The sequence below is a fragment of the Clostridium tyrobutyricum DSM 2637 = ATCC 25755 = JCM 11008 genome (genome assembly GCF_000359585.1).
Classification (GTDB): Bacteria; Bacillota; Clostridia; order Clostridiales; family Clostridiaceae; genus Clostridium_B; species Clostridium_B tyrobutyricum.
Genome location: NZ_APMH01000001.1, coordinates 57,672 through 173,014, shown reverse-complemented (window position 1 = coordinate 173,014; position 115,343 = coordinate 57,672). Strand labels below are relative to the sequence as shown.

Annotated in this window: 117 protein-coding genes, 3 pseudogenes, 2 riboswitches and 2 other annotated features (2 of these 124 cut by a window edge); of the genes and pseudogenes, 98 read left to right on the top strand and 22 right to left on the bottom strand. The window is 31.5% G+C overall.

All coding sequences use genetic code 11. The annotated features are described in order from the left end of the window. On the top strand, nt 1-980 hold the 3' portion of the coding sequence (locus J418_RS0100855) for an amidase domain-containing protein (RefSeq protein WP_017751071.1). 127 nt of this gene lie to the left of the window's left edge; only the last 980 of its 1,107 coding nucleotides appear in the window; its start codon lies off the left edge, out of view; its stop codon occupies nt 978-980. A gap of 57 nt (nt 981-1,037) precedes the next feature. Here the strand turns inward: J418_RS0100855 and ytfJ are convergent, their stop codons facing one another. Both ytfJ and J418_RS16745 read right to left on the bottom strand, forming a co-directional pair. Further along, nucleotides 1,038-1,469, bottom strand: coding sequence for a GerW family sporulation protein (gene ytfJ, locus J418_RS0100850; protein WP_017751072.1), 432 nt, complete (start codon nt 1,467-1,469; stop codon nt 1,038-1,040). Nucleotides 1,470-1,490: 21 nt separating this feature from the next. After that, on the bottom strand, nt 1,491-1,823 hold the full coding sequence (locus tag J418_RS16745; RefSeq protein ID WP_235807013.1) for a DUF2953 domain-containing protein: 333 nt from the start codon (nt 1,821-1,823) through the stop codon (nt 1,491-1,493). A gap of 365 nt (nt 1,824-2,188) precedes the next feature. Between J418_RS16745 and J418_RS0100840 the strand changes: the two genes are divergently transcribed. Next, nucleotides 2,189-3,292 carry a D-alanyl-D-alanine carboxypeptidase family protein gene (locus J418_RS0100840; protein WP_017894584.1) on the top strand — a complete coding sequence of 368 codons (1,104 nt, stop codon included), beginning with the start codon at nt 2,189-2,191 and terminating at the stop codon, nt 3,290-3,292. A gap of 21 nt (nt 3,293-3,313) precedes the next feature. Here J418_RS0100840 and J418_RS0100835 read toward each other — a convergent pair whose 3' ends face one another. Further along, nucleotides 3,314-3,793, bottom strand: a complete 480-nt coding sequence (locus J418_RS0100835; protein ID WP_017751075.1) for a hypothetical protein — start codon at nt 3,791-3,793, stop codon at nt 3,314-3,316. Nucleotides 3,794-4,104: 311 nt separating this feature from the next. Between J418_RS0100835 and J418_RS0100830 the strand changes: the two genes are divergently transcribed. The 7 genes from J418_RS0100830 to rnfB all read left to right on the top strand — a co-directional run bounded on the left by J418_RS0100830 (nt 4,105) and on the right by rnfB (nt 9,674). Further along, complete coding sequence (locus J418_RS0100830; RefSeq protein ID WP_017894583.1) at nt 4,105-4,518, top strand: SoxR reducing system RseC family protein; 414 nt, start codon at nt 4,105-4,107, stop codon at nt 4,516-4,518. A 129-nt stretch (nt 4,519-4,647) separates the two neighbouring features. Beyond that, complete coding sequence (rsxC, locus tag J418_RS0100825; RefSeq protein ID WP_017751077.1) at nt 4,648-6,036, top strand: electron transport complex subunit RsxC; 1,389 nt, start codon at nt 4,648-4,650, stop codon at nt 6,034-6,036. A 15-nt stretch (nt 6,037-6,051) separates the two neighbouring features. Next, entirely contained in the window at nt 6,052-7,044 is a 993-nt protein-coding gene (locus J418_RS0100820; protein WP_017751078.1) for an RnfABCDGE type electron transport complex subunit D, read from the top strand. 4 nt (nt 7,045-7,048) lie between these two features. Then, complete coding sequence (locus J418_RS0100815) at nt 7,049-7,600, top strand: RnfABCDGE type electron transport complex subunit G (protein ID WP_017894582.1); 552 nt, start codon at nt 7,049-7,051, stop codon at nt 7,598-7,600. Between the two features lies 1 nt (nt 7,601). Then, complete coding sequence (gene rsxE / locus J418_RS0100810; RefSeq protein ID WP_017751080.1) at nt 7,602-8,225, top strand: electron transport complex subunit RsxE; 624 nt, start codon at nt 7,602-7,604, stop codon at nt 8,223-8,225. Continuing rightward, the gene (locus J418_RS0100805; RefSeq protein WP_017751081.1) at nt 8,225-8,803 is read left to right on the top strand and encodes an electron transport complex protein RnfA; all 579 of its coding nucleotides are present in this window, start codon (nt 8,225-8,227) and stop codon (nt 8,801-8,803) included. Before rsxE ends, J418_RS0100805 begins: the two co-directional genes overlap by 1 nt. Before the next feature lie 16 nt (nt 8,804-8,819). Continuing rightward, the gene (rnfB, locus tag J418_RS0100800) at nt 8,820-9,674 is read left to right on the top strand and encodes an RnfABCDGE type electron transport complex subunit B (RefSeq protein WP_017894581.1); all 855 of its coding nucleotides are present in this window, start codon (nt 8,820-8,822) and stop codon (nt 9,672-9,674) included. Between the two features lie 76 nt (nt 9,675-9,750). Here the strand turns inward: rnfB and J418_RS0100795 are convergent, their stop codons facing one another. Then, complete coding sequence (locus J418_RS0100795) at nt 9,751-10,266, bottom strand: Gx transporter family protein (RefSeq protein WP_017894580.1); 516 nt, start codon at nt 10,264-10,266, stop codon at nt 9,751-9,753. Nucleotides 10,267-10,435: 169 nt separating this feature from the next. Here J418_RS0100795 and J418_RS0100790 point away from each other — a divergent pair, with 169 nt between their 5' ends. The 6 genes from J418_RS0100790 (at nt 10,436) to J418_RS0100765 (ending at nt 18,541) form a co-directional block, all read left to right on the top strand. Further along, nucleotides 10,436-12,394 carry a sigma-54-dependent Fis family transcriptional regulator gene (locus J418_RS0100790; RefSeq protein WP_017751084.1) on the top strand — a complete coding sequence of 653 codons (1,959 nt, stop codon included), beginning with the start codon at nt 10,436-10,438 and terminating at the stop codon, nt 12,392-12,394. 276 nt (nt 12,395-12,670) lie between these two features. Beyond that, the gene (locus J418_RS0100785) at nt 12,671-13,627 is read left to right on the top strand and encodes a thiamine pyrophosphate-dependent dehydrogenase E1 component subunit alpha (protein ID WP_051057228.1); all 957 of its coding nucleotides are present in this window, start codon (nt 12,671-12,673) and stop codon (nt 13,625-13,627) included. Nucleotide 13,628: 1 nt separating this feature from the next. Next, nucleotides 13,629-14,600, top strand: coding sequence for an alpha-ketoacid dehydrogenase subunit beta (locus J418_RS0100780; RefSeq protein WP_017751086.1), 972 nt, complete (start codon nt 13,629-13,631; stop codon nt 14,598-14,600). A gap of 114 nt (nt 14,601-14,714) precedes the next feature. After that, nucleotides 14,715-16,067, top strand: coding sequence for a 2-oxo acid dehydrogenase subunit E2 (locus J418_RS0100775; RefSeq protein ID WP_017751087.1), 1,353 nt, complete (start codon nt 14,715-14,717; stop codon nt 16,065-16,067). 43 nt (nt 16,068-16,110) lie between these two features. Beyond that, nucleotides 16,111-17,883 carry a dihydrolipoyl dehydrogenase gene (gene lpdA, locus J418_RS0100770; protein WP_017751088.1) on the top strand — a complete coding sequence of 591 codons (1,773 nt, stop codon included), beginning with the start codon at nt 16,111-16,113 and terminating at the stop codon, nt 17,881-17,883. Between the two features lie 88 nt (nt 17,884-17,971). Next, complete coding sequence (locus J418_RS0100765) at nt 17,972-18,541, top strand: GDSL-type esterase/lipase family protein (protein WP_235807138.1); 570 nt, start codon at nt 17,972-17,974, stop codon at nt 18,539-18,541. A gap of 110 nt (nt 18,542-18,651) precedes the next feature. On the opposite strand, the gene J418_RS0100760 is transcribed toward J418_RS0100765, so the two are convergent. Continuing rightward, nucleotides 18,652-18,909, bottom strand: a complete 258-nt coding sequence (locus tag J418_RS0100760) for a hypothetical protein (RefSeq protein WP_017751090.1) — start codon at nt 18,907-18,909, stop codon at nt 18,652-18,654. A 199-nt stretch (nt 18,910-19,108) separates the two neighbouring features. Between J418_RS0100760 and J418_RS0100755 the strand changes: the two genes are divergently transcribed. The 3 genes and pseudogenes from J418_RS0100755 (at nt 19,109) to rbsK (ending at nt 22,928) form a co-directional block, all read left to right on the top strand. Next, nucleotides 19,109-21,286, top strand: a complete 2,178-nt coding sequence (locus J418_RS0100755; protein ID WP_017894578.1) for a methyl-accepting chemotaxis protein — start codon at nt 19,109-19,111, stop codon at nt 21,284-21,286. Between the two features lie 115 nt (nt 21,287-21,401). Then, a complete protein-coding gene (locus tag J418_RS0100750) occupies nt 21,402-21,851 on the top strand; it encodes an MBL fold metallo-hydrolase (RefSeq protein WP_017751092.1) in 450 nt (149 codons plus the stop codon). Nucleotides 21,852-22,005: 154 nt separating this feature from the next. Next, nucleotides 22,006-22,928: pseudogene (gene rbsK, locus J418_RS15380) on the top strand (ribokinase). Nucleotides 22,929-23,064: 136 nt separating this feature from the next. Here rbsK and J418_RS16740 read toward each other — a convergent pair. After that, a pseudogene (locus J418_RS16740) lies at nt 23,065-23,286 on the bottom strand (IS110 family RNA-guided transposase); the annotation flags it as partial. A gap of 95 nt (nt 23,287-23,381) precedes the next feature. Between J418_RS16740 and J418_RS0100740 the strand changes: the two are divergent. The 7 genes from J418_RS0100740 (at nt 23,382) to J418_RS0100710 (ending at nt 32,743) form a co-directional block, all read left to right on the top strand. After that, a complete protein-coding gene (locus J418_RS0100740) occupies nt 23,382-24,377 on the top strand; it encodes a LacI family DNA-binding transcriptional regulator (RefSeq protein WP_017894577.1) in 996 nt (331 codons plus the stop codon). Between the two features lie 80 nt (nt 24,378-24,457). Further along, a complete protein-coding gene (locus J418_RS0100735; RefSeq protein ID WP_017751095.1) occupies nt 24,458-25,390 on the top strand; it encodes a methyl-accepting chemotaxis protein in 933 nt (310 codons plus the stop codon). Between the two features lie 112 nt (nt 25,391-25,502). Next, a complete protein-coding gene (locus J418_RS0100730; RefSeq protein ID WP_017894576.1) occupies nt 25,503-26,207 on the top strand; it encodes a response regulator transcription factor in 705 nt (234 codons plus the stop codon). Nucleotides 26,208-26,212: 5 nt separating this feature from the next. Continuing rightward, nucleotides 26,213-27,742: a sensor histidine kinase gene (locus tag J418_RS0100725; RefSeq protein WP_017894575.1), complete on the top strand. Its 1,530-nt coding sequence runs from the start codon at nt 26,213-26,215 to the stop codon at nt 27,740-27,742. A 329-nt stretch (nt 27,743-28,071) separates the two neighbouring features. Then, nucleotides 28,072-29,199 (top strand): betaine/proline/choline family ABC transporter ATP-binding protein, encoded by a 1,128-nt coding sequence (locus J418_RS0100720; RefSeq protein WP_017751098.1) that lies wholly within the window; start codon nt 28,072-28,074, stop codon nt 29,197-29,199. Further along, entirely contained in the window at nt 29,199-30,743 is a 1,545-nt protein-coding gene (locus J418_RS0100715) for an ABC transporter permease/substrate-binding protein (RefSeq protein WP_017751099.1), read from the top strand. The genes J418_RS0100720 and J418_RS0100715 overlap by 1 nt, the downstream gene beginning before the upstream one ends. 110 nt (nt 30,744-30,853) lie before the next feature. Then, the gene (locus J418_RS0100710; protein ID WP_017751100.1) at nt 30,854-32,743 is read left to right on the top strand and encodes an LTA synthase family protein; all 1,890 of its coding nucleotides are present in this window, start codon (nt 30,854-30,856) and stop codon (nt 32,741-32,743) included. A 64-nt stretch (nt 32,744-32,807) separates the two neighbouring features. On the opposite strand, the gene J418_RS0100705 is transcribed toward J418_RS0100710, so the two are convergent. After that, entirely contained in the window at nt 32,808-33,269 is a 462-nt protein-coding gene (locus tag J418_RS0100705; RefSeq protein ID WP_017751101.1) for a hypothetical protein, read from the bottom strand. 67 nt (nt 33,270-33,336) lie between these two features. Further along, nucleotides 33,337-34,560 carry a pyridoxal phosphate-dependent aminotransferase gene (locus tag J418_RS0100700; RefSeq protein WP_017751102.1) on the bottom strand — a complete coding sequence of 408 codons (1,224 nt, stop codon included), beginning with the start codon at nt 34,558-34,560 and terminating at the stop codon, nt 33,337-33,339. Between the two features lie 226 nt (nt 34,561-34,786). Between J418_RS0100700 and J418_RS0100695 the strand changes: the two genes are divergently transcribed. Continuing rightward, a complete protein-coding gene (locus tag J418_RS0100695; RefSeq protein ID WP_017752126.1) occupies nt 34,787-35,014 on the top strand; it encodes a hypothetical protein in 228 nt (75 codons plus the stop codon). Between the two features lie 66 nt (nt 35,015-35,080). Here the strand turns inward: J418_RS0100695 and J418_RS0100690 are convergent, their stop codons facing one another. Then, complete coding sequence (locus tag J418_RS0100690; RefSeq protein WP_017894574.1) at nt 35,081-36,097, bottom strand: AI-2E family transporter; 1,017 nt, start codon at nt 36,095-36,097, stop codon at nt 35,081-35,083. A 257-nt stretch (nt 36,098-36,354) separates the two neighbouring features. Here J418_RS0100690 and J418_RS0100685 point away from each other — a divergent pair, with 257 nt between their 5' ends. The 5 genes from J418_RS0100685 to J418_RS0100665 all read left to right on the top strand — a co-directional run bounded on the left by J418_RS0100685 (nt 36,355) and on the right by J418_RS0100665 (nt 39,628). Next, nucleotides 36,355-36,615, top strand: coding sequence for a hypothetical protein (locus J418_RS0100685; RefSeq protein ID WP_017752128.1), 261 nt, complete (start codon nt 36,355-36,357; stop codon nt 36,613-36,615). Nucleotides 36,616-36,793: 178 nt separating this feature from the next. Then, entirely contained in the window at nt 36,794-37,183 is a 390-nt protein-coding gene (locus J418_RS0100680) for a GntR family transcriptional regulator (protein WP_017894573.1), read from the top strand. Then, complete coding sequence (locus J418_RS0100675) at nt 37,184-37,879, top strand: ABC transporter ATP-binding protein (RefSeq protein ID WP_017752130.1); 696 nt, start codon at nt 37,184-37,186, stop codon at nt 37,877-37,879. Further along, entirely contained in the window at nt 37,879-38,661 is a 783-nt protein-coding gene (locus J418_RS0100670; protein WP_017752131.1) for a hypothetical protein, read from the top strand. Before J418_RS0100675 ends, J418_RS0100670 begins: the two co-directional genes overlap by 1 nt. 115 nt (nt 38,662-38,776) lie before the next feature. Further along, nucleotides 38,777-39,628 carry a DegV family protein gene (locus J418_RS0100665; protein WP_017752132.1) on the top strand — a complete coding sequence of 284 codons (852 nt, stop codon included), beginning with the start codon at nt 38,777-38,779 and terminating at the stop codon, nt 39,626-39,628. Nucleotides 39,629-39,715: 87 nt separating this feature from the next. On the opposite strand, the gene guaD is transcribed toward J418_RS0100665, so the two are convergent. Next, the gene (guaD, locus tag J418_RS0100660) at nt 39,716-40,990 is read right to left on the bottom strand and encodes a guanine deaminase (protein ID WP_017894572.1); all 1,275 of its coding nucleotides are present in this window, start codon (nt 40,988-40,990) and stop codon (nt 39,716-39,718) included. Nucleotides 40,991-41,187: 197 nt separating this feature from the next. Between guaD and xdh the strand changes: the two genes are divergently transcribed. From xdh to yqeB, 6 genes are read left to right on the top strand one after another with little or no spacing between them, the layout of a single operon-like run. Beyond that, nucleotides 41,188-43,770 (top strand): selenium-dependent xanthine dehydrogenase, encoded by a 2,583-nt coding sequence (xdh, locus tag J418_RS0100655; RefSeq protein WP_017894571.1) that lies wholly within the window; start codon nt 41,188-41,190, stop codon nt 43,768-43,770. A gap of 4 nt (nt 43,771-43,774) precedes the next feature. Continuing rightward, entirely contained in the window at nt 43,775-44,806 is a 1,032-nt protein-coding gene (selD, locus tag J418_RS0100650) for a selenide, water dikinase SelD (RefSeq protein ID WP_017752135.1), read from the top strand. A gap of 29 nt (nt 44,807-44,835) precedes the next feature. Continuing rightward, nucleotides 44,836-45,450, top strand: a complete 615-nt coding sequence (yedF, locus tag J418_RS0100645; RefSeq protein WP_017752136.1) for a sulfurtransferase-like selenium metabolism protein YedF — start codon at nt 44,836-44,838, stop codon at nt 45,448-45,450. A 17-nt stretch (nt 45,451-45,467) separates the two neighbouring features. Continuing rightward, a complete protein-coding gene (yqeC, locus tag J418_RS0100640) occupies nt 45,468-46,193 on the top strand; it encodes a selenium cofactor biosynthesis protein YqeC (protein ID WP_017894570.1) in 726 nt (241 codons plus the stop codon). Then, complete coding sequence (mocA, locus tag J418_RS0100635) at nt 46,190-46,768, top strand: molybdenum cofactor cytidylyltransferase (protein WP_017752138.1); 579 nt, start codon at nt 46,190-46,192, stop codon at nt 46,766-46,768. The genes yqeC and mocA overlap by 4 nt, the downstream gene beginning before the upstream one ends. 6 nt (nt 46,769-46,774) lie before the next feature. Continuing rightward, complete coding sequence (gene yqeB, locus J418_RS0100630; RefSeq protein ID WP_026093925.1) at nt 46,775-47,572, top strand: selenium-dependent molybdenum cofactor biosynthesis protein YqeB; 798 nt, start codon at nt 46,775-46,777, stop codon at nt 47,570-47,572. 43 nt (nt 47,573-47,615) lie between these two features. On the opposite strand, the gene J418_RS0100625 is transcribed toward yqeB, so the two are convergent. Further along, complete coding sequence (locus J418_RS0100625) at nt 47,616-48,347, bottom strand: TerC family protein (protein WP_017752140.1); 732 nt, start codon at nt 48,345-48,347, stop codon at nt 47,616-47,618. Nucleotides 48,348-48,647: 300 nt separating this feature from the next. Here J418_RS0100625 and J418_RS0100620 point away from each other — a divergent pair, with 300 nt between their 5' ends. The 5 genes from J418_RS0100620 (at nt 48,648) to rlmH (ending at nt 53,377) form a co-directional block, all read left to right on the top strand. Then, nucleotides 48,648-48,947, top strand: a complete 300-nt coding sequence (locus J418_RS0100620) for an ATP-dependent Clp protease adaptor ClpS (RefSeq protein ID WP_017752141.1) — start codon at nt 48,648-48,650, stop codon at nt 48,945-48,947. Nucleotides 48,948-48,949: 2 nt separating this feature from the next. After that, complete coding sequence (gene clpA, locus J418_RS0100615; RefSeq protein ID WP_017894569.1) at nt 48,950-51,148, top strand: ATP-dependent Clp protease ATP-binding subunit ClpA; 2,199 nt, start codon at nt 48,950-48,952, stop codon at nt 51,146-51,148. Between the two features lie 70 nt (nt 51,149-51,218). Next, on the top strand, nt 51,219-52,412 hold the full coding sequence (locus J418_RS0100610; protein ID WP_017894568.1) for a YibE/F family protein: 1,194 nt from the start codon (nt 51,219-51,221) through the stop codon (nt 52,410-52,412). Between the two features lie 87 nt (nt 52,413-52,499). After that, the gene (locus tag J418_RS0100605) at nt 52,500-52,823 is read left to right on the top strand and encodes a hypothetical protein (RefSeq protein WP_017752144.1); all 324 of its coding nucleotides are present in this window, start codon (nt 52,500-52,502) and stop codon (nt 52,821-52,823) included. Nucleotides 52,824-52,897: 74 nt separating this feature from the next. After that, nucleotides 52,898-53,377 carry a 23S rRNA (pseudouridine(1915)-N(3))-methyltransferase RlmH gene (rlmH, locus tag J418_RS0100600; protein ID WP_017894567.1) on the top strand — a complete coding sequence of 160 codons (480 nt, stop codon included), beginning with the start codon at nt 52,898-52,900 and terminating at the stop codon, nt 53,375-53,377. Between the two features lie 244 nt (nt 53,378-53,621). Here rlmH and J418_RS16990 read toward each other — a convergent pair whose 3' ends face one another. Next, nucleotides 53,622-53,702, bottom strand: coding sequence for a putative holin-like toxin (locus tag J418_RS16990; protein ID WP_330655533.1), 81 nt, complete (start codon nt 53,700-53,702; stop codon nt 53,622-53,624). 229 nt (nt 53,703-53,931) lie between these two features. Here J418_RS16990 and J418_RS0100590 point away from each other — a divergent pair, with 229 nt between their 5' ends. From J418_RS0100590 to J418_RS0100575, 4 genes are all read left to right on the top strand, one after another. Further along, nucleotides 53,932-54,333: a hypothetical protein gene (locus J418_RS0100590; RefSeq protein WP_017894566.1), complete on the top strand. Its 402-nt coding sequence runs from the start codon at nt 53,932-53,934 to the stop codon at nt 54,331-54,333. A gap of 461 nt (nt 54,334-54,794) precedes the next feature. Further along, a complete protein-coding gene (locus J418_RS0100585; protein WP_017752161.1) occupies nt 54,795-55,979 on the top strand; it encodes a quaternary amine ABC transporter ATP-binding protein in 1,185 nt (394 codons plus the stop codon). A 1-nt stretch (nt 55,980) separates the two neighbouring features. Continuing rightward, nucleotides 55,981-56,829 (top strand): ABC transporter permease, encoded by an 849-nt coding sequence (locus J418_RS0100580; protein ID WP_017752162.1) that lies wholly within the window; start codon nt 55,981-55,983, stop codon nt 56,827-56,829. Continuing rightward, entirely contained in the window at nt 56,829-57,728 is a 900-nt protein-coding gene (locus tag J418_RS0100575) for a glycine betaine ABC transporter substrate-binding protein (protein WP_017894565.1), read from the top strand. The genes J418_RS0100580 and J418_RS0100575 overlap by 1 nt, the downstream gene beginning before the upstream one ends. A gap of 268 nt (nt 57,729-57,996) precedes the next feature. Here J418_RS0100575 and J418_RS15985 read toward each other — a convergent pair whose 3' ends face one another. Next, nucleotides 57,997-58,080 carry a putative holin-like toxin gene (locus J418_RS15985; protein WP_235807140.1) on the bottom strand — a complete coding sequence of 28 codons (84 nt, stop codon included), beginning with the start codon at nt 58,078-58,080 and terminating at the stop codon, nt 57,997-57,999. 233 nt (nt 58,081-58,313) lie between these two features. After that, nucleotides 58,314-58,403: riboswitch (cyclic di-GMP riboswitch) on the top strand. A 126-nt stretch (nt 58,404-58,529) separates the two neighbouring features. On the opposite strand from J418_RS15985, the gene J418_RS0100570 reads away from it, so the two are divergent. The 3 genes from J418_RS0100570 to asnB all read left to right on the top strand — a co-directional run bounded on the left by J418_RS0100570 (nt 58,530) and on the right by asnB (nt 63,311). After that, a complete protein-coding gene (locus tag J418_RS0100570) occupies nt 58,530-59,516 on the top strand; it encodes a 3-oxoacyl-[acyl-carrier-protein] synthase III C-terminal domain-containing protein (protein WP_017752164.1) in 987 nt (328 codons plus the stop codon). Between the two features lie 49 nt (nt 59,517-59,565). Further along, the gene (locus J418_RS0100565) at nt 59,566-61,098 is read left to right on the top strand and encodes a methyl-accepting chemotaxis protein (protein ID WP_017894564.1); all 1,533 of its coding nucleotides are present in this window, start codon (nt 59,566-59,568) and stop codon (nt 61,096-61,098) included. Nucleotides 61,099-61,398: 300 nt separating this feature from the next. After that, nucleotides 61,399-61,674, top strand: a binding site (T-box leader). Nucleotides 61,675-61,721: 47 nt separating this feature from the next. Beyond that, nucleotides 61,722-63,311 carry an asparagine synthase B gene (gene asnB / locus J418_RS0100560; RefSeq protein ID WP_017894563.1) on the top strand — a complete coding sequence of 530 codons (1,590 nt, stop codon included), beginning with the start codon at nt 61,722-61,724 and terminating at the stop codon, nt 63,309-63,311. A 122-nt stretch (nt 63,312-63,433) separates the two neighbouring features. On the opposite strand, the gene J418_RS0100555 is transcribed toward asnB, so the two are convergent. Beyond that, nucleotides 63,434-64,579: a hypothetical protein gene (locus J418_RS0100555; RefSeq protein WP_017752167.1), complete on the bottom strand. Its 1,146-nt coding sequence runs from the start codon at nt 64,577-64,579 to the stop codon at nt 63,434-63,436. A gap of 281 nt (nt 64,580-64,860) precedes the next feature. Between J418_RS0100555 and J418_RS0100550 the strand changes: the two genes are divergently transcribed. The 25 genes from J418_RS0100550 to J418_RS17030 all read left to right on the top strand — a co-directional run bounded on the left by J418_RS0100550 (nt 64,861) and on the right by J418_RS17030 (nt 87,613). Further along, nucleotides 64,861-65,742 (top strand): DMT family transporter, encoded by an 882-nt coding sequence (locus J418_RS0100550; RefSeq protein ID WP_017894562.1) that lies wholly within the window; start codon nt 64,861-64,863, stop codon nt 65,740-65,742. Nucleotides 65,743-65,831: 89 nt separating this feature from the next. Beyond that, nucleotides 65,832-66,353 carry a peptidylprolyl isomerase gene (locus J418_RS0100545; RefSeq protein WP_017894561.1) on the top strand — a complete coding sequence of 174 codons (522 nt, stop codon included), beginning with the start codon at nt 65,832-65,834 and terminating at the stop codon, nt 66,351-66,353. Nucleotides 66,354-66,399: 46 nt separating this feature from the next. Further along, nucleotides 66,400-66,675: a binding site (T-box leader), on the top strand. Nucleotides 66,676-66,774: 99 nt separating this feature from the next. Next, nucleotides 66,775-67,986, top strand: coding sequence for a threonine ammonia-lyase (gene ilvA / locus J418_RS0100540; protein WP_017752170.1), 1,212 nt, complete (start codon nt 66,775-66,777; stop codon nt 67,984-67,986). 78 nt (nt 67,987-68,064) lie between these two features. Next, complete coding sequence (locus J418_RS0100535) at nt 68,065-69,240, top strand: DEAD/DEAH box helicase (RefSeq protein ID WP_017752171.1); 1,176 nt, start codon at nt 68,065-68,067, stop codon at nt 69,238-69,240. Nucleotides 69,241-69,363: 123 nt separating this feature from the next. Further along, nucleotides 69,364-70,221 carry a MetQ/NlpA family ABC transporter substrate-binding protein gene (locus J418_RS0100530; protein WP_017752172.1) on the top strand — a complete coding sequence of 286 codons (858 nt, stop codon included), beginning with the start codon at nt 69,364-69,366 and terminating at the stop codon, nt 70,219-70,221. 110 nt (nt 70,222-70,331) lie between these two features. After that, on the top strand, nt 70,332-71,369 hold the full coding sequence (locus tag J418_RS0100525) for a methionine ABC transporter ATP-binding protein (protein ID WP_017752173.1): 1,038 nt from the start codon (nt 70,332-70,334) through the stop codon (nt 71,367-71,369). Then, entirely contained in the window at nt 71,362-72,024 is a 663-nt protein-coding gene (locus J418_RS0100520; RefSeq protein WP_017752174.1) for a methionine ABC transporter permease, read from the top strand. The genes J418_RS0100525 and J418_RS0100520 overlap by 8 nt, the downstream gene beginning before the upstream one ends. Nucleotides 72,025-72,052: 28 nt before the next feature. Continuing rightward, nucleotides 72,053-73,429 carry an FAD-binding oxidoreductase gene (locus J418_RS0100515; protein ID WP_023625471.1) on the top strand — a complete coding sequence of 459 codons (1,377 nt, stop codon included), beginning with the start codon at nt 72,053-72,055 and terminating at the stop codon, nt 73,427-73,429. A 177-nt stretch (nt 73,430-73,606) separates the two neighbouring features. Continuing rightward, complete coding sequence (locus J418_RS0100510; RefSeq protein WP_017752176.1) at nt 73,607-74,038, top strand: Lrp/AsnC family transcriptional regulator; 432 nt, start codon at nt 73,607-73,609, stop codon at nt 74,036-74,038. Nucleotides 74,039-74,282: 244 nt separating this feature from the next. After that, on the top strand, nt 74,283-75,146 hold the full coding sequence (locus tag J418_RS0100505) for a D-amino acid aminotransferase (protein WP_017894559.1): 864 nt from the start codon (nt 74,283-74,285) through the stop codon (nt 75,144-75,146). Next, entirely contained in the window at nt 75,143-76,231 is a 1,089-nt protein-coding gene (locus tag J418_RS0100500; protein ID WP_017894558.1) for a DUF4392 domain-containing protein, read from the top strand. Before J418_RS0100505 ends, J418_RS0100500 begins: the two co-directional genes overlap by 4 nt. Nucleotides 76,232-76,243: 12 nt before the next feature. Then, the gene (locus J418_RS0100495) at nt 76,244-77,029 is read left to right on the top strand and encodes a putative hydro-lyase (RefSeq protein ID WP_017752179.1); all 786 of its coding nucleotides are present in this window, start codon (nt 76,244-76,246) and stop codon (nt 77,027-77,029) included. Nucleotides 77,030-77,038: 9 nt separating this feature from the next. Next, nucleotides 77,039-77,794 (top strand): LamB/YcsF family protein, encoded by a 756-nt coding sequence (locus J418_RS0100490; protein WP_017894557.1) that lies wholly within the window; start codon nt 77,039-77,041, stop codon nt 77,792-77,794. A 121-nt stretch (nt 77,795-77,915) separates the two neighbouring features. After that, complete coding sequence (gene alr, locus J418_RS0100480; RefSeq protein ID WP_017894556.1) at nt 77,916-78,947, top strand: alanine racemase; 1,032 nt, start codon at nt 77,916-77,918, stop codon at nt 78,945-78,947. Between the two features lie 9 nt (nt 78,948-78,956). Continuing rightward, nucleotides 78,957-79,664, top strand: a complete 708-nt coding sequence (gene pxpB / locus J418_RS0100475; RefSeq protein WP_017894555.1) for a 5-oxoprolinase subunit PxpB — start codon at nt 78,957-78,959, stop codon at nt 79,662-79,664. Next, entirely contained in the window at nt 79,661-80,662 is a 1,002-nt protein-coding gene (locus tag J418_RS0100470) for a 5-oxoprolinase subunit C family protein (protein ID WP_017894554.1), read from the top strand. The genes pxpB and J418_RS0100470 overlap by 4 nt, the downstream gene beginning before the upstream one ends. 23 nt (nt 80,663-80,685) lie before the next feature. Then, complete coding sequence (locus tag J418_RS0100465) at nt 80,686-81,129, top strand: acetyl-CoA carboxylase biotin carboxyl carrier protein (protein WP_017894553.1); 444 nt, start codon at nt 80,686-80,688, stop codon at nt 81,127-81,129. A gap of 2 nt (nt 81,130-81,131) precedes the next feature. Continuing rightward, nucleotides 81,132-82,475, top strand: coding sequence for an acetyl-CoA carboxylase biotin carboxylase subunit (gene accC / locus J418_RS0100460; RefSeq protein ID WP_017894552.1), 1,344 nt, complete (start codon nt 81,132-81,134; stop codon nt 82,473-82,475). A 134-nt stretch (nt 82,476-82,609) separates the two neighbouring features. Beyond that, nucleotides 82,610-83,317: a lantibiotic protection ABC transporter ATP-binding protein gene (locus tag J418_RS0100455; RefSeq protein WP_017894551.1), complete on the top strand. Its 708-nt coding sequence runs from the start codon at nt 82,610-82,612 to the stop codon at nt 83,315-83,317. Then, nucleotides 83,265-84,071 (top strand): lantibiotic immunity ABC transporter MutE/EpiE family permease subunit, encoded by an 807-nt coding sequence (locus J418_RS0100450; RefSeq protein ID WP_017752187.1) that lies wholly within the window; start codon nt 83,265-83,267, stop codon nt 84,069-84,071. Before J418_RS0100455 ends, J418_RS0100450 begins: the two co-directional genes overlap by 53 nt. Then, entirely contained in the window at nt 84,072-84,821 is a 750-nt protein-coding gene (locus tag J418_RS0100445; protein WP_017894550.1) for a lantibiotic immunity ABC transporter MutG family permease subunit, read from the top strand. 21 nt (nt 84,822-84,842) lie between these two features. Continuing rightward, nucleotides 84,843-85,502, top strand: a complete 660-nt coding sequence (locus J418_RS0100440; protein ID WP_017752189.1) for a response regulator transcription factor — start codon at nt 84,843-84,845, stop codon at nt 85,500-85,502. Next, nucleotides 85,493-86,884, top strand: a complete 1,392-nt coding sequence (locus J418_RS0100435) for a sensor histidine kinase (RefSeq protein ID WP_017894549.1) — start codon at nt 85,493-85,495, stop codon at nt 86,882-86,884. The genes J418_RS0100440 and J418_RS0100435 overlap by 10 nt, the downstream gene beginning before the upstream one ends. A gap of 102 nt (nt 86,885-86,986) precedes the next feature. Further along, nucleotides 86,987-87,205: a TetR/AcrR family transcriptional regulator gene (locus J418_RS0100430; RefSeq protein ID WP_017894548.1), complete on the top strand. Its 219-nt coding sequence runs from the start codon at nt 86,987-86,989 to the stop codon at nt 87,203-87,205. Nucleotides 87,206-87,367: 162 nt separating this feature from the next. Beyond that, nucleotides 87,368-87,613, top strand: a complete 246-nt coding sequence (locus J418_RS17030; RefSeq protein ID WP_080600992.1) for a diguanylate cyclase domain-containing protein — start codon at nt 87,368-87,370, stop codon at nt 87,611-87,613. Nucleotides 87,614-87,664: 51 nt separating this feature from the next. Here the strand turns inward: J418_RS17030 and J418_RS0100425 are convergent, their stop codons facing one another. Further along, the gene (locus tag J418_RS0100425; protein WP_017894547.1) at nt 87,665-87,979 is read right to left on the bottom strand and encodes an MGMT family protein; all 315 of its coding nucleotides are present in this window, start codon (nt 87,977-87,979) and stop codon (nt 87,665-87,667) included. A 295-nt stretch (nt 87,980-88,274) separates the two neighbouring features. Between J418_RS0100425 and J418_RS0100420 the strand changes: the two genes are divergently transcribed. The 8 genes and pseudogenes from J418_RS0100420 to J418_RS0100385 all read left to right on the top strand — a co-directional run bounded on the left by J418_RS0100420 (nt 88,275) and on the right by J418_RS0100385 (nt 95,878). Further along, nucleotides 88,275-88,718, top strand: a complete 444-nt coding sequence (locus J418_RS0100420; protein WP_017752194.1) for a PTS sugar transporter subunit IIA — start codon at nt 88,275-88,277, stop codon at nt 88,716-88,718. Nucleotides 88,719-88,800: 82 nt separating this feature from the next. Beyond that, entirely contained in the window at nt 88,801-89,100 is a 300-nt protein-coding gene (locus J418_RS0100415) for a PTS sugar transporter subunit IIB (protein ID WP_017894546.1), read from the top strand. Nucleotides 89,101-89,129: 29 nt separating this feature from the next. Continuing rightward, complete coding sequence (locus J418_RS0100410; RefSeq protein ID WP_017894545.1) at nt 89,130-90,497, top strand: PTS ascorbate transporter subunit IIC; 1,368 nt, start codon at nt 89,130-89,132, stop codon at nt 90,495-90,497. 66 nt (nt 90,498-90,563) lie between these two features. Continuing rightward, the gene (locus tag J418_RS0100405) at nt 90,564-92,624 is read left to right on the top strand and encodes a BglG family transcription antiterminator (protein ID WP_017894544.1); all 2,061 of its coding nucleotides are present in this window, start codon (nt 90,564-90,566) and stop codon (nt 92,622-92,624) included. 155 nt (nt 92,625-92,779) lie between these two features. Then, nucleotides 92,780-93,001, top strand: a pseudogene (locus tag J418_RS16735) (PadR family transcriptional regulator); the annotation flags it as partial. A gap of 218 nt (nt 93,002-93,219) precedes the next feature. After that, nucleotides 93,220-94,590 (top strand): 8-oxoguanine deaminase, encoded by a 1,371-nt coding sequence (locus J418_RS0100395; RefSeq protein ID WP_017752200.1) that lies wholly within the window; start codon nt 93,220-93,222, stop codon nt 94,588-94,590. Between the two features lie 92 nt (nt 94,591-94,682). Further along, on the top strand, nt 94,683-95,105 hold the full coding sequence (locus J418_RS0100390; protein WP_341349067.1) for a FecCD family ABC transporter permease: 423 nt from the start codon (nt 94,683-94,685) through the stop codon (nt 95,103-95,105). Continuing rightward, nucleotides 95,105-95,878 (top strand): ABC transporter ATP-binding protein, encoded by a 774-nt coding sequence (locus J418_RS0100385; protein WP_017894541.1) that lies wholly within the window; start codon nt 95,105-95,107, stop codon nt 95,876-95,878. Before J418_RS0100390 ends, J418_RS0100385 begins: the two co-directional genes overlap by 1 nt. A 59-nt stretch (nt 95,879-95,937) precedes the next feature. Here the strand turns inward: J418_RS0100385 and J418_RS0100380 are convergent, their stop codons facing one another. From J418_RS0100380 to J418_RS0100370, 3 genes are read right to left on the bottom strand one after another with little or no spacing between them, the layout of a single operon-like run. Beyond that, nucleotides 95,938-96,666: an ABC transporter permease gene (locus tag J418_RS0100380; RefSeq protein ID WP_020381119.1), complete on the bottom strand. Its 729-nt coding sequence runs from the start codon at nt 96,664-96,666 to the stop codon at nt 95,938-95,940. A gap of 4 nt (nt 96,667-96,670) precedes the next feature. Continuing rightward, a complete protein-coding gene (locus tag J418_RS0100375) occupies nt 96,671-97,426 on the bottom strand; it encodes an ABC transporter permease (protein WP_080629765.1) in 756 nt (251 codons plus the stop codon). Beyond that, nucleotides 97,423-98,337 carry an ABC transporter ATP-binding protein gene (locus J418_RS0100370; protein ID WP_017894538.1) on the bottom strand — a complete coding sequence of 305 codons (915 nt, stop codon included), beginning with the start codon at nt 98,335-98,337 and terminating at the stop codon, nt 97,423-97,425. The genes J418_RS0100375 and J418_RS0100370 overlap by 4 nt, the downstream gene beginning before the upstream one ends. Before the next feature lie 146 nt (nt 98,338-98,483). Here J418_RS0100370 and J418_RS0100365 point away from each other — a divergent pair, with 146 nt between their 5' ends. Both J418_RS0100365 and J418_RS0100360 read left to right on the top strand, forming a co-directional pair. Next, entirely contained in the window at nt 98,484-99,197 is a 714-nt protein-coding gene (locus J418_RS0100365) for a response regulator transcription factor (protein ID WP_017894537.1), read from the top strand. 2 nt (nt 99,198-99,199) lie between these two features. Then, complete coding sequence (locus J418_RS0100360) at nt 99,200-100,561, top strand: sensor histidine kinase (protein ID WP_017894536.1); 1,362 nt, start codon at nt 99,200-99,202, stop codon at nt 100,559-100,561. 54 nt (nt 100,562-100,615) lie between these two features. Here the strand turns inward: J418_RS0100360 and J418_RS0100355 are convergent, their stop codons facing one another. Together J418_RS0100355 and J418_RS0100350 are read right to left on the bottom strand one after the other, a co-directional pair. Next, on the bottom strand, nt 100,616-100,924 hold the full coding sequence (locus J418_RS0100355) for a hypothetical protein (protein ID WP_017752202.1): 309 nt from the start codon (nt 100,922-100,924) through the stop codon (nt 100,616-100,618). A gap of 35 nt (nt 100,925-100,959) precedes the next feature. Beyond that, the gene (locus J418_RS0100350) at nt 100,960-102,153 is read right to left on the bottom strand and encodes a multidrug effflux MFS transporter (RefSeq protein ID WP_017894535.1); all 1,194 of its coding nucleotides are present in this window, start codon (nt 102,151-102,153) and stop codon (nt 100,960-100,962) included. 187 nt (nt 102,154-102,340) lie between these two features. Here J418_RS0100350 and J418_RS15370 point away from each other — a divergent pair, with 187 nt between their 5' ends. From J418_RS15370 to lepB, 11 genes are all read left to right on the top strand, one after another. Beyond that, the gene (locus J418_RS15370) at nt 102,341-104,044 is read left to right on the top strand and encodes an acyl-CoA dehydrogenase family protein (RefSeq protein WP_017894534.1); all 1,704 of its coding nucleotides are present in this window, start codon (nt 102,341-102,343) and stop codon (nt 104,042-104,044) included. Between the two features lie 116 nt (nt 104,045-104,160). Further along, the gene (locus J418_RS0100340; protein WP_026093928.1) at nt 104,161-104,442 is read left to right on the top strand and encodes a DUF503 domain-containing protein; all 282 of its coding nucleotides are present in this window, start codon (nt 104,161-104,163) and stop codon (nt 104,440-104,442) included. Nucleotides 104,443-104,643: 201 nt separating this feature from the next. Further along, on the top strand, nt 104,644-105,252 hold the full coding sequence (locus J418_RS0100335) for a TraR/DksA C4-type zinc finger protein (protein WP_017752206.1): 609 nt from the start codon (nt 104,644-104,646) through the stop codon (nt 105,250-105,252). A 68-nt stretch (nt 105,253-105,320) separates the two neighbouring features. Next, nucleotides 105,321-105,527 carry a DUF1657 domain-containing protein gene (locus tag J418_RS0100330; protein ID WP_017752207.1) on the top strand — a complete coding sequence of 69 codons (207 nt, stop codon included), beginning with the start codon at nt 105,321-105,323 and terminating at the stop codon, nt 105,525-105,527. Nucleotides 105,528-105,538: 11 nt separating this feature from the next. Then, the gene (locus J418_RS0100325; protein WP_017752208.1) at nt 105,539-106,399 is read left to right on the top strand and encodes a DUF421 domain-containing protein; all 861 of its coding nucleotides are present in this window, start codon (nt 105,539-105,541) and stop codon (nt 106,397-106,399) included. A gap of 60 nt (nt 106,400-106,459) precedes the next feature. Next, nucleotides 106,460-106,660, top strand: a complete 201-nt coding sequence (locus J418_RS0100320) for a DUF1657 domain-containing protein (RefSeq protein WP_017752209.1) — start codon at nt 106,460-106,462, stop codon at nt 106,658-106,660. 161 nt (nt 106,661-106,821) lie between these two features. Next, nucleotides 106,822-107,754, top strand: coding sequence for a LysR family transcriptional regulator (locus J418_RS0100315; protein WP_017752210.1), 933 nt, complete (start codon nt 106,822-106,824; stop codon nt 107,752-107,754). A gap of 20 nt (nt 107,755-107,774) precedes the next feature. Next, nucleotides 107,775-108,893, top strand: coding sequence for a 5-methyltetrahydropteroyltriglutamate--homocysteine S-methyltransferase (locus J418_RS0100310; RefSeq protein WP_017894533.1), 1,119 nt, complete (start codon nt 107,775-107,777; stop codon nt 108,891-108,893). A 117-nt stretch (nt 108,894-109,010) separates the two neighbouring features. Further along, nucleotides 109,011-110,144, top strand: a complete 1,134-nt coding sequence (locus J418_RS0100305; RefSeq protein WP_017752212.1) for a 5-methyltetrahydropteroyltriglutamate--homocysteine S-methyltransferase — start codon at nt 109,011-109,013, stop codon at nt 110,142-110,144. Nucleotides 110,145-110,313: 169 nt separating this feature from the next. Next, a riboswitch (SAM riboswitch) is annotated at nt 110,314-110,419 on the top strand. A gap of 87 nt (nt 110,420-110,506) precedes the next feature. Beyond that, entirely contained in the window at nt 110,507-111,679 is a 1,173-nt protein-coding gene (locus J418_RS0100300; RefSeq protein ID WP_017752213.1) for a trans-sulfuration enzyme family protein, read from the top strand. Between the two features lie 97 nt (nt 111,680-111,776). Then, entirely contained in the window at nt 111,777-112,307 is a 531-nt protein-coding gene (lepB, locus tag J418_RS0100295; RefSeq protein WP_017752214.1) for a signal peptidase I, read from the top strand. A 26-nt stretch (nt 112,308-112,333) separates the two neighbouring features. Here the strand turns inward: lepB and J418_RS0100290 are convergent, their stop codons facing one another. Further along, nucleotides 112,334-112,822 (bottom strand): GNAT family N-acetyltransferase, encoded by a 489-nt coding sequence (locus J418_RS0100290; RefSeq protein ID WP_017752215.1) that lies wholly within the window; start codon nt 112,820-112,822, stop codon nt 112,334-112,336. A 14-nt stretch (nt 112,823-112,836) separates the two neighbouring features. After that, nucleotides 112,837-113,565, bottom strand: coding sequence for a YoaK family protein (locus J418_RS0100285; protein ID WP_017894532.1), 729 nt, complete (start codon nt 113,563-113,565; stop codon nt 112,837-112,839). Between the two features lie 157 nt (nt 113,566-113,722). Here J418_RS0100285 and J418_RS0100280 point away from each other — a divergent pair, with 157 nt between their 5' ends. The 3 genes from J418_RS0100280 to J418_RS0100270 form a co-directional block, all read left to right on the top strand. Then, the gene (locus J418_RS0100280) at nt 113,723-114,673 is read left to right on the top strand and encodes a LysR family transcriptional regulator (protein WP_017752217.1); all 951 of its coding nucleotides are present in this window, start codon (nt 113,723-113,725) and stop codon (nt 114,671-114,673) included. 259 nt (nt 114,674-114,932) lie between these two features. Then, the gene (locus J418_RS0100275; RefSeq protein ID WP_017894531.1) at nt 114,933-115,307 is read left to right on the top strand and encodes a response regulator; all 375 of its coding nucleotides are present in this window, start codon (nt 114,933-114,935) and stop codon (nt 115,305-115,307) included. A gap of 1 nt (nt 115,308) precedes the next feature. Beyond that, a protein-coding gene (locus J418_RS0100270; protein WP_017894530.1) for a chemotaxis protein CheC crosses the window boundary here: on the top strand, nt 115,309-115,343 show its 5' portion. 601 nt of this gene lie beyond the right edge of the window; only the first 35 of its 636 coding nucleotides appear in the window; its start codon is at nt 115,309-115,311; its stop codon lies beyond the right edge, outside the window.

Here is a 115,343-nt window from a genome sequence, read left to right as displayed (position 1 = left end):
GTTCGATTCAAAAGATATTTAGTGATAGAAACAAGGCAATACTAGATGGAAATATCAAACTGGTAGAAAATATATACGATAAAAACACAAAATATGGGACTTGGGCTTATGAATATGAGGAAAAGAAGATGAAGTATATTAAAAATTGGGCTGGAAAGCAGAGTATAAAGTTTATAGATATAACACCTAAAGTTGTTGTCAAGAAAATTCGAGAAAAAGGCGATAATAAATTATCTGTGAATTTAATCTGTTCCACACAATATAGATATTCATATGTAGATACTCCTAAGGATATAACTGTATTTAGAATAGGAACTTCCCATATATTAAATATTGTAAAAAGAAATGATAAGTGGATTATTACAAAGGAATGGTATAAGGATCCTTTCGCAGATTCACTTAAAATAAACAATTTGAAGGTAGATTCCATAAAAAAATTTATACTTTCCCATACTGCTAAAGATATTTCAAATATTAGCGATAGAAGAAAAAGAGCAATTGAGTATGCAGACAGATATTGTGGCTTGGCTTCTGAAGAAAAATTTGGATACACATATAATAAAAAATATAGAAATTATAATTCACAAGGAGGAGATTGTGCAAATTTTGCATCCCAAATACTTTTTGAAGGTGGAAGGTTTAGAAAAAACCATACATGGAGCTATGATAAAAAGGGAGCTACGCGATCATGGCTAAATGCAGACGGTTTTAAAGATTACATGATATACAGCGGAAGAGCTTCAGTAGTAGCTCACGGAAGTTATGAAAAAGTTTATAAGGATTCTTATGAACTTTTACCAGGAGATTTCGTAGCTTACGAAAAGAAAGGCGACATAATGCATATATCTACAGTAACAGGTCTGGATTCAAAGGGATATGCTTTGGTGACATGCCATAATACAGATAGGGATAAGGTTCCCTGGGATTTGGGATGGAATGATAAAAATATAAAGTTTTGGATTATAAGAGTTCACTATTAATAAATATTAATACAGATAAAAATTCAGACTTAAAATCCAAGTCTGAATTTTTATGCTTTAAATGCCTTCTCCATTATCTGACACAGTATCATCTGAAGATTTATCTTTGGATTTTTTAGAACAAACCATATCTTTTATGTAATCCATTATTTGAGGAACTGAATCAACTATTTTATCGTAGGTACTATTTTGATCCAGAGATAAAAGTCTTATGGAATCTCCTTTAGTAACTAAAAATGCTACTGGTTTAACGGTTACTCCAGCTCCGGAACCACCACCAAATGGATAATCCGGCTTTGATTCATCTTTTTTGCTTGTGTCAAATTCACTTCCCCCAGAAGCAAAACCAAAAGATACTTTTGAGATTGGAACTATTAGGGATCCATCTTTGGATTCTACTGCATTTCCAACTATGGTATTTACATCTATCATATCTTTGAGATTCTCCATAGTGCTCTTTAATAAATTTTCTATAGGATGACTATCCATATGAATACCTCCTCTATTTGATTATATCTTGTTAACAGAAGTTCTTAATTTTTTAAGGCTTTTATTATCAATATATAATGATAAGATTATATATATAATTTTTACAAAACTTACGTAAATTATACTATTAATTTCTAATTTGAAATAAGATTTGTTAAAACAGGGTTTTATATTTATTTTTTGTTTTTTTAATATGAATAATCTAGATAATATTATCAATAGTGAATGGGTCAAAGAATTTATTAATCCATATAATATGGCAGTATATGCAGCATCATCAAGTCCATAGACTATGTCTATATCAATATTAATTTTGGGTTTATATTTAATTTTTAAAAGACGTTTGAAAACCATTCTAGATTTTTTTATAGTTGTTGCCAGTTGCTTGATAGAATTAGCTGAATTTATATTAAATTCTTTTTTATTTGATGTAATCTTATTCAATATATTTATATTAAAAAAATATAAATTCAATTTTTTATTATTATAAAAAATATGTAATTTTACAGGAAAAGGTATAAAAATAATGATCAAAAACAGTATAACTATAAACAAAATAAACAACCTATACCACCTTAATTCTAATATATTAATAAATATAACCTAAATATAGAAATATATACTTATATGGAATTAGTTTTAGGATTAATTTAAATATTTTAGTAAAAAATATATTTAGATAATTTTGAATAAAATATTTAAAGTCAGGAGGCAAAAATATGGGTGGAAAATTAAAAAAAGCTTTGGTATTTATCATGGTTTTATTTATAGGAATTAATATATTCAGCGATAATGTGTTTGCTGCTATAGATAAATATCCTTATATAGATGCTAGATGTGCAGTAGCTATAGATAGCAAATCCAAAGTAGTTCTATATGAGAAGAATGCTTATGAATTAGTGCCTATGGCAAGTACCACAAAAATTATGACATCCCTTGTAGCTATAAAATATGGAAATTTAGATAAAAAAGTGGAAATTTCAGTAAGATCAGCAGGTATAAGAGGATCTACAGTAGGTTACAAAAAAGGTGAAAAAATAAAATTGAGAGAGCTTTTGTATGGACTTATGCTTAGATCCGGAAATGATGCGGCCATAGCAATTTCAGAAGGAGTAAGTGGAAGCGTGGAGGAATTTGTAAAGCTGATGAATGAATATGCTAGTGGAATAGGAATATTAAATACTCATTTTGAAACACCCCATGGTCTTGATAAAGATGAGCACTATTCTACTGCATATGATTTGGCACTAGTTGCAAGTAAAGCTAAAGAAAACAAAATTTTCAATGATATTGTAGGATCGAAAGATGTAGATGGAGAAAAAAATGGATTTAGCAGAAGCTATCACAATATAAATAAAATTTTATGGGAAATTCCACAATCCAATGGAGTAAAAACAGGATATACTGGAAAAGCGGGAAAATGTCTTGTTACATCAGCCAAATTTAAGGAAAATGATATAGTTATGGTAGTATTAAATTGTCCTGGCAGATGGAAGGAAACCAAAAAAATATATGACTATGTGAGTAAAAATTATGAATTTAAAAAAATATTTTCAAAAGGTAAAATTGCATTGAAATTAAATGTAGGGAAGAAACAACTGAAACTGAAGTATGGAGAAGATGTAGTCATACCTATTGATAAAAGATGTAAATATACTTCTAAAATTATAAAACCACAGAAGATAGTATCTACAGTAAAAAAAGGTGATAATGTAGGAGAACTATATATATATAAAGATGGTAAAAAGATATATAATTCCCCACTTAAGGCAGGTAATGCAGTAAAGCTTGGAAATAAATTTATATTACCATTTTTTCATTAAAAATAAATATGAATCTAATGATTAACGACAATAAAATAAATTTTTCTTTTTGGCATCATCTATTAAATTGAATTTTCCCAAATAAATATCATCAACGAATTTTATCTCATTTATTATATTATTTACAAATTTGTTGGAAAATTTAAATCTATAATCTACGGGTATCTCATTTTGTACAGTATAGCTTATGTTATAGGGAATACTATCAACTATATACATAGGTATGATATGAGATATTCTCCTGTTTATAAGTGCATATTCATATATGCTTGCATCTATTATAATTCCATCACATACGTTGAAACAGTGTGCGAAACTTTTACTTGAAAATTCATTTATATGCAAGGTTACTATACCTTGTACTGCCATTGAATCCATATCTAAAAATTTGCAGATATGATATATAAGTGAAGACATTATAGGAGAACTGTTTGATACCATATAGTTGCTTACACAGTATTTGCATATATTTTTTAAAAATCTCTTTTTATTAGTATCCATAATTGATATCACCTTCAAATTGTATTATAATTATAATATCATAAATAAAAAATATAGGAAACATTTATAAATTTTTAGCGGCTAAAATGATTGTCAAGCTTATTTAAAGCAGTTAATGCGACAGCACATTTTTTAAAAATTGTGCTGTCGCTATATGTTTGTTTACTTAATGTACAATAATTGTACATTAAGTAAACGATTATAGAGGAATAAATGTAAAAAAAGTTAAATTTATCAATATATGCTATAATTAATTATATAAAAGATTTTTTATATTAGTTGGATAATAATATATCATGGGGGTAAAATAAATGAAAAATGAATCTTCAGGTATTATAATTGAATCTAAAGATGGAATGGCTAAGGTTAGAACTAGCAATCATGGAGATTGTGCAAATTGCGGAGCCTGTCCTGGAGCGGCGGCATCTGTAGTAAATGCTAGAAATCCCATTGGTGCAAAACCCGGTCAGCATGTCACATTTGAAATAGAAGAGACCAATATGCTAAAAGCAGCATTTGTCGTGTATATACTGCCTCTTATTGGAATATTTCTGGGGGCGCTAATTGGAACACTTATAGCTAATAAGATTGGAGGAAATTTAAAAGCATTTCAAATAGGTGGAGCAGTTATACTATTTATTTTATCACTTTTATGTGTAAAGGTTTTTGATAAGTCAGCAGGAAAGAAAGAATCTATAAAGCCTGTTATAAAGCGTATTTTATAGATAAGCTTATGAATTGATTATAAGCTTTTATCATAAATATTTTATTATAGAAATATTATCAATGATAATATTTCTATAATTTAATATATAAGTATTTTTATTAAGAATTAATAGAAAGAGGTGTTAATAGTGATAAAAAGTTTTAGAGGTGGAGTCCATCCAAATGGAAACAAGGTATACACATCAGATAAATCCATTGAAATTGCACCTGTACCTGACAAGGTTATTATACCAGTAAGGCAGCATATTGGAGCTCCAGCATCTCCGTTGGTAGAGAAAGGAGATGAAGTCAAGAAAGGTCAGCTAATTGCTGCAAGTGGAGGATTTATATCCAGCAATATACATGCTTCTATTTCAGGAAAGGTAATTGATGTGGGGAATTATCCTCACCCTACTTTTGGAGTATGTACGGCTATAGTTATTGAAAACGACGGAAAAGATGAGTGGATTGAAGGAATTCCTACAACACGTAACTTTGAAGATTTAAATGAAAGTGATATTTTAGAAATTATAAAAGAAAATGGTGTAGTGGGAATGGGAGGAGCAACGTTTCCTACTCATGTAAAACTTTCTCCACCCAAGGATAAAAAAATTGATGTATTTATTTTAAATGCGGCTGAATGTGAACCATATTTAACAGCTGATCATAGAGCTATGATAGAATATCAGGATAAAATAACAACTGGTGTGAAGATAGTAATGAAAATTTTAAAGCCAGAAAAATGTTATATTGGAATAGAAAATAACAAACCTGATTCTATAAAAAGCATGAAGCAAACTTTTTCTGATATCAGCAATGTACAGGTTGTAAGCTTGCCTACCAAATATCCACAGGGAGCTGAAAAAATGCTTATAAAAGTTTTGACAGGAAGAGAAGTTCCTTCAGGAGGGCTCCCAGCAGATGTTGGAGTTGTAGTCCAAAATGTTGGAACATTAATTGCAATAAGTGATGCAGTAGAGAGAGGAATTCCTTTAATTCAAAGAATAACTACAGTAAGTGGAGGTGCAATAAATTCTCCTAAAAATCTTTTAGTAAGAATTGGTACAAGCTTTAGCGATGCAATTAATTTTTGTGGCGGATTTTCAAAAGACCCAGTGAAGATAATTATGGGCGGTCCAATGATGGGATTTGCAGAGTCAAATTTAGACATTCCTATAATTAAAGGTGTTTCTGGAATATTAGCTTTAACAAAAAATGAAGTTAATTCAGGAAGAGAATCACCTTGTATAAGATGTGGAAGGTGTATACAAGCCTGTCCTATGGGGCTTAACCCAAGTATGCTGAGTATACTTGGACAAAATGATCTTTATAAAGAAGCAAAAGATGAATATAATCTTTTGGATTGTGTAGAATGTGGAAGTTGTGTATATTCTTGTCCAGCTAAAAGGAATATTGTTCAGTATATTAAATATTCAAAAGCTAAAAATGCAGAAGAAGCAAAAATTTTAAATAATAAAATTAGTGCTAAAGAAGCAGATACTAAAGGTGTAGAAGCTAAGACAAGTGTGGAAAAATAGAGGGGGGATTATAAAATGGCAGAGACAGAACTGACAAAAAATAAGATTTTTACTGTTTCATCTTCACCTCATGTGAGATGTGAAGAATCTATATCAAAAATAATGTGGAGTGTAAATATTGCACTGGCACCAGCCGCTATATTTGGAATTTATCATTTTGGACTGGCAGCACTAAAGATTATTATAGTTAGTATTTTATCAGCAGTTATAACTGAAGCTGTAATACAAAAAATAAGGAATAAACCAATAACTGTAAGTGACGGCAGTGCATTTTTAACTGGACTTTTGCTTGCTATGTGTGTTACTCCTACTATACCAGCATATATGGTTGGAATTGGGTCATTTATAGCTATAGCAATTTCAAAACAATCCATGGGTGGACTAGGATACAATATATTCAACCCTGCTCATATAGGCAGGGCAGCTATTATGGCTTCCTGGCCGGCAGCCATGACATTGTGGAGCAAAATGACGACCAGTGTAGATGTTGTATCTTCTGCTACTCCTCTTGGAATTTTAAAACTTGATGGATATTCCAAATTAGTTCAGACTTTTGGAGGAACAGGAAATCTTTATAAAGCACTTTTTTTAGGAAATAGAAATGGATGTATAGGAGAGACATGCACGATATTACTTGTTTTAGGAGGAGTCTATCTCATATACAAGCGATATATAAACTGGCAGGTTCCAGTTGTAATGATTGCAACTGTTGGAATTTTAACATGGATATTTGGACCTAGTGGATTTTTTACAGGAGATCCAATATTTCATATGATGGCTGGAGGACTTATTATAGGAGCATTTTTTATGGCAACGGATATGGTTACTATTCCTATAACTTTAAAAGGGCAGATTATTTTTGCTATAGGAGCAGGAGCTATTACTAGCCTTATAAGATTAAAGGGTGGTTATCCAGAAGGTGTATGTTATTCAATACTTTTGATGAATGCTGTTACACCATTGATTGATCGTCTTGTAAAACCAGTTAAATTTGGGTTGAGGAGGTAGTATTATGGCAAAAGATAAATATTCTGTTTTTAGTATTGCTAGAAATTTAACAGCCGCCTGTTTTATATCCGGAATTATAATTGCAACAACATATTATTTTACAGCACCAGTAGCTGCAAAAAAACAGGTGCAATTGAAAAATGAATCCATGCAGCAGCTTGTAAAAAATGCAGATAACTTTAAGCCTGTAAGTGGTAAAAAGGATTGGTATTCAGCAGTAAAAGGAAATAAAACTATTGCATATGTAGTACCTGCCCAAAGTAAGGGATATGGTGGAGCTATAACTATGCTGGTAGCTGTTACACCTGAGGGTAAAATTATAGATTTCAGTATAGTATCACATAATGAAACGCCTGGACTTGGAGCGAATGCTGCAAATGATCCCTTTAGAAGCCAATTTAAAGATAAAGGTGTTGAAAATTTAACAGTAACAAAGGACAAGTCAGATACCAAGGATATACAAGCAATGACAGGAGCAACTATAACTTCAAGAGCTGTTACTAAAGGAGCTAAGGAAGCTGTAATTCAAGTTACTAAATATACGGGAGGTAAATAATATGAAAGGATTATGGAACATATTTAAAAAAGGTATAATTACAGAAAATCCTATTTTTGTACTTGCATTAAGCTTATGCCCTGCACTTGCAGTAACCAGTGAGGCTATAAATGCGCTTACAATGGGATTATCTGTAATGTTTGTTATAACTGCCAATAATACAGTTGTATCTATAATTAGAAAATTTGTAAATCCAAAAGTAAGAGTGCCTGTCTATATAACATCTATAGCTACAATTGTTACTCTGGTACAACTTGTACTTCAAGCATTTGCACCTGAATTGTACAAAGCTTTAGGTATATATCTAGCACTTATAGTGGTTTTTGCTATTATATTGGCACGTGCAGAAGTATTTGCATCGAAACATTCGGTAGTTCCATCATTTTTTGATGGTCTTGGAATGGGAGCTGGTTTTTGTATAGCACTTGTTATAATTGGTGTAATACGTGAACTACTAGGTTCTGGTACTGTATTCGGCATGCATGTAATGGGATCGTGGTATAATCCAGCTCTTATTATGATTTTGCCTCCTGGAGCTTTTATATTGATTGGATACTTAGTTGCTATAGTTAAAGTATACAATCAGCATCAGGAAAAGTTAAAAATGAGTAGAGGTGACATGTAATGGCATATCTTACGCTGTTTATAAGTTCTGTAATTATAAATAACTTTGTTTTAACAAGATTTTTAGGACTATGTATTTTCTTTGGAGTTTCCAAAAATCTTAATGCTTCAATTGGAATGGGTATGGCAGTAACATCAGTTTTAACTTTTAGTTCAATGCTTGCATGGGTAGTATATCACTTTGTACTCTTGCCATTTCATTTGACATTTTTGACTACAGTTGTTTTTGTACTTCTTATTGCAAGTTTTGTTCAACTTTTAGAGATGATAATTAAAAAACAGGCTCCTGCACTTTATAATATGTGGGGAATTTACCTACTATTGATAGCTACAAACTGTATTGTGCTCTCAGTACCTCTCTTAAATGTAGAATCAAGTTATACATTTTTAATGAGTGTAGTAAATGCCATAGGAGCTGGATTTGGTTTTGCTATTGCAATAATTTTAATGGCAAGCTTAAGAGAGAAATTAAGATTAGCAGATGTACCCAAGCCGCTTCAAGGACTTGGAATTGCTTTTATATTAGCAGGAATGCTTGCACTGGCTTTCTTGGGTTTCTCAGGTATGATAGCCATATAGAAAGGGGATTTTAATCATGAATACTGCAATTATGGTATTAATTGTAATGACAGCTATTGGATTGGTATTTGGGCTTGTACTTGGATATGCAAATAAGAGATTTGCCATAGAATCCAATCCACTTATAGATTTGGTAGAGGATGAATTGCCAAAAGGACAGTGTGGAGGATGTGGATATGCAGGATGCCGTGCTTATGCGGAAGCAGTTGTTTTAGATAAAGAAGTGTCACCAAGTCTTTGTGTTCCAGGAAAGGCAGCTGTAGCTGAAAAGGTAGCAAAGTTGACTGGAAAGTCAGCTGAAGAAATGGAACCTAAAGTAGCATATGTCATGTGTAATGGAAATTTAAAAAATGCAACTAGAAGATATGAGTATCAGGGAGTAAAGGACTGTTCTGCTGCTAATCTCCTTCAGGGTGGTCCTAAAGGATGTTCATTTGGATGTATAGGATTTGGAACCTGTGTAAGAAATTGTCCTTTTGATGCTATGATGATGGGCAAAAATGGTATTCCACTTATAGATACAGATATATGTATAGGATGTGGAAAATGTGCAAGTGTATGTCCTAAAAATGTAATATCTTTAATTCCAGTAGGTACAAAGGTGGAAGTTCAGTGTAATTCTCATGACAAAGGTGTTAAAGTTCGTAAAAACTGTACTGTAGGATGTCTTGGATGTGGAATGTGCAGCAGAAATTGTGAACATAATGCAATTAAAATAGAGGATAATCTAGCTGTAGTAAATCCTGAAATTTGTATAAATGAATGTTCTGAAGAAAAGTGTTTGACTAAATGTCCTACAGGAGCCATTAAAGAGATTCTATTGAATTTAAATAATGCTCAAAAAAATAAAGAAGAAGTTGCAGTTAAATAGTAACTGTAAGGTAGAAAGATCAGCTTTCAAAAATAATTAATATATTGTTTTTGAAAGTTGTTTTAATTTTAGGGTCTCATAGTACATTTTTGAATACTTTTGTATTTTTTAATCTTGTGCATAAAAATTTTGTACACAGACCTATGAAATACCCCGTAACAACAGCTGAAATTAAAAGCACAGGTAAGTATATATATATTCTTAAATCATGAATTACAAATGCAGCTACCAAAAGTTGTCCAATATTATGGAATATGGCTCCACATATACTTATAGCCCACAAACTCAAAGAATTTTTAAAGAATTTGTATAATAAAATCATTACTACATTGCTGAGTATACCTCCAGCTATGCTGAACATGAAAGTTGACATGCTTCCTGAAAACATGGAACCTAGAAAAGTTCTTAGAAACATTATTATAAGTGCCTCTTTCCATCCGAATAATATCAAGGCTGTCAATGAAATTATATTGGCAAGTCCAAGTTTTATTCCGGGGATTAATACAGGAATTTGACTTTCCAAAACATATATAACTAAAGCTATACCTGTAAGAAAACTTAAAAAAATCATTTTGGTCGTCTTATTTACCATTATATCCAACCCAATCCAAATAAATTTTTATATATTTTATAATATAGAATTGATATAATAAAATTTTACTACACTGTGAATACATTTACAATAGCAAACAAAACAGTATTACTATATAATATAATTAGCTGATATTCTATGCTTCATTAAAAATTTAGGGGGATAATCTATGAAGTATTTAGAGAAAATTGAAGATCAGAGAAATAATTTTATAAAGTTTAATGACATACCCAGCAGTGTAAGACCTGATATTTTGAATTCATGGATTAGGTGTAAAAACTATGGTGTAGATGTTAATATGAAGAAAGTTAAATTACTGTCTAAAAGTGAATTTGACAATGTATTGTCATTAAAAAAAGAGCTTATACAAATTGCATTGCCTATAATGCTTAATTTATATGATGTTTTAAAAGAAACCAACTATTCTATTATATTAACAGATGAAAATGCAGTTATATTAAAAATAATTGGAAATGAGAAGATAATGAATGATAATAGAGACCTGGATTTTCTTGAAGGACGCAGATGGCTGGAGAAAGATGTTGGAACAAATGCCATTGGAACATGTATTTATTTAAACAAGCCAATTCAAACCCTGGGAGCCGAGCATTACTGCAACAGACAACATAAATGGACTTGTTCTGCTGCACCTATACATGATAGCAAAGGCAAAATAATAGGATGTATTGATTTGTCAGGGGGATTTGGAGATTTTCATACCCATACATTAGGTATAGTAGTAGAAGCTTCCAATACTATACAGGAACAATTTGTTATAGCAGAGCACAGAAAATGGACGGAAGCAGCTTTTAATTCAATTAATGAGGGGATATTAGTTATAGATAATGATTTAAGATTGAAGTATTTCAATGATAAAATTTGCAGAATACTAAAGATATCAAAAGATGAAATGAATAAATTGGATATAGAAATTTTACTCAATGATATTAAAAATGATATGTATGATTCAAATAACAATAACAGGATTACTTATAGGGAGATAAGTCTGCACATAAAAAAGAGAAGAATAGAATGTAATATAGATGTAACTCCTGTGTCAATGAATGAGAATAATATTGGTTTTGTAGTGCTTATAAAGAAGGCTGACAGTATGCGTAATCTTGTAAATAGGATAGCTGGGTTTTCTTCTAAATATGATTTTGAAAATATACTTACAGATAATGTTAAAATGAAAAATATAATCAGGGATGCAAAGAGTATAGCACAAAATGAATGTACCGTACTTATAACAGGAGAAAGCGGAACTGGAAAGGAATTGTTTGCACATTCAATTCATAATGCAAGCAGAAGGAGTGAAGGGCCTTTTGTTGCAATAAACTGTGCAGCTCTCCCGAAGGATCTTGTAGAAAGTGAACTTTTTGGATATGAAAAGGGATCTTTTACAGGTGCATCCAAAGAAGGAAACCCTGGAAAGTTTGAACTAGCAAATGGAGGAACCATATTTTTGGATGAGATTGGAGAACTTCCTCTTGAAATACAGTCTAAGCTATTAAGAGTTTTGGATAATCATACAATTACAAGAATTGGAGGAAAATTTGAGAGAAATTTAAATGTGAGGGTAGTGGCGGCAACAAATAGGGATCTAATTAAAGAAGTAGATAAAAAGAGCTTTAGAAGTGATCTGTACTTCAGATTGAATGTATTTAACATAAAATTAATTCCTTTAAGAGAAAGAAAAGAAGATGTACCACTTTTTATAAAATCATTTCTAGATAAATTAAATAGTAAAAATCCTCTCAAAACCGAATATGTTGATAAAAGTTTTTTTGATGTGCTTAAAAATTATAAATGGCCTGGTAATGTAAGAGAACTGGAAAATGTAGTTCAGAGGTCCTATTATCTAGCAAAAGATGGAGTTATATCTGGAGAACTTGTACCAGACTATATTAAGGATATTACTAAGCATACTATAAAGTGTATTGATTGTGGGGATACAGAATCTGCTGTTAAAATTCAAACGATGGAACAGATTGAAAAGGAACATATTATAAAAGCACTGAAATACTGCAATGGAAATGTAGTGAAGGCAAGCAAGTTGATTGATGTAGGTAAATCTACACTATATAGAAAGATAAAAAGATATAATCTTGATATAGAAGAAAATTAATTTAAGTAGGTATGCTGTTTAAATGCCATAATGGGAAAAAAGTTTAAATTTCCCACTATGGCATAAATTTTTCCCAAAACGATTACATACCGTATATTGTAAAAATATATATTAGGAGTTTACAAGGCCTTTGAGTTTGGCATAGGATTTGCTGAAGTAAATAAGTGCAAGATAAAATTAATCAACAACTTTGAAATCGTTTATTCAATAAATATTATTGATTTGGGAGGGATTGTTTTGGAAAATGTAAAAGAGAGGATAGATTCCAGCAAACTTATGGATATCTATGATAAAATGCTAAAAATAAGGGCTTTTGAAACTGTGGCAATGAATTCTTTTGCGGAAGGAAAAATTCCAGGTTTTGTTCATCTATATATAGGAGAGGAAGCTATAGCTTCAGGTGTATGTGAAAATCTTAAGGATTCTGATTATATTACAAGTACCCATAGAGGACATGGTCATATAATTGCCAAAGGTGGGGATTTGAAATATATGATGGCTGAGCTTTTCGGAAAATCTACAGGTTACTGTAAAGGAAAAGGTGGATCAATGCATATTGCCGATGCAACTAAAGGAATATTGGGTGCAAATGGTATAGTAGGAGCAGGTCACGATATAGTAGTAGGAGCAGGTATGAGTGCACAGTACAGGGGAACTGACCAGGTTGCAGTATGTTTCTTTGGTGATGCTTCTACAAATCAGGGTACATTTCATGAATCTTTAAATATGGCAAGTGTATGGAAACTGCCTGTTGTCTACGTATGTGAAAATAACGGATATGGAATTTCAGTAAGTCAAAAGAGACATCAGAATATTAAAAATGTAGCTGATAGGGCGAAAGCTTATGGCATACCTGGAGTAACAGTAGATGGCAATGATCCTGTTGCAGTCTATGAAGCTTCCAAAACAGCTGTGGAAAGAGCAAGAAATGGAGAAGGACCAACTCTTATAGAGTGCAAAACTTATCGTCAGAGGGGACATTTCGAAGGTGATGCAGCAAATTATAAACCAAAGGAAGAACAGGAAGAGTGGCTTAAAAAAGATCCTATTCCAAGATTTGAAAAATACCTTGTTGAAAATAATATTGCCAGTGAAGACGAGTTGAAAAAAGTTCAGAAGTCAGTTGATGATCAGATTAAAGAAGCAGTGGAATTTGCAGATAAAAGTCCTGAACCAGAATTAAATTCAGTATTTGAAGACGTATATACTGATATGAAAGAGGGGGTTGATTAACATGAAAAAAATAACCTATTCACAGGCCATAAGAGATGCCATGTCTACTAGAATGAGAGAAGATAAGAATGTACTACTGTTTGGTGAAGATGTAGGACCTTTTGGAGGTTGTTTTGGAGTAAGTCAGGGAATGCATGAAGAATTTGGAGAAATGAGAGTTAGAGATACCCCTATTTCAGAAGGAGCTATTATAGGATGTGCAATTGGAGCATCCGCAACAGGACTGAGACCAATTGCTGAACTGATGTTCATAGATTTTCTAACTGTTGGAATGGATATGCTTGCAAATCAAGCGGCAAAAATGAGATATATGTTCGGTGGAAAAATAAAACTCCCCATGGTAGTCAGGGTTCCATGTGGTGCAGGAACTCAAGCAGCAGCACAACATTCACAGTCACTGGAAGCATGGGTTACTCATGTACCAGGCCTTAAAGTTGCATATCCATCTACTGCAAAAGATGCATATGGCCTAATGCTTACAGCTATAGATGATGATAATCCGGTTATATTTATCGAGCATAAAGTTCTATATGCTAAAAAAGGAGAAGTTGAGGAGAACGGTAAGCCAATACCATTTGGAGTTGCAGACGTTAAAAGAGAAGGAAAAGACGTTACAATAATTGCAACAGGGAGAATGGTTCATGAGGCACTTTCAGCAGCAAATAGACTTTCCAAAGAAGGAATTGAAGCTGAAGTAATAGATCCAAGAACTCTGTATCCATTTGATAAGGAAACTGTATTCAATTCCATAAAGAAAACAAACAGGGCAGTAGTTGTTACTGAAGAAACTAAAAGAGGCGGATTCGGTGGAGAGATTTCAGCAGTTATAAGTGAAGAAGTATTTGACTATTTAGATGCTCCTGTAGCTAGAATAGGGACTTATAATTTACCAATACCATTTGCACCGAAACTCGAGAGCTACGTAATACCTAATTCAAATAAGATAATTACTGCTGTTAAAGGACTATTTTAGACAGAGTTTAAAGAATAAAGAACAGATATCATGTAATTCAGTAAATCACTATTTTGATATTTGAACTTTGAACTTTGATATTTGTTCTTTATAAAATGATTGGGAGGTGTATTTATGAGTTCCTTAATAGTAATGCCGAAACTTGGATTAACTATGGAAGAAGGTGAAATAGAAACTTGGCATAAAGGTGAAGGAGAGGAAGTAAAAAAAGGAGAGATTCTCTTTGACGTTACAACAGACAAGTTAACTAATGAAGTTGAAGCAAAGGAAAGTGGAGTACTCCGAAAAATATTTGCACAGGAGGGAGATACGGTTAAGTGTCTTGATCCTGTAGCTATAATTGCCGGTAAGAATGAGGATATTTCAGGACTTCTCCAGGAAGTGAATATAGATGGTGATGAAATACAACCAAAAGAGACTGTATCACCGGTATCGGATAAAAATGAGATGCACGAAGCTGAGAGCGTACCTGTTAAAAGAGAGGGAAGGATAAAAATATCACCAATAGCAAAAAAAATTGCCCTTCAGAACAATGTGGATTTTGAACTTATAACAGGTACAGGCCCCATGGGCAGGATAGTAAAGAATGATGTAGAGCAATATATCGAAAGCAATAGGATTAAAGTTTCACCGGTAGCAAGAAAATTGGCAGAAAAACTTAATGTTGACTTGAACAAGATAAATAAAGATGGAAGAATCATGAAGGAAGATGTATTGAAATTTGCAAAGGCAGATGAAGTACAGATTCAAAAATTATCAGAAATTGATACAAGTCAAGTAGGTGAGCCAATAAATGGTGAAAAAATAATAAAGATGTCACCTATGAGAAAAGTTATTGCCAAGAGAATGAGTGAAAGTGTACGTACTTCACCTACTGTAACCTATAATATGAGTGTTGATACTTCAGAATTAAAGAGATTTAAAAATCACATTAAAGATATATGCAAAGTAACTTATACCGATTTGCTTATAAAGATAGTATCTGTGGTTTTGAAACAGTTTCCACTTGTAAATTGTTCTATTTCAGGAGATTCATTTATATTAAAGAACTATGTAAATATGGGTGTTGCAGTTGCACTGGATGAAGGCCTTATAGTACCAGTTGTAAAAGATTCGGATAAAAAAGGGTTGAAAGAACTTTCAGTAGAGTTCAAGGAACTTGCAAAAAAAGCCAAAGAAAACAAGCTTGGTCCAGATGATATGGGAGGTGCTACGTTTACTATAACAAACCTTGGAATGTATGGTATAGATACCTTCTCTCCTATTATAAATCAGCCGGAAGTAGCTATACTTGGAGTTAACAGGATATGTGAGACTCCTGTGGTAGAAGATGGGAAAGTAATTATAAAACCTCTTATGAATCTATCCCTTACAGCGGATCATAGAGCTATAGACGGTGCTTATGCAGCACAATTCCTGGCAAAAATTAAAGAATATATAGAAAAACCTGAGTTATTATTACTGTAATTACTATTAAAAATTTATGAAATAGGATTTAGGAGGGTTGTTTATGAGTTGGTTGGTAGTTATGCCGAAACTTGGATTAACTATGGAAGAAGGTGAAATAGAAACCTGGCATAAAAGTGAAGGAGAAGAAATAAAAAAAGGAGAGGTTCTCTTTGATGTGACAACAGATAAATTGACAAATGAAGTTGAAGCAAAAGAAGGTGGAGTTCTCAGAAAGGTATTTGCACAAGAAGGAGATACGGTTAAATGTCTTGAACCAGTAGCAATAGTTGCAGGTATAGATGAGGACATTTCAGGTTTATTGGAACAGGCAGGTGTTGGAGAAGTGAAATCTGAAGTTCCAGTTTCAGATAAGAAAGTTGAGTTCAAAACATCACCTTCAAAGGATCATAAGAAAGTGGTAGTTATTGGAGGAGGACCAGGTGGTTATATAGCAGCTATTCGTGCAGCACAACTTGGAGCTGAAGTAACTGTAGTGGAAAAAGGTCCACTTGGAGGTACATGTTTAAATGTAGGATGTATTCCTACTAAAGTTTTATTGCATTCAGCTGAGGTGTTTACTGAAGTAAAAAACAGCAGTGATTTGGGAATTGATATAAATGGGCAAGTAACAGTAAACTGGCAAAACCTTCAAAAAAGAAAGGGTAAAGTAGTCAAGAAACTTGTATCAGGTGTTGGAGGACTCCTTGCTTTCAATAAAGTAAAAGTAGTAAAAGGATCTGCAAAATTACAATCCAGAAATTCGCTGTCAGTAACAGCTGAAAATGGGCAAACCCAAGCAATCGGTTTTGATAATGCAATAATTGCAACAGGTTCTCTGCCATTTATACCTCCAATTCCAGGAACAGATCTGGATGGAGTAATTGACAGTACAGGAGCATTGAGCCTTAATTCAATACCTGATAGTCTGGCAATCATAGGAGGAGGAGTAATAGGAATAGAATTTGCAAATATATTTAATTCACTGGGCTGCAAGGTAACTATCGTAGAAATGCTTCCATATATTTTGCCGCCAATAGATAGGGAGATTTCAGAGCTTGTCAGGTCAAAATTAGCTAAAGAAGGTATAACTATAAATAGTGGCTGCAAGGTGGCCAAGATAGAAAACAGTAAAAATGGACTAAAGGTCAATTTTGTAAAAGGTAGTGAAAACTTAAGTGTAGAAGCTGAAAAAGTATTAGTTGCCATAGGAAGGTATGCAAATATAGAAGGATTGAATGCAGAAGGTATAGGAATTAAAACAGAAAGGGGAAAAATTTCTGTAGACAATAGTATGAAAACAAATTTAGGAAATGTATATGCAATAGGAGATTGTACAGGAAAAAACATGCTTGCACATGTAGCATCAGAACAGGGGGTTGTGGCAGCAGAAAATATAATGGGACAGAATAGCAAAATGGATTATAAGACTGTGCCGGCTTGTGTATATACAAAGCCTGAAATAGCAGCTGTAGGCATTACTGAAGAGCAGGCAAAAGAGAAGGGTATAGATTATAAAGTAGGAAAATTTCCATTATCGGCAAATGGAAAATCAATGATAATGAATGAAACCGATGGAGTTGTCAAGATAATAGCAAGCAGGGAATATGATGAAGTTTTAGGGATTCATATATTTGGACCCAGAGCTACGGACCTTATAACTGAAGCTGCTCTGGCATTGAGGCTTGAGGCTACTGTAGATGAGATAGTTACTACTATACATGCTCATCCAACAGTGGGAGAGGCAATTAAAGAAGCTGCTCTGGCTGTTGACAATAGAGCACTTAATATGGTAAATAACCCAGTTGGTAATACAGAGCAAAAAGTTCATAGTTAATTGTATAGAGTTTATGGCTTAAAAATGACTTGTTTATAATAAGCAGGTCATTTTTAATTTAAAATTAATAGGGGATGGGATGATGCCTATGAAATTAATATGTATAGGAGACAGTATTACCTATGGATATGGAGTAAATAGAAGCCAGGTATGGACTAAACTTATGGAAATTAAATTGAATGTGGAAGTAATAAACAAGGGTGTATCAGGGGATACAACCGGAGGAATGCTATCTAGAATATATTATGATGTTATTTTGAATAACCCAACACATGCAATAATAATGGGTGGGACAAATGACCTGATTTGGAATGTGAATATACATCAGATTGAAGCCAATTTGGCCGCCATGGCATTTCAGATTATGCAAAATAATATAATACCTGTATTTGCACTATCTATACCTATCTGTGAAAATATTGTCCAAAAAAAGTGGGGATTTATAGGAAGATTTGATAATATAAATAGTGATATCATAAAATTAAACCAATGGATAAGGACTTTTTCTGAGAACTATAATATTAATGTAATAAATTTTTATCCGCTTTTCTACATGGATGATGGTAATATAGATGAGAAATACTATATTGACGGGTTACATTTAAATAGATATGGTCATGAAAAAATGGCTGAAATTATAAATTTAGAAGACTATTGACAAAATAGGTTTATTAACAGCCTGAGTTATTTAGAGAATCAGCTTAAATTTAATTATATTAAAAATCAGCTAAATAATTAAAATATTTAGCTGATTTGTGTTATATAGTTTTAAACATCTAAATTGTCAATATATTTTTTTGCTTCTTTTAAGCTAAGGCCTAAATAATTTTTTACTCTTTTAACAGCCTGATTTTTTTTACCTTCTGAAACAAGATATTTTAATTCATCATCAATAATTAAATTTTTATGGGGTAGGACAATCATATTTTTTGATTTGTTTTTCTTCCTAATTACATTACCAATAGTGTGAGCTAAAACTCCAGCTGAAAACAGTCCAACAATAATAAATTTCGTTCTGTGTTTCATTTTTAATCTCCTTTAAGTATGTAATATTTTTTATAATAGTATATCACAAATAGATTAAGAAGTTGTAAACAATACATTATAAATGTAAATCAAAATTTAAATAAATTACATTTTTTTTAATAAATTTGCAGGAATTTAAATAAATTTGGAGAATAAAAATAATATTGAAGTAGTTTTATTCATTTTAGGGGGATAACTAATGATAAAATCAAAGTTCATGTATATATTAAATAGAAAAATTAAGAAACAATCTGAACAAGTATTTGAAGGAATATCAAGAGGAAGAAAAAAGGCTCTCGAAAATTGGTTTAGAGATAAATGGGTACAGATGGAGAATGTCAGTCATATTATAAAAAACTTTGATGAAGACACCACTAAAGTACTTGGAGAAATGAATGAAAGACTTAAACAATATAAAGATTTTTGCGAGTTTATCATATTGGATGATAAAGGTATAATATTTCAATCTACATATAATAAACACAAAGGTATTGATATGAGCAGTTTTCCAAATTATAAAAAGGGAATGCAGGAAGAAAGGTTCATGTATGGTCCTTATGTGGATAAATATACTTTGGACATAGATCTATCAAAAAAGAAATTTTCAGACGAAGTTACGCTGATGTTTTCTATACCATATATAAATTGTACAGGTAGCAGGAGAATACTGTTAGGTCGTGTATTAAATGATGATATGAGCAATGTGATTCAAGACGAAGATACTCATGTATATAAGGATTCAGGTGATAACTACTTATTTATGGTAAAAACAGATAGGGATATACCTCAGGGAACAGCTATATCGAGAAGTAGATTTGAAGACAATACATTTACTATGGGAGATAATCTCAAAGACGGAATAAAAACTTCAAAATGGGGTACAGTTAGAATAAAAAAGCATACTGAATTTGAAATTAGATTTACTGATCCTAAAACGGGGAAATTACATAATGGTGTACTTAATACTATAAAAAATGGTGAAAGCTTAGATTGTTGGCCCGGATATCCTGATTATAGGCATATTATGGTAGGTGGGAAAGGCACTCTTATAAAACCGCCCTGTAGTGATGAAGTTTGGGGAATGATGTGTGAAGGAGATATATCGGAAATATATAATTTTAAAAGTATAAATATTAGAATACCACTTGTAATATCTGCTGTATCAGCAGCGGCTATGGTATGTGGTAATATAGCATACTATTTAAAGCCGAATTATGGAATTATAAGTTCAATCATAGTCTGGCTTATAATAACTTTCGTAAGTTATGAAATATCAAAAAAGCTAGTTTCAAATCCACTTAACAGAACAGTTGATATACTTCATTTATTGGCTGAAGGAGAAGGTGATTTAACTAAAAGAGTAGATAAGATGTCTTATGATGAAATAGGCGAGTTGTCACGATGGTTTAATAAATTTATAAATAATCAAATGACTATGATAAAAAGAGTTGATACTTCTTCTAAAGCATCAAAAAATTCTATTAATATAGTCTCCAATTTAACCAATAACATAAAGGAAAGTATGAAAAAAGTATCCAAAACTGTAGATGGTTTGGTAGATATTTCGAAAAAACAGAATAGTGTATTTCAGGGAACAAAAGAACATTTTAATAATCTTTCAGCATCAATACAGGAAATGGGCACTCTCATAAATGAGGTTACGGATAAAACTGTAAATACAAGCAATCATGCGCTTAAGGCAAATGATTCTTCTAACAATGTGCTTAAATCCATAGGTGATCTGGAAAAAACCATGAAGATAACTTTGGACAGAATAAAAATACTTCAAAAGCATTCTGATTCTATAAGTAAAGCAGTTACGACGATAAGTAGTATAAGTGCACAGACTCAACTTCTGGCATTAAATGCAACAATAGAATCTGCAAGGGCTGGGGAAGCAGGAAAAGGATTTGGAGTAGTAGCAGAGGAGATATCAAAATTAGCAGTACAAACAGAAGAGGCAACTAAATCTATAGGAGATTTAGTTGAAAATATACAGAAGGAGACAAATAATACTTTTAACGATATAAATGAAATTGACAGCAAAGTACAGGAGTCCACTGGAAATGTAAAGGACAATATAGATTCTTTCAAATATATTGTAGATAATGTAAAGGACATAACTCGAAAAATGGAGACTATACTTGAAATAACCAATAAGGAAAATAAAGATGTAGACAATATGGTAATAAATATAAATGAATCTGCAGACGAAATAGATAGAAGAACTTCAAGTGGTGCCAGCAGAAGTGAGGAATCCTTGATTTTATTAGAACAAATTCTCAATGAAACAGTAAGATTAAAGCAGGTTACGGATAATTTAGAGTATACTTCAGATAATCTTCAGGAAATGGTTGGAGCATTTAAAGTGGTGTGAAATTCTACATAGAGTTTCACACCACTTTAAATTATGTATAATTTTATTGAAATGTGGAAATTATACAGTTAAGAAAATAGTACGGATTAAACCTGTGAATGTGAGGTTCTATATTATGTTTAGATTGAATAAAACTCAGAAAATAACTGGAAATGTTTTTGTTGTAAAAGCTTTAATTTCTAATTTCTTTATATATTCTGACAGAAATACCAACATATGTTTTGATGCTGGCTTCATGCCATTTATTATTAACAGGGAATTAAAAAAGATAAATATAAATCCAGAGTCAATTTCAAGTATATTTCTAACACATCCAGATTTTAGACATATAGGAGGCATTAAATTATTTAAGAATGCCAGAATCTATTTGTCAAGGGACATATCATCTAAAAAATCTGAAAAATTAATATCCTACCTTGATAGATGTAAAAATACAGGTTACAGAAAACTTAAAGATGGAGAGGTAACCAACATAGGAAGAGTAAAAATAAAATCATTTGTTATACCAAATCATGATCCTGGTTCCATGTCATATATAGTAAATGACAGGGTATTATTTATATAATGATTTTATAGTATGAATTAGGAAATATGTAAATTTACTTAGTAAAATAGTTTATTTGCTTATTTAAATATTTACAGTAAAATTGATTTTTTATTATAAATGCGTTATCATAAGTGCATAAAATAAGTAAACCGTTTTACTAAGGGGGATTTTAATGAATAGGGTTTGTGTAATGGGAAGTATAAATATGGATATGGTTTTAAAAGTAGATTCTATGCCAAAAGTAGGACAAACAATATTTGCAAATGATATACAGAAAGTTCCTGGTGGCAAAGGTGCAAATCAAGCTGTAGCTGCACAAAAAAGCGGCGCCCAGGTGTATATTATAGGAAAAGTTGGAAATGATGAAAATGGCAATGCACTTATAAAAGAACTTTTAAATTATGGAGTTAACACAGCTTATGTATCAAAAGAAGAAAACAAACCTACAGGGGTTGCAATTATAACTGTAAATATCAGGGAGATAATTCAATTATAGTAGTATCAGGTTGTAATATGGATATTTTGAATAATGATATAGATAGTTCAGAAGATATTATTTCTAAATCTGACATTTTAGTATCTCAATTTGAAATACCCATGAAGACTATAGAAAGAGGTTTTAAAATAGCAAAAAAATATAATAAGATTACGGTATTGAATCCTTCGCCTGTATTGGAAATTAGTGATGGTATTATACAAAATACAGATATAATAATACCAAATGAAGTTGAAATATACGCATTCACAAAAATACATGTAAATAATTTAAAAAGTGCAGCTGAGGCAGGAAAGTTATTTATTGATAGAGGAGTAAAAGCTGTAATAATAACTCTTGGAGAAATTGGAGCGGCTTTAATTACAGAACATAAACAGGAATTGATACCAGCTTATAAAGTACAAGCTATTGATACTACTGCAGCAGGAGATAGTTTTTTAGGAGCGTTAGTTTCAAAAATTGATATAGAACATGTATCTTTTGAAAATTTAAAAGATGCTGTAGTATTTGGAAATCAGGTATCTTCAATAACAGTTCAGAGAAAAGGAGCGCAGCCTTCCATTCCATATTTGAAGGAAGTTAAGGAAATTTATAAATAAGGGTAGACCAGCTAGTAAAAGTCAATAATATTTAGCAAAAAAATTTACGAGTAAAAATAAGTATGACAAAAAATCCATTAAAAAACACGAACAATGGAATTAATTGTAAAATTATCAGGCTTTAAATTCATAGATGTTAGGCTGCTGTAGCAGAGTGATTATTAAGATGTATTGTGGTATGCATTTTAGGATCTCGTAGTTCATACTCTTTTTGATTTTTTAAAACGGAGAATATGTAGTTAATAAGTTTATGCATTATTGCTACCAAACCTACTTTCTCACTTCTGCAATTTAAACTTTCTTTATAGTAGGCAAGTAAAACTTTGTTTATAGGCTCACCGTTTCTATTAGTACGTATATAATACTTTTAAAAAATAGTTTATATGGAGATTGTGCAGTAGATTGCATGGGTATAATATATTATATAGTATTTAAGAGTGGATGTGATTAATTATGAAAAAGCCTACTATATCAGATATTGCTAAAATAGCTGGAGTTTCAAAGACAACAGTTTCACTGGTTCTGAATAATAGAAATATAAATGTAAGTGAAAAAACCAGGAGTAAAATAATAGAAATATCAAATGAACTTAACTATATACCAAATGGTATAGCTAGAAGTTTAAGCACCAGTAGAACTGAAACTATAGGAATAATACTTCCTGATATAGTAAATCCATTTTTTTCAGAAATTGCACGGGCAATTGAAGATACTGCTGGAAAATTAAATTATAATGTTATTTTATGTAATTCAGATAGTAATAATATAAAAGAAGAAAAGTATACCAAACTTTTAATCAGTAAATTAGTGGCGGGAACTATATTTATTTCAGGTGGAGGGAGTAGAAATAGTATTGATTTTTTTAAAAAAAATAATATACCGGTTGTATTTGTAGATAGATATGCAGATCCTTTAAAAGATTTTAGCAGTGTTTTTTGTTCAAATGAGGAGGGAATATTTGAGGCAATAAAATATCTGTATGATAAAGGAAAAAGGAATATAGGATTTGTAAATGGTTCTATGAAGCTTGAAACTTCTAAATTAAGATTAAAAGCTTTTGATAAAATATCAAAACAACTTGATATATACAGTAAATCTTTAATATACAATAGTATATATTCTGTAGAAGGAGGATTAATTGGGACAGAAAATCTATTAAATTCAAATCCCAAAATAGATGCTATTCTATACAGCAGCGATGTAATGGCATTTGGGGGAATTAAAACCATCAAAAGAAAGAATTTAAAAATACCAGAAGATATATCAGTAATAGGATATGATGATATATCATTTTGTGAATATATAGAACCGGAACTTACTACTATAAGACAACCTATTTATGAAATGGGAGAACAGGCCTGTAAATTGCTTATAGATATTATAGATGGAAAAACTATTAATAAAAAAATAGAATTTAAGCCAAAATTGATATTGAGAGGAACTGCATAGCCGATAAAGTTTTATTGCTAATTTTCAAAGGTAGATGTAAGATAAAATTAGTTATCAGAATATAAGGAGGAAAGACATATATGGATTTTTCTAATACCAAAAAGGAAAATAATGTAGAACTTGGGGATACCAAAGTAATTTCAAATGATGATACTGTAGAATTTTTAAAAAATATGAAAATAAAAATAGAAGATATAATAAAACAGCATAATGAGGTTAATAGTGAACATGATATTCTAAAACAACTTACAAAAGATATAGAAAATCATATGAGTGGAATATCCAATGTTACAAAGAATGCTATTGAATCAACAAACCTTTTATTTGAAAAGGGAAATAAATTGCTTGATTTGACGGAAGAAACTATTGAGAAATCCGTAAAGGGAAGACAGGCTATTGAATTGAACAAGAAAGAAATAGAATCTTTGGAGAAGGAAATAAAAGGTACATATTCCAGTTTAAATGAGCTTGCAGAAAGATTTAATAAAATAAATCAGATAGCACAATTAATAACAGGTATAGCACGTCAAACCAATTTACTTGCATTGAATGCATCTATAGAAGCGGCAAGAGCTGGAGAAAGCGGAAAGGGTTTTGCAGTAGTTGCCGATGAAGTAAAAAAATTAGCTGAAGTTACAGGAAGTAGTACCAAAGATATAACTGATTTAATTAGATCTATAAACGATGATACAAAAGTTGTCCTTGATAATGCAGGAAAAAGTACAGAATTTGTTGAACATGGAATAAAATCTTCAAAAGAAGCCATGCAGAAAATAGATGATACATTAAGTGCTTTCTCTGAGGTAGAAAATATAGTCAAAGCGGTAAAGAACTCTATGACTGAACAAAAGCAGAACATAGAAGAAATATCCCAGAAAACTAGTGCAATAGATGATATATTGAATAATACAAGTACACAAATTCTTAAACATATAGATGAAGCTTCAGTGGTAGATGAGGCTTTGGATGAAAGTGTAAATGAGTTAGTTTCATTTACGGAAAAACTGAATTAGATATAATAAACACCACGTAAATAGTACACTGTTTACGTGGTGTTTATTATATAAGTATTTTTAAATTTATGGTATAATTCCTATAAAAATATGTATTTTAAGGGGTATTTAGATGAATAGAACTATTTTAATAGTAGATGATGAAGAGAGAATGAGACTACTTATGGAGGCCTATCTTAAAAAGGAGGGAATGAAAACTGTATTAGCTGAAAATGGTAAAGATGCACTAGATAAATTTGGAAAGTATGAAGTGGATTTAGTTGTATTGGATATAATGATGCCTCTGATGGATGGATGGACAGTATGTAGAAAACTTAGGGAGATATCCAATGTTCCTATAATTATGTTAACAGCAAGAGCAGAAGATGAAGATCAGCTTTTAGGATTTCAATTAGGCACTGATAGTTATGTAACTAAACCTGTAAGTCCAAGTATACTTGTAGCAAGGATAAAAGCTCTTTTAAAAAGAGCATATTCAGATGAAGAAAATGGAGAAAAAAATAATTATGATGGATTGTGTATAAATGAAGAAGCCCATGAAGTTAAAATAAACGAAGACGATATATATCTTTCACCAAAAGAATTTGAGCTTCTTTGTTACCTGATAAAAAATAAAAATATAGTTTTAACCAGAGAAAAAATTTTGGATTATGTATGGGGTTTGGATTATTATGGCGATTTAAGAACTGTTGATACTCACGTAAAGAGGCTTAGAGAAAAGTTGGGAGCTAAGGCATATCTTATAACCACTATACGTGGTGTAGGGTATAAATTTGATATTAAAGGCAAAAATAAAAAAAGTATCCACCTGGAGTAAATGTTATGAAATTACAAGATTTAGTATTAAAAAACAGGATTGTGTCGAAAATAAGAAAAAATATAACATGGAAGTTGTTTTTGGTAACAGCTTTTGTTTTTACACTATTTATAACAAGTACATTAATATTTCAATCAGTATTCTTTGGAAAATTTTATATATCACAAAAGAAAAGGCATTTAGAGAATAAAATCCAAAAATTTGCATTGGAATATAATAAATCAAAATATGAAAACAGTATAATTGATTTAATGAAGAATTTTGAAGAAGATAATAATTCAAAAATTGTGATAATGGGGCAGAATGGAAAGATAAAATTTATAACAAATTCTTATGATAAAGGATATGATGCAATAAGGGTAAAAATCATAAATGACATAATAATGGAGTGGAGTTCAAGTTCAAATATATTGAGTACTATGGAACAAAATAATAAGCCAATTACAATTATTACAGATACAAGAATTAATGGAACAAAAAATATATTAAGTGCAGTTCCAGACAATAAAAAGAATGAAATAATATTTGCAATAACCTCATTACAACCTGTAAATGAAGCATCAGCAGTAATAAAAGAATTTTATGTGTACTTTTATATTGGAGCCATGGTTATTATCATAGTCTTATCTTTAATATATACTAACATGGTCTCAAAACCGCTAGTAAAAATTAATTCAACTGCAAAAAAAATGGCTGGACTTGATTTTTCAGAGAAATGTAGTATAAATAGCAATGATGAAATTGGAAATTTGGCATGTACTTTAAACTTTTTGTCAGATAATCTTGATAGTGCACTTACATCTTTAAAAAAAGTAAATAAAAAGCTTGAAGTGGATATAGAAAGGGAGAGGAGGCTTGAAAGGACAAGAAAGGATTTTGTAAATGCAGTATCTCATGAATTGAAGACACCTATAAATTTAATAGAGGGGTATGCTGAAGGAATTAAAGATAATGTATTTGAATCTGAAAATAAGGATTACTATATTGATATAATAATAGATGAAAGTAAAAAAATGGGGGATCTCGTAGCTGATATGCTGAATTTATCACACCTAGAATCAGGCATATTCAAGATTACAAGAGAAGAATTTTTTATAGACAGACTTATACAGCCTATTTTAAAAAAGTTTTTGGTTATTATAAAAAATAAAAATATAATTTTGGAAACTAAAATATTGCAGGACATTAAAGTATATGCAGATTGGAATATGATTGAACAGGTAATTACTAATTTTTTAACAAACGCTATTAGATATACTACTGAAAATGGCCATATTATAGTTTTAACTACTAAAATAGATAAAAAAATTATTGTATCTGTTGAAAACAGCGGGATTAATATACCTGAGGATCAAATTGACAAAGTATGGAATAATTTTTATAGAATAGATAAATCAAGAAACAGGAAATTAGGAGGTACTGGACTTGGTCTAGCTATAGTAAAAAATATTCTAACACTTCATGGCTATAAATATGGTATAAAAAATACAAATATTGGAGTGAAATTTTATTTTGAGATGGATACAATATATTAATTTTTTGTTAATAAAAAGTATACTTTTTGTAAAAAACATTGACATTTAATAAAAGATGTAATTTGACCTTAACACAGAATATAGTTAGGAACAACGTATATGTTAAAAAAATAACATATAAGCCTTTTTTATTTGTTTTTCATATATGAATAAGCTTTTTTAAATTATGCATTTGATTGAAGTAGTGTTTTTATGTTAACATTAAAATAAATTATTAAACAATATATAATAATTTGAGAATTCCACTTTATCAGTATATTGATTTATATTAACACAATAAATTTTAGAATGAATATTTGATATCATATTTTAAGAAATGGAGGAATTTTGTGATAGAATTTAAAAATATAAATAAGTCGTTTAAAAGTAAAAGCATATTAAACAATATAAATCTAAAGATCAATGATGGAGAATTAGTAGTACTTATAGGTCCCAGCGGATGTGGGAAAACAACTACACTAAAGATGATAAATAAACTTGTAAGGCCTACTTCCGGGGATATCTTTATTAATGGAAAAAATATAAAAAAACAGGATAACATAAAACTTAGACGAGATATAGGATATGTAATCCAGCAAACAGGTCTTTTTCCCCATATGACTGTTAAAGAAAATATAGGTTTGATACCTAAGCTGCAAAAATGGCCTGATGATAAAATACAAAGTAGAACTGTTGAACTTTTAAATATGATTGGCATGAAACCAGAGGAGTATTTAGATCGATATCCTGACGAATTAAGTGGTGGTCAGCAGCAGAGAATAGGAGTTGCGAGAGCATTTGCAATGAATCCTGATATAATTCTCATGGATGAACCATTTAGTGCACTTGATCCTATAAGTAAAAATCAGCTTCAAGATGAGCTGTTCAGTCTTCAACAGGAACTAAAAAAAACTATAGTATTTGTTACACATGATATGGATGAAGCTATAAAGCTTGCAGATAGAATATGTATAATGAAAGATGGTAATATAGTACAGTTCGATACTCCGGAGGAAATATTAAAAGATCCTTCTCATGGGTTTGTAGAAGAATTTATAGGTAAGAATAGAATTTGGAATAAGCCGGAGTTTATAAGAGCAAAGGATATTATGATAACTAATCCTATTATGACTAATTCGGGTAGAAATATAGTTCAGGCAATAGAGATAATGCGAACTAATAAAGTAGATAGCATTATGGTAGTGGATAGAGCTTTAAAACTTCTTGGAATAGTAACACTTAAAGATATAAGAAAAGGTATGGAAAAAACATTAAAATTAAAAGATATAATGGAAACAAATATATTTTCAGTGTTTGAAGAAGATAGCATAGTTGATATACTTGAGAAAATAAACTCTAAAGGAATAGGATATGTACCTGTTTTAAATAACGCAGGAGAGTTAAAAGGTCTTATTACTAGAAGTAGCCTTATAGCTGTATTGAGCAGTCAATTTCTAGATATGGAGGTGGATATTTAATGAACTCGATTATAGGATTTTTTAGCTTTGTTCAAGACAGGTACCAGGAAATATTAAGGTTTTTTATTCAACATATTGAATTAACTGTATTGTCTGTGATTATAGCTATTATAATAGGAGTACCTCTTGGAATAATTATAACGAAGAATAAAAAAGTGTCTTCAATTGTAATTGGTATTGCAAATATAATACAGGCTATTCCTAGTTTGGCTTTACTGGGATTTTTAATTCCGATTATAGGTATTGGAAGTAAACCTGCAATTGTAATGGTAATTTTATATTCATTATTGCCTATTATAAAAAATACATATACAGGACTTGTAGGTATTAATCCAAATATTATAGAAGCAGCACAGGGAATTGGAATGACAGAATCTCAGATATTGAAAATGGTTAAATTGCCGCTTGCACTTCCTATAATAATGGCAGGTATAAGAATATCGGCAGTTACAGCTGTTGGACTTATGACTATAGCAGCATTTGTAGGAGCTGGTGGTTTGGGATATATGGTATTTACAGGAGTTCAAAGTGTCAATAGCAACATGATACTTGCAGGAGCCATACCAGCTTGTATACTGGCACTTATAATGGATTTTGTAATCAGCAAAATTGAAAAGTTCGCAACAAAGAAAAAGAAGAAAAAAATGCCATCAAAATATAAAAAAGCAATTGCAGCAATACTCTGTATTATAATAGTTGCAGGATCAGTATTTTATTACAACAGTTCAAGAAATAGAATAGTAGTTGGAGGAAGAAATTTTACTGAGCAGATTGTACTAGTATACATGATAGGGGAGCTTGTTGAAAAAAATAGTGATATTAAAGTTGACTACAAACCAAACTTAGGTGGAACCAATATAGTACTGAGTGCCATGAAGTCTGGCAATGTAGATGTAAGTGTAGAATATACAGGTACTGGGCTTGTAAATGTAATGAAACATAAATTAATTCATGATCCAGACAAGGTGTATAATACAGTTAAAGATTATTACAATAAGAATTTCAACATAGAATGGCTCAATCCAATTGGATTTAATAATACATATGTATTGGCCGTATCAAAAGACACAGCTAGTAAATATAATTTAAATACTATATCAGACCTTGCAAAGGTAAGTAATCAATTAAGATTGAGTTGCACAATAGAATTTACAGAGCGTTCAGATACGTTAGGACCACTTAAAAACTCGTATGGTATAAACTTTAAAGAAATAAAGGGTGTAGATGGAGGACTTAGATATACTGCATTAAATGAGAAAAAATCGGATGTAATAGATGCCTTTTCTACTGACGGTTTGTTAAAACAATTTGATTTGAAATCTTTGCAGGATGATAAAAAAGTATTTCCACCATACTATGCAGCTACTATAGTAAGAAAAGATGCACTTGAAAAACACCCTGAACTTAAAGAGATTTTGAATAAGTTAAGTGGCAAAATAAATGATGAGACTATGATGGAATTAAATTATAAAGTTGATAGTCTAGGACAACAACCAGAAGCTGTTGCTCATGAATTTTTGAAAGAACAGGGATTGATAAAATAGAAAATATTATTAACAAATTGTTCATATAAATGCCATTGATGTGTCATTTTAGTGAGATAAAATTTAAGATGATAGTGTTAAAAATAGATAAATAAAAAAGAGGAGAAGAAATGAAAGAATCAAATAAAAAAATATCACAGTTTCTATTTTATTTTTTATTCAATAATATAGACATCATTTTATTTTTTATCTTAGTTTTTACAAAGCTTTATATGTATTCAAAGTCAATATCTCCAGGATATTTGGATAGATCTGTTATAATACCTATAATAGCTTCAATATTAGTATTCCTTGGTATTTCATTAATATTAAAGGAAAAGACAAGGATTAGCTTTTTATATATTGCCAATATAGTCATAAGCGCAATGCTTATTGCAGATGTCATGTATTATAGATATTTTAAGGACATAATTACTGTTTCATCTGTAAAAAATGCCAAAATGCTTGGAGATGTATCTAGTAGTGTTGCAAGTCTTTTCAATTTTAAAGATGTATTCTATATACTGGATGTGTTTGTACTTATTCCATTTGAAAGAATGTACAAGAGGTTAAAACAGAATTCTTTAAAAATATCAAATAGGATTCCAGGATTTTTAATACTAATTGCATTGGGTGTAGTTGTAAATGCTGGTACATTGTATAATGTTTCTAAAACTCAACCTACACTTTTAACTGCCATGAGCAATAGAATATATCTTACTAAAATGATAGGCAATATAGACTTCCATGCGGTGGATGCATTTAATTTTGTAAGTACAAATATAAAAAATTCAAAGAAGTTGCCTGAAGAAAGGGTAGAGAAAATAAAGGACTTTCTTAAACAAAATGACCAACAAAGTGGACAAACTAAATTTCAAGGGAAATATTCAGGAAAGAATTTAATAGTAATACAAGTAGAAGCACTGCAGCAATTTGTAATTAATCAAAAAGTTAATGGAAAAGAAATAACTCCGAATTTAAACAGATGGATTAAAAAAAGTATGTATTTTGATAATTATTATTATCAAGTTGCAGGTGGTACTACAGCTGATGCTGAATTTATGTCAAATAATTCACTGTATCCAGCTCAATCAGGAGCAGCTTACTATACGTACAGCGGAAATACATATAATTCACTTGGAGTTGCTTTAAAAAACAAAGGATATTATACAGCAGCCATGCATGGAAATACAGAAGGATTTTGGAATAGAAATGTAATGTATAAAGCTGAAGGATTTGATGATTTCTTTGGACAGCACAGTTATAATGTGGATGAGATAATAGGACTTGGACTTAGTGATAAGTCATTTTTAAATCAATCAATTGAGAAAATGGAAAAATTTAAGCAGCCATATTATCAGTTCGTTGTAACACTTACAAGCCATTTTCCTTATGATGCAGGAAGCAGCAAATATGGTAACTTTGATGTAGGAAAATATAAAGGAACTTTTATGGGAAATTACTTACAAGCAATACATTATACGGATGAACAACTTGGAAATTATCTGGATACCCTTGAGAAGAATGGTACACTTGCCAATTCAGTAGTAGCAATATATGGAGACCATTTTGCAATACCAAAAGACAAGATGGATCAGTTATACAATTTTGAAAATGTAGACAATCAAAATGATTATACATGGTTCAAATATCAGAAGGTCCCACTTATAATGCATTTTCCAGATGGCATGAATTCTGGAGTTATAGATCACAGTTATACAGCTCAGATGGACTTGTATCCTACGCTGGCAAATCTGATGGGAATTTCAAAACAGTACATGTTTGGAAAGGACATGCTTAATGATAAAAGTGGTAAAGTTATATTCAGAAATGGTTCATTTATAGATGGAAAAAACCTTTATGTATCTTGGGCAAATAGCTATTATGATTTGGCTACGGGAAAGCCTGTTCAAGAGACGGCTAAATTAAAAGAGGAGAAGGATGAATATACAGAAGAACTTCAGTATTCCGATGATCTATTAAATCATAATCTGTTAAAAACTTTTCTCAATAAAGAATAGTTTAAAAAAGACTGAACGTAAAAAAATATGTTCAGTCTTTTTTTAAGTAATTATTTATATGGTTTTATAAAAACCACCAGAGCCAAAATGGAAAGCCACCTGGATAATAATAGGGGTAGTCATAACGACGTCTTCTTCTACGTCTCCTTCTGCGTCTTCTGGATCTTGTTAAATTATTAAAATTATCATCGTCGTTGTCAGCTATATCATCACCTTCACATATATCATCTTCGGTATTATCAGTATTTTTATAATCATCGTAAGGCTCATTGTATATGTCATTGTTTGTAAAAGGATAAGGTTGAGGTTGCATTGGTAACATTCCATAAGGTACCATACCGTATCCATAAGGTGTATTGCAATAAGGTGGTATAGGTGGTGCAGTAGGTGCAGTAGGTATATTATTGTAATAATCCATATAGTTGTCATAATTGTAGTCTGTGTTATCGCAGTTGCAATCTTCTGATGTACTTATCGCCTCTGTATTGCAGTTATCATAGTTCTTATTTTCATTTTCTAAACTCATTTTAATCCTCCATAGAATTAACTACATAATAAGTTATGTAATTTAACCTATAAAGGTTACAATTAATTTATTGTTCTGCAAGATCCAATATTTTGACTTTACTAATCTTATTGTATTTTTCCAATGCATTTTCTAAAATTATCATTGAATTTTTAATGTCTTCTATACTTGTACAGTATGAGAATCTAGCTTCATTTTTCCCAAGTCCTCTAGTTGCATAAAATCCTGATGCAGGTGCAAACATTAAAGTATGATTGTTGTAAGAAAAGTCCTCAAGAAGCCATCTGGCAAATTTATCCGAATCATCAACAGGAAGCTTCGCAAGCATATAAAAAGCTCCTTCTGGTTTACTGCATACAACTCCAGGTATATTTGACATGGCAGTATACATTATGTCTCGTCTTTTCTTATATTGCATTTTTACATCTGTAATATAGCTGTTCATGGTATTTATTAAGTTTGAAGCTGCAAATTGTTCTATAGTTGATACGCATAATCTTGCCTGACATAATTTTAATATATTGTGCATCAATTCTTTATTTTTAGAGGCAACAAGACCTATTCTTGCACCACAGGCACTATAATGTTTTGATATGCTGTCTACAAGTATTACCCTGTCCAATATATCAGATAAATGCATACATGAAGTATATGATATATTGTCAAAGATAAATTGTCTATATACTTCATCTGATATAATAAAAAGATCATATTTTTTTGCAATACGTGCCAGCATCTCCAATTCCTCATATGAATAAACTGTTCCCGTAGGATTGCATGGATTTGATATAAGTATACATTTTGTCCTGTTAGTAATTTTAGATTCTATCAAATCCTCTCCTGGAAGGTGAAATTCATTTTCAATTTTTGTTTCAACAGGGACTATTTCAGCTCCAGCTATTTTTGCAAAACTACTGTAATTTGAATAAAATGGTTCAGGGGATATTACTTCATCTCCCGGATCGCATATAGCCATAAGTGCAAATTGAATTGCTTCGCTTCCACCATGAGTTATCATTAATTCATCTTTATCAAAATATATATTTGAATCAGATAATGATTGAATAAAACTTTCTATTAATGAATCTATTCCCTGGGAATCACAGTATTTTACTATATTTTCGTTGTAATTAGTTACCCCTTCAAAAAATGTATCAGGTGTTTTAACATCAGGTTGACCTATATTTAAATGATATACTTTTATACCCCTTTTTTCTGTTTCTTTTGCAAATTTGGATAGTTTCCTTATAGGTGAAAAATCCATATTAGAAATTCTATTTGAAAACTGCATATATATCCTCCTATTAAAATCTTTTATTTACCTCATTAAGTTATATTGTTACACAAATTTATAAATAAAAAAAGAGCCACATATAATATATTTTAATACGGTATTGGTTTGAAATTAATACTTTATTAATACTTTATTATAGGTTATAATATACTACATTTTATAAAGTATGTTATAATTAATTTATAAAAATACTATATCTCGTGTAGGAAAAGGGGTTTTTAATATGAATTTTACATATAAAAATATATCATTAATATGGAAAATTGGACTTGCAATAATTATTGCTTTGGTATTTATACATATACTGCCTTTTGTTATAATTGCAGGAATTGCAATTTGGGGATTAGTAAGATGTATAAATTATTTCAAGAGCAAAAGTAAATTTAGAAAAAGCAAAGAACCTTTCAATAAAAAGGTTATAGATGTAAAATACAGGGAAGTATCAAAATAGATTTTATAGATGTAATTATTAAGGACTGGAACATATAGATATAATCTAATATTGTTCCAGTCCTTGTTAGTCGTGTATTTTTACACCAAGAAGGTCAAGTATGAACATAAATAGTGGAATACCAATCAAAAGTCCCCACATTCCCAATATGTGTTCGGAAACTATTAGTATTACAAAAGTAAAGAAAATTGGTATTTTTATTTTTGAAGACATCAGCTTTGGATTTAGAATATAACTTTCTATACAATGTATTACTGCAACCATAATAAGTACAGATACAACTTTAGCTAAGCCGCCTATGTTAAAAGCTATTAAACAAAGAGGAACTAAAGATATTATTACTCCTGCAACAGGAATTAAGCTAAGTACAAATATCATAAACCCAAGAGTTACAAGCTGTGGAAAGTGTAGAATTGATAAGGTTATTACAGACAGAATAGTGTTTACAAGAGCTATTAATATCTGGGCCTGAATAACTTTACCAAAAGAATTTAGAAAGTTTTTTCCAAAAAACGCCAAATAATTATATATGCCAGATATTTTACTGTACTTAAACTTTTTAATAAATTGCATAACTACTTTTTTTTCAAGTATAAAGAATAAGCTTAACATAATAGATATAAATATATTTACACTCCATTTACCTATTTCAGAAGCTAATTGGAGAGAAACATTAAAGCCTGATTTGATATAACTTTTGATGTCTATCTGACCAAGCATATCCACTATATATTTTTGAATTATCGAATTAGAGTTCCCTGAAAACTTAAATTCTGAAAAACGATCTATAAGGGATTTTGTCTGATTTGCAAGCTGGGGTATGTACTTTACAATTACGAATACTATAAATGAAAATAAAATAGAATATAATACTATTGTCACTATATTTTCCTTTATATGAGTTACATTTTTAAATCTTTTAAGTATCAATACCTGAATACTATTCATTATGTATGCAAATAAAAAGGTTAACAGAAATAAATTGAATACTGATTGAAAGCTATAAAAAAATATTATTATAGCTATAAATAATAATATTCTCTTTGTTGAGTCTTTTGAAAAAAAGTTGATGAGAAAGTCCATGGTATCTCCTTTCGAATAAACTGATAGTATTTATATTATAAGAGATAAAGTATAGCAATTTCAAGACATATCAAAAAAAATAGATATAAATGTTATAAATTTGCTAAAATACATGAAATAAGTTGAAACAGATCATTGACATAGGAACAGGTGTTCGATATAATATATAACATAAGTGAAATGTTTAGGAATATTTTATAAATAAGTTAATATAATTAATCATGGGCATATAATAAAATTGATTTGGAGACGATATTATGGATAAGTATAACCTTTTTGTACGTATAAATTATAGGGCAAATAATATTGGACAGGTTAAAAATAATACTAGAATTAACAACATAAATACAACTTCAAGTAAATATTTAATAGGGAGTGGAATTTTGAACAAAAACGGTGGCAATGTCATATTCACCGCAAAAACTTTAAATGAAGTACAACAAATTACCATGAATAATAATTTTTTAAAAGATAGTACAATGAGTTATAAAGTTGCTATGATACCAAAGGAAATATAAATATTAATTTAATATATTTAAGATAATAAAGGGCTGTGGGTATAATAAAATTATAAACACAGCCCCTTAACTGTAGTTATTTTTATACTATATTAAAAACAATTGACTAATATATATATATAGTGTACTATATATATAGTACAGCAAATCACATATTGATTAAAATGGAGGTGTTATTATGAGCGTTGAATTTGATCCCAACGTACCAATATATAAGCAGATAATGAATATTGTAAAAAGAAAAATAATATCAAATGAAATAAAGCCTGGTGATAAACTTCCGTCCATAAGAGAAATGTCATCAAATCTTAAAGTTAATCCAAACACTATACAGAGAACTTATCAGGAGTTAGAAAGAAGTGGCATTACTTATACCCAACGAGGAATGGGGAATTTTGTTAAGGAGGATATAGATATGGTTGGAAGATTAAAACATGAAATGGCTGAGAAAGTTATAGACAATTTTATAGATGGAATGAAAGACTTAGGATTTTCAGGATCTCAAATATTAAATATAGTTGAAAAAAGAATAGTTGATGTGACTTCAGAAGGTAGGGAGGAAAGATAAATGGATGTAATTTTAAAGAGTTCACAGCTTACAAAGAATTATTTTAGAAAAAAAGCCTTAAATGGATTGGATCTGGAGATAAAAAGTGGAAGAATAGTGGGGCTATTAGGACCTAATGGAAGCGGAAAGACTACATTTTTGAAAATTGCTGCAGGAATATTAAAACAAAGTTCTGGAGAAATACTTATAAATGGTAATAAGCCGGGAGTTATTACAAAATCGGAAGTTTCCTATTTACCGGATAAAGATTATCTGTTTAAATGGATGAAGATAAAAGATGCTTTTAATTTTTTCAACGATATGTATAAAGATTTTAATTATGATAAGGCTTTACAACTTCTTAAATTCATGAATCTGGATATAAATAGTAAAGTAAAATCCCTTTCAAAAGGAATGAGCGAAAAATTATATTTAACACTAGTCCTTTCAAGAAATGCAAAACTGTATATCTTAGATGAGCCTTTAGGCGGAGTTGACCCAACTACAAGAGAGAGAATATTGGATGCAATATTGGATAATTATAGTAAAGACAGTTCTATATTGATTACAACTCATCTTGTAAGTGATATAGAAAGATTATTTGATGATGTAGATTTTATATCAGAAGGAAAGATAATATTATCAGGTGATGCTGAAGAATTAAGATCCAGGAGAGGCAAATCCGTAGATGAAATATACAGGGAGGTATTTAAATAATGTTTGAAATTATAAAATACGATCTTAAAGCTTATTATAAAGATTTTCTTATAATGGTTTGTGCCATGATTCTATTAAATCTGGCCTTGGGTATCAAGGTAAATTCATGGGGAAATGATGCAATACTTGTTATAAGCATGTTAATTAGTTTTGCCGCATCCGTAGTGGTTGTAATATGGAATATAGCGTTATTTGCCAGGGATATTTATGGAGACAGTGGATATCTTCTATTTACTACTCCTAGAAGTGGATCTTCCATACTTGGAAGCAAGATTATAACAGCCATTCTTCAGTGCATTATAATAGGAATAGTAGCAATAATCATAACATTTATATGGACCCAAGTATTAAAGGTTACTTCTGGTTTTGTAGTTGATATGAGAGGTATATTTAATTCCATATTTAATACTTTTAGTGTGAAGTTTATAATATTAGCTATTATTGCTGTAGTAGTAAGCTATATAAGCTTTTTGCTTACGGTGTATTTGGCTGTAACTTTAAGCAAAGTTGCAATTAAGAGTAGAAAAATCGGTAAGCTTGGAAGCTTTATCATATTTATAGTGTTGGTAATAGCTCAGGCAAGAGTAGAGACTTTATTTGCAAAAATATTTCCTCAAACCTTTAAACTGAATGTCTTATCATCTAAAGGAAATTTGAGCATTGCAGAAGTATCAAATGGCTTTGTTGATGTAAATATATCTTTGGTAATCTGTACTGTAGCCATAGTGGCGGCAATGTTTTGTATAGTGGCATATTTACTGGAGAATAAACTGGATCTATAGGCACGATATAAAAAGTGAGTTTTGAAGCTCGCTTTTTATTTTTATGTATGAATATTGATGTATATTCAGAACATGATATAATAAGTATAATATGCATCTATAGGGAGGAATTGTTTTGGATAAGATTGCATTGATAACGGATTCAACTAGTGATTTACCTGAAGACTTAATAGATAAATACAGCATAAATGTAATGCATTATAGAATAATATATAAAAACAGAGAATATATAGATAAAATAAATATAACTCCAGATTATGTATATGAAAATTTGCACAATGAGATACCAACATCATCAATGCCAGCTGTAGATGAGATGGAGAATGTTTTTGATTCATTGGAAAAACAAGGGTATACTCACGCTATAGTTATAACTCTATCAAGTGGACTTACAGGTTTCTATAATGGAATAAAACTTATAAGTGAAAATCATCCTAAAATAAAAACATGTATTTTTGACTCCAAACTTATATCTATGGGAGAAGGAATACTGGTTTTAGAATGTGCTAAACTTATAGAAAAAGGTATGAATTTTGAATATGTAGTAAATAAGTTACCTTATATAAAAAGTAAAATCAGATTGTTTTTCATAGTGAATACTTTGGAATATTTAAAAAAAGGCGGAAGAATAGGAAAGGTTGCAGGTACGATAGGGCAGCTTCTCAATATAAAGCCAATTGTAGCTATAGATAACTCAGATGGAAAATACTATACCTATGACAAAGTACGCGGGCGAAAGAAATCTATAGCAAGAATGGTTGAAATAGCAAATAAAATTTTAGATTCTAACAAGTACAGCATATTTGTAGTAAATGGTGCAGCATTTGATGATTCAAAGAAAGTATTTGAAAAGATAAAAGAACATAAAAATATAGTTTCAGCTAAATTGTGTGGTTCCATAAGCCCAGTTGCAGGGGTTCATAGTGGACCGGGACTAGTTGGTGTAGTAATGTATGAGGAAGAATAATCAACAATGTTTTTCAAGTACCTCTTGAAATAAAAATTTAAGAGGTACTTTAAGCATTTAAAATAGTATATAATGCAATTATGTAGATTAAAGTAAATTTGGATCCTTAACCAGGGAACCTTCTATATATCTGTAAACAATATTTCTGTCATCTCCAGTATATAAAAATCTTTCTAGCCTGTGTTCTATGGAATAGCCAAAACTGTTGAGATCTGAATCGTCTATTATTAGGGCATCAAAGGAATAACTCTTTTCAAAACTTCCAACTTTTCCAAAGAAACTTCCACCAGCTTTTGTAGCCATATAAAAAGCTTCAGATGTAGATAGAAACTTATATTTCTTTTTGGATTGAATCCAGTATAATTTTGAAAGCTGAATAGCATAAACTATACATTTTATCATGGATAAATTGCTTCCACCACTTATATCTGTACCTAGGCAAACAGGAATTTTTAGATCAAGATATTTTCTACAGGGCATTATACCGCTTCCTATATTCATATTTGAAGTTGGACAGTGAACAATCCTTACATTTTTGCTTTTTATAAGTTCAATTTCTTCTTTAGATGAGTATATACAGTGAGCCATTAAAGTAGGAGTAGTACCGAATAATCCAAAACTGTCATAAACATGTCCATAAGATTTGCTTTCAGGGTGTAATTCTTTTACCCAGGCTATTTCATCTACATTTTCAGATAAATGTGATTGCACCGGAAGTGAATATTTTTCAGCTAATTTTCCAAGACCATCCATGAGCTTTTGGGAACAACTTGGAACAAATCTCGGAGTTATTATTGGCCTTACAAGTTTTGACTTTGTACTGCAGTATTTTATAATCTCCTCCGTATCTTTTAAAGATTGTACAGTATCTTCAGTTAATGAGTCAGGAGAATTTCTGTTCATGTTCACTTTTCCTATAAAAGCCGACATACCATAATCATTGAACATGTCTATAAGTAATTTTGTAGCATTTTTATGAATACTTGAAAAAATTACAGACCTAGTAGTACCCTGTTTCCATAATTCTCTTATTAGTTGTTTATATGTATTTTTTGCATAGTTTAAATCACTGAATTTTGATTCTTCAGGAAATGTATATGAATTCAACCAGGGTAGAAGTTCTTTATCAAGACCAATTCCCATATTTCTGTATTGAGGTGCATGTAGGTGAAGATCATTCATACCTGGTATAATCAATTTATTACCAAAATCATGAATTTCTATTCCATTGAACTTTTCATTTAATTTATCTGAAACTTCTTGAATTTTTCCATTTGCAACAACTATATATCCATTCTCAATTATATCAAATTTATTTGGAGTTTTAGTGTATATTATATTCCCCTTAAAAATCTCTGTCATGGTGTTCATCTCCTTAAAGTGAATGCCTTATAATAGTAAAATAACACTAAAACAAGCATTTATCAATAGGATTATCATCATTTATAATCATTTATGATAAAAATAATAAAATAATGATAAAAAATTATTGACACTATTAAATTACATGCATATAATTTATAGTTATAATAGAATAAAAAGAATAGGATGAGATAGCAGTGTATACATTTATACTCAACAATAGAGAAATTAAAACTGAAGCAGATATGAACTTGCTTGAATTTTTACGTGAAAAGCAAAATTTAACATCTGTAAAAAATGGGTGTTCTGAAGGTGCATGTGGAGCTTGTACTATTATAGTAAATGGCAGGACTATGAGAGCATGTGTCTTAACTATAGCCAGAATTCAGGGAAAAAGCATATTGACATTGGAGGGATTGTCCAAACGTGAAAAGGAAGTTTTTGCATATTCATTTGCAGAGGCAGGAGCAGTTCAATGTGGATTTTGCATACCTGGAATGGTAGTAAGTGCCAAGGCGTTAATAGATAAAAACAGCAGTCCTACATCTAAAGATGTAAAGGCAGCAATTAGAGGAAATATATGCAGATGTACTGGATATGTGAAAATAGAGAAGGCAGTACTTATGGCTGCGGAAATTTTAAGGGAGAACAAGGATATTCCTAAAGAGGATGAAAGCGGCATAGTAGGAGAAAGATTTCATAGAATAGATGCTTTTAAAAAGACACTGGGTATAGCAGAGTATACCGATGATATAAAAGTAGATGGAATGTTATACGGATCTGCACTTAGAACAAAGTATCCAAGAGCGTTAATCAAGAAAATAGACATATCTAAAGCATTGGCTCATCCTGATGTTGAAGTTGTGCTTACTGCCAAAGATATTCCCGGAAAAAGATATATAGGTCATCTGGTTCAAGATTGGCCTGCCCTAATTGACATAGGTGAAGAAACCAGATATATAGGCGATGCAATAGCACTTGTGGCGGCAAGAACTAAAGCTGCATTAAAAGAAGGGCTTGAACTTATTGAAGTTGATTATGAGGAGTTAATACCAGTTACAAGCCCTGAAGAAGCTCTAAGGGAGGGTGCACCTAAGATTCATGAGAATGGTAATATATTAGATGAGGAAGTTCTAAAAAGGGGAAATGCAGAAGAGGCTATTAAAAATTCAAAATATGTTGTAACTTATAGATATTCTACACCTTTTACGGAACATGCATTTCTGGAACCTGAATGTGCTATAGGTGTTCCGGATGGTGATGGCATATTTGTATATACTGGTGGACAGAGCGTATATGATGAAAAACGTGAAATAATGAATCTTCTTGGTCTTGAAAAAGATAAAGTTAGAATAAAAAGTGCTTATGTAGGAGGTGGATTTGGCGGAAAAGAAGATATGAGTGTACAGCATCATGCAGCCCTTCTTGCATATAAGGCCAAAAAGCCTGTAAAGGTGACTTTATCTAGAAAAGAAAGTATAAAAGTACATCCTAAAAGGCATGCCATGGAAATGAAATTTACACTTGCATGTGATGAAAATGGCAAACTTACAGGCATGAAAGCGACTATAATATCAGATAGTGGTGCATATGCATCTTTAGGTGGACCTGTACTTCAAAGAGCGTGTACTCATGCGGCTGGACCATATAATTATGAAAATGTAGACATAGTTGGCCGATCAATTTATACTAATAATCCACCTGGCGGAGCATTTAGAGGATTTGGAGTTACTCAATCAGCATTTGCAATAGAATCCAATTTAAATGAATTGGCAAGAAAAGTTGGAATTTCACCATGGAAGATAAGATATATAAATGCAATAGAACCAGGTCAGGTACTGCCAAATGGCCAGATTGCAGATGATGGGACTGCATTTAAGGAAACTTTAATGGCAGTAAAGGAAGAATATTATAAATATGTAAATTCAACAAATGAATATGTAGGAATAGCATCTGCAATGAAAAACAGTGGAGTAGGAGTCGGTGTTCCTGATATTGGAAGATGCAGGCTTACAATACTTGATGGCAAGGTTCATATAAGGAGCAGTGCTGCTTGTATAGGACAGGGAATAGGAACTGTTGAAACTCAGATTTTATGTAAAGCTACAGGCATATCACCTGAACTTGTTGTTGTGGATCAGCCTGATACAGATATTACTCCGGATTCCGGAACTACAACAGCTTCAAGACAAACTGTATTTACAGGAGAAGCAGTACACATAGTTTCAAAAAAATTAAAAAGTGCACTTAAAGGCAAAAATCTTGAAGATCTTGAAGGAAGGGATTTTTATGGAGAATATTCCTTTAAGACAGATCCAATTGGATCAACCAAGCCAAATCCAGTAAGTCATATAGCCTATGGATTTGCTACACAGCTTGTAGTATTGGATGAAAAAGGATTGTTGAAAAAGGTTATAGCCTCTCATGATATAGGAAGGGCAATAAATCCTACTACTGTTGAGGGACAGATAGAAGGTGGAGTAGTTATGGGACTTGGATATGCATTAACTGAAGATTATCCATTAAAGAAGTGTATACCTGCTGCCAAGTTCGGGACACTGGGCCTCTTTAGATCCGTAAATGTTCCGGAAATACAATCTGTTATAATAGGGAAAAATACAAGTGATCTTGCCTATGGAGCTAAAGGAGTCGGAGAGATAGTATGCGTTCCTACAGCACCGGCAGTTCAGCAGGCTTATTATGAATTTGATGGTATATTTAGAACAAAACTTCCACTAGATAACACTGCTTATAGAAAATCTAAAAATGCGAGAAGGTGAAAATATGTCGGATAAGAATTCTTGTGAATTTACATGCGGCGGTGGATGTACTGCAAAACTTGGAGCAGGTTTTCTGAAGCATGTTCTTGAAAGTTTGCCTGAAAGTAGACACGATCCAAATTTGCTCATAGGTTTTCAAAGTTCTGATGATGCAGCAGTATATAAAATAACAGATGATATTGCAATAATACAAACACTGGATTTTTTCCCACCTGTAGTAGAGGATCCGTATACATTTGGAAAGATAGCTGCAGCAAATGCATTAAGTGACATATATGCCATGGGTGGCAATGTAAAAACTGCGTTGAATATTGTCTGTTTTCCAGAAAAGTTGGATTCTTCAATACTTGCAGACATATTGAGGGGAGGAGCAGAAAAAGTATATGAAGCAGGTGGAATAGTATGTGGAGGACACTCTATAAATGATAGTGAGTGCAAATATGGACTTTCTGTAACAGGTATAGTAAATCCTAAAAATATACTTCCAAACAACAATTGTAAAATTGGTGATAAACTCATACTTACAAAGCCTCTTGGAGTTGGAATAATAACCACTGCAAATAGAGTAGGTGAGGCAAGTACAAAAGCTTATGAAAAGGCAGTAAAATCCATGGAGACTTTAAATAAATATGCATCTGAAATAATAAAGAGGTATGAAGTCAATGCTTGTACCGATGTAACTGGATTTGGATTTTTAGGGCATTTAAACGAAATGACCAGAGAGAATTATACTATGCTTATAGAGGCGGATAGTATTCCATATATAACAGAAGCTTATGATTATGCAAAAGAATTTCTTATAACTGCAGGAGGACAGAAAAATAGAAATCATCTCAAAGATAAAGTAAAAATGGAAAATATAGAATTTGCACTTCAGGAAATACTATTTGACCCTCAGACTTCAGGGGGTTTTATAATAAGTGTAAATAAAGATGATGCACATAATTTACTGAACGAATTAAATAATCTTCATATAAAATCTAATATTGTAGGAGAGGTAACAGAAAGAACGAATTATAATATAGTTGTAAAATAAACTTATTGTGGAAAAGTCAGGAGGAAATTATGATAGAAGTCAATGCACTGGGAGATGTATGTCCTGTACCTGTAATAAAAGCCAGGAAAGCTCTAAAACAAATAGAAAATGATGGAGCAGTACTTGTTATTGTAGATAATGAAATTTCAAGAGAAAACTTAGAGAAGATGGCTTCTGAGATGGGATATAAATATATTACCAATGAAGTAAATAAAGATAGATATGAAGTAAAGATTATAAAGGGAAAACACAACATTGAGCCTTCAGAACCTCATAAAGCTCTAAAAATTAAGCATGGATCTGAAGAAGAAAATATAGCCATGGTTATTTCATCTGATAGAATGGGAGAAGGAAGTCAGGAGTTAGGTGAAATTTTAATGAAGGCATTTATATATGCTGTTACAGAGTCTGAAAAATTGCCTGATACAATAATTTTTTATAACGGCGGGGCAAAACTGACTGCCAAAGGTTCTCCAGTAGTTGAACACCTGCAAACTTTAAATACAAAAGGTGTGGAAATTTTGACATGTGGAACGTGTTCAAATTATTACAATTTAACAGATAATCTTGCAGTAGGTGAATTAACCAATATGTATAATATATATGAGAAGATAGCGGATGCGGACAAAATAATAAAGCCATAGCTGAGGTTACTGATATTATGGAGATTAAAAAAGTTTTTGAAATAGACAGGGGTGATATTGTATCTATTGTTGGATCAGGGGGCAAGACTACTCTGATGTTCCTTCTTGCTAGGGAAGTCAGTTGTAATAATAAGGTACTTGTAACTACTACCACAAAGATATATGTTCCCCATATTAATCAGTTTGATTTTATATGTTGCAATACAGGAAAATATACTTTATACAATAATTTGAAATGCAATGGTATTTATGTATATGGAAGTTTTGTAAATAATGAAAGAAAGCTAATAGGTATCGAACCTTATATATTGGAAAAGCAGCTTAAGTATTTTGATTATGTATTTGTTGAAGCCGATGGTTCCAAGAAAAAGCCAATTAAAGGCTGGAAGGCCAATGAGCCTGTTATATTGAACAATACTAGCAAAACTATAGGAATTGTTCCTATAGATGTGCTTGGTAAAATAGTAAATGAAGATAATGTGCATGGTCTGGAAGAATTTATGAGTATTACTGGTTCAAATTTGGGTGATATTATAAATGAACACCATATTATCTCCCTTGTATTTAATAAAAAAGGACTATTTAAAAACTCACGAGGACAAAGAATACTGTTTATAAATAGACTTGATAAGGATAGAGATATTTTTACATCTCAAAAATTAATACAGAATATTTCAAAAGTCAATAGAGGATATATATATAAGATTATAAGTGGAAGTTTAAAGGAAGGGTATTTAAAATGATAAGTGCTATAATTATGGCATCAGGTTTTGGTAGAAGAATGGGAATAAACAAGCTCTTTTTACCTTACAAGGGAAAATACCTAGTAGAACATATTATAGAAGTAGTTTCAAAATATAATTTTTATGAAAAGGTAATTGTAGCAAGGGATGATATTATACTTGAATTGGGAAAACAAAAAGGGCTTTTGGGTATAAAAAATAATAGAGCTCATATTGGGCAGAGTGAGTCAATAAAATTAGCACTTAAATATGCTCAAAAAACTGAAGGTTACATGTTCTTTACAGCAGATCAGCCATTTATAGATATACAGACTATAAATCTTCTTGTATATAGTTTTAATGTAAATAACCAAAATATAATTGTCCCTAAGTATGGCAATAGAAGAGGAAGTCCTGTAATTTTCCCTTTAAGATTTGTAGATGAGCTTAAGAGTCTTGAAGGAGATGTGGGTGGTGGAAAAGTTATGAATTGTCATAGAGAAGATATAACCTTTGTGGAGTTGAAAAATGGAATTTCATTAATGGATGTAGATACAAAAGAAGACTATAGAAGACTGATAGTTGTGAAGGAATGATTGGATATGAACAAAGATACTGTCATAGTAAGGGGCGGTGGAGATGTTGCCTCTGGAGCTATACAAAAACTACATAGAAGTGGATTCAAAGTATTAATACTGGAAATAGAAAATCCTACATCTATTAGGCGTAAGGTAAGCTTCAGCGAAGCAATATACGATCAAAATATAGAAATTGAAAATATAAAAGCCTCACATGTAGACAGCTTGGATGCAGTACATGAATGCTGGAATAATGAGAAAATACCTGTTGTTGTAGATCCTGATGGGATTTATATAGGATTGTTGAAACCTGAAATAGTAGTAGATGGAATACTTGCAAAGAAAAATCTAGGTACAAATATGGGAATGGCTCCTATAACTATAGCGCTTGGACCGGGATTTGAAGCGGGAAAAGATGTAAATGCAGTTATAGAGACAAATAGAGGTCATAATTTGGGAAGGCTTATATTTAAAGGAAAAGCAGCAGATGATACTGGAGTGCCTGGAGTTATAGCGGGATACTCCAAGGAGAGGGTAATATATAGTCCATATAGTGGTATTATAAATAATATAAAAGATATAGGAGATACAGTTAAATCAGGTGAAACAATTGCACACATAGGATGTTTTAGAGTCAAGGCTAATATAAGTGGCGTTTTAAGAGGAATCATAAGGGACAGAACAACAGTAAAAAAAGGACTCAAAATTGCAGATGTAGATCCTAGAATAAGCGAGAAAAAAAACTGTTTTACTATTTCAGATAAAGCAAGAAATATAGGCGGCGGAGTATTGGAAGCCATTATGTATATAAGAAGAATATAAAAATACACAATCAGAATATGCTGATTGTGTATTTTTATATTATCTAACTGATTTTTGTCTTAGAGTTTTTATCCTGATATTCTTTTTTGTATTCCTTGAAGGAATATGTTTTGGCCCTATTTATGACATATATTCCATATAGTATGGTAAGTGCCGCTGCACCAAAAGATACTACATTGACCATGGTAGGAGACAGCAGGTTATGGGTTAACCTGTCCTCAAATATCATCTTGAAAGATGTATGGGCAAGTACTGCAGCACCTATATATGTAACTATAGGGTATTTCTTCATAAGATTTGCAACTAATTGACTCCCAAAGAAAATAATAGGTATGTTTAATATGAGGCCAAATATTATGAGCAGGTCGTGTCCTTCCGCAACACTTGCAATAGCAAGTACATTATCTAAACTCATAGTGGCATCTGCTGCAACTATACTTAAAACTGCCCCCCAAAATTTATTGGAATTATGTACATTTACATCTTCTTCTTTTTTATTGGGCTTTATAAAATCGAAAGTTATTTTTACAAGTATGATTCCACCTATTAGTCTTATTGGAAGCCATTCTACCATAAGAATATAAGTTACGAGACAGGCAAATATAATCCTTAAAACTACTGCAGCAATTACTCCTATTAAAGAAGCTGATTTTGCATGCTTTTTTGGTAGGTTTCTGGTAGCTAGTGCGATAACCCCAATATTATCTCCACTTAGCACTATATCCAAAAGGGTGATTTGTAGAGCCTTTATTACAAAAGGCATCAGGTTTTCCATATTTTTATCTCCTTTGATTTATATTATATACGTATTTTAAAAATCTATATAATAGTTTATCACAAATTTTGCCGAACATAAAGCTTGTAATCTTATAATATAGTTATAATACATAGTATATAAGTTTTTGCATACCATGTATTCTTATTAATACTGATATTACATATATATTTCAATTTGATTGATTTATACATGTGTTTTTAATTATATATTACAATTTTAATGTCCTCTTATTGTACACTTTTAGTATAAATTGTGCTAAAATAATCCTAAATAAAATTATTTTGGAGTTGTTTTTAAATGGACTTGAAATTTATTGAAAAAACTAAATCTGAAACGCACGTAGAAAAGCCTAGAATGTATAAGGTTGTTATATATAATGATGATTATACTACTATGAATTTTGTAGTTAAAGTTTTGGTGTGTATATTTAAAAAACAGAGAGATGAAGCTAATAAAATAATGTATACTGTACATAGGAAAGGAATGGGAATTGCGGGGGTTTACTGCTATGATATAGCTGCAACTAAAATGTCTCAGGCAATAAGAATGGCAAAGAACAGTGGCTTTCCACTAAAATTTAGTATGGAAGAGGATTAGATATGAAATTAGATAAAATAGTAAATGAGATTATAAGTGCTGCCTATGATGAAGCTAAGTACCATAAGCATGAATATTTTACCCCTGAACATATATTATATGCGTCATTGTTTTTCCTTGAGGGAATTGATATTATAGAAGGTTGTGGTGGAAATATTCAGGATATAAAAAGAGATCTTATGAATTATTTTAGTGAGCATATAGGTACTGTTGAAAAAAGAGAGCCTGTAGAAACCATATCTCTTCAAAATATACTTACATCTGCAGGTGACTATGTGCTGTCGGCGGAAAAAGATGTTATAAGACTGGGAGATATTTTTATATCAATATATGATGAAGAAAAGAGCTTTGCCAGCTATTTTTTAAAAAAACAGGGTATAAAGAGAATGGATATGCTAAATTACATAACTCACGGCATTTCTGAAAATAATATTGGATATGGTGATAATTATGAGTCAAAAAATAATAGTATAGAGGAATTTGCAGTAGAACTTACCGGAAAGGAAATAATTAGAAACACTGATCTGCTGATTGGAAGAGAGGATATAATGGATAGGACAATGCAGGTCTTAACTAGGAGAACCAAAAACAATCCAATCCATGTAGGTGAACCGGGGGTAGGTAAGACAGCTATTACTGAAGGACTTGCCAGATTAATTGTAGAAGGTCAAGTACCTAAAATGCTAAGACAAAGTAAAATATATTCTCTTGATATGGGTTCAATGCTTGCAGGAACTAAATACAGAGGGGATTTTGAAGAGAGGATAAAAAAGGTATTGAAGACCATAGAGAAAGAAGATCATCCAATAGTATACATAGATGAAATTCACACTATAATTGGAGCTGGATCTGTGTCGGGAAATTCTCTCGATGCCGCCAATATATTAAAGCCATTTTTAACTAGTGGTAAAATTAAATTTATAGGTTCAACTACTTATGATGAGTATAAGAAAATATTTGAGAAAGATAGGGCACTTTCCAGAAGATTTCAGAAAATAGAAGTTCCGGAACCTTCAAAGGAGCAAGCTTGTAAAATGCTCAAGGGGATAAAGCTGCAATATGAAAAATTTCATAATGTAGTTTATAGCGATGAAGCCATTGAGTCTTCAGTAGAACTTTCATCCAAGTATATAAATGACAGGTACCTTCCAGATAAGGCAATTGATATAATTGATGAAACTGCATCTTATAGTAGATTGCATTCCAATAGTGATGATACAATATTAATTTCAAAAGAGGATATAGAAAAGACTGTTTCAACTATTGCAAAAGTACCTATGAACAGCATATCAAAAGATGAAACATATATTTTAAAAAATCTGGATGTAAGCCTTAAGAACAAAATATTTGGTCAGGATAAAGCTGTAGATTCTATAGTAAGAGCTATAAAAACATCGAGGGCTGGATTCAATCGGGAAAACAGGACTATGGCAAATCTTTTGTTTGTTGGACCTACAGGAGTAGGAAAGACAGAAATAACCAGGCAGTTGGCAAATATAATGGGAATTTCACTAATCAGATTTGATATGAGTGAGTATCAGGAAAAGCATACTGTTGCCAGACTTATAGGATCTCCACCTGGATATGTAGGTTATGAAGAAGGTGGTCTTTTAACTGATTCTATAAAGAAGACACCATATTGTGTACTGCTTTTGGATGAAATTGAAAAAGCACACCCTGATGTATTAAATGTACTTTTGCAGTTGATGGACTATGCAACACTTACAGATAATACAGGTAGAAAAACAGATTTTAAGAATGTAATACTTATAATGACATCAAATGCAGGCGCAAGGTCTATGGGAAAATCACTTGTTGGATTTGGCAATAGAACTGTGAAAAAGGATGCTGTAGATACAGCTGTAAACAGAATATTCTCTCCTGAATTCAGAAATAGACTTGATGATATTATTGTATTTAATTCCATTGACAAGGATATGGCTATTTTGATAGCCCGAAAAGTGTTGAAGGAATTTAAGGACCAACTTGAGTCTAAACATATAAAAATAAAAGTTACTGAAAAGTGTTATGAATTTCTGGCTGAAAAAGGTATGTTTGAAGAATATGGAGCAAGAGAAATAATAAGAATTGTAAATCAGTATATAAAACCGTATTTTGTAGATAAAGTATTATTTGGTAATGGAAATGAGGATAAAATTAATACTATAGACGTAAAAGATGAAAAAATAGCCATTGTATGATAGACTTAGTTAAACAATTACGAGGTGATCTAAAATATTAAAATCAAATAAAGCGGTGCTTGTTGTTATCATGTGTGCAATTATAATATTTACATGTTTTGGAGTAAAGGCACAATCGAATTCTCAACAAGACAATAGTGGAGTAGTTCATGGAAAAGTTATAAAGATGCATGGCAGTGTAAATTCGTCAAATAAAAATTCTATAAGGTATGCCTATATAGATATAAAAATAACTTCAGGAAAATTGAAAGGCCAAATAATTACCGTGCAAAATTCTGTAAGTGGAAAGATAAATGATGAAGGAAGTAATACTCAGAGTTTTGCACAAGTAGGTGATAATGTGTTGGTGAATATAGATAATTACAAAAAGGGTGATCCCAAAACAGCGTACATATATGAAATTGTAAGATATAAATATCTCTATGAATTGGGAATAGTTTTTGCACTCTTACTTGTAGTAATTGGAGGAATAAAAGGTTTTAAATCTTTGATAACTCTTGCAATAACGGGATTTTCAATAATAAAAGTGTTAATCCCACTTGTAATTCAGGGATTTAATCCCATGACAGTTGCTATTGTAATATGTATATTTTTAATTGTGGTAAACCTGACTATAATAAGCGGTAGAAATAAAAAGACACTGGCAGCTATTATAGGAACGTCAGGAGGAGTTGTAATTGCAGGACTTATAGCTACATTTTCAAATTCAATTCTTAGAATAAGCGGACTTACAGATGATGAAATGCAGACTATAATTTATACGGTACAAAATGCCAGTTTTAATTTTTCAGGACTGTTGTTTGCAGAAATAATAATGGGTGCACTTGGTGCAGTTATGGATACGAGTGTATCCATTGCATCCTCAATAAAGGAAATAAAAGATGCCAAACCGGATATGAATATTAAGGAGCTATTCAAATCTGGAATGAATGTTGGAAAGGATATTATGGGAAGTATGTCTAATACCCTTATACTTGCTTATGCAGGAGGTGCCATGTATCTTATGATAATGATAGCTTCCTATTCTTATACAAGTTCCATATCTACAGCTATAAATCAGGATGTAATAGCTGCAGAGGTTCTCAAGGCTCTTGCAGGAAGTATAGGATTAATACTTGCTATTCCAATAACTGCATTTGCAGCTGCATTTTTAAGTACTAGAAAAGAAAAATTAGACTACACTAAAGATGAATCACAAAAAAAGGTGGATCTTATGTATAATAAATTCAGAAAGTTGTTCAGTCTAAATAAAAAAGAACTTTAAGTAGTAACATTTAAATATTGCAATTAATATACTGATGATGAATGGAGTTTACTTGTGATAAAAAATCAGTATAAGGAGGATAAATAAATGGGAACTACAGTGAATTTTTATTTAGTTAAGGAAGATGAAATCTTAAAACCAGGGAAAAATGAATTGTATAAAACAATAAACTCAAACAGCCCTTTGTACCTTAATTTAAAATCAGGAGACACAGTGATTTTAAAAGATGATAATGTTGAATATGAAGTGCTTAAATCCATTAAGAATTTACAGAACAACCAACTTAATATATATGTAACTCGAATAAAAAGTACAGAAGAAGTTATAGATGAAATAGAAGATTTGGCCAACAAAACTTTGAAAAATGTGCTTGATTCTATAAAAGATACATTTGGTTCTGATAATAAATAGAATTATGTAAATGAAAATAAAGGGGCTTTCTAAAGAAAGTCCTCTTTGTATATAATTGAATAGGAGAATATTTTATGAATATAACCTTGATTACAGTGGGAAAGTTAAAAGAAAAATATTTAAAAGATGCAGTAGATGAATATACAAAAAGGCTTTCCAGATACTGCAGATTAAATATAATAGAAGTTCAGGATGAGAAAACTCCTGATAATGCCTCACCAAAAGATGAAGAAATCATTAAAGACAGAGAGGGAAAAAGAATATTAAAACATATAAACAACAATATGTACATAGTTGCAATGGATCTAAAGGGAAATATGCTTGCATCAGAGAAATTTTCTGAATTCATTGGAGAGCTTGCTTTGAAAGGAAGCAGTAATATTACTTTTATCATAGGAGGCTCTCTTGGTATTTCCAGGGAAATTTTACATAGAGCGGATTATAAATTGTGTTTTTCCAAGATGACATTTCCCCATCAGCTGTTTCGGGTAATGCTGCTGGAACAGATCTATAGAGGGTTTAGAATATTGAAAGGAGAACCTTACCATAAATAACGTAGCTTTTTTTTGTAATGAGCTGATATGAGCGGATTTAAGAAATCATATCAAAGATTATATGTACTAAAAATTTTACGAAAATATGATTTTAAATCATAAAATGTGTTATAATATAAATACAAAGAAAATAAAAACAGGATGCGGCTAACATCCTGTAGTATACAATCTAGTTGCTTAGGCAACTGATATCACTATTTAATGTTTAATTAGAAAATAGTAGCTACCATTTGCAGAGGGGCTACTATTTTTTTATTTCTTTAATAAGTAAAACTATAAATGTTAATAGTGAAATGAGGAATAATCCTGCTTCAAAAAGTAACATTAAGATGTCATTACTCATTGTATCACCTCCCTTCAACAGGGATGAGTGATACCAGTAGCCCACATGCAACGTTATTCAATTGTACTAGTAAATTATAGCATGTCTAATAGAATAATTCTACAGTTAGTATCATCTGCTGCTTGAAATATATATTATAAAAAAGAAAAATATTTGTTGATGATACTAAAGTCAATGAATGCTTTATTTTTTATATTTGGAGGATGGTAATATGAGGATTATCAAAACACTAAAAGATATTGAATTACTGAAGGAGAAATCAAAAGTTAATAGGGAAGTGCTTCAGGAAATTGAGGAATATTTCAAAAATGTCCACAATAATGTAGGTAAACCAGAGGGAAGTACAATCAATAAATTTTCCTTAAGAGATTGTGGAATGATTGTATATCTTGAAGATGGGGACAATGTGTGGGCTTTGGAGGAAATAGGACTAAATCCAGAATATAATGGACTTTTAGGATCAGCACCAGAGTGGATTGATGACCAACCTATAGGCAAAGATACATTGGAAAGTATATGTATAATCTGCAACAATGAGTATACTCTAAGTATATTTTTGTTGAAAAACAACTTAGATAATGATGTTAAAAAATGGATAGAAGATAATAGATAAACATCTAATCTCAAAATTAAAAGAGATTTGATGTTTATTTTTATGCTTAAAAAACCTTAACTACTAGTTTATTGGTGGTTAAGGCTTTCTTAATTTTAATGTAAGGGGAGCAATCTGCCCATTGAAGTGTATTCTATTAAACCATCAATATTACATTTGAAGCTCTAATTACTGCTGTAGCTTCAGAGCCGACCTTAAGTCCTAGGTTTTTTATCGCATCTATATGTTATTATGAAATACATATACTCAATTCCCGAAGATTCTCAATAGATAACATCAGCTTTAGTAGTAAAAATGATTCTTCTATGTATACGGTTTATGGAAGATAAATGGTAAAACTGTAATTGACAAAGGATTAAGTTATATGTTAAAGTAAGACAAACCAACAACTTTAGATTGTATTTAAAGTTGCTAGTTTGAATCATTATAATTGCTATTTCGAATTGGATAGGGGGAGTGTTATGTCACAAATAGAAGTAAAAAATGTATATAAGATTTTTGGGAAAAACCCTAAAAAGGTAATTCCACTTTTAGAAAAAGGAATGACAAAAGATCAAATACATAACAAAACGGGATACTCTGTAGGCGTAAACAATGTTAGTTTTCAAGTAAATAAAGGTGAATTCTTCGTAGTCATGGGCCTATCAGGAAGTGGTAAGTCTACATTAATAAGATGTCTGAATAGATTAATATGTGCTACTAGCGGCGAGATATTAATTGATGGAGAAGATATATTAAAATGTAAGGACGATAAACTTCTTGAAATTAGGCGAAAAAAAATAGCTATGGTATTTCAAAATTTTGCTCTTTTTCCTCATAGAACTATATGTAGTAATGTAGAATATGGATTAGAAATACAGGGCATTGCCTCAAATGTAAGAAAGAAAAAAGCCTATAAAGCTTTGAAATTGGTGGGATTAAAAGGGTATGAGGAAAGTATGCCTGACGAATTAAGTGGAGGTATGAAACAGAGAGTTGGACTTGCAAGAGCTTTAGCAACAGATCCTGAGATATTATTAATGGATGAGGCCTTTAGTGCATTGGACCCACTGATACGTAAAGAAATGCAGGAAGAGATGCTGCAGTTACAGTCAAAGATGCATAAAACTATAATATTCATAACTCATGATTTGGACGAAGCCTTGAGATTAGGTGATAGAATTGCCATAATGAAAGACGGATTAGTAGAACAAATTGGTACATCGGAAGATATACTAACTGATCCTGCTAGTGATTATATAAAAAATTTTGTACAAGATGTAGATAGGACAAAAATAATTACAGCATCGATAATAATGGAAAAATCTAAAGCAATTACTCTTTCTAAAGATGGTCCCAAATCAGCGGTAAGACTTATGAAAGATGAAGGTATATCAAGTATTTATGTAACGGATAAAAATAGAAAATTAAAGGGGATAATAAAAATAGAAGATGCTATAGAATTAGGAAATCATGGAATCCCTAATGTAGAAAGTATACTTATAACTGAGATACCTACAACGTCTCCAGAGACTCCTATATCAGACTTATTATCTGTGGCAAAAGATGCAATATATCCAATAGCAGTGGTGGACGAGGAACATACCATGTTGGGAATTATAAAAAGATCTACTATTATAGCAGGAATAGCAGGAGAGGAGAACTAATTTGATTACATTTCATGTAGGACCATTTTTTGAATTTATCGTCAATTGGCTGACAGACAATATAGAACCGTTTTTTGATTTGATAAAATTGATTAGCAGTACACTTATAGGTGGATTGGAAACTGTACTTTTATCTGTGCCAAGTATAATTATTATAATAGTATTTTCTTTATTGGCTTTAAAGTTATCAGGTAAAAAGTTGGCCATATTTACTGCAGTTGGGTTATTATTTATAGATTGTATAGAATTATGGCCTCAGACTATGGAAACGCTTGCATTGGTCATTATTTCAACGTTAATATCTCTATTGATGGGCATACCTCTTGGAATACTGGCATCAAGGAGTGAAGGTTTTGATAGAGTAATAAGACCAATATTGGATTTCATGCAGACAATGCCGGCTTTTGTCTATTTGATACCGGCGGTTTTATTCTTCGGAATGGGAAAGGTGCCAGGAGCAATTGCCACTGTAATATTCTCTATGCCGCCGACAGTGAGACTCACCAATTTAGGAATTAGACAAGTACCTGAGGATGTTATAGAAGCAGCCAGGTCCTTTGGCTCAACTAAGAGTCAAATGCTTTATAAAGCACAAATTCCCATAGCGCTGCCTACAATATTGGCGGGAGTAAATCAAACGATAATGCTTTCACTTTCAATGGTTGTCATTTCAGCAATGATAGGAGCAGGCGGACTTGGAAGAGAAGTTTATAATGGTATAACCCAGATGGAAATAGGTATTGGTTTTGAAAGTGGTATTGCCGTTGTAATTCTGGCAATGGTATTAGATAGAATGACTCAATCATTAGGTCATAAAAACAAAGAAATTTTAAAGGGGGATGATAAATAATGAACAAAAAATTAAAGAAACTTGTTGTATTAGCTTTTTCAAGTATATTTATCATAGGTATATTATCAGGATGCGGTAGTACTAAATCCGGTGATTCCAATAACGATAAATCGAAGGGAACGGTTAAACTAGGATATGTGAACTGGGCGGAAGGAGTTGCATTGACAAACTTGGCAAGTGCCATATTACAGGATAAAATGGGATATAAAGTTGACATGAAACAAGGTGAGATTGGAATGGTATTTACTTCTCTAGCTAGAGGTGATATGGATGTATATTTAGATGGATGGCTTCCAGTTACTCACAAGGTCTATATGGACAAATATAAGGGGAAATTGGAGAATTTGGGTACTAGTTTCGAAAATGCAAGGATCGGTTTAGTTGTTCCAAGTTATATGAATATAAACAGCATTGAGGAATTAAATGATGTTAAAGACGAATTGGATGGGAAAATAGTTGGGGTGGATGCAGGTGCTGGTATGATGAAAGTCACTAATAAGGCCATAAAAGAATACAATTTAGACTATAAACTTCTTGAAGGCAGTGAAGCAACTATGACTGCTATGCTGAAGAAGGCAGAAGACAAGAAAGAACCTATTGTGGTTACAGGATGGAAGCCTCACTGGAAATTTGCCACCTGGGATCTTAAATTTCTCGATGATCCCAAAGGAGTGTTTGGTAAAGCAGAAAACATTTATACCATAACCAGAACTGGATTCGAAAAAGACATGCCAGAAGTTGCACAATTTCTAAAGAACTTAAAAATGAATGACAAGCAGCTAGGAAGTTTGATGGCAGATATCAAAAACAATAGTAATAAAGAACCCATAGATGTTGCAAGAGAATGGATGAAAAATAATGAAGAACTTGTTAATAGCTGGATACCGAAAAGTGAATAAAAAAGATTAAAAATATTAAATGAATAATTATTTCAAGTTTTATTTAATATATGAATCATTTGATGAGTAAAAAATCTACGTTTTAGTAGTTAAAGAGAACCTTATCATAAATAAAGTAGCTTTTTTGTGTAATGGGTTGATATAAGTGGGATTATGAGATTGACTTAAAGTTAACATTGATAAAAATCTTATGAAAATATGATTTTAAATCATAAAATGTGTTATAATATAAATAAAGAATAGTAGTCTCCATTTGCGGACGGGGCTACTATTTTTTTGAGATTTTCTCAATAAGTAAAACTATGAATGTTAGAAGTGAAATGAGGAAAAGTCCTCCTTCGAAAAGCAACATCAAGATGTCATTACTCATTGTATCACCTCTCTTCAAAAGGGATGAGTGATACCAGCAGCCCACAAGCAACATATTTAATTGTACTAGTAAATTATAGCATGTCTAATAGGATAATTCTACAGTTAGTATTATTTGTTACTCTAATATATATTATAAAAAAAGAAATAAATTGTGAAAATATAGATATTACTATTGAATTTTGTAAAATTTGGGTGTAATATAACAATATAATATATTGATAATAGCACACTTATCGAAAGGTAAGGCCGCAAAGCTATGGGTCTGAAGAAAAAGTATTTTTCTATGATTGCCAGGCTTCCAAATTATATTTATATATGAGAGTCGATATGTATATTTTTGGTGCCTATTATTTAATAATGGGCACTTCTTATTTTTTTAAAACATAATCAAAATGTAGAATAAAGTATATTTCTTAAGGAGGACACAGTATGGGAGTAAGATTAAGTTCTATCGATGTTTGTCATGCATCAAAAATTGTTTCAAATGATGTTTATTTAGAGCATTTTAAAAGACAGGGTAAGGATATAAAACATTTACTTGTTGATGTAATGGGAAGAGACAAGAGGTATATGTTTGATGATGGCGAATCAAGCTTGTCTTTAGCCATAAATGCATCAAAAACCGCATTGAAAAATGTAAACCTTGAAGGGGGCGAAATAGATGTGTTAGTATATTCATCTATATTGTCTGAATACATAGTCCCTGTAACGTCAATCCTAATACATAAAAAATTGAATATGGGATCAAATGTAATGTGTATTGATGTGAATGCAAATTGTGCAGGTATGGCTATTGCTTTAGAAAACATGTCGAATTACCTGATGTCATCCAAACGTGCCAAGAGAGCTTTGATTATTGGATGTGATGATGATAATGCATTGGTTGATCCTAATAATGAATTATGCTATGGAAATTATGGACATGCAGCTTGTGCTATGATTTTAGAGAAGGTAAATGATGATTGTGGTTTAATTGATAATGAGTATTATGTTCACACATCTATAATTGATAAGGTCATGTATCCAAGTTGTGGATTTTCTAGTTTTTTAAAGTCTAAAAATGTGGATGGACTTTACTTGAAATGGCAGCCTTTTAATAGTGATTTTTTCGTTTCTAACGCAGTTGAAATTATGATAAGAATGTTGAAAAACAATGGATTGACAAAAGATGATATTAGTATGTTTTGCTTTTCACAACTTGCACTTGGAAATATAGAAAAGATAAGAGAATTAATGAATATAGATGAAGATAAAAGTATATATATAGGCAATAAATATGGATATACAGGTACAAGCAGTCCTTTTATAGCTCTATATGAGTCAATAAAGAAAAATAAAGTCAAAAGGGGAGATTATATAATGATCTGGACATTTGCTGCCGGTTCCCAGGGTATAGTAATTTTATATAAGTATTAGATAATGAAATATGTTATAAAAAATAAAATTTATTACAGGGTGGTATTAAATGAATTCTAACGAAAGTTTTCAAAAAAAATTTAATAAAAAATCCATCAAAACTGTACTGATAATCTATATGGTATGTTGTATTATGTCATTCATAATGTTTTCCACGATGAAATTAGCAGGAATTAACAATGACATAAGTGTATATGCCATAATTATTCTCGGAATACTTGTTATCATTTATGGTATTGTATTTTACAAGTGCTATAAATGGACACTTGGTGGAGGAAAATTCAATGCAAAAGGATTTAATTCAACGAAAATTGCACTTTTGATAATAACTTATTTTCAATATTTATACCTTAATTTTACGATGCACTTGAATTCCGTATGGCTTATAATTTTCTTTTTTATTGTCCTCGGAGCATTGCTTTTTGATTTGAAGATGATTGTGGCATCAATAGTTTTAAGTATTTTATGTGAAACAATAGTGTTTATCCATAACCCTTCTATTCTTCAGTATAAAAGCCTGGGTATTGCAGATCCAATAATGATAGTAGCTGCTACTTTTATAACTTTTGGACTTGTTTTTATGGCAGTATACATGGCGTCCAGATTACTGAAATCAATTACCGAGAAAGAAACTGAAATTAAATCAGAAAATCAAAAATTGTTGGATCTTTTTAATAGAATATCTGAAATTTCTAATATTGTTTTGTCGTCAAGTGAAAATTTAAGTTCTGCTATTGAGGAACAGACTGGTTCGCTTGTGGAAATTTCAGAGTCAACCAAGTCAGTGTCCAGAGATTCAGATAATATGCTTGACAAATCAAGTAGAAATAAAGAGGTATTAAATATGCTGCTGGATGCTAATGAGGTAGTTGTTAATAAGACCAGGGACAGTGAGGACAAAATAAATGATTTTATCAGTACTACAGATAAAAATCAGAAATCTTTAAATGATACACTTTTAATTATTATGAATATAAAAAATGGTATAGAAAATACATTTAAGTCAACAAAAGATTTAGAAGAAAAATCGAAAAAAGTAGATGAAATATTGAATCTTATTGGTGGAATATCAGAACAAACCAATCTTCTTGCCTTGAATGCTTCAATTGAGGCGGCAAGAGCCGGTGAATATGGCAAGGGTTTTGCTGTAGTGGCAGATGAAATAAGAAAGCTGGCGGAGGGAACGAAAGGATCACTTGATCAGGCAAGCACAATAGTAAATGAATTGAAGAACAAGATTAATATAGTTCAGGAACAAATGAGTAATAATAACCAACATTCTAAAGATGGAAATAATATTATAACTGAAACGGTAAAAGGGGTAAATAAAATGACTTCTGACTTGAAGTTATTTAGTAATAATATAATGGACATAAATAAAGCATCTAATATGCTATTTACAAAAACTAAAAATGTAGTTCAATTCAATGAAGAAATATCAAATATAACTAAGAGTACAATTTCAAAATATGAAATGGTGACAGAAACAATTTCTCAAAATGCTGCTACCAGTGAAGAAATTGAGGCTAATATTAATGAACTTAGAAATGTTGCTGAAGATATGAATAAGCTTGTTAAATAAATTTGAAATGCCCATATATTTAATAAATTGATCTGCTGAATATATGGGCACTCTGTATTAATTGACATTGGCTTGCTTATTCATAACAAAATCATTATTATGATTGCATACTGGCTTAAAACTGTACATAATGCTGATTAATTGCATGTTAAAATTAAAATGTTAAATAATAACCTTAAAAATAATTAATTTTACAAGATTATTCTAAAAGTAAACTATATAATGTTAAGATAAAGGTGTAATTATAATAAAAAAGGTATTGACAAAGTTAGGCATACAGTTTAAAATTAAACTCATCAAAGAAAAGCTATGATGGAGACAAGTAAAAAAGATATTTCACCAACAGTGAGCTGAGGATAGTGTGAACTCAGTGGCAGAGTTTTTTTGAATAACACTCCTGAGTTGCAAACTGAAATATCTGTAGATTGTATTTTAAACCAAACTTTTGAGAAAGGTTCAGATAAAGTAGGAGAGTCGTATTCCATGCGTTATTTGGATACCAGTAGAACTGGAAAGAGACCAATATGATATGGTAAATTAGGTGGTACCACGGATAAGCGTTAATTCGTCCTATTAATTAAGACGAATTAGCGCTACTTTTATATCTGAGGAGGAATATTAATATGTGTACAATTATGTGTTATACGGGAACAGACATGAAACATGAAAAATTTGCATCTGCATTGCAGAGAACTGAGTCGAGAGGACCGGACATGACTGAAATTCTTACTTTGCCATCTGGCATTTTTGGATTTCAAAGACTTTCTATTATGGATTTAAGTTTTAGTGGAATGCAGCCATTTACAAGAAATGTGGATGCGGCTATATGCAATGGTGAAATTTATGGCTTCCGTAAACTCAAAAATGAACTAATAAAAAAAGGACATAAGTTTATTTCTGATAGTGATTGTGAAATATTACTTCCCATGTATTATGAATATGGATTAGATATGTTTTCAAAATTAGATGCGGAATTTGCAACTGTTATATACGATGGAAAAAAAGACAGTTATATTGCAGCAAGGGATCCAATTGGAATTCGTCCTCTATTCTATGGTTATTCAGAATCAGGTAAAATAATATTTGCCAGTGAAGCAAAAAATCTAATTGGTCTTACAGACAAGATCATGCCATTTCCACCAGGACATTACTATGCAGATGGAAAATTTACATGCTATTGCGATATAGCAGCAACAGAAGGAGATTATTGCAAAGGTGATTTGGAAGTTATTTGTACTAAAATTCATGATAAGTTGGTAACTGCTATAGAAAAACGTATGGATGCTGATGCTCCTGTAGGTTTCTTGTTAAGTGGTGGTTTAGATAGTTCACTAGTATGTGCGGTTGCTCAAAAAATGAATCCTGAAAAACCAATAAAAACATTTGCCATAGGCATGAGTGAAGATGCAATTGACTTGAAATACGCACAGGAAGTTGCAGATTACATTCATAGTGATCATACTGTTGTTTACATGACAAAAGAAGAAGTACTTGAATCACTTGATGAGGTTATTAAAATTCTTGGAACATACGATATTACTACAATAAGAGCAAGTATGGGAATGTATTTGATTTGTAAGAAAATACACAAGATTTCTGACGTAAGGGTTCTTCTTACAGGTGAAATTTCCGATGAATTATTTGGTTACAAATATACTGATTTTGCTCCAAATGCAGAAGAATTTCAGAAGGAATCACAAAAGAGAATACGGGAACTTCATATGTACGATGTTCTTCGTGCAGATCGTTGTATTAGCTCAAACTCTTTAGAAGCAAGGGTACCATTTGGAGATATAGATTTTGTGAAATATGTTATGGCTATTGACCCTGAAAAGAAATTAAACAAATACAACAAGGGCAAATATCTTTTAAGACATTCATTTGAAGGTAATTATCTGCCAGAAGATATTTTATATCGTGAAAAAGCAGCATTTAGTGATGCTGTAGGACATTCAATGGTAGACTATTTAAAGGAATATGCAGAAACATGTTATTCTGACGAGAAATTTGAAAAAACATGTAAAAAATATGATTATCATGCTGAACCATTCACAAAAGAATCATTGTTATACAGAGAAATTTTTGAAAAATATTATCCAGGACAAGCAGAAATGATAGTGGATTTCTGGATGCCAAACAAAGAATGGGAAGGATGTAACGTAAACGACCCTAGTGCGAGAGTATTAGCAAACTATGGTGCCAGTGGTAGATAATTAAAAAATCCAATTTAATAAATATATTAAAACAAATGTGCCTTAGGAAAATACATTAATTTATATTTTCTAAGGCACATTTCTGTTTATTTGTAACTATCAAGTATCTTTGTAAGCCCACACTATTTGTTGTTATTTGAAGTCGTTCCACCAGTGGATGTATTATTATTTTGGCTGGATCCACTTGTTGATGTATTTCCATTTGGGTTTGTGTTTGAGTTTGTTCCATCCGTTGATGTATGTGTATTTGAATTAGTCCCATCTGTAGATGTATTTGAATTTGTGCTTTTATCTGAGTTTGTACCACTATTTGATGTTTTTGTATCTGCATTCGTATCGGTATTTGAACTATTTGTACCTGATGACGATTTTGGATTAGTTCCATCTATTGATGTATTTGTATTTGAAGTTGATGTTGAATCCTCCGTAGATGTATTTTCTTTATTACTTCCAGTATTAGATGTATTTGTACTATCATTTTTTCTATATTTTGATGTATTTGTATCAGTAGTTTTAGTCTTTTGCCCAGATGAAGATCCTGTTGTATCTTTTTTATCCTTGGACTGAGTTGGAACGCTGGTAGTTGTATTTGAAGTCGGTGTATTGTCAGGTGTTCCACTTAAATAGTACTTTGCTAAAATTCCAATAAGTACAACCAATACAATTGATACAATACTTATAAGTATTTTTTTTGTTTTACCTGTATTCTTTCTATAGAATGTCTCTCTTTTTTTATCAGGAGCTGCCGATTTATTTTCTCTACTTGTCCCTGAAACTAGGTTGCCTATATTTTCAGGTATATTAACCAATGAAGATAAGAAACCTTTTTGTCCTGAAGAGTCTACCTTCTTGAAGTTTTCAGGAGATCTAATGGCAATAACAGGTTGATTGCGAGCTGTGTATTGATTTTTTACATATAAAGTAACTGAAAACTTATCACCTTTGCTCAAAAAGGGTATATAAACATCCAAAGAGTTGTTTTTTACTGAAGAATCAAATTTCAAACCTTTTGTTATCTTTGAATCTCCAACTTTTAAATTATCCTGGGAACTTTGTATGTCTATATTTAACTGATGAATTATTTTTTTTGATGTATTCTTAATTGTAATAATGTATGCATAAATTTTTTCACCGTTTACTTTTAGCGGAATACCATTTCCTATATTACACAATAGCCTGGGTGCTAAATTTTTATAATAATCTAACAATAGCCCGGATATAAACGATATCGTTATAGTTATAATAGCAGTTTTAATTATATTTATCATATTATTTTCGCTTCCTCATTTTTTCCAAATAAATTTTCCCCCAATATGCAATTAAATTATAAATTAGATAGATACGCGTGTCAAACCCAGTTTACCAATGTTAACAATTTATATAAAATTATATTCCTTGATTTAAAATAAAATACCTTTGAAAAGGAATTATAGAAGATAAATTTAGGAAAGTACAATTAAACTTGGACAATTTGCTTTAAATTATATATACTATAAAAAATAATATTTTGCAATACTATTTTATTTAATATGGGAAGAAGTGTGATTCTTTGACAGATACAACGAGCAATACAAATAGAAGTGTATTGTTATATGCTTTTATAACAGTTATTTTATGGGCATCTGCCTTTGTGTTTACGAAAGTAGCCCTTGTAAATTTCACACCTGAATCATTGGGAGCGGTCAGATATTTATTTGCAAGTATTTTATTGATTGTTTTTGCAGTTATTAAAAAAATTTCATTGCCGAGTATAAAGGATATTCCTATATTTTTCCTGGCAGGATTTACAGGATTTTCATTTTATATATATGCATTTAATAAAGGTTCGGTAAGTTTGAACGCATCTACCTCAAGCATTCTTATTAGTACAGTTCCTATTATAACGGCTGTTCTTGCAATGATATTTTATAAAGAGAAAATCAATAAGATATGCTGGTTTGCAATAGCAATAGAGTTTTCAGGTATAATTATTATTGCAGTAAACAATGGTGTATTTGCAATTAACAGAGGAGTTAACTGGATGCTGGGAGCGGCTCTTTCATTTGCAATTTATAATATGCTGCAGCGTAAGATATTGAAAAAATATACTTCACTTCAATCAACTACATATAGTATATTTGCAGGCACTATATTGCTGGGCATTTTTTTGAAAGATGGGTTAATACAATTATATAAAGCTCCTATACTGCAAATATTGAATGTTGCCTGCTTGGGATTTTTGCCTGGGGCAATAGCCTATTTAATATGGATGGCAGCTATGTCAAAAACAAAAAAAGTTACTACTGTTACAAATTTCATGTTCATTACACCGCTACTATCTGCAATTATGGGATTGATTGTAATTAAAGAAATTCCATCTTATATAACTATAGTTGGTGGATGTATTATTATAGGAGGATCAATTTTATTTCAAAAGCTTAATACAAAATAAAGTCGTGTTGCTTGACAGCGGCTGCAATAAAATTTATTGTATATACATATAATAAACACAATATTAATTTATAGAAAGAAGGCAAACCAATGAAAAATCCTATAGTTACAATTGAAATGAAAAATGAAAAGATTATAAAAATAGAACTTTATCCTGAAATTGCACCTAATACAGTAAATAACTTTATATCACTAGTAAAAAATGGATTTTATAATGATACAATTTTTCATAGAGTTATACCTGGATTCATGATTCAGGGAGGAGATCCGGAGGGAACAGGAATAGGTGGCCCGGGATACTCAATTAAAGGTGAATTCTCATCAAATGATTTTAAAAATGATTTAAAACACAAAAAAGGTGTAATATCTATGGCTAGGACTATGGATCCAAATTCTGCAGGCTCACAATTTTTTATAATGACAGATGATGCACCACATCTTGATGGAAGTTATGCTGCATTTGGAAAAGTTATAGAAGGAATTGAGACAGTAAGTGATATAGTATTGAAGGAAACAGACTATAATGATAAGCCGTATGAAGATCAGAAAATGAAAAAGGTTACTGTAGAAACTTTTGATGTACAATATGATGAACCTGAAAAAATAAGTTGACAATTTTAAAGAAAAATAATATACTTATCAAAGTGTATTATAGATAACATAAGCTGTGATGAAGAGGAAAATATTTTGTGGATTGACTTAAGAGAGCCAATATAAGGTGTAAGTTGGCGTTGATTTAAATATTGTTTATCACTTCGGAGCTTCCAAGTAGAAAGGTTTTTCCAAGTAAACAAGGACGTATACCAGCGATATATGGTTTGGGTTTGTAAGTAAATATCACAAGTTTATTGAATAATGACCTGAATGAGAGGCAGCTGATACATATAGTTGCAAATAAGGTGGTACCACGGAAAGTTAATCTTTCGTTCTTATAAACATAATATTATTATGTTTATAGGGACGAAAGATTTTTTATTTTAAAAAATATACAAACTAATGGTAATATTAAATACAAAAAGGGGGATTTTAAATCATGAAAGTAGATTTAACATTAAAGGATGTATTAGAGGCTAAAGAGAGAATAAAAGACATATGTGTAAAAACTAAATTGATATATAGCCCGGAATTTAGTAGAGAAAGTGGAAATGAAGTATACATAAAGCCTGAAAATCTTCAGATTACTGGAGCATTTAAACTAAGAGGTGCATCTAATAAAATCAGTAAATTAAGTGATGAACAAAAACAAAAGGGACTAATAGCTTCATCAGCAGGAAATCATGCACAGGGAGTTGCATACTCTGCACAGAAACTTGGAATTAAGGCAACAATTGTAATGCCTGAGACTACACCATTTATAAAGGTTCAATCTACTAAAAACTATGGTGCAAACATAGTACTTAAAGGTAAAGTTTATGATGAGGCCTATGAAGAAGCCAAAAGACTTAAAGAAGAAAATGGTTATACTTTTGTTCATCCTTTTAATGATGTAGATGTAATGGCAGGACAGGGAACTATAGCACTTGAAATAATAGACGAACTAAAAGATGTAGATGCCATAATTGTACCAATTGGTGGAGGCGGATTAATAAGTGGAATATCAGTAGCAGCTAAATCCATTAATCCTGATATAAAGATAATAGGAGTTCAGGCAGAAGGTGCAAATCCAATGAAGATTTCCTTTGATACAGGTAAACTTACTTATGCAGATAAAGTTGATACTATTGCAGATGGAGCTGCAGTAAAACAACCTGGAGATCTTACATTTGAAGTAATAAAAGAATATGTAGATGAAATTGTTACAGTAAGTGATCAGGAACTTATGGAAGCTGTATTTGTTATTCTGGAAAAGCATAAGCTTATAGCAGAAGCAACAGGAGCAATGTCTCTTGCAGCATTAAAGAGATTAAATTTTAAAGGCAAAAAAGTAGTATCTTTAATAAGTGGAGGAAATATAGATGTGGTAACAATAGCCTCACTTTTAAACAAGGGATTGTTTTCAAGAGGAAGGATATTCTGTTTTTCAGTTAATCTTCAGGATACTCCAGGACAACTTCTTAAAATAGCTCAAATACTAGCAGAAGAAGGAGCTAATGTAATAAAATTGGAGCATAATCAATTTAAATCAGTGGATAGATTGAAACATGTAGGTCTGGAAGTAACGGTAGAGACAAATGGATATGAGCATATAGAAGATATAGTTAAGAAATTAAATGATCATGGGTATGATGTACATAGAGTTTGCTAAGGATCAACTTAAATAAACGCTGTGGCTATTAATGCCATAGCGCTTATCGCACCTAATTTTGTTTTTAGAAGGAGAAAAATGTTATTTCAAAAATTAAATATTATTGAACCTATTTTAAAAGCTTTAAAGAACCAGGGATATACTAATCCTACTCCTATACAGGAACAATGTATTCCAGTTATACTTGAAGGAAATGATTTGGAAGGATGTGCCCAGACAGGTACCGGGAAAACTGCGGCCTTTGCTGTTCCCATATTACAGCTTGTTTATAATGAACAAATAATACAAAAGAGATCTTCAAAAAGTATTAGAGCCTTGATATTGGCTCCCACCAGGGAATTAGCCATACAAATTGGAGAATGTTTTACGGCGTACGGAACATATACGGGGTTAAAAAATACTGTTATATTTGGTGGAGTTTCACAAAAATCACAAACAAATGCGTTAAAAGCCGGAGTAGATATTTTGATTGCAACACCAGGCAGACTTCTGGACTTAATACAGCAAAAATACGTAAATTTACAGAATATAAAGTTTTTTGTACTTGATGAGGCAGATCGAATGCTTGATATGGGCCTTGGACATGATGTGAAAAAGATTATAGCAAAACTGCCAAGGAGTAGGCATAACATGGCATTTTCTGCTACTATGCCAAAAAAAATTTCAAAATTAATGGATTCTATTCTCGTAAAACCAGTTAAAGTGGAAGTTACACCTGTTTCATCTACCATTAATACCATTAAACAGGAAGTATATTTTGTAAGAAAAAGGAGCAAAACGTCCCTGCTTGTTCATTTGCTAAAGGACAAATCTTTTAAATCTGTTCTTGTATTTTCCCGAACAAAACATGGGGCAAATAAAATAACAGGAGATCTTGTTAAAGTCGGAATAAAAGCTCAGGCTATTCATGGAAACAAGTCACAAAATGCAAGACAACTTGCTCTAAGTAATTTTAAGGAAAAGAAGATAAGGGTTTTAGTGGCGACGGATATAGCGGCAAGGGGAATTGATGTGGAGAAAATATCTCATGTAATAAACTTTGATTTACCGGATACACCAGAGACCTATGTTCATAGAATTGGACGTACTGGAAGGGCAGGAGCAGAGGGAATTGCAATTTCATTTTGTGATGATGAAGAAAGAGAGTATCTCTCGGATATTCAAAAAACCATATCATGTTCAATACCGATAATTAAAGATCATCCATATTCTATAGGTAACTCTAGTAGGAATATAAGAAAAAATCATTATTAATCAACGAATGCAGCAGAAATATTGACAAATAAAAAATTAATTATATAATAATTCTATGAGAATAGAATTAAGTATAGTAATCATCAATAATTATACAGAAGTATTTAGGAGGAAAAACAAACAATGAATAAGTTGAAAAAAGTTTTATTAATTGGATTAACAGCTATATTAACATTGGGAACAGTAGCTTGTGGTTCAACCAATAATAGTTCAAGTAAAAATGGGACAAAGAATATTACTATAGGAGTTTGCCCGGGACCTTATGGTGACATGGTTAGAAAGGCAATACAGCCATCCCTTGAAAAAAAGGGATATAAAGTAACTGTTAAAGAGTTTAGTGACTATGTTCAGCCAAATAAAGCATTGGCTAATAAAGAGATAGATGCTAATTTATTTCAACACACAGCATACTTGAAAAAGTTTTCTAAGGATAATAACTTGAAATTATCAGCAGTTATAGTTGTGCCAACAGCTGGTATGGGTATATTCTCAAATAAAATAAAATCATTGCAAAACATACCAAATGGAGCCAAGGTAGCTATACCAAATGATCCTTCAAATTTGGCAAGAGCTTTAACATTACTTAAAAATCAAGGCTTAATTAAGATTAAAGATAATATTGATGAGACCAAGGCGACACAAAATGATGTAACAGAAAATAAAAAGAATCTGAAGTTGGTTCCTATAGAGGCGGCTCAGGAACCAAGAAGTTTGGACAGTGTTGATATAGCACTTATTACAGGTAACTATGCTATATCAGCAGGAATGGATTTTTCAAAAGCTTTAGCAGTAGAAAAGTTAGAAGAAAATTATAAAAATGTAGTAGCAGTAAGGACAGAGGATTTAAACAAAGATTTAGGAAAAGATTTAAAGTCCGCTGTAGAATCTACAGAATTTAAAAATACTATTGAAGATAAAAATGGAGAATTTAAGTCTTTTGACAAACCGGAGTGGTATGTAAACAAGTATGGTATAAAATAAAAAATGAATTTATTTTATTTAATGGGAGTTTAATACTCCCATTAAGTTTACCTTGCAATAATAATTAATAATTTTCAATTATTTATATGAGAGTTTTAGGAGTGAGGTTTTTGATAGAACTAAAGAATATTAATGTAGTTTTTAATGTGAAAAACACTAAAGTTTATGCAGTTAAAGATGTTAATCTTAAGATAAATAGAGGAGAAGTATTTGGCATAGTAGGTTTAAGTGGAGCAGGAAAGAGTACTTTAGTAAGGACTATAAATTTATTACAGAAACCTACTAGTGGTAAAGTGATAATTGATGGTAAAGATATTACACATTTAAAGGGCGAACTTCTTAGAAAAATCAGATTGAATATCGGTATGATATTTCAACATTTTAATTTAATAAGTGGTAAAACAGTATATAAAAATGTAGAATTCGTGCTAAAAGCAAATAACTATCCTAAAAATAAACGTAAACAGAAGGTAGAAGAATTATTGAAGCTGGTTTCTTTGGAAGATAAGGCAAAAGCTTATCCGGCAAATTTAAGCGGTGGGCAAAAGCAAAGAGTTGGTATTGCCAGAGCATTGGCAAACAATCCCCAAGTATTGTTGTGTGACGAAGCGACTTCTGCTTTGGATTTGGAAAATACTGAAGAAATTTTAAATCTACTTAAAAGAATAAATAAGAAATATGGGATAACTATTGTATTTATTACCCATGAAATGGAAGTAGCTAAAACTTTCTTCAACAGAATGGCAGTAATGAGTTCAGGTAAAATAGTTGAGATAAATGACGTATATTCCATATTTGCAAATCCTAAGGCTAAAGTAACGAAATCCTTGATAAATAAAAATCTAAATATTGAATTGTCACCTGGAATTGAAAAATTAATTCAAGTGGGAGAATTGGTGAAACTTTATTTTAAAGGAGATAGAAGCATAGATCCACTAATATCAGATGTTTCAAAGAAATTTAATGTTAATTTAAGTATAATTCATGGAAAAATTGATTATATAAATGATAAGCCACTGGGTATTTTAATTGTAAACATTACAGGAGATAAGGAGGAAATAGAGAAAGCAAAATTGTATATGAAAGAAAATGTATCTGGAATCGAAGAAAATTACAATTTACAAAAAGAGGTGAATCCAATTGAATAATACTTTTAACATATTACATAACGAATTGGGCCAGGCAATTAGGGACTCCCTTAATATGATAGGTATAGCCATAGTTTTATCCATTGTTGTAGGTGGACTTATAGGCTTAATATTATATCTTACATCTAACCCATTGTTTTTCAAGAATAAAATTATCAATTCTATTGCAGGTGTTATTGTAAATATAATTCGTTCCCTGCCATTTGTAATATTATTGGTATTGTTGATTCCAGTAACTAAAATGATGGTTGGGACAAGTATAGGACCACAGGCGGCATCTGTGCCACTTTCAATTGCTTCCATTGCTTTCTTTGCCAGAATTTCAGAAGGCGCATTTAATGAAGTAGACAAAGGCGTTTTAGAGGCGGCAGTTGCTTCAGGAGCAAAGATAAGATTGATATTGACAGATGTACTTATAGTTGAAGCCCTTCCAAGTCTTATAAGGGGAGTAACGGTAACCCTGGTAAGTTTGATTGGATTTTCAGCCATGGCAGGAATTGTAGGCGGAGGTGGTATAGGTGATTTGGCAATCAGGTATGGCTACTATAGATATGAGACTGGAGTAATGATATCTACAGTAATTATATTAGTAGTTGTAGTTCAGGCTATACAATTTATAGGTGATGCCTTTGCAAAGGTATCTTCAAAAAGATAGCAAGCATTTATGGAAAGAAGGAAGATTTATGGATTTTGAAAAATTATCTGATATTATAAAAGACGAAAATAGGATAAAGATAGGGACAGATATAGAGGACAAATATTTAAGTGATGCACTAAATAGGAATAAAGGTAAAGCTGATGTATTGATATTTCCTATAAATACAGAAGAAGTAAGCAGCATAATGAAAATAGCATATGAAAATGGCATACCTGTTACACCAAGAGGAGCCGGTACAGGATTGGTAGGTGCAACTATTCCTACCAGGGGAGGTATTATATTAGATCTATCCTTAATGAAAAATATAGTTGAGTTAGATGAAAATACTCTTACAGTAACTGTGCAGCCGGGAATTTTACTTGTAGATCTTCAAAAATTTGTTGAAAGCAAGGGATTTTTCTATCCTCCAGATCCAGGAGAAAAAAATGCTTCAATAGGTGGAAACATAAGTACTAATGCCGGCGGAATGAGAGCTGTAAAGTATGGAGTTACAAGAGACTATGTTATGGGGTTGGAAGTAGTTTTAGCCGATGGAACCATACTAAATACAGGTGGAAAAGTAATAAAGAATAGTTCTGGACTTGATATAAAGGACTTAATAATAGGATCAGAAGGTACTCTTGCAATTATAACCAGGGCAATATTAAAACTTATACCAAAACCTAAAAAGAGTATAAGCGCTATTATTCCATTTAACTCTTTAAAAGAAGGAATAGATACAGTCATAAAAATAATAAAAAAGAATGCCAATCCTACAGCTATTGAATTTATGGAAAGTGATGTCATTGAAAATGCAGAAAGATTTTTAAAGTTAAAATTTCCTTCTGATAGGGGAAAGGCATATTTATTATTGACATTTGATGGAGATGAAGAATTCGAAATAGAGAGTAATTACAAAAAAGTAAAAGAAGTTGCTTTGGAAAATAATGCCCTGGATTTTATTTTGCTTGATAAAAAGGATGACATAGAGAGAACCTGGAAAATAAGGGGAGCTTTGGTTACGGCAGTAGAAGCTGTATCTGAACAGGAGCCTATAGATATAGTAGTTCCAATAGACAGATCAGCAGATTTTATTAATTATACAAAAGTAGCAGAAAAGGAATTTGGAATTAAGATAAGTAGCTTTGGTCATGCTGGCGATGGAAATGTACACTTATGTGTAATTAGAAATGGCATGGAAGAAAATCTATGGAATGAAAAATCGAGAAAACTACTTAAAGCTCTTTATAGAAAAGGGAAAGAACTTAATGGACTGCCATCTGGAGAGCATGGCATAGGAATTAACAAGAAACCATATTTTATTGATGTAACAGATAAGATAAATGTAGAGTATATGAGAAGAATAAAAAAAGCCTTTGATGAAAAGGGAATTTTAAATTCCGGTAAATCATATTCAATATGATTAAAATATGGATTTGTAATTTATGGCATGAATGCAAGTATCAGACTGGTATATATAAATAGGCAATTGAAGCGGTGACCTATTTATATATACCAGTTTTGTATTTTTTAAAGGTATATATGATAAAATAAATTTAGTTGTTTTTATAATTTAAAATATTATTTGGAGTGGTATATTATGGATCATATGGATTATGAAATATTGGAATGTTTGAAATCTAATGCCAGAGTTAAAGCATCAGTAATAAGCAAGAGAATTCACCTGTCAGTCTCGGCAGTTCTTGAGCGCATTAAAAAAATGGAGACAAATGGAATAATAAAAAGATATACTATAATACTGGATGAAAATAGAATGGGGAATAATACAAGTGCTTTAATGGAGGTAAGTTTGGATCATCCGAAATTTTATGAATCATTTACTAATGCAATTAAAGAAAGCAGCAATATAGTTTTTTGTTATTATCTAACTGGTGATTTTGATTTTATACTAAAAATACTTTGCAAATCTCCAGAAGAGTTGGAAAAAATTCATCGTCAGATAAAGAGTATAGAAGGTGTATCCAGGACAAAAACCTACTGTGTTTTAAAAAATGTGAAAGGTGAAGCGTAATATATTTCATATAGCTAAATTTATAAAGCAAGTTATACTAAATTATCAAACTGAAAAATTTTTGCCCTATATAATAAAATAACATAAAATTTTTTGCACAAAGTATAATAAAAAATAAATTGTACATAAATTTTAAGAAACGTTGAAAAAACTTATTTAATAATATAATATTTAATTATACTTAAAACTATTAAAAAAAGATGTGAAAAATTATTAAATTATTAAATTACAGGAGGGCATTTAAATGAAAAATTTAGGATATTACAATGGAAAGTATGATTTGATTGAAAATATGACAATACCAATGAATGATCGTGTATGTTATTTTGGTGATGGAGTTTATGATGCTACCTATAGTAGAAATCATGTTATATTTGCATTGGACGAGCATATAGATCGTTTCTTCAACAGTGCGGGATTATTAAAAATTAAAATTCCATATACAAAAGATGAATTAAAAGAATTACTCAATGATATGGTTAAAAAGGTTGATTCAGGAGAACAATTTGTGTACTGGCAGGTTACAAGAGGAACAGCAATGCGTAACCACATATTCCCGGAAGATGATGTAAAAGCAAATGTGTGGATAATATTAAAACCACAAAAGGTAAAGGATATGTCACAAAAATTAAGGCTGATTACTTTGGAAGATACTAGATTTCTACATTGCAATATAAAGACATTAAACTTGCTTCCAAGTGTAATGGCAGCACAGAAAGCTGATGAAAAGGACTGCCAGGAAGCAGTATTCCACAGAGGTGACAGAGTAACAGAATGTGCACACAGTAATGTATCTATTATAAAAGATGGTATATTTAAAACAGCACCGGCAGACAATTTGATTTTACCAGGTATAGCAAGGGCACATATTATAAAAATGTGTAAAAAATTTGAGATTCCTGTAAATGAGACTCCTTTTACTCTGGAGGAATTAATGGATGCAGATGAAGTCATAGTTACAAGTTCAGGACAATTTTGCATGACCACTTGTGAAATTGATGGAACACCTGTAGGTGGAAAAGCACCGGAAATAGTTAAAAAGCTTCAGGATGCGCTGAGTGCTGAATTCTTAAAAGAAACAGATAAGGTTCAGGAGGGGATTATATGAATCAAGAAGAATTGACTATATTAAATATAGGGGAAAATTTAGACAACCTAATGAACCTGGATCCAAGGGGATATGGTGTATGTAGAATTTTATACAGTGCAGCAAGAGAATATACTAAAGAACCTTTGACAATGAATAGTGCGAAGAAATTGGTAAGTACATTAAAAGAAGGGGATTTAGTGTATATAATGACAGGCTTTGTATTACTTCCATTTAAAAAGGCTGAAATGGACGGAATTGTAAGTACAATGCTTTTAGCAAGAGCTTTAGTAAAAGGCTTTAACGTAAAACCTGTAATAGTATGTCCTAAAGATAATATAAAGGCAGTAGAAAATTTGGCTTACGTAGTTGGACTTCATTTTCATGATAATATTGAAGAATTAAAAGAGTATCCTCTTTCAATAGCTGGTATAACATTTACCAAGGATGCAATGAAGGCGGGAACACAGGCTGATGAACTTATTGCAAAAGGAATTCCAGGTGCTGTTATAAGCATAGAATGTCCAGGAGCCAATTCTGTTGGAGTATATCATAATGCTATTGGAAAAGATGTAACTGAACTGGAGGCAAAGCAGGATATACTGTTTACTAAATTAAAGGAAAAAGGCGTTCTGAATATATCAATAGGAGATCTTGGAAATGAACTTGGAATGGGTACTATAAAAGAGCATCTTGAAAAATATGTACCCTATGCTGCAAAGGGAGGCTGCAGCTGTGGATGCAATGGCGGAATACTTGCAAGTGTAAAAGCTGACAATATAATAACTGCTACTGTATCGGACTGGGGATGCTATGGACTTATAGCAGCATTGGCCTACCTGAAGAAAGATTTAGATATAATGCATACCAAGGAGATGGAAAAGGAAGCCATGGTTACAGCATCTAGAAGTGGAATGATAGATATGTATGGTGATTTGATTCCAGCTATAGATGGATGTGGACTATCCATAAATACTTCAATAGTCAATTTGATGAGAGAATGTGTACAATCTTCAATAAAATTGGAAGAAACTTGTGCTACATGGTTTGAAAAAGTAATTGAATTAGGATTTTATGAAAAACAAAAGTTAACAAAAATTATTTAAGGGGTGAAAAATATGGATTATTCAAAGATGAAGCCCTATGATGTTCGTAAATTGATACGTGAAGAAAAAATCACAACACCTACTGCAGGAATGTGTGCAGGCTATGCTCAGGCAAACCTGGTAATTTTGCCAAAAGAGCTGGCTTACGATTTTCTATTATTTACACAGAGAAACCCTAAATCATGTCCAATACTTGAAGTAGGTGATGTTGGAAATAGAAAACTTAATTATTTAGGCAAAGATATAGATATTACCAGAGACATCCCCAAATACAGAGTCTATGAAAGTGGAGTTTTAACTGGAGAGTATAAAAATATACAAGATATGTGGCGAAATGATTTTGTAAGCTTTTTAATAGGCTGTAGTTTCTCATTTGAATCAGAGCTTATAGAGGCGGATGTTCCTGTAAGACATATTGAGGAAAATTGCAATGTACCCATGTATATTACCAATATTGACTGTGTATCTGCAGGAATATTCAATGGGAAGATGGTTGTCAGCATGAGACCTCTTCCATATGACCAGATAGTAAAATCTGTTCTGGTAAGTGGAGATATGCCAAAGGTTCATGGTGCACCAATTCATATAGGCAATCCGTCGATTATAGGAATAGAGGATATAAGCAGTCCTGATTTTGGAGATCCTGTTACTATAAAAGAGGGCGAAGTACCTGTGTTCTGGGCCTGTGGAGTTACACCGCAAGCTGTAGTCATGAATGTTAAACCTAAAATAGTCATTACACATTCACCAGGACATATGCTGATAACAGATGTGAAAAATATAGACTTGAAATATTGAGGAGATATTATGTATAAGGTAGATTTAAATTGTGATTTGGGAGAAAGCTTTGGAAATTATAAAATTGGATTAGATGAAGAAGTTATTCCATATATCTCATCTGCAAATATTGCCTGCGGATTTCATGCTTCAGATCCAGTAGTTATGGACAAGACAGTTGCATTGGCAAAGAAATACAAGGTTTCTGTGGGGGCACATCCAGGATTGGCAGATTTAGTTGGATTTGGAAGAAGAAAAATGGATATTTCCTATAAGGAAGCCAAGCTAATTGTACAATATCAAATTGGAGCATTGAAGGCGTTTTGTACATCCCATGGCATAAAGATGAATCATGTAAAACTTCATGGTGCACTTTATAATATGGCAGCAAAAGATTTGGAACTGTCTCTGTCTATTTGTAAAGGAATATATGAAATTGATCCAAATTTGATACTCCTTGCATTGAGTGGAAGCAGAATGATCGATGCAGCAAAACAAACCGGATTAAAATCAGCAAGTGAAGTATTTGCAGACAGGGCCTATAATGATGATGGATCCTTAGTTCAAAGATCCAAACCAGGAGCTGTTATTACCGATGAAGATACAGCTATTAAAAGAGTAATTAGAATGGTCAAGAAAGGTAAAGTACGGAGCATAAATGGAAAGGATATTTTCATGAAAGCGGATTCAGTATGTGTTCACGGAGATGGAGTAAAAGCACTTCAATTTGTTAAAAAGATAAATGAGGCTTTTCATAAGGAAGATATAGAAATATCATCATTATAATATAGAGAGGGGTAATTTTATTTATGGACAAATATTTGAGAACCTATGCAAAAGTAGATTTAAATGCTATAGCACACAATATAGATGAGGTAAAAAAAAAGTAGACGACAGTGTAAAAGTTATGGCTGTAATAAAGGCTGATGCCTATGGTCATGGAGCCAAAATAGTGGGAGATTTTCTTCAAGACAAGGTGGATTATTTTGGAGTTGCAACTATAGAAGAGGCAATAGAACTTAGAGAATACCATATAGATTTGCCAATATTGATTTTGGGATACACTTCTCCAAAGCAATATGGAGATATTATTGAGTATGATATTACTCAAACAATATACAATCTGGAGATGGCAGAAAGTATGTCCAAATGTGCAGTTGAACATAAAAAGAGAGCAAAAGTTCATGTAGCATTGGAGACAGGTATGAATAGAATTGGATTTAAGGCAAATGAAAACAGCATTTTGAATATTAAAAAAATGATAAATATGGATAATCTGATTGTTGAAGGATTATTTACTCATTTTTCATGTGCAGACGAAAAAGACAAGAATTATACTAAAATGCAGATGAAAAAATATGATGAATTTTTAAAAATGCTGGAAATGTCTAAAATAGATATTCCACTTAAACATGTTTGCAATAGTGCAGGAATTATGGAATTTGACAATCATAGATTTGACATGGTAAGGAGTGGAATAATTACCTATGGATTGTATCCATCAGAAGAGGTGAACAAGAATTCTGTAGACCTCATACCTGCATTGGAGTGGAGATCACATATAATCAATATTTCAGAAGTTCATGAAGGTGCAGGGGTAAGCTATGGAAAAACCTATATTACAAGTAAAAATACAAAAATTGCAACTGTTTCTGTAGGTTATGCAGATGGATACATGAGAGCTCTCTCTTCAAAAGCAAAGGTACTTGTTCACGGGCAGTATGCTCCTATAATAGGAAGAATATGCATGGACCAGATGATGGTTGATATCACTCATATAAACGATGTTAAAATTGAAGATGAAGTAACTTTAATTGGTAGAGATGGAGGCAATACAATTACTGTTGAGCAACTGGCTGAAATAGCTGGAAGTTTTAATTATGAATTCGTATGCGGAATTGGAAAAAGGGTAAAGAGGATCTATGAAATAAATCAGTAGGTGATAAATATGAAAGAAAACAGATTTAATATTTTACACACAAGTGAAATTTCGGCCTTGGTTGAATTTGGAGATAAAATTGACAAGACTGTAAATAAAAATATAAGAATATTCTGTACATATCTTGAGAAAAATCCTTTTTGTGGGCTTATAGAATATGTACCGTATTTTACAAGCGTATCTATAATTTATGATCCACTGAAAATAAAAAGTAATGTGCCATTTGAATCAGTAAAATCAAAATTGAAAAATATACTAAGAGTCATTGATTTCTCCCAAAGCTATGAAGAAAATATAGTTGAGATTCCAGTCTGTTATGGCAGAGAGTTTGCTCCGGATATAGAATATGTAGCAGAAGTTAACAATCTTACTGTAGATGAAGTCATAGAAATACATTCTAAAGGAAAATATTTAGTGTATATGATTGGATTTGCGCCAGGTTTTCCATATTTGGGAGGATTGTCAGAAAGGATATATACTCCAAGAAGAAAATCTCCAAGGACTGCAATTCCAGAAGGGTCTGTTGGAATTGCAGGAAAGCAGACGGGAGTTTACCCAATAGAAACTCCAGGAGGATGGCAGATAATCGGAAGAACGCCTTTGAAATTATTTGATTTAAAAAGCAGTGAAAAGACTCTTCTGAAATGTGGAGATATAGCAAAATTTTATCCCGTTTCTTATGCTGAATATACCAGGTTAAAGGAGAGGATATTATGAGCATAACTGTATTGACGCCCGGACTTCTAACAACAATTCAAGATAAGGGAAGATATGGATATCAGAAATACGGAGTTATTGTAAGTGGTGCTATGGATATATATTCTATGAAACTTGCAAATATTGTTGTTGGAAATGATGAAAATGAAGGTGTTTTTGAAATTACCTTTATGGGTCCTTCACTGAAAATAAGCAGGGGAAATCTTATTTCTATAACAGGAGCAGATCTTTCACCTACAATTAATGATAAAAAAATTCCACTTGAACGACCTATTTACCTAAATGAAGATTCCATATTGAAATTTGGAAGAGGTGTAAATGGATGCAGATGCTATTTGGCAGTAGCTGGAGGTTTTGACATTCCAAGCTTTATGGGAAGTAAAAGTACATATTTAAGAGCAAAAATAGGAGGAAAAGATGGCAGGGCTCTGAGAAAAGATGATGTAATTGAAATTGGACACAAAGGCAATGTTTCTTTAGGAATAATAAATAAACTAAAACAAATTCATGAAAGTGGAAGCTTTACTTCAGCAAAATGGTACGTAAAAAATCCCGTCAACATAGATGACAATGTTACAAATATCAGAGTATTTGAAGATAGACAATTCAAGGATGTAAAAGAAGAAAGCCTGGATAAATTTTTTAGCTCTTCTTTTAGCATAGATGTTAAATCAGATAGAATGGGATATAGGTTAAATGGTCCCAAAATTCAGTTTAAGAGAAGTATTGAAATGATATCGGGAGAAGTATCATTTGGAACTATTCAAGTTCCACCAGATGGAAATCCAATACTTCTCTTAGCTGACAGGGCAACTGCCGGAGGTTATCCTAAAATAGCTCATGTGGCTTTATGTGATATTCACAAATTAGTTCAGCTCAAGCCTTCTGACAGAGTGAAATTTCAAAAAATATCACTTGAAGAATCGGAAAGTTTATATTTGAAACAACAAAAATATATAGCTGAATTAAAAAGATCTATTAAATTAATAAGCATTTAATAATACTGCGGGGAGGTAGTTATATGATTAATATAGATGATTTAGACAAAATAATGGAAATTGTTGAAAAACATGATTTCTCCCATTTTGAATTTGAACAGGAAAGCAGCAGGATAGTTATAGATAGAAATGCGGATGTAAAACATATGGTGAAAATAGAGGACACTGAAAATAACATGGATCAATCAATACATGAAGAAAAAAGTACAGAAAAAGGCAATAGCCAATATATTAAATCCACTCTTGCGGGAACTTTTTATCTAAGAAAAGAAAAAGGTTCCGAACCTTTTGTAAAGCTTCATGATATTGTTCAGGAACATACAGTTGTTGGATTGGTTGAAGTAATGAAACTGTTCAATGAAGTAGAAGCAGGTGTTAGTGGAGAAATAACAGATATATTGGTAAAGGATGGGGACTTTGTAGAATATGGACAACCTTTATTTGAAGTGAAAGGAAGTGACAAATAGGTATGTTTAAGAAGATTCTTATAGCAAATAGAGGTGAGATTGCAGTTAGAATCATACGTGCCTGTCATGAACTTGGAATTTCTGCAGTTGCTATTTACTCAGAAAGTGATAGAGATTCACTTCATGTAAAATTGGCAGATGAAACTTATTGTATAGGAAAGACTTCGGCAAAAGATACATATCTTAATATAAACAGTATAATAAATATAGCAATTCATTCAAAGTCAGATGCCATTCATCCAGGTTACGGATTCCTTTCTGAAAGTTCAACTTTTGCAAAAACATGTGAAGAATTCAATATATCATTTATAGGCCCGGATTATAGAATTATCGACAGTCTTGGAGACAAGTCCAATGCCAAAGAGACGATGAAAAATGCAAATGTACCTATAATAATGGGGACAGAAGGTGAAATAGAAAGTAAAGAGAAAGCAGTAGAAATAGCGGATGAAATAGGATATCCTGTGATAGTCAAGGCATCTGCCGGTGGCGGTGGAAAAGGAATGAGAGTGGCACGTAACAGGGCAGAACTCGTACATGCTATTGAAGATTCCGAGAAGGAAGCTGAGAATTATTTTGGAAATGCAGCACTCTATCTAGAAAAGTATCTTGAAAATACAAGACATGTGGAAATACAAATAATCGGGGACAATTATGGCAATATAGTATATCTTGGAGAGAGGGATTGCACAATTCAGAGGCGACATCAAAAACTTGTAGAAGAGTCGCCGTCACCTGCACTAAATGACAGGCTGAGAGAGGAAATGGGAAGTGCGGCAGTAAGAGCATGCAGGGCCGTAAATTATAATAGCCTTGGCACAGTAGAGTTCCTTTTGGATGCAGACAATAAGTTCTATTTTATGGAAATGAATACTAGAGTTCAAGTTGAACATGGTGTTACCGAGACAATAACGGGAATAGATTTGATAAAGGAACAAATATGTATAGCCCAGGGAAAAAATTTGTCTTTTTCACAGGGCGATGTAAAGGGAAATGGCTGTGCGATTGAATGTAGAATAAATGCCGAAAATCCATACAGGGATTTTATGCCGTGCCCTGGAAAAATAAATAAATATATAGCTCCGGGAGGAATTGGAATAAGAATAGACAGTTCAGCATACAGTGGATATACTATTTCTCCATTTTATGATTCAATGATATCCAAAGTTATAGCATGGGGGAGAGATAGGAATGAAGCAATAGATAGAATGAAAAGAGCTTTAGGAGAATTTGTCATTGAAGGAGTAGATACTACCATAGATTTTCATAAGAAATTAATGGAGAATAAAATATTTAGAAGTGGAAATTTCAATACAAAGTTTTTGGAGGAAAATAAAATATTGTAGCTGTAAAGTTAGTGAAAGAATTATCCCAAAATAAATTTTGAGGTAGTTCTTTTTTATTTGTTTAATTTATAAATTCTATTCCTTATAAAATCCTTATAATTGTCAAGTATTATCTAATTGAGGTGATGATACTAATGGAGAAATTTATTTTAGAAACAAAAAATCTTTGTAAAACATTTAAAAATGAAAAAGCTGTACACAATATATCACTTAAAGTTAGAAGAAATTCCATATATGGACTTCTTGGACCAAATGGAGCTGGAAAGTCAACAATATTGAAAATGATAACTGGAATGCTTCAGCCTACAAGTGGAGAGATTTTGTTTGAAAACAGAGCATGGAAAAGAGATAGTTTAAGTCATATGGGAGCTTTAATTGAGAATGCACCGCTTTATGGAAATCTTACTGCTAGAGAGAATCTAAAGGTGAGAACAAGGGTTTTGGGATTGGAAGATAAAAGGATCGATGAAGTACTTGAAATTGTAGATCTTAAAAATACAGGTAAAAAAAGAGCACACAAGTTTTCCATGGGTATGAAACAGAGACTTGGCATTGCCATTGCACTTGTCAACCATCCCAAACTTTTGATTTTGGATGAGCCAACAAATGGGTTAGATCCATTTGGAATTCAGGAACTCAGAAAACTGATTTGTTCATTTCCGGAGCAAGGAATAACGGTGATTTTATCAAGTCACATATTAAGTGAAGTAGAGCAGGTAGTTGATGAAATAGGAATTATTTCAGCGGGAATATTGGGTTATCAAGGAAAAATAAAAAATGGAGAGAATCTTGAAAAATTATTTGGAGAAATTGCAGGAAAATATAGAAGGAAAGGTGAATAGTATGAATTCTTACTTTAAATCTGAAACTTTAAAAAGTAGACACACATTTACAAGAAAGCTTGTTTTTCTGGCTCCAATTTTTACTATGCTTCTATCTATATTTTTACAACCACACTATTTTCAAACGAATAGCTACAATTGGTGGTATATTATTATACTGCCAGGGATGATATCTTTGGAATGCAGCTTTGTTGCCAATAGTGACAAGAAGATGAAAAACATGGGAGTACTGTCACTGCCAGTTGATCTTAAAAGGGTATGGATCTCTAAAATATTTGTGTGTGCAGTTCTAATTGCAGCAGCTTCTGCTATTCATTTGTTTGGAAATATATTTACTGGCAATATTTTGGGTCTTGGATCAGCTGGAAGAATTTATATTTTAAATGAAGTTGCAGGGAGCATAGTTTTAGTAATTACATTTTTATGGCAGATACCACTTTGTTTGTTCCTTGGAAGTAAAATTGGAATGTTTCCAACTATATTAATTAATCTAGTGGCATATTCAGTACTTGGAATATTGGGTGCAGTAGAAAAAATTTGGTATTTGATACCTTATGCAATTCCAGCCAGGCTCATGTGTCCTATTTTAAAACTTCTTCCAAATGGTATGCCTGCTGTTAAGGAAAGTCAAACATTTAAACCGGAATTGTTGTCAAGTAGTGTGATTCTACCTGGAATTATAATCGCATTAATTTTATTTTTGATATTGACATTTATAACTGCAAAGTGGTATGAAAAAGGGGAGGCAATATAGATGAGAGTATTTTTTAATCTTATAATGAGTGAATTTCAAAAAGTTCGCCGAACTCCCATGATATGGATTCATAGTGTACTTTCAGTTTTAATAGCGGTGATGTTCATTTTCTATTACCGTTTTTCGTATGTAAGCAGCAGTTCCAAAGTATCAGGGTATTTGGAGATTACATCCATAGGATTTCCTCTTATAATTGGAATAGTAACAGGTATGTCTGTAGATCAGGAAGCAATGGCTGGGAATTTTCAGCCGCTTTTGATGACAAGATATAAATTGAGAAGCTTCTTTAGTAAAATATGCATGTTGCTTTTACTGGCTCTTTTTTCCCTTGTTTTGTCAGTAGGTATTTTTGCATTTGGAATGCATTTTATTATTCAGGACAATTTGTTTTCCGGTATATTTTATGGAAAGATTATTTTAATATTGTTTTTCAGCAGTGTATTTTTATATTTTTTGCATATGATTTGCAGCTTTAGGTTTGGCTCAGGAGCATCTATAGGACTGGGAATTGCAGAAAGCCTTATTTCAGCTCTTATGCTTACAGGACTTGGTGACAGAATTTGGCAGTTCATTCCCTGCAGCTTTTCCGTAAGATTTTCTGACTACTATGTTCTTGTTAATAGTTATAATACAGATATTTCTATGGATAAATTTAAAACAGGGATATTTTCATGTATTTTAATGACACTTGCTATAATTGCAATAAGTGAATTTTGGTTTTATAGATTTGAAGGAAGAAGTGAAGATTAAGTTTGGGAAAGAAGTGATATTATGGCTAATATACTTGCAATTGATGACGAAGAAGATATTTTGGATATTATAAAAGAGTCACTTTCAAGAGAAGGACATAGAGTTACTATTGTCAGTGATTTTTCTACTTTCCCTATAGAAAAATGTCTGGATTATGATTTAATTTTATTGGATGTTATGATGCCTGGAATGGATGGATTTACTCTTTGTAGAAGTATCCGCAATCTAGTAGATTGTCCTATTGTATTTTTAACAGCAAAAATCATGGAAGAAGATATTATTGCAGGGCTTCAAGTGGGAGGCGATGATTATATTACAAAGCCCTTTGGAATCGGAGAATTGCGTTCCAGGGTGGCAGCACATCTTCGCAGAGAATGTAGGGAAAAACATAATGGCTTTATATTATCTGGAGTTAAATTCAAGTTATCTGCAAAAGAAGTATATATAGGAGATAAACTTATACCTTTGACAAAAAGCGAGTATGAAATAAGTGAATTTCTTGCTGTTAATCATGGTCAGGTATTTTCAAGAGAAAAGATATATGAATCTGTATTTGGATTTGAAGGATCAAGTGACAGCTCATGTATTGTAGAACATATAAAAAATATAAGATCAAAATTTGATAAAGTAAACTGTCATCCAATAGAAACAGTTTGGGGGATTGGGTATAAATGGGCTTGAAGAAGAGAAGAAATCTCAAGTATATATTTATTAGATATATTGTATATTTAATTTTAACTACAGTACTACTTTTATATGTATTTATCTTTGGATTTTCTATAATGCTTCAACACAATATTGTATTGGCAGCCAATTATTCTGAAAAGAAAATTGAGAAGAATAGAGATGTAATTTTAAAGTCGCATAGAGTAACAGAAAATATGATACCTGATGGCTGCAATTATGGTGTGTATGACAAGTATGGTAAAATGCTCTATGGAAATTTTACCTATAAAAAATCCCAAAGAGCATGGAATGTAGTTAAAAATAGTGAATATAGCGATGGCATAGGATATTATAGAAGATATTACAAGGTGTTTTACAGAAATAAAGAAGTTTGTATTATTGAATATCCTATAGTTGCACAGTTTAAGAATCCATTTCTGAGAAAGTATTTGATAAATCCTGAATGGCTAAGCTATATTTTGTTCTTTTCAGCCTTTGTAATAGAAGTGATTTTATTATCGGCCAAATTTGGAAAAAAGTTTTCTGGAGAGATGAACATTCTAATTCATATAGCTGACAAGATAAAAAAACAGGATCTTAATTTTGATTCAAAGCAGTCTTCTATTTATGAAATTGATGAAGTTATTAATTCTTTAAACGATATGAAGATTGCACTTAAGGATTCTCTGGAAAAGCAGTGGAATATGGAAAAGTCAAGGAAAATTCAGATTTCAGCCTTGGCACATGATATAAAAACACCTTTGACAATTATAAAGGGAAATTCGGAACTTCTCAGTGAAACCTGTCAGGATAAAAACTATTTAAAATACAATGAAAATGTTTTGAAAAGTGCAAATGAAATTGAACACTATTTAAAACTACTTATAGATATTACAAAGTCAGAAAATAGTATTAGATTGAAATTAAACAGAGTAAAGAGTAAAGTATTTTTCAAAAACATTATAGAAAGCGGAAAAGCTCTTGCGATTGAAAAAAATATTCAATTTATAGTTGAAATAAAGAGCATACCTGAATTTTTTTATGCAGATCAAGAAATGTTGCACAGGTCTATTATAAATGTTATTTCAAATGCAGTAGAATATTGTCCTAAAAATGGAAAGGTACTTTTTAAAGCTTATAGAAATAAAACAATCATGGAGTTCTTGATTGCTGATAGTGGTATGGGATTTTCGAAGGAAGAATTGAAGTTAGCATTACAACAATTCTATAGAGGAGACAAGAGTAGAACTTCTAAAAATCATTATGGGATAGGTTTGTATATTACAGAAAAATTTATAAAATTGCACAGAGGTGAAATTGATTTATCTAATTCTAAAGAGCTTGGAGGAGCAGAAGTATTGTTAAGGATGCCTTTAAAAATATATAAAGAAGAATAGATCTCATATATGGGCATGTCCTTCTTTAATATGCTTTAAACTGTATTTATTTTAAATTTACTGTATAATAGATCCTATAATTATAAGATTAGGAGTATTTTTATGGGAAGAGCATACACTGATGAAGAAAAAGAAAATATAAGAATAAAAATTAAACAATATGGAAAGGAAATGTTCGAGAAAGAAGGTTTTAAGAATTTTCGCATTCAAAAATTAACAAAGAAAGTAGGAATTTCACTTGGAGGATTTTATACTTTTTTTCAAATAAAGAGGCACTTTATCGAGAAATTATTGATGATGAAAAGAATAGGATCCGTTTAAAGATAAGTAGCTGGGTAGAAAAATACAGAATAAATCCCAAGGAATATTTTATTGAGATTTCTCATATTCTTTCGAAAAAAATTAAAGAAAATAAACTTTATGAAAGTCAGCAGGAAGTTCCTTATAATCTTATGAGTGAATTGATTCTTGATATAGGTAAAGATAATAAAAAAGAGAAATTGTGAATATTTAATAGAATATGTCAGAAAATTCAAAGAAAGCTTTCATAATTGCTTTAAAATTGATCAGTATACATTCAAGACAAGTGCAAGTCTTGGAATTTCTCTGTACCCACAAGATGCCGAAAATGCGGTAGAAATTTTAAAAGCTGCGGATACGGCTTTATATAGAGTTAAAGAACATGGCAAAAATGATATTGCATTTTTTAATGGAAATATACATAATTAATCCATTCAGGTAAGGAAAAAGGCAATCGTATGGAAGATAAATTGAAAATGTTCACTTTCCATCCCATAAATACTTTTCAATATTTATTCTGCCGTCTTTTTTAAATACAATTCCTTCTGATTTCAAAAGATATCTTTGAATATCAGAACTTCCAAACACATAGTCGGGTGACAGTTCCCCTGACTTGTTTACAACTCTGTGACATGGAATATTCATATTATCAGGAACTTTTCTAAGTGCCCATCCGACTACTCTGGCACTTCTCGGCTCACCAAGCATGAAAGCTATTTGACCATAGGTGGCTATTTTGCCTTTTGGAATTTTTGAAACTATGTTATAGACTCTTTTGAAAAAATCTTTGGACATATAAAACACCTCACTGGATTTATTGATAATTATATATGATTTATTTGTATAAATCTAGGGTGTTTTATGTTGGCAGATCTTATATAGTGGAAGGCGTTTATTTATTTTTAAGTTAATAACTTTTATAAAAAGGACCATGTTTTGCACCAAAAAAAGTGTCATATCTGCACTTGTAAACGCTTTACTAAAAATTTAAAATAAATATATACTTAATAATTAAGTTATCACAACTAAAACAAAAAAATTAAATGTTTATGATTAAGTTACTATATTACACAAGTGAGGTGAAAACGATATGTTAAGTGACTTATTGAACAAGGACACCATTCAAATTGATGATGAGGCCGATATGAACTGGGAAGAGGCTATTTACAAAGCTGCTATTCCACTTTTGAAAAATAAGAGCATTGAAAACAAGTATGTGGATGCCATGATTGATTCGGTAAGAAAAAATGGACCCTATATAAATATAGGAGAGGGAATTGCAATGGCACATTCCCGCCCTGAAAATGGTGTAAACAAAATTGCAATTTCTCTTTTAAAAACAGATCCAGCTGTCAACTTAGTGAATGATGAACACAAAGTAAAATTATGGTTTGTATTATCGGCTGTAGACAACAATAGTCATTTAAAAGTAATTCAGCAGCTTGCAGAATTACTTGGAAATAAACAAGTAATTAAAAATATGATGTCTGTAAAAAGCGTTGAAAAACTAGCAGATATTATCAAATTATATTGATTATTATAAATATTTTATAAACAGCCATAACAAGGGGCAATTGAGTACCTTGTAAGATTGATATTAAAAGGAGAGATAAATTATGAAAATTATTGCAGTATGTCAGAGTGGACTTGGAAGTAGTTTCATGGTTCAGATGAATATTCAACAGGTACTTAAAGATGAAGGAGTAAATTCTGATACAATACAGCTTGAACACAGTGATGTAGGAAGTGTCACATCGGATTCAGCAGATTACTTTTTCGTTGAATCAACACTTACGGAAGCTTTAAGAGGTATTCCTGAGGTCAAGCTTGTGCCTTTAAAAAGCCTGATAGATAAGGAGGAAATCAAACAACACGTTAATAAAATTCTTGATAAGGAAAATATAAGCCATTCCTAAATAAAATCTATTGAGAGGTGGGTTTAAAAATGAAATCTTTATTAAACTTATTTGTATCTATTGCAACGCAACCAGCTATTTTGGTTGCCTTGATTGCAATGATAGGCCTTATACTTCAGAAGAAGAAGACAACGGAAATCGTCCAAGGTACAATTAAGACTTTTGCTGGTTTTTTAGTTTTAATTGGAGGTGCGGGTATTTTAAGTAATTCTTTGGCTCCTTTTGCTACAATGTTCAAATTTGCACTTCATGTACAAGGAGTTGTTCCTAGCAATGAAGCAGTGGTTGCAATTGCTCTTATAAAATATGGAACCACAACAGCACTTATTATGTTAATTGGAATGATTGTTAATATTATATTAGCTCGATTTACAAGATTTAAATATATTTTTCTAACTGGTCAAGCAATGTTGTATGTTTCCTGCTTAACTGCAGTTATCCTTGTAAGTGCAAATATGGGAACTGGCATTGAGACTATTTTGCTTGGAGGATTATTTGAAGGAACTCTATTGACTATTACACCTGCATTATGCCAGCCTTTTATGCGTAAAATTACAGGCAGTGATTCTGTTGCAATGGGTCACACCGGAAATATAGGATATGCAGTTTCAGGGTTGATTGGCAAGCTTTTTGGAAACATTAAACATAATACTGAGGAGTTGAATATTCCCAAAAGTTTGAGCTTTTTAAGAGATTCCACAGTCTCAATTACTTTGCTTATGTCAGTTGTTTATATTGCACTTGCAATTATTGCCGGACCAAGTTTTGTTGAAAGTAAACTTAGTTCGGGAAACAATTTCATAGTATACGCTCTTGTTCAGGCTGGAACTTTTGCTGCTGGATTTATTGTAGTTCTTCAAGGTGTACGTATGATTTTAGGAGAAATTGTACCTGCTTTTCAAGGTATTGCCCAAAAACTTGTTCCAGATTCAAAACCTGCATTGGATGTACCAATTGTATTTCCTTATGCACCAAATGCGGTTTTAATTGGTTTCTTTGTAAGCTTTATTGTAGGAACTCTAAGTATGTTTGCAATGATTGCCATAAAGACAACAGTTATTATTCCAGGAGTGGTTGGACATTTTTTCTGCGGTGCAGCAGCTAGTGTTTATGGAAATTCAACTGGAGGAAGACGTGGAGCTATATTGGGATCAGTGGTTAATGGATTGATAATAAGCTGGCTGCCACTTTTTATACTTCCGGTTCTTGGAGGCTTGAAACTTGCAGCATCTACATTTGCAGATACGGATTATCTGATACCAGGAATAATACTAGGAAAAGTTGGAACCTATGGACAATCAGCACTTATTTTTGCTATTATTGGATTTACAGTTATAGTTGTATTCTTAAGTTTTATACTAAATTCCAGGAGCAAAAAACAGATTACAGAAGATTAGAAATTTACTTGCCTCCGTGAATTTATATACGGAGGCTTTGATGCAGCTTGAAAAGAGGTGTATTTTATGATTCGTTTTAGTCATACAAGACATGGAGATGAACTCCTGAATTTACTTATAAGTGCTGATAGATATTTATCTCTTCAGGAACTGCAGGAACATCTTAAGTTGTCCCGCAGGAGTGTTTTCTATGTCCTTAAAAAAGTAAATGAGGAATTTAAGAAGAAAGGTCTTGATTCTATTCAGAGAATAGGAGGTGTAGGATATTATCTGACTCCTGAAAATATTGAGTATTTAAGTAAGAACAGGTATTTTTCGAATTTCTTATTAAAACCTTTATTTAGCCGGATGGAAAGAGAGCAGTTTATTATATGGAAGCTTATAAATAGTGAAAGAGTTTCACTGAGTACAATTACATCTACATCAAATATTTCTAAAAATACTGCAATAAGTGACTTGAAAAATATAGACAGGGAATTAAAAAAGTACGGGCTGAAATTAACTAAATCTAAATCTGGAAGGAAAATTGAGGGCTCTGAAATAGATCAGAGAAATTGGGTATATGAACAGTTGAGCAAACATAATTCTCTTGTTTACAGTCAGCTATCAAATGATCCAAGTAAACTGTCACAGATAAATAGTTATCTTCATAATCTAGAAAAAATAACAGGTAACTATTTGACAGATGATGCACTTATGATTATAAGCACCTTCATACTATGGTACCTGAATCGTATTAATAGAAATAAACAAAAATTATTGAAGGATGTTTTGGAAAATGATATTGTGGATGATAGTGCTGCATTGAAATGCACCAAGGAGTTTTTATATAAAAGAGGGATTATAAATGAAGCTGAGACAAGATATTTAGTTAAAATGATAAATTCAAGCCAATTTTCTAAGATAAATCAAGCAGATATTACAATCAGAAAACTGATACCTATTACTAGGGCAATAGTTGACAGATTCAATCATGCAGCAGGAGTTTCCATTCCAACTAAAAATCTTGAAATTTCACTAACTACTCATCTGCTTTCAACATATAACAGGGTGAAGTACAATATTCCATATAAGCATCCAAATCTAAAACAAATAGAGATTGAATATAATAGATTATTTAGTCTTACAAGATATTCTGTAAGATATTTTGAAGAATTTATATCTAGATTACTAAGCGACGATGAAATAGCACTTATTGCGCTTTATTTTGGAAGTGAACTTAGAAAACTTGATGAAAAGACTTTGACAGACGAAAAACCAGACGTAATTGTAGTATGTTCTAGTGGAATTGGTACATCAATAGCTTTAGAACAGCAGCTTAAGAGTAGATATCCTTCAATTAAGTTTTCTTCCCCTATGAGTGTTTTGAAGTATGAAAGCAGCTCACTTTCAGGGGTAAAACTAGTCATAAGTACTATAGACTTGCATGAGAGAAAACAAATACCTGTAATTCAGGTTTCAGCCATTCCAAATGTACTGGAATGGAATAGTATTACTCAGTATCTTGATAAAGCAGGATTAAATACAGGTCAGAGGTCACAAGTTAATACTGAAAGTCTGCTTGACATAATTAGTAATTATGCACGAATTGAAGACGTAACCGGTCTTAAAAATTCATTGGATAATTATTTCGGCAAGTTGAAAAGCGGAGAAAAGCCAATAGGAGAAAATAGTATAGAACTCAAAGATTTGATACTTGATTCACATATTACAATATGTGAGGAAAAGCTTACATGGGATAAAGCTATTGAAATAACCTATAAACCTCTTTTAAGACAAAATATTGTAAAGTATAGATATATTAAAGAAATCATAAATTTAACTAAAATTCATGGACCTTATATGGTACTTGGAAAGGGAATTATGCTTGCACATGCAAAGCCAGGTGATGGTGTAAATTCTATTGGAATATGTTTAACATTATTAAAGCATGCAGTAAATATACCGTCTCTTAAAAGTAATAAAATAGCCAAAGTCAATCTTATTGTAGGACTTGCCCCAGTTGATTCTATGAGTCATCTTACGGCATTGTCACAATTGATGAATAAAATTCAAGATGATGGGTGGCTTGATTCTGTTTATAAATGTAATAATAACAGGCAATTAAAAGATTTGATATTAAGTTAAAAAATAAAAGGCAATAAAGTTATTTTGCATTTTACTTCATATTTCACAATTAAAAATTTTCCTTATAGTCTTATAACATTTATAAATCATAAGGTATTTTTTATATTGCTATATAGCTAAACTGTATAATCTGCAGCAAAAAATTGGGGGACATTATGAATAGAGATAAAAATTTACCCTTGACTGAGAACACATATTAAGTTCTATTATCATTATTACAACCTGCCCATGGTTATCTTATTATGCAAAAAGTGGAGGAACTCAGTAATCATCAGGTTAAAATAGCAGCAGGAACGCTTTATGGTGCAATTGAGAATCTGCTCAAACGTAAATTGATAAAACCCGTTAAAGGTGATGACAAAGCTGAAATAATATATAGTAAAAAACTATCAGTTAATTCAGTATAATATTATAAAATCTCATAAAAATATATTTATATATTATCAACTGTTGAATTATGTATATAAATTGTATATAATTAAATAAAACAATTGAAGAGCAAAAATTATATATTTATAACAGTGTCATGTTAACCACTTTAAATACTATTTAAGGTGGTTTTTATTTTTTGCCTTTTTACCTGGGAGGAATCAAGATGAAATCCATATTACTAAAAAACATAAGTCACATATTTACTTTCAATGACAGAGATGAAATATTCAATCAATCCGATATACTGATAAGTGGTTCTAAAATTATTCATATAGGTAACAATATTAAAACAAGCGAAGATACTGAAATTATAGACTGTTCAGGTCTTGCAGCATTGCCTGGATTTGTAAATACTCACCATCATTTGTATCAAACTCTTTTCAGAGGTATAAGTGAAGTTCAGGAAAAACCTCTTTTCCCATGGCTTGTTGGTCTATATGAATTTTGGAAGAATATAACGCCTGAAGCTGTTTACTATGGAGCTCTAGTGGGATTCAGCGAGCTGCTTCGTACAGGATGTACTCTGACTTCTGATCACCATTATTTATTTCCAAAAGATCAACCTGAAAATTTGATTGATTATGAAATTAAGGCAGCAGAAAAGATAGGTATCAGATTTCATGCTACAAGAGGATCCATGTCACTTGGGCGTGATCAGGGAGGGTTGCCTCCAATGTCAGTTGTTGAAACAGAAGATCAGATTTTAGAAGATAGTGAAAGGCTTATAGACAAATATCATGATCCAGATGAGTTTTCAATGCTTAGAATAGCACTGGCACCTTGTTCACCATTTTCTGTAACTAAAGAATTGATGCTTTCAACCAGAGATCTTGCTAGAAAAAGAGGAGTAATGATGCATACTCATCTTGCGGAAACAAAGGATGAAGAAAGATTCTGCATGGACAAGTTTGGACGAAGGCCCTATGAGTTGATGGAGGATTTGGAATGGATTGGACCTGATGTATGGTTTGCTCATGGAATACACCTCAACGAAAGGGAGATAAACTCTCTTCAGGGTTCAGGCATAGCTCACTGTCCATCTTCAAACATGAAACTAAACAGTGGAATTTGCAGAACTAGTGAAATAGCAAAGGCAGGTGGAAAGCTGAGTATAGCAGTAGATGGAAGTGCCAGCAATGATGGATCAAATATGTGGGAAGAAGTAAGACGAGCCTATCTGTTAAATCATCTCAAATATGGCTCAGAAGGTTTAAGTGCCTATGAAATTTTGAAAACTGCCACACGTGGAGGGGCAGATGTACTTGGGAGACAGGACACAGGAAGACTGGATATAGGAAAAGCGGCAGATATAATTTTACTGGATCTTAATGGAATTGAATATGCAGGATGTCATGATCCGCTTGTATCCATAGTGTGTCTTGGAAACTCCAGTTTAACAAAAATGACTATGATAAATGGAAAAATCGTAGTAAAAGATGGTAGAGTTTTAACACTGGATTCCATCGAAACTGCTAAAAATGCGCATAAAATTGCATCTGATATTGTTCAGAAACATAGAAAGCAACATGACTAGAGTAGATTTCATACTCTAGTCAAATATATCTTATAAAAAATTAATTCATAACTATCCAGCTGTCATTGATGAAGGCTTGAGCAGTTTATGATATTACTAAGGTATCCTGTTTAATCATCTGTTTGGCAGCAGCAATGTCTGTTAGAAATGTTCCTTTGAAATTTATAGAGAAGATTTTATCTATGTCATCTGGAGTTGTTTCGATAGCAGATTTTACAATAATAATAATATGTACTCTGCTTACAGCTTCCATAGTTTCTGTAAGTGGTGTTATAGGATTTGTAGGACTGATTATTCCACACATTTCCCGTACATTTGTAGGCTCAAAACATAGTAGGCTGATGCCTGTATCGATTTTACTCGGCGGAATATTTTTAATATGGGCGGATGTTTGTGCAAGAGTAGTTGTGTCACCGGAAGAATTGCCTATAGGTGTTGTGACTGCATTTATAGGAGCTCCTTTCTTTTTATGGCTTTTGAAAAAAAGCAGTTATTCATTTGGAGGAGGGAGATAATGAAACTTAAAGTTCATAACTTATTTTATAAAATTTTCGGTAAAGATATATTAAAAGATATAAACATTGAAATAGAAAAAGGTGATTTTGTAGGTCTTATTGGTCCGAATGGATGCGGAAAATCCACATTATTAAAGAATATCTATAGGGTTTACAGACCTTATAGAGGAACTGTTTTTATTGATGATTGTAATCTAAATAAGCTCACCAGTAAAGAAACAGCCAGGAAGATGGCAGTTATGGTTCAGGAAAATAATGTGGAATTTGATGTGAAGGTTTTGGATATGGTTATTTTGGGGAGATATGCACATAAGAAACTTTTTGAGAATAATTCAAAGTATGATTTGGATATAGCACGGATATCGTTAAAAGAAGTTGGATTGTCAAATTATGAAAATAGAAATTTTTTCAGTTTGTCTGGTGGAGAAAAACAAAGAGTTCTAATTGCTAGAGCTCTTACCCAGAAAGCTGAATTCATAATACTGGATGAACCAACCAATTACCTTGATATACGCTGTCAGTTTCAAATAATGGATATACTGAAAAATCAAAAAATTACTGTCTTTTCATCTATACATGATTTGAATATAGCGGCACTTTATTGTAATAAAATATTTGTTATGAAGGAAGGAAAGATAATAGATTACGGGAGTTCGGAAGAAGTTATAACGGAGAATATGATAAAAACTGTTTTTGGTGTGAATGCAAAAGTTGAAATCAGTTCCTATATTGGAAGAGTAAATGTTACCTATACATCCAACATAAATGTATAAATAGAAAATTAAAATAGAGAATATGATCTTTTAATTGTAAAAATCATATTCTCTTTATTTTATAGCTCACTTCTTTTTAAATTTAATATTCCAAACCAACAAAATATTGTTAAAAACACCGCACAACTTATTAAAGTTTCTACTATGTTACCTGACGTAAGTGCATTTTGTGGATGGCTTGAATTCATAGCAAAGGAAAGTAGAGAAAATGGGAAGAATACACCATATCCTTTAGCCAGCATTAGAAGGCCAAAAATTCCTCCTGCAAAGGCAACTCCAACTGGTGCTGCAAAGTTTTTAACAATAATTGAAATACAAAGTTGAAGAGCCGATATAACAATGGAAGCTATCCATCCTAGAATCAACCATAAAAATATATCATGAGGTATTCCTGTATTTATACCCGTGAATTTTCCTGAAATCAAATAGAGTATACCCATAAAAACTTGAGTTATAAAGGTTAGACCAGATGCTGCAGAAAGTTTACCTAGAAATATATATGAAATACTTACAGGCTGGGTCATTACTAAATTCCAATTGTGGTTTAAATGTTCCAATCTACAAATATAAGAGCAGTATATACCTATCAGGCAAGGTAGAAAAAAATATGCATAAAACAGACACAGCTGGGTCCATAAGTCATACCATTTGTCCTTGAGTATGCTTGCATTTTGAACGTAATTAAAACTTCCCATGAAAGCTGCCAATACAGGAACAATAATTACAGCTAGCCATATCATGGATCTGTTGAGCTTTTTCCACTCTGTAACAAATACTTTTATAAACATAGGATTATACCTCTTTTCTCTCAAAAATAAATTTTCCTGCTAAAAACAATATTACAGATGAAATGCATATTACAAAAAGTCCACATAAATCAAGTGAAGTATACTCTACCTTAAAGCTTTTGGTTTTTAAATCAGTAATTGGATTTATTGTACTGAGTATATTGTAATATGACCAAAGAAAAAATCTTTGAATGATTCTTGGAAAAAACATGGCAAACAGTCCCGTAAAACTTTCTATCAAGCCTGTAATCAAGGCTATCATCTGGTTTGAAACAAGAATGGAAATCCCAAGTTGAATCGTAAAAATACATAAATTGACAATCAATGTCATAATAAAAAATACTAATATATGATGCACAGGAAGTACATCCTTGAATTTAATTATAAAACTTATGAATATCATTACTGAAGTCTGTGCAAGTGCCATAAAAATCAAGTAAATACTGCCGCACAGAAATTTTGCTGTATATAATTTGCCTGGATATACAATTGTATTCATAAACTTAAATGTGCAGCCTTTATGTTCCATATCCGACATTCTAGATGCTATAATGGCAATTATAACTGGCATCATAAGACAGTTGAGTGAACCCATCTGATAGAGCATATATTTCCACATTCCTGCCGACCCATGAAGTCCAGTGTAGGACATCATTGATTTTATGCTCCATAAAAATTGAACAATAATCAGAGCAAATGGTAAAGTCCATATTTTTTTGTGCTTCAGTTTGAAGAATTCGAGACAGAATAAATTTTTCATAGACTCACCGACTTTCCTGTTAGTTCCAAGAATATATCTTCCAAACTTTTCTTGTGCTCTTCAATTCTAACAGTTCCTATATTGTTTTTTGAAAGAATATAATTGTAATGGGCAATTTCAGAATCACTTAATTTGGGTAGTACAATATAATCTCCATTTAGCTTACAGTTCATACCAGATTTAAGTATGATTTCCTTTGCTGCAGCATTGTTCAATGTCTTAATAAGTATTCTTTCCTGACTGTGGGAATGAAGATTTTCAAGACTATTTTGAAACACAAGCTCACCGTTTCTTATAATACCAACATCTGTGGCCATCTGATCTATTTCACTTAAAATATGACTGGAGACTACAATTGTCATTCCATATTGTTTTGGCAGTAAACATATAAGTTCTCTCATTTCCTGAATACCTGCAGGATCAAGTCCGTTTGTAGGCTCGTCAAGAATAAGAAGTTTTGGATTTCCAATAAGTGCACAGGCAATTCCAAGCCTCTGTTTCATACCAAGAGAATATTGCGATACCTTTTTATTCCTTTGATTTTCAAGTCGAACTATATTTAAAACTTCATCTATTCTATTTTTAGAAACACCTCTCAATGTTTGGACAATTTCAAGGTTTTCTTCACCAGTTAGATGACCATAATAAGAGGGTGATTCAATAAGAGATCCGACCTCTTTTAATATGCTTAGACGATTTTTATAATTTATTTTTTTATTAAATACAGAAATATTTCCTGAGGTTGGATTTACAAGTCCTAAAATCATCTTTAAAGTTGTAGACTTTCCTGCCCCATTAGGTCCTAGAAACCCATATATGGAACCTTCTTTTACAACCATGTCCAAATCTTTAACTCTCATAGTTTCTCCATATTGTTTGGAAACACCTTTTGTTATAATAATATTTGTCATTAAAACAACTCCTCTTGTAAAGTATAGAGTAAGTATAAAATAGCTACCTTACATAGAGCTGAATAAAACCTTACAATAACCTTAAACTTTTAATTTACAATTATAAATTGTTTTATTTTAAGATATAATAATTTTAGGTGATATATATGAAAGATATTTATGATGGAAAACTTTTAATTGTAGATGATGAAGTTGAATTATTGGACATGATAAAAGAAATACTTTTTAAAGCTGGATTTTCCAGGATCTATACTGCTTTATCCTGCAGTGATGCAGAAAAACAATTTTATAAAGTAAATCCAGATTGTATTATACTGGATGTTATGCTGCCTGATGGTGATGGATTTGGACTTTTTAAAAAGTTTAGAGAAAAATCACAGATTCCGGTTCTGTTTCTATCAGCGAGGGATGAAGATGAAAATAGACTTTTAGGTTTGGGTCTTGGTGCAGATGATTATATACCCAAGCCTTTTTTGCCGCGAGAGCTTATACTTCGATTGTCTGCAGTTTTAAGAAGGACGTATTTTCCAATTGTTTTAAATAGCATAAAAAAACCAATATTTTATCTTGGAGAGCGTAAAATTGATTTTAATAGTGGCACTGTTGTATATAACAACAAACAAGTTTCCTTGACTGCCAAGGAATATGTACTTCTTGAAAAACTTTATGAAAACAGAGGAAATATTGTAACAGGAGATAGTTTATGCAGGACAGCCTGGAATGACAGACTATATGGTTATGAAAACACATTGATGGTTCATATAAGGAGGTTAAGGGAAAAAATAGAGAAGGACCCGTCTAATCCTGTACATATAATAACTGCAAGAGGATTAGGATATAAACTTTCAAAGGAGAAATAAAATTGAAGAATGTCTTTAAAATAGTTACAAGATTTGTAATTGGAACAGTTGTAATTGCACTGATTCTTGTAATTTTCAACGCTGCATTTTTGACTATACTTATATTCCAAACTCCCCAAAGTTATAAGAGCAGAAGCAAAATTGTTACAATATCAAAGGATTTGAAATTACAAAATGGTAAATATGTATTGGGGCGTAAGGGAGAGAAAGCTATGAATTCCCAATACAAATGGGGAATGCTTCTAGATGACAGGGGGAAAGTAATATGGAGCAAAAATATGCCTAAAGACATATCAAAACAGTATAGTATTTCAGAAGTTTCATCTTTCTCTAAATGGTATTTGAAAGACTATCCTGTTGATACATGGAATCATCCTTCAGGACTGCTTGTAATAGGAAATGAAAGAAATTCTTATTGGAAATACAGTGTGCAATTTACCAGCAAATTTATTGGTGATATTCCTAAACATATGGTAGAAATTCTTATTCTAAATATATTGTTTGCATTTTTGCTTGCAGTGTTTTTGGGAGTATTACTGTATCGATCTTTAAGTCCTGTTGCAAAAGGTATTGAGAATATAGTTCAAAAAAAACCGGTTCAACTTCCATGCTCAGGTATACTTGGAAATCTATCAAGTGCAATAAACAAGACGTCTAGAGAGGTTCAATTGCAGCGTATTGCTTTAAAGAAGAGGGATGATGCACGTACAAATTGGATTGCAGGAGTATCTCATGATATTAGGACTCCTCTGTCAATGGTTATGGGATATGCAAGTCAGATTCAGGAAAGCGCCGAACTTCCAATGGAAGTTAGAGACAAAGCTGAAATTATACAGCGCCAGAGTATAAAAATAAAACAATTTGTAAGTGATCTGAACCTTGTATCAAAACTGGAGTATGACATGCAGCCTCTTAATCTTGTGAAAATTTTTCCAGAAGAGCTAATACGTGAAATAGCTGCAGATTTTCTAAATAATGATCTGGAAGATAAATACAATATAGATTTGATTATATCATCTGAATGTGGAAATCATATGATATTGGGTGATTATACCCTATTGAAACGTGCAATTTCAAATTTAATACAAAATAGTATAAATCATAACCCAGGTGGATGTAATATTTTAATCAAAGTTTACATGGAAAAGCTAAAATTTATAATTGAAGTGAAGGATAATGGTACGGGAATTGAAAAAGAACGATTGAGTAACTTTTATAAAGGATTTCAATATGATAATGGACATGGAATGGGACTTTTGATTGTAAATCAGATAATAAAAGTCCATAAAGGAAATCTCAATATTACAAGTGAAATTGAAAGAGGAGTTTCCTGTAATATAGAACTTCCAGCAATAAATAGCTGAGTTATATTAAATACTGGATGTGCATTAATAAAAATTACACATCCAGTATATTTATTAAAGCCCTAACTTTGTTATAGTATAACTTCTGACAGCTGAATTCAGCATATCCTGCCAGCATGAAAAATCACTAGCTTCTTTTACGTGTGTATCCATTTTTTCATCTGGTATGGCTTTAAAATCATCTATGGAATTTACAGTGAAGTTACCGGATTTCAGGAATTCATTAAAACTGGAAAATTTAGTATGATCTTTCATGAAAGCGATATTAAATAGATCTTTATAATGGACAGAATTATTTTTTTCAAGTTGTGACAAATGCTTTTTAATTAGTTCCAACCCCATAATTTTAAATTCAAGTTTCACGATTTGACTCCTTTATAATATTTATATTATCTATATTATACCATTGAATAAACCTTCTTTGCCAGATATAAATAAAAAATCAAAAAAGCACTGATATCACAGAAAAGTATAAGTACAGCCATTGGCACATAAGTATGATTGCCTCCCATTCCTACTAATGGGGAAAGCAATCCACCAATTAGATTCATTCCAAGGCCTAATATTGCAGAGGCACTTCCTGCAGATTTTTTCTGATTCTGCATTGCAAGGGAAAAGCCAGAGGTATTGACTACTCCAACCATTGATACGATAAAGAACAGGGGAATAGTTACAAATAACATATGCCTTGGTAAAAACAAGCTTGTAAATAGCGCTATACTTCCTAGTGCCGCAATGGTTACACCTATTTGAAGAAGTAAATTTTCACTTGATTTTAAGGCCAGTTTACCGGTGATTTGTGACATTAAAACTATGCCCAAGCCATTTATTGCAAAGACAATGCTGAATTGTTGAGGAGATAATCCAAATATATTTTGCAATATGAAAGAAGAACCTGAAATATAACAGAACATTGCTCCCATAACAAGGCCCTGTATCAAGGCATAACTTATAAATACCCTGTCTTTGATCAATGTTTTGAGTATGGTTAGGGTATGTTCAGATTTAATATTGGATAAGTTATCAGTTGACAAGGTTTCTTTAAAAAATATCAGTGTAAATACAAACAATAGCGTACCAATAATACCTAAAACAACAAATACACCTTTCCATGTTGTGAATTTTAATATGATGCCGCCAAAGATTGGAGATAGTATGGGAAATACACCATTTACCGCCATAAGAAGTGAAAAGAACTTTGTTAAAGCTTTTCCATCATATAAATCCCTGGCAATTGCTCTTGATATTACAAGTCCCGCTGCACCAGATAATCCCTGTATAAATCTCAGAAAAATCAGTACCCATATTGAAGTAATAAATGAGCATGCAAATGAAATGATTGTAAAAGTTATCAGTCCTAATAGCAATGGCTTTTTTCGACCATGTTTGTCGCTGTAGGGGCCAATCAATAGTTGTCCTAATGCAAGGCCTATTAAGCATGTTGTAATACTCATCTGTGTAAAAGAAGCATTGGTATTAAGTTCTCTTTCAATTAATGGAAGAGAGGGCAAATACATATCCATGGAAAGTGGACCAAAAGCACTTAGAGTGCCAAGTAATAATATAAGTAATTTAGATGATTTCTCTTTCAAGTAATTTTCCTCCTAAGTAAAAATATAAATAAAATTCTACAAGTAAGATGATAGCATAAAACATGCTAAAACTACAGATTGATTTCTGGTTTTAATAATCAGTAATGTATTGTATAATTATTTATAAATAGAAAATTATACTAAGTTAAGTTATTTTCTATCATACACTACAATGGGAGATGGTTTTATGAATTTTAAACTGACAGAGGCACAGAAATCGATTAAAGATACTGTTCGAAAATTTGCTGAGACTAAGATTGAGCCGATTTCTTTTCAGCTAGATGAAAAAAGTATATTTCCAGAGGACATAGTAAAGGAAATGACACAGATGTCTATTATGGGACTTCCTTATCCAGCAGAATATGGAGGAGCAGGCAAGGATGTACTGAGTTATATTATTGCAGTAGAGGAATTGTCAAGAATAGATGCCGGTGTTGGCGTTATTTTATCAGCTCACGTATCACTGGGATCATGGCCTATTATGGAATTTGGAACGGAAGAGCAAAAAAGAAAATACCTTGTTCCCCTTGCATCTGGAAAGAAAATTGGAGCATTTGGATTAACTGAAGCTAATGCTGGAAGTGATGCTGGTGAAACAGAAACTACAGCTGTTTTGGAAGGTGCTCACTATATTCTAAATGGTTCTAAAGTATTTATTACAAATGCAGATTATGCTGATACTTATGTAATATTTGCAGTTACAACACCTGGCATAGGAACAAAGGGAATTAGTGCTTTTATTGTAGAAAAAGGATGGGAAGGATTTACTTTTGGCACACACTACAATAAAATGGGTATTCGTTCTTCTGCTACTGCTGAATTGCTTTTTAATAATGTAAAAGTTCCAAAAGAAAACCTTTTGGGAAAAGAAGGACAGGGATTTAAGATTGCCATGAAGACACTTGAAGGAGGAAGAATTGGTATTGCTTCCCAGGCATTGGGTATAGCACAGGGTGCTTATGAAAAGGCACTGAAATATTCCAAAGAAAGAATTCAATTTGGCAAACCAATTTCAAGACAGCAGGACATAGCTTTCAAACTTGCTGAAATGGCTACTAAAATTAGAGCGGCACGATTTATGGTATATAGTGCAGCACAGATGAAAGAAGAACATGAATCCTATGGTAAAGAATCTGCCATGGCCAAGCTGTATGCTTCTGATATATGTCTGGAAGTTGTAAATGATGCAGTTCAGATCTTTGGTGGTTCTGGATATATTAAGGGATTCCCTGTAGAACGTATGTATCGTGATGCTAAAATTTGCACAATATATGAGGGAACAAATGAAATTCAAAAATTGGTTATTTCAAATGCAATAATTGGAAGACCAAAGAAAACTCCAAGTACAGCACCAAGTAAACCAGAATCACATAAGCTGGCATCGGCATCAATAACTGGAAATCGTAAAAAAATAATTATAAAAGAAGGTTCACCAGAAGAAAGGGTAGCTGCCTTTTTGAAATATCTTGAATCTGAAAACATAGAAGTAAAAACTGGTTTCAATGAAGAAGTTTACGGAAGTATAGGTGAAGCTGATAGAGTATGCAGTATAGGAAGAGGACTGAAGTCAAAAGATGATTTGCCTATAATAGTAGATTTGACCAAAAACATAGGGGCACAACTTGGTTGTTCCAGACCTGTTGCAGAAGAAAAAAATTGGCTGCCTCTTGATAGATTCGTAGGAGTATCTGGCAGGAAATTTAAAGGAGCATTTTATCTTGCAATTGGAATATCCGGGCAGGTTCAACATCTTGGTGGAATTAAAAATGCTAAGATTATAGCTGCAATTAATATTGATGAAAAAGCTCCAATATTTGCACAAGCAGACTATGGTATCGTAGGCGATCTCTATGAGATTGTACCAATTTTAACTAAAGCTTTAAAAAAATAAATTAAAAAATGTATCAAGATAATTTAATTATCTTGATACATTTTTTTGTCATTTGAGCATTATATAGATATAATATTGTTTATAGTATTTGAATATAAAAAAGATGGTGATAGATATTGAAAGTCTTAATTATGAAAATTACTTTAAGGGCATCCTGGGTACATTCATTGAAGGAAAAAAGAATGATAGTAAAAAGTATAGTTCAAAAATTAAAAAATAAATTTAATATATCAGCAGCGGAAATAGACTGCCAGGATGTTCATCAGACAATAGTTATAGGTATTGCAGGAATATGCGGAAGTTCAGCCCAGATGGATTCCACAGAAGAGAATATAATTAATTTTGTAGATGTAAATACTGATGCGGAGATAATTGATATACAGAGAGAAGCATTGTAAGTAAATATAAAAGTTTAAATTAAAAAAGTGAATTCAAAGTATTTATGTTACTTTAGTAATATAAATACCTTATTTTTATACAATTATTTATTTTTATACTAAATTAAACCATATATATTTTGATGGTTACAAGAATAAACTTGACCTATTTTAGTTAAAATATATTTACATTGAAATATAAATGAGAGGTGTTTATAAATTATGGACAATAGATTATTAAAAAGTCTCAAAAATAAATTAAAATCTCAAAGAGATGAAATATGTGATTTGCTAGAACAGATGGAAAGAAATGAAACAATAAAGTCCAATACTGAGATGTCCAGTGAATTATCTGTTTACGACAATCATCCTGCAGATAGTGCAAGCAGTATATATGACAAAGAAAGAGGAATGGCTTTCCAAAAGAATGAGGAGATTATTATAAATAAAATAGATAATGCTTTACAAAGAATGGCACAGGGTACTTATGGAATATGCAAGAAATGCGGCAAGGAAATAGACCGCAACAGGTTAAAATATGTTCCGTATGCTGAATACTGTATTCATTGTCAGGATAATATTGACGATTCCAAACCTGATGAAATGAAAAACAGGCCTCCTGAAGAAGAAGTTTTGAAGTATACCATGAATCATGGAGGATATGACAATCATAAAGATGAGGTTGGATTTGATGCAGAGGACAGCTATCAGGCAGTTGGAAAGTTCAATAGAAGAGAAAACATAGTTGAAGAATATGAGGATGAAGATGAAGAATATGTTGAACCTATAGAGAAAATAAGCAATACACAGTATAAAAATCAACTTCCTTAAATTTACAGTAATATTTAAATACAATACCGGTAATAATATTGTTGTAATTAGGTTGGGAGTTGATCATAATGACGGTAGGTTCAAGAGTAAAGCAGACATTGGCAGATTTACAGGGAATTGAAAGTACACTGAGGATTTATTCTCTGCAGAGCAAAAATAAAGATGAAATAAAAGCATATAGTGAAGCATTTAAAACTACAGAAACAGTTACTAAAAATATTAAAGACAGATTGAAGACAATACAAATTGAAGAACCTCAATATAAAGGAAAATAGGAGAGTTAAATATGCAAAATTGGATTATGGTAATTTTAAAATCTGCTATTTTATTTTTTCTAACTTTAGTAATAGTTAAAATCTATGGAAAAGGCAATTTGTCAAAATTAACACCTTTTAGGATGATAAATTATATTGTAATTGCTATTATTGTTACATTTATTTCACTTGGCTTAGTATCCAATGTGATATTTGCCTTTCTTGTATTAGGTGTTTGGGTTTTGTTTTCTCTTATAATAGATTATCTATCTTTGGAAGTCAAATGGATACATGACTTTGTATATGGAAATCAAACTGTATTAATAAAAGATGGAAAGGTAATGGAAGAAAATTTAAAAACTATAAGATATACGGGAGACGAACTACTTAGAGATTTAAGATCTAAAAATATATTTAATCTGGCTGATGTACAATTTGCCGTAATGGAAACTACAGGAGAAGTAAATGTTTTATTGAAATCAGACAAGAAACCAGTTACTTCGCATGACCTTAAAGTGGAAGTTGCGCCTATATCCGAACCTGAAACAGTTATATTGAATGGGAAAATTATAGATGGTGCATTATCAAACAGAGGCTTAAATCGTGAATGGCTCCAAATTCAACTATCAAATTTTGGAGTGATTCTTGAGAATGTGTTTATTGGTCAGGTGGATTCTTCAGGTGATCTTTTTATAGATACTTTTGATGATTCAATACAAATAGAGCAGCCTAAAGTAAAAGAACTGCTTTATGCAAGTATTTCAAAAGTTCAAGCTGATTTATTTGCATATTCATTGGAAACAGATAATTTGGAAGCTAAAAAAATGTATTCAAACAATGCCAGTACAATAAAAAGATTAATGGATAAATTAGAACCTTATCTACTACGCTGAAAATTTTTATTGTATTGTTCATTATATAAAATCAACATTATTATAAAGGAGATGGCAACTATGACAGTAGGAACACAGATGCAGCAGGCGATAGCTGGAGTTCAATCAGCAGCAGCTACAATGAAAACTTTTGAATTGCAGACAGAAGATCCAACTGCAAAACAGGATTTTAAGCAGCTGGCTAAAACTTTTGAGGATTCATTACAAGTTTTAAATGGAAGATTAAAATATATTCAGGAACAGGAACCTCAATATAAATAAATTATGTGAATAAACAAAATGGTCTATCTTGGTTAATAATTTAATTATTGTCCAGGATAGATCCTTTTTTAAATTATCATTAGATTGATACTTCTTTAATGATATAATATTATATATTTATATAAATTATGTTGAACATAAGTTGAAATGGAGGTGATCTCTTGACTTTTCAGCAATTAAAATATGCCGTTGCGGTTTCAAACTGTGGTTCTATGAATGAAGCGGCAAAAAAACTTTTTATATCACAGCCAAGCCTTTCAAATGCCATAAAAGAGCTTGAAAATGAGCTGGGAATTGTAATATTTGATAGAAATAATAGAGGAATAAATATTTCAATGGATGGAATTGAGTTTCTGGGATATGCAAGACAAATTGTAGAACAAACTGAATTATTGGAGAATCATTATAAGGGAACACAACTGAGACCTGTGCATTTTTCTATTTCAACTCAGCATTATGCTTTTGTAGTAGATGCTTTTGTAAAGTTAATGAAAAATTTTGAAATTGAAGGATATGAATTGAATTTAAGAGAAACAAGAACTTATGAAATTATTGAAGACGTAAAAATGCTTAGAAGTGACATAGGAGTGTTATATATAGGTGAAAACAATTCAAAGGTTTTAAATAAAATATTCAGGGACAATGAGCTCAAATTTACACCTTTATTTAATACCAATCCATACATTTTTATTAGTACCAAGCATCCTCTTTCCAATAGAGAATTTGTTAATATTAAAGATATAGAGCCTTTCCCATATATTAAATTCGATCAGGGAAAAAATAATTCAATACATTTCTCAGAGGAAATGGTGGATCTTTCTGAAATGAATAAAATAATTTATGTAAATGACAGGGCTACTCTTTCAAATCTAATAATTGGTACGGAAAGCTATACTATTGGTACTGGAGTAGTAGTCTCTGATTTAAATGGTAGTGAAATAAAGTCCATACCACTTGAAAACAGTGAAATATTTACAGTAGGATGGATTTCACATAAGAATATAAAGTTAAACAACATAGCTAAAGAATTTATAAACATATTAAATGATATTGTATCGACAAATTATTTTGATTCCAATTATTATCTGCTGTAAAACATAGAATGGAGGGAAATATGGTTAGAAAATTAACAGGAACGAAAAGAAATATACCACCTTTTCGCTGTGATATTGTAGGCAGTTTTTTACGTACAGAAGAAATTAAAATTGCCCGCAGAAAGTTTGCAGAAGGAGATATAAGTTTTGAAACTTTAACAGATATTGAGAATACAGAGATTATAAAATTGGTACAAAAGGAAAAACAATTGGGATTAAAGGCTGTTACCGATGGAGAATTTAGAAGATCGTGGTGGCATTTGGATTTCTTTTTAGGCATACATGGTACGGAAAAGATTATGTTGAACAAGGGAAAAAATATCAACGGATCAAGAATTAGAGCTGAAAGTTTTCGGATTGTAGATAAGATCTTATTTAATGGTCATCCCATGATACAACATTTTAAATATTTACAAAGTATTTGCGGCAGCAGTATTCCTAAATTTACAATTCCATCCCCAGCTCTATTTTACTCTGTACAAAGTCATAATGAAAATAATGTCTATAAAAATAGTCAGGAACTCATGAATGATATTATAGAAGTTTACAAATGTGCAATCCAATCTTTTTATGAAGCTGGCTGCAGATATCTCCAGCTGGATGATACAGCACTCGGAATGTTGTGCAGTCAGAAATACAGACAACACATAAGCCATATGAATGTTGATCCTGAGGAACTCATGAATTACTATTTAAATCTTATCAATGGGAGTACTTTAGATTGTCCGGATGATATGATAATTACACTTCATATATGCCGTGGAAATTTTCATTCATCATGGTTTGCATCGGGAGGATATGATTTTATATCTGAAACAATTTTTAAAAATTGCAGTGTAGATGGATTTTTCCTGGAATATGATGATGAAAGATCAGGTGACTTCAAACCTTTGAGATTTATAAAAAAACAGATAGTTGTACTTGGACTTGTAACTACAAAACATGGTGGACTTGAGAGCAAGCAGTATATTAAATCTCGCATTTCTGAAGCCTGTAAATATATTGACATAAATCAACTTTGTTTAAGCCCTCAGTGCGGGTTTGCTTCTACAGAAGAGGGAAATATAATTACAGAAGAGGAACAGTGGGATAAAATAAGGCTTATTGTGGAAATTGCGGGTGAAGTGTGGAATCAATAAAAGTATTAGATATAGCTAATTCCTATAACAGGTAATAGTTTTTTGAAGTTACCCATATAAATCCATCTGTGTTATACTTGTTTCACAGTAAAACGAGTTAGTTAAGGAGAGATTTAAATGAGTATAGTATTTGAAAAAACGGACAAGAGAACTAAAACTCCTTTTAGAGCAGATATTGTAGGAAGCTTCTTACGTCCACAAAATATAAAAAATGCACGTATTAAATTCAAAAATGGAGAAATTTCTTTTGAAGAATTAAATCAACTTGAGAACAAGGAAATAATAAAATTGGTTGAGAAACAAAAATCCGTAGGACTTAAAGCTGTTACAGATGGTGAATTCAGGCGATCATGGTGGCACCTTGATTTTATGTGGGGACTTGATGGTGTAGATAGGAAGATTATAGATGAGGGATATAAATTCAATGGTTTGGAGACTAGACCTGAAACTGCTGTACTTACTGGTAAAATAGGTTTTAGCAATCATCCTATGGTTTCACATTACAAATTTTTAAAAAGCATTACAGGCGACGATGTAATTGCACGTCAGAGCATACCTGCACCAGCACAGTTTCTTGCAGAGCTTCAAAGAGGTGAAAACAAGGAGATTACAGATTCAATTTACAGCAGTACAAAAGAACTTGTATCTGATATAGCCAATGCCTATAGAAAGGCTATAAAAGCTTTTTATGATGCTGGCTGCCGCAGCCTTCAACTGGATGACTGTACATGGGGAATGTTTTGTGACAAAAAATATTGGGAAGCACGTCAGGAAGAAGGCCTGGATATAAATGAAATTGCCAAATTGTATGCTAAGGTAAATAATGAGTCACTTAAAGGACATCCCGATGATATGGTGATTACAATGCATGTTTGCCGTGGAAACTATCATTCAACATGGGCATCTTCAGGTGGATATGAAGCTGTAGCAGAAATATTATTTGGTACCGTTAATGTAGATGCATTTTATCTGGAATACGATACTGATCGTGCAGGAGATTTTGCTCCACTTAGATTTGTAAAAGATAAGATTGTTGTATTGGGTTTAATTAGTTCTAAAATAGGACAGCTTGAGAATAAAGAAGATGTAATAAAGAGAATAAAAGAGGCAACAGAATACATTGATCTAAACAGATTGTGTTTAAGTCCACAATGTGGCTTTGCATCCACTGAAGAAGGAAACATTTTAACTGAAAAGCAGCAGTGGGACAAGATTAGGTTAGTGAAAGAAATTTCAGACGAAGTTTGGTAGGTAAAAAGTCTAGTCAGTATAAAATCTGAGATAACAATTTTGGACTATCATCAATTCCAGTTGTTTCACGTTCTTTAAAATCCATATTAGATTAGTCTCCATTTTTTTGTTAGCATAATTTATTGACAAAAATACTATTATAATATATCATGAAATAAATTATATATATATCTTATCGAGAGTGGTGGAGGGACTGGCCCTTTGAAACCCGACAACCAGCATTTTTATTTAAGTGCAAGGTGTTAATTCCAGCAGAATATTCTGAAAGATAAGGAAGATATCTTGTGAATTAAGGTTGTTTTTCTTATGAAAGACAATCTTTTTAATATAATCAATTATTCAACTTATAAGGGGGAAATGTAATGAGTAAAGAACCTAGCTTTATAACAAAATGCGTACATGTAGGCAATGGGATTGATAAAGAAACGGGATCTATCAGACGTCCTATAACTATGGCAAACTGCTACAGACTTCCAGAAGATGCATCATCAATTAACTGGAGTGACCCAAATCAAATACTATATACTAGAAATACTTCTGCAAATCAATTGTATCTTCAACAGCGACTGGCTGCATTGGAAGGTGGGGAAGACTGTGTAGTTCTTGCAAGTGGAGTTGCTGCACTTGCAGGTGTATTCTTTACATTTTTAGGCAGCAATTCACATGTGATTTGTTCTAATGTTTCATATATAGCAGTTTATAGATTGTTGAATCAATATCTCCCCGATAAGTATGGTGTAGAGGCAACTCTTGTTGATACATCAGATGTAGAGAAAATAAAAAAGGCAATACGGCCCAATACAAAGCTGATTCATGTAGAAACTCCAGGTAATCCAACTACCAAAATAAGTGATATTGAAGAAATATCCCAAATAGCCAAATCTATTGGGGCATTGTTTAGTGTTGATAGTACTTTTGCATCTCCATATTTACAACATCCTCTTGAACTTGGAGCAGATCTTGTAGTACATAGTTTGACAAAGTATATAAATGGGCATGGGGATGCTATGGGTGGAGCTGTAATAGGAAAAAAAGAGATTATAGATAGAATAAAAAGTGAAGCAATGGTCAACCTTGGAGGTACAATAAGTCCTTTTAATGCATGGCTTATAATGAGAGGCGTTGTAACATTGCCACTTCGTATGAAACAACACAGCGATACTGCCCTTGAAGTCGCAAAGTACCTGGAGGCAAATCCTGCTGTGAAATTTGTTGCATATCCTGGACTTGAAAGTCACCCACAGCATGATATTGCTAAGAAACAGATGAAGATGTATTCTGGTGTAATTGCTTTTGCATTAAAAGCTGATAGTGAAATCCACAATAAATTTATAAATTCCTTAGAACTTGTAGTACCTGCAGTATCACTTGGGCATGATGAAAGTCTTATTGTCTATACTGGTCCTGATGATGAAAGAATTGACTTTTATCCAGAAGAATTTAGAGACGGATATATAAGGTTCAGCATAGGCTTGGAAAGTGCAGAAGATATTATAGATGATTTAAAACAGGCATTGAAAAAATGTGGATTTTGAAATATAAAATAAGCATTCAGAAATTCTGAATGCTTATTTTATATTTATAACTAATATTGTTATAATTAAATAAAACTAATTCGAGGAGATGACAATAATGAAAAATAAAATGGTTCTAAAAGGAATAGGACAATATAGTATTAGTATTTTAATAGCCGTTGTACTTGCATTTGTATTTCATACCTATGTTTTTGCAAGATCAGATGTAACAGGTCCGTCAATGCAGCCTACATTTCACAATAATGATATTATATTTCAAGAGAGGATAAGTACTGCAATAGGAAAAATAAATAGAGGTGAAATTGTTGTTTTTAACTCCAAAGATGAAAACAACAGTAATTATATAAAAAGAGTAATAGGTATTGAAGGAGATACCATTGATATAAAGAATGGACAAGTATATTTAAATGGAAAATGCCTTGAGGAAAATTATCTTCCCAAGGGTACTGTTACAGAGCCTAACTCTTATACAACACAATATATCATACCTAAAGGATATATTTTTGTACTTGGAGACAATAGAGGTAATAGTACTGATAGTAGAATACTTGGTCCTGTAAATATAAAAGATGTAAAGGGTCATGTAATTTTTAGAGTATATCCATTTAAGAATATGAAAATATTTTAGAAAGGATTCAAGATTTTGAACCCTTTCTAAAATTTCAAAATCATGTCATACCATTGAACGCCGCCGTGTACTGATTTAGATATACCTTTATTGATATATCCGAACTTTTCATAGTAGTGAATGAGTCTTTTCTTGCAAGTAAGAACTAGACCCTTTCTACCTGATGTTTTTGATATATCTATCATGTGATTCATTAATTGTGCTGCTATTCCATGGTTGCGATAATTTGGTATGACATCAAGTCCAAAAATTGTCTGATAGTCACCATTTGGAATATGAAGTGTTGAATCTTCATATAACTCGTCATAAATCACAGTTCCATTTATAATACAACCGTTAATAAATCCAATAATTTTTTTATCTTTTTCTGCTACAAAAAAACTTTCTGAAAATGTATTAAGACGCTGTTTTAAAGATTCTCTTGTAGCTGCTTCTGCTTTTGGAAAACAGATTGCTTCAACTTTCGATATTGTATCCAAATCCTTTAATAATGCCTGTCTGATTATAATATCCATTATATAAATATCTCCTAGTCATTTTGATTGTTCATAATTTGATTGCTTATAATTAGTGAAATTAAACAAAACAACAATACTATACAAACTACCCATATTGAATGATCTCCAATATTGATGGTAAAAAAGCCACCCCAAAAAGCTCCAAATAAAAATGAGAAAATAACAGCAAAATATCTAATGGCCTTTAAACTGGATTCATGGTCTTTTTGTGTAATTGCAATATAGACTTCATGTGAAGCTGAACGTAAATTACCGGTACACATAGTAGTGGCAAAAGGTGCACCAACCAATTTCCTAAATGAACAAAATTGCAGCGAGGCTGCAAATGAAATAGTAACATTCACAAAAATATTTGATACAGTTCTAGGAATAAATCCTATAATTAAAAATAGTATTATCTCAATAATTAATATCATATACAAAGAATTTTTTATGAAAGCAATAGAAGCCCTTTTTTTTATAATTTCATAGGTCATTACACCAATTATAAAACCTAAAATTGGCATTAATGCGTGTAAAAATTCGTTCCAATTTCTTTTGAAAAGGGATATTCCAACCAATACAAGATTTCCTGTCTGGGCGTTGGAAAAAACACCACCTCTTCCTACAAAAGTATAGGCATCCAGAAATCCGCCCACTGTTGTAAGAAGTATTCCAAGAATTAATGATTCAGAGGTAATAATAGGGTAGTGTAAACTTATTTTCTTTTTATGAACTACAGGTATTTCTTTAACTGTCAAGATAAATGGCCCCTTTTAATAAAATATAATATTAAAATATTGTATACTTGTATATTATACTTTTGATTTTAGTATATGTATAATACTATTAATATTATATAATTTATAGTATAAAACTATAATGAATTGATTTTTTATAAGAAAGTAGGAAATTTATATGAATTTTCATCAATTAGAATATGTAATAGCAATATCAGAGGAAAAAAGTATTTCAAAAGCGGCAAAAAAATTGTACATTTCTCAACCTTCTTTAAGTCAGTATATTATCAGATTGGAAAATAATTTAGGAGTGAAATTATTTGATAGAACTACAAGCTCTATTAAATTGACTTTTGCAGGGGAGAAGTACTTAAAAACTGCAAAGAGTATTCTCAATCTAAATAGCCAATTAAGAAAAGAACTGAGTGATATAGCTGGTTCTAAAAAAGGACGGATTATAATCGGGATTCCAATCCAGATAGGAAGATATATATTACCATTGGTATTACCAGAATTTAATAATAAATTTCCAGAGATAAAATTATCAATTCAAGAAGATGTAACCTTAAAATTAGAGCAAATGCTATTGGATGGCAAAATAGATATTGCCATATTAAATCTTCCAATAAAAAATGAAAAGATTTTATATAAGCCAGTATGCAATGAAAGAATATTCCTTGTAGCTCCTAGAAATCACCCTATATGTTCTCATAAAAACTATAAAAGAGATCAAAAATTATATATTAATAGTTTAAAAAATGAAAAATTTATTTTGTTGAAACAAGGTCAGAGAATGAGACTTATTGCAGATAATATATTTCAACAGTCGCATTTTAAGCCAAATATTCTTCTTGAACTTACTAATGTCGATACTGCTCATAGAATAGCTGCTGAAGGAATGGGATTTGCTTTTATACCGGAAAATGTCATATGGTTATTGAATACAGATAAATATAATAATTATTTTTTAATAGATAATATTAATTCTACAATTGTAATAGCCTATAGACAAGGAGAATATATTACAAAAGCAACTTGTGAATTTATTAATATGGTAAAGAGAATTGTACAATTAAATTGTAAATTAAAAGTAAATAATGACAGAGTATATAATAAAATTTATATTTAAATAGATATGTATAAGGGTTATTATAAATATATTCATCTATAGTAATATATTGACTTTAGTTCAAGTTAGTATTAACATTTTTATATGTAAATTTAAAGCTTTGTTATATAATATACTTAAGTAGGGACAATAAGATTTTTTCTAATTTTTTGAAATTTTAGAAAGTTAATCTAATAGTGATACCTACCAGTAATTAGTAGTCACATTTACAATTGCTGGTTTTATTTATTCTTAATTTATTGAAAGGATAGGAAGCATAATGTTAAAAATTTTGATAGTGGATGATTCAATTTTTTCTCGAAAGATAGTTTCTAATTTAATAAAAAAATTCATAGGAAATGTGGATGATATTGAAATGTTCTTTGCCTGTGATGGACAAGAAGGATTTGAAAAATACAAAGATATCAATCCTGATTATACAATTTTAGATTTATTGATGCCTAATTTAAATGGCAAAGAATTAATAAAATTAATAAAGGAAGATAATAAGGATGCAAAAATAGCTGTTATTTCTGCAGATGTTCAAAAAAATGTAAGAGAGGAAATAGAATCCTATGGTATAATGGCATTTATCAATAAACCATTTAATCAAAAGAAGGCTGAGAAATTATGTAATATGATGAGGAATGATTAAAATGAAGAAAAGAATATTGAGATATGATATATTGAA

Bases quoted from the DNA above. Each gene is read 5' to 3' on its own strand.
- ytfJ (WP_017751072.1), bottom strand. From the start codon at position 1,469: ATGGATAGTCATCCTATAGAAAATTTATTAAAGAGCACTATGGAGAAT.
- J418_RS16745 (WP_235807013.1), bottom strand. From the start codon at position 1,823: ATGGTTTTCAAACGTCTTTTAAAAATTAAATATAAACCCAAAATTAAT.
- J418_RS0100840 (WP_017894584.1), top strand. From the start codon at position 2,189: ATGGGTGGAAAATTAAAAAAAGCTTTGGTATTTATCATGGTTTTATTT.
- J418_RS0100835 (WP_017751075.1), bottom strand. From the start codon at position 3,793: ATGGATACTAATAAAAAGAGATTTTTAAAAAATATATGCAAATACTGT.
- J418_RS0100830 (WP_017894583.1), top strand. From the start codon at position 4,105: ATGAAAAATGAATCTTCAGGTATTATAATTGAATCTAAAGATGGAATG.
- J418_RS0100820 (WP_017751078.1), top strand. From the start codon at position 6,052: ATGGCAGAGACAGAACTGACAAAAAATAAGATTTTTACTGTTTCATCT.
- J418_RS0100815 (WP_017894582.1), top strand. From the start codon at position 7,049: ATGGCAAAAGATAAATATTCTGTTTTTAGTATTGCTAGAAATTTAACA.
- rsxE (WP_017751080.1), top strand. From the start codon at position 7,602: ATGAAAGGATTATGGAACATATTTAAAAAAGGTATAATTACAGAAAAT.
- J418_RS0100805 (WP_017751081.1), top strand. From the start codon at position 8,225: ATGGCATATCTTACGCTGTTTATAAGTTCTGTAATTATAAATAACTTT.
- rnfB (WP_017894581.1), top strand. From the start codon at position 8,820: ATGAATACTGCAATTATGGTATTAATTGTAATGACAGCTATTGGATTG.
- J418_RS0100795 (WP_017894580.1), bottom strand. From the start codon at position 10,266: ATGGTAAATAAGACGACCAAAATGATTTTTTTAAGTTTTCTTACAGGT.
- J418_RS0100790 (WP_017751084.1), top strand. From the start codon at position 10,436: ATGAAGTATTTAGAGAAAATTGAAGATCAGAGAAATAATTTTATAAAG.
- J418_RS0100785 (WP_051057228.1), top strand. From the start codon at position 12,671: ATGGATATCTATGATAAAATGCTAAAAATAAGGGCTTTTGAAACTGTG.
- J418_RS0100780 (WP_017751086.1), top strand. From the start codon at position 13,629: ATGAAAAAAATAACCTATTCACAGGCCATAAGAGATGCCATGTCTACT.
- J418_RS0100775 (WP_017751087.1), top strand. From the start codon at position 14,715: ATGAGTTCCTTAATAGTAATGCCGAAACTTGGATTAACTATGGAAGAA.
- lpdA (WP_017751088.1), top strand. From the start codon at position 16,111: ATGAGTTGGTTGGTAGTTATGCCGAAACTTGGATTAACTATGGAAGAA.
- J418_RS0100765 (WP_235807138.1), top strand. From the start codon at position 17,972: ATGAAATTAATATGTATAGGAGACAGTATTACCTATGGATATGGAGTA.
- J418_RS0100760 (WP_017751090.1), bottom strand. From the start codon at position 18,909: ATGAAACACAGAACGAAATTTATTATTGTTGGACTGTTTTCAGCTGGA.
- J418_RS0100755 (WP_017894578.1), top strand. From the start codon at position 19,109: ATGATAAAATCAAAGTTCATGTATATATTAAATAGAAAAATTAAGAAA.
- J418_RS0100750 (WP_017751092.1), top strand. From the start codon at position 21,402: ATGTTTAGATTGAATAAAACTCAGAAAATAACTGGAAATGTTTTTGTT.
- J418_RS0100740 (WP_017894577.1), top strand. From the start codon at position 23,382: ATGAAAAAGCCTACTATATCAGATATTGCTAAAATAGCTGGAGTTTCA.
- J418_RS0100735 (WP_017751095.1), top strand. From the start codon at position 24,458: ATGGATTTTTCTAATACCAAAAAGGAAAATAATGTAGAACTTGGGGAT.
- J418_RS0100730 (WP_017894576.1), top strand. From the start codon at position 25,503: ATGAATAGAACTATTTTAATAGTAGATGATGAAGAGAGAATGAGACTA.
- J418_RS0100725 (WP_017894575.1), top strand. From the start codon at position 26,213: ATGAAATTACAAGATTTAGTATTAAAAAACAGGATTGTGTCGAAAATA.
- J418_RS0100715 (WP_017751099.1), top strand. From the start codon at position 29,199: ATGAACTCGATTATAGGATTTTTTAGCTTTGTTCAAGACAGGTACCAG.
- J418_RS0100710 (WP_017751100.1), top strand. From the start codon at position 30,854: ATGAAAGAATCAAATAAAAAAATATCACAGTTTCTATTTTATTTTTTA.
- J418_RS0100705 (WP_017751101.1), bottom strand. From the start codon at position 33,269: ATGAGTTTAGAAAATGAAAATAAGAACTATGATAACTGCAATACAGAG.
- J418_RS0100700 (WP_017751102.1), bottom strand. From the start codon at position 34,560: ATGCAGTTTTCAAATAGAATTTCTAATATGGATTTTTCACCTATAAGG.
- J418_RS0100695 (WP_017752126.1), top strand. From the start codon at position 34,787: ATGAATTTTACATATAAAAATATATCATTAATATGGAAAATTGGACTT.
- J418_RS0100690 (WP_017894574.1), bottom strand. From the start codon at position 36,097: ATGGACTTTCTCATCAACTTTTTTTCAAAAGACTCAACAAAGAGAATA.
- J418_RS0100685 (WP_017752128.1), top strand. From the start codon at position 36,355: ATGGATAAGTATAACCTTTTTGTACGTATAAATTATAGGGCAAATAAT.
- J418_RS0100680 (WP_017894573.1), top strand. From the start codon at position 36,794: ATGAGCGTTGAATTTGATCCCAACGTACCAATATATAAGCAGATAATG.
- J418_RS0100675 (WP_017752130.1), top strand. From the start codon at position 37,184: ATGGATGTAATTTTAAAGAGTTCACAGCTTACAAAGAATTATTTTAGA.
- J418_RS0100670 (WP_017752131.1), top strand. From the start codon at position 37,879: ATGTTTGAAATTATAAAATACGATCTTAAAGCTTATTATAAAGATTTT.
- guaD (WP_017894572.1), bottom strand. From the start codon at position 40,990: ATGACAGAGATTTTTAAGGGGAATATAATATACACTAAAACTCCAAAT.
- selD (WP_017752135.1), top strand. From the start codon at position 43,775: ATGTCGGATAAGAATTCTTGTGAATTTACATGCGGCGGTGGATGTACT.
- yedF (WP_017752136.1), top strand. From the start codon at position 44,836: ATGATAGAAGTCAATGCACTGGGAGATGTATGTCCTGTACCTGTAATA.
- yqeC (WP_017894570.1), top strand. From the start codon at position 45,468: ATGGAGATTAAAAAAGTTTTTGAAATAGACAGGGGTGATATTGTATCT.
- mocA (WP_017752138.1), top strand. From the start codon at position 46,190: ATGATAAGTGCTATAATTATGGCATCAGGTTTTGGTAGAAGAATGGGA.
- yqeB (WP_026093925.1), top strand. From the start codon at position 46,775: ATGAACAAAGATACTGTCATAGTAAGGGGCGGTGGAGATGTTGCCTCT.
- J418_RS0100625 (WP_017752140.1), bottom strand. From the start codon at position 48,347: ATGGAAAACCTGATGCCTTTTGTAATAAAGGCTCTACAAATCACCCTT.
- J418_RS0100620 (WP_017752141.1), top strand. From the start codon at position 48,648: ATGGACTTGAAATTTATTGAAAAAACTAAATCTGAAACGCACGTAGAA.
- clpA (WP_017894569.1), top strand. From the start codon at position 48,950: ATGAAATTAGATAAAATAGTAAATGAGATTATAAGTGCTGCCTATGAT.
- J418_RS0100610 (WP_017894568.1), top strand. From the start codon at position 51,219: ATGTGTGCAATTATAATATTTACATGTTTTGGAGTAAAGGCACAATCG.
- J418_RS0100605 (WP_017752144.1), top strand. From the start codon at position 52,500: ATGGGAACTACAGTGAATTTTTATTTAGTTAAGGAAGATGAAATCTTA.
- rlmH (WP_017894567.1), top strand. From the start codon at position 52,898: ATGAATATAACCTTGATTACAGTGGGAAAGTTAAAAGAAAAATATTTA.
- J418_RS16990 (WP_330655533.1), bottom strand. From the start codon at position 53,702: ATGTTACTTTTTGAAGCAGGATTATTCCTCATTTCACTATTAACATTT.
- J418_RS0100590 (WP_017894566.1), top strand. From the start codon at position 53,932: ATGAGGATTATCAAAACACTAAAAGATATTGAATTACTGAAGGAGAAA.
- J418_RS0100585 (WP_017752161.1), top strand. From the start codon at position 54,795: ATGTCACAAATAGAAGTAAAAAATGTATATAAGATTTTTGGGAAAAAC.
- J418_RS0100575 (WP_017894565.1), top strand. From the start codon at position 56,829: ATGAACAAAAAATTAAAGAAACTTGTTGTATTAGCTTTTTCAAGTATA.
- J418_RS15985 (WP_235807140.1), bottom strand. From the start codon at position 58,080: ATGTTGCTTTTCGAAGGAGGACTTTTCCTCATTTCACTTCTAACATTC.
- J418_RS0100570 (WP_017752164.1), top strand. From the start codon at position 58,530: ATGGGAGTAAGATTAAGTTCTATCGATGTTTGTCATGCATCAAAAATT.
- J418_RS0100565 (WP_017894564.1), top strand. From the start codon at position 59,566: ATGAATTCTAACGAAAGTTTTCAAAAAAAATTTAATAAAAAATCCATC.
- asnB (WP_017894563.1), top strand. From the start codon at position 61,722: ATGTGTACAATTATGTGTTATACGGGAACAGACATGAAACATGAAAAA.
- J418_RS0100555 (WP_017752167.1), bottom strand. From the start codon at position 64,579: ATGATAAATATAATTAAAACTGCTATTATAACTATAACGATATCGTTT.
- J418_RS0100545 (WP_017894561.1), top strand. From the start codon at position 65,832: ATGAAAAATCCTATAGTTACAATTGAAATGAAAAATGAAAAGATTATA.
- ilvA (WP_017752170.1), top strand. From the start codon at position 66,775: ATGAAAGTAGATTTAACATTAAAGGATGTATTAGAGGCTAAAGAGAGA.
- J418_RS0100535 (WP_017752171.1), top strand. From the start codon at position 68,065: ATGTTATTTCAAAAATTAAATATTATTGAACCTATTTTAAAAGCTTTA.
- J418_RS0100530 (WP_017752172.1), top strand. From the start codon at position 69,364: ATGAATAAGTTGAAAAAAGTTTTATTAATTGGATTAACAGCTATATTA.
- J418_RS0100515 (WP_023625471.1), top strand. From the start codon at position 72,053: ATGGATTTTGAAAAATTATCTGATATTATAAAAGACGAAAATAGGATA.
- J418_RS0100510 (WP_017752176.1), top strand. From the start codon at position 73,607: ATGGATCATATGGATTATGAAATATTGGAATGTTTGAAATCTAATGCC.
- J418_RS0100505 (WP_017894559.1), top strand. From the start codon at position 74,283: ATGAAAAATTTAGGATATTACAATGGAAAGTATGATTTGATTGAAAAT.
- J418_RS0100500 (WP_017894558.1), top strand. From the start codon at position 75,143: ATGAATCAAGAAGAATTGACTATATTAAATATAGGGGAAAATTTAGAC.
- J418_RS0100495 (WP_017752179.1), top strand. From the start codon at position 76,244: ATGGATTATTCAAAGATGAAGCCCTATGATGTTCGTAAATTGATACGT.
- J418_RS0100490 (WP_017894557.1), top strand. From the start codon at position 77,039: ATGTATAAGGTAGATTTAAATTGTGATTTGGGAGAAAGCTTTGGAAAT.
- alr (WP_017894556.1), top strand. From the start codon at position 77,916: ATGGCTGTAATAAAGGCTGATGCCTATGGTCATGGAGCCAAAATAGTG.
- pxpB (WP_017894555.1), top strand. From the start codon at position 78,957: ATGAAAGAAAACAGATTTAATATTTTACACACAAGTGAAATTTCGGCC.
- J418_RS0100470 (WP_017894554.1), top strand. From the start codon at position 79,661: ATGAGCATAACTGTATTGACGCCCGGACTTCTAACAACAATTCAAGAT.
- J418_RS0100465 (WP_017894553.1), top strand. From the start codon at position 80,686: ATGATTAATATAGATGATTTAGACAAAATAATGGAAATTGTTGAAAAA.
- accC (WP_017894552.1), top strand. From the start codon at position 81,132: ATGTTTAAGAAGATTCTTATAGCAAATAGAGGTGAGATTGCAGTTAGA.
- J418_RS0100455 (WP_017894551.1), top strand. From the start codon at position 82,610: ATGGAGAAATTTATTTTAGAAACAAAAAATCTTTGTAAAACATTTAAA.
- J418_RS0100445 (WP_017894550.1), top strand. From the start codon at position 84,072: ATGAGAGTATTTTTTAATCTTATAATGAGTGAATTTCAAAAAGTTCGC.
- J418_RS0100440 (WP_017752189.1), top strand. From the start codon at position 84,843: ATGGCTAATATACTTGCAATTGATGACGAAGAAGATATTTTGGATATT.
- J418_RS0100435 (WP_017894549.1), top strand. From the start codon at position 85,493: ATGGGCTTGAAGAAGAGAAGAAATCTCAAGTATATATTTATTAGATAT.
- J418_RS0100430 (WP_017894548.1), top strand. From the start codon at position 86,987: ATGGGAAGAGCATACACTGATGAAGAAAAAGAAAATATAAGAATAAAA.
- J418_RS0100425 (WP_017894547.1), bottom strand. From the start codon at position 87,979: ATGTCCAAAGATTTTTTCAAAAGAGTCTATAACATAGTTTCAAAAATT.
- J418_RS0100420 (WP_017752194.1), top strand. From the start codon at position 88,275: ATGTTAAGTGACTTATTGAACAAGGACACCATTCAAATTGATGATGAG.
- J418_RS0100415 (WP_017894546.1), top strand. From the start codon at position 88,801: ATGAAAATTATTGCAGTATGTCAGAGTGGACTTGGAAGTAGTTTCATG.
- J418_RS0100410 (WP_017894545.1), top strand. From the start codon at position 89,130: ATGAAATCTTTATTAAACTTATTTGTATCTATTGCAACGCAACCAGCT.
- J418_RS0100405 (WP_017894544.1), top strand. From the start codon at position 90,564: ATGATTCGTTTTAGTCATACAAGACATGGAGATGAACTCCTGAATTTA.
- J418_RS0100395 (WP_017752200.1), top strand. From the start codon at position 93,220: ATGAAATCCATATTACTAAAAAACATAAGTCACATATTTACTTTCAAT.
- J418_RS0100385 (WP_017894541.1), top strand. From the start codon at position 95,105: ATGAAACTTAAAGTTCATAACTTATTTTATAAAATTTTCGGTAAAGAT.
- J418_RS0100380 (WP_020381119.1), bottom strand. From the start codon at position 96,666: ATGTTTATAAAAGTATTTGTTACAGAGTGGAAAAAGCTCAACAGATCC.
- J418_RS0100375 (WP_080629765.1), bottom strand. From the start codon at position 97,426: ATGAAAAATTTATTCTGTCTCGAATTCTTCAAACTGAAGCACAAAAAA.
- J418_RS0100370 (WP_017894538.1), bottom strand. From the start codon at position 98,337: ATGACAAATATTATTATAACAAAAGGTGTTTCCAAACAATATGGAGAA.
- J418_RS0100365 (WP_017894537.1), top strand. From the start codon at position 98,484: ATGAAAGATATTTATGATGGAAAACTTTTAATTGTAGATGATGAAGTT.
- J418_RS15370 (WP_017894534.1), top strand. From the start codon at position 102,341: ATGAATTTTAAACTGACAGAGGCACAGAAATCGATTAAAGATACTGTT.
- J418_RS0100335 (WP_017752206.1), top strand. From the start codon at position 104,644: ATGGACAATAGATTATTAAAAAGTCTCAAAAATAAATTAAAATCTCAA.
- J418_RS0100330 (WP_017752207.1), top strand. From the start codon at position 105,321: ATGACGGTAGGTTCAAGAGTAAAGCAGACATTGGCAGATTTACAGGGA.
- J418_RS0100325 (WP_017752208.1), top strand. From the start codon at position 105,539: ATGCAAAATTGGATTATGGTAATTTTAAAATCTGCTATTTTATTTTTT.
- J418_RS0100320 (WP_017752209.1), top strand. From the start codon at position 106,460: ATGACAGTAGGAACACAGATGCAGCAGGCGATAGCTGGAGTTCAATCA.
- J418_RS0100310 (WP_017894533.1), top strand. From the start codon at position 107,775: ATGGTTAGAAAATTAACAGGAACGAAAAGAAATATACCACCTTTTCGC.
- J418_RS0100305 (WP_017752212.1), top strand. From the start codon at position 109,011: ATGAGTATAGTATTTGAAAAAACGGACAAGAGAACTAAAACTCCTTTT.
- J418_RS0100300 (WP_017752213.1), top strand. From the start codon at position 110,507: ATGAGTAAAGAACCTAGCTTTATAACAAAATGCGTACATGTAGGCAAT.
- lepB (WP_017752214.1), top strand. From the start codon at position 111,777: ATGAAAAATAAAATGGTTCTAAAAGGAATAGGACAATATAGTATTAGT.
- J418_RS0100290 (WP_017752215.1), bottom strand. From the start codon at position 112,822: ATGGATATTATAATCAGACAGGCATTATTAAAGGATTTGGATACAATA.
- J418_RS0100280 (WP_017752217.1), top strand. From the start codon at position 113,723: ATGAATTTTCATCAATTAGAATATGTAATAGCAATATCAGAGGAAAAA.
- J418_RS0100275 (WP_017894531.1), top strand. From the start codon at position 114,933: ATGTTAAAAATTTTGATAGTGGATGATTCAATTTTTTCTCGAAAGATA.